97 protein-coding genes and 3 pseudogenes (1 of these 100 cut by a window edge) are annotated in these 114415 nt (G+C 68.1%); 41 read left to right on the top strand and 59 right to left on the bottom strand.

Annotation, left to right across the window (positions count from 1 at the left end; all coding sequences use genetic code 11):
* Window positions 1-21: the final stretch of a hypothetical protein gene (locus D2E24_RS04525; RefSeq protein ID WP_125968127.1), read on the top strand. Its footprint begins 363 nt before the window's first position; the window shows 21 of its 384 coding nt (coding positions 364-384); its start codon lies beyond the left edge, outside the window; its stop codon occupies window positions 19-21.
* Between the two features lie 61 nt (window positions 22-82).
* On the opposite strand, the gene rplT is transcribed toward D2E24_RS04525, so the two are convergent.
* The 4 genes from rplT to D2E24_RS04505 all read right to left on the bottom strand — a co-directional run bounded on the left by rplT (window position 83) and on the right by D2E24_RS04505 (window position 2459).
* Window positions 83-466, bottom strand: coding sequence for a 50S ribosomal protein L20 (gene rplT, locus D2E24_RS04520; protein WP_125968126.1), 384 nt, complete (start codon window positions 464-466; stop codon window positions 83-85).
* 51 nt (window positions 467-517) lie between these two features.
* Window positions 518-712 (bottom strand): 50S ribosomal protein L35, encoded by a 195-nt coding sequence (gene rpmI, locus D2E24_RS04515; protein ID WP_125968125.1) that lies wholly within the window; start codon window positions 710-712, stop codon window positions 518-520.
* A gap of 18 nt (window positions 713-730) precedes the next feature.
* Complete coding sequence (gene infC / locus D2E24_RS04510; protein ID WP_125968124.1) at window positions 731-1417, bottom strand: translation initiation factor IF-3; 687 nt, start codon at window positions 1415-1417, stop codon at window positions 731-733.
* Window positions 1418-1691: 274 nt separating this feature from the next.
* On the bottom strand, window positions 1692-2459 hold the full coding sequence (locus D2E24_RS04505) for a thiamine diphosphokinase (RefSeq protein WP_125968145.1): 768 nt from the start codon (window positions 2457-2459) through the stop codon (window positions 1692-1694).
* A gap of 290 nt (window positions 2460-2749) precedes the next feature.
* On the opposite strand from D2E24_RS04505, the gene gap reads away from it, so the two are divergent.
* Window positions 2750-3808 (top strand): type I glyceraldehyde-3-phosphate dehydrogenase, encoded by a 1059-nt coding sequence (gene gap / locus D2E24_RS04500; RefSeq protein ID WP_125968123.1) that lies wholly within the window; start codon window positions 2750-2752, stop codon window positions 3806-3808.
* A gap of 232 nt (window positions 3809-4040) precedes the next feature.
* Here gap and D2E24_RS04495 read toward each other — a convergent pair whose 3' ends face one another.
* The 3 genes from D2E24_RS04495 to D2E24_RS10275 form a co-directional block, all read right to left on the bottom strand.
* Complete coding sequence (locus D2E24_RS04495) at window positions 4041-4673, bottom strand: 4'-phosphopantetheinyl transferase family protein (protein ID WP_164521006.1); 633 nt, start codon at window positions 4671-4673, stop codon at window positions 4041-4043.
* Window positions 4670-7765 carry an AMP-binding protein gene (locus D2E24_RS04490; protein WP_164521005.1) on the bottom strand — a complete coding sequence of 1032 codons (3096 nt, stop codon included), beginning with the start codon at window positions 7763-7765 and terminating at the stop codon, window positions 4670-4672. The genes D2E24_RS04495 and D2E24_RS04490 overlap by 4 nt, the downstream gene beginning before the upstream one ends.
* A gap of 373 nt (window positions 7766-8138) precedes the next feature.
* Complete coding sequence (locus tag D2E24_RS10275; protein WP_164521004.1) at window positions 8139-8285, bottom strand: hypothetical protein; 147 nt, start codon at window positions 8283-8285, stop codon at window positions 8139-8141.
* A gap of 254 nt (window positions 8286-8539) precedes the next feature.
* On the opposite strand from D2E24_RS10275, the gene D2E24_RS10270 reads away from it, so the two are divergent.
* From D2E24_RS10270 to ybaK, 6 genes are all read left to right on the top strand, one after another.
* Window positions 8540-8683 carry a hypothetical protein gene (locus D2E24_RS10270; protein WP_164521003.1) on the top strand — a complete coding sequence of 48 codons (144 nt, stop codon included), beginning with the start codon at window positions 8540-8542 and terminating at the stop codon, window positions 8681-8683.
* Window positions 8684-8801: 118 nt separating this feature from the next.
* The gene (locus D2E24_RS04485) at window positions 8802-9068 is read left to right on the top strand and encodes a PqqD family protein (protein ID WP_125968120.1); all 267 of its coding nucleotides are present in this window, start codon (window positions 8802-8804) and stop codon (window positions 9066-9068) included.
* Window positions 9065-9604 (top strand): S24/S26 family peptidase, encoded by a 540-nt coding sequence (locus D2E24_RS04480; protein WP_206430925.1) that lies wholly within the window; start codon window positions 9065-9067, stop codon window positions 9602-9604. Before D2E24_RS04485 ends, D2E24_RS04480 begins: the two co-directional genes overlap by 4 nt.
* Window positions 9601-10383: a hypothetical protein gene (locus D2E24_RS04475; RefSeq protein ID WP_125968119.1), complete on the top strand. Its 783-nt coding sequence runs from the start codon at window positions 9601-9603 to the stop codon at window positions 10381-10383. The genes D2E24_RS04480 and D2E24_RS04475 overlap by 4 nt, the downstream gene beginning before the upstream one ends.
* A complete protein-coding gene (locus D2E24_RS04470; RefSeq protein WP_164521002.1) occupies window positions 10380-12107 on the top strand; it encodes an ABC transporter ATP-binding protein in 1728 nt (575 codons plus the stop codon). The genes D2E24_RS04475 and D2E24_RS04470 overlap by 4 nt, the downstream gene beginning before the upstream one ends.
* Window positions 12108-12115: 8 nt before the next feature.
* The gene (gene ybaK, locus D2E24_RS04465; RefSeq protein ID WP_125968117.1) at window positions 12116-12628 is read left to right on the top strand and encodes a Cys-tRNA(Pro) deacylase; all 513 of its coding nucleotides are present in this window, start codon (window positions 12116-12118) and stop codon (window positions 12626-12628) included.
* A 64-nt stretch (window positions 12629-12692) separates the two neighbouring features.
* Here ybaK and D2E24_RS04460 read toward each other — a convergent pair whose 3' ends face one another.
* The gene (locus D2E24_RS04460) at window positions 12693-13670 is read right to left on the bottom strand and encodes a 4-hydroxy-3-methylbut-2-enyl diphosphate reductase (protein ID WP_125968116.1); all 978 of its coding nucleotides are present in this window, start codon (window positions 13668-13670) and stop codon (window positions 12693-12695) included.
* 177 nt (window positions 13671-13847) lie between these two features.
* Here D2E24_RS04460 and D2E24_RS04455 point away from each other — a divergent pair, with 177 nt between their 5' ends.
* A complete protein-coding gene (locus tag D2E24_RS04455) occupies window positions 13848-14798 on the top strand; it encodes an aldose 1-epimerase family protein (RefSeq protein WP_125968115.1) in 951 nt (316 codons plus the stop codon).
* A gap of 73 nt (window positions 14799-14871) precedes the next feature.
* Window positions 14872-14946, top strand: a complete 75-nt coding sequence (locus D2E24_RS10805) for a 50S ribosomal protein bL37 (RefSeq protein WP_003817083.1) — start codon at window positions 14872-14874, stop codon at window positions 14944-14946.
* 128 nt (window positions 14947-15074) lie between these two features.
* Here the strand turns inward: D2E24_RS10805 and D2E24_RS04450 are convergent, their stop codons facing one another.
* Both D2E24_RS04450 and D2E24_RS04445 read right to left on the bottom strand, forming a co-directional pair.
* Window positions 15075-15335 (bottom strand): hypothetical protein, encoded by a 261-nt coding sequence (locus D2E24_RS04450; RefSeq protein ID WP_125968114.1) that lies wholly within the window; start codon window positions 15333-15335, stop codon window positions 15075-15077.
* Window positions 15332-15982, bottom strand: coding sequence for a sigma-70 family RNA polymerase sigma factor (locus D2E24_RS04445; protein ID WP_125968144.1), 651 nt, complete (start codon window positions 15980-15982; stop codon window positions 15332-15334). The genes D2E24_RS04450 and D2E24_RS04445 overlap by 4 nt, the downstream gene beginning before the upstream one ends.
* 201 nt (window positions 15983-16183) lie before the next feature.
* Here D2E24_RS04445 and D2E24_RS04440 point away from each other — a divergent pair, with 201 nt between their 5' ends.
* Window positions 16184-17803: a UDP-N-acetylmuramoyl-L-alanyl-D-glutamate--2,6-diaminopimelate ligase gene (locus D2E24_RS04440; protein ID WP_125968113.1), complete on the top strand. Its 1620-nt coding sequence runs from the start codon at window positions 16184-16186 to the stop codon at window positions 17801-17803.
* A 14-nt stretch (window positions 17804-17817) separates the two neighbouring features.
* Window positions 17818-18825: a lipid II:glycine glycyltransferase FemX gene (locus tag D2E24_RS04435; RefSeq protein WP_125968143.1), complete on the top strand. Its 1008-nt coding sequence runs from the start codon at window positions 17818-17820 to the stop codon at window positions 18823-18825.
* A 139-nt stretch (window positions 18826-18964) separates the two neighbouring features.
* On the opposite strand, the gene smc is transcribed toward D2E24_RS04435, so the two are convergent.
* Window positions 18965-22648: a chromosome segregation protein SMC gene (gene smc / locus D2E24_RS04430; protein ID WP_125968112.1), complete on the bottom strand. Its 3684-nt coding sequence runs from the start codon at window positions 22646-22648 to the stop codon at window positions 18965-18967.
* A gap of 7 nt (window positions 22649-22655) precedes the next feature.
* A complete protein-coding gene (locus D2E24_RS04425; RefSeq protein ID WP_125968111.1) occupies window positions 22656-24296 on the bottom strand; it encodes a bifunctional folylpolyglutamate synthase/dihydrofolate synthase in 1641 nt (546 codons plus the stop codon).
* Window positions 24297-24511: 215 nt separating this feature from the next.
* Here D2E24_RS04425 and D2E24_RS04420 point away from each other — a divergent pair, with 215 nt between their 5' ends.
* Together D2E24_RS04420 and D2E24_RS04415 are read left to right on the top strand one after the other, a co-directional pair.
* Complete coding sequence (locus D2E24_RS04420; protein ID WP_125968110.1) at window positions 24512-26065, top strand: aminopeptidase P family protein; 1554 nt, start codon at window positions 24512-24514, stop codon at window positions 26063-26065.
* The gene (locus D2E24_RS04415; RefSeq protein WP_125968109.1) at window positions 26065-26586 is read left to right on the top strand and encodes an NUDIX hydrolase; all 522 of its coding nucleotides are present in this window, start codon (window positions 26065-26067) and stop codon (window positions 26584-26586) included. Before D2E24_RS04420 ends, D2E24_RS04415 begins: the two co-directional genes overlap by 1 nt.
* A 78-nt stretch (window positions 26587-26664) precedes the next feature.
* Here the strand turns inward: D2E24_RS04415 and D2E24_RS04410 are convergent, their stop codons facing one another.
* Together D2E24_RS04410 and D2E24_RS10265 are read right to left on the bottom strand one after the other, a co-directional pair.
* A complete protein-coding gene (locus D2E24_RS04410; RefSeq protein ID WP_125968108.1) occupies window positions 26665-28650 on the bottom strand; it encodes a glycoside hydrolase family 20 zincin-like fold domain-containing protein in 1986 nt (661 codons plus the stop codon).
* A 91-nt stretch (window positions 28651-28741) separates the two neighbouring features.
* The gene (locus D2E24_RS10265) at window positions 28742-28900 is read right to left on the bottom strand and encodes a hypothetical protein (RefSeq protein WP_164521001.1); all 159 of its coding nucleotides are present in this window, start codon (window positions 28898-28900) and stop codon (window positions 28742-28744) included.
* On the opposite strand from D2E24_RS10265, the gene D2E24_RS04405 reads away from it, so the two are divergent.
* Window positions 28899-31607: a transglutaminase-like domain-containing protein gene (locus D2E24_RS04405; RefSeq protein WP_125968107.1), complete on the top strand. Its 2709-nt coding sequence runs from the start codon at window positions 28899-28901 to the stop codon at window positions 31605-31607. The genes D2E24_RS10265 and D2E24_RS04405 overlap by 2 nt on opposite strands.
* A 112-nt stretch (window positions 31608-31719) precedes the next feature.
* Here D2E24_RS04405 and D2E24_RS04400 read toward each other — a convergent pair whose 3' ends face one another.
* Window positions 31720-32976 carry an N-acetylglucosamine-6-phosphate deacetylase gene (locus D2E24_RS04400; protein WP_125968106.1) on the bottom strand — a complete coding sequence of 419 codons (1257 nt, stop codon included), beginning with the start codon at window positions 32974-32976 and terminating at the stop codon, window positions 31720-31722.
* A 183-nt stretch (window positions 32977-33159) separates the two neighbouring features.
* Here D2E24_RS04400 and D2E24_RS04395 point away from each other — a divergent pair, with 183 nt between their 5' ends.
* The gene (locus D2E24_RS04395) at window positions 33160-34293 is read left to right on the top strand and encodes an ROK family transcriptional regulator (protein ID WP_125968105.1); all 1134 of its coding nucleotides are present in this window, start codon (window positions 33160-33162) and stop codon (window positions 34291-34293) included.
* Between the two features lie 123 nt (window positions 34294-34416).
* Here the strand turns inward: D2E24_RS04395 and D2E24_RS04390 are convergent, their stop codons facing one another.
* The 3 genes from D2E24_RS04390 to D2E24_RS04380 form a co-directional block, all read right to left on the bottom strand.
* On the bottom strand, window positions 34417-35331 hold the full coding sequence (locus D2E24_RS04390) for an ROK family protein (protein WP_125968104.1): 915 nt from the start codon (window positions 35329-35331) through the stop codon (window positions 34417-34419).
* 31 nt (window positions 35332-35362) lie between these two features.
* Window positions 35363-36175: a glucosamine-6-phosphate deaminase gene (gene nagB / locus D2E24_RS04385; protein WP_125968103.1), complete on the bottom strand. Its 813-nt coding sequence runs from the start codon at window positions 36173-36175 to the stop codon at window positions 35363-35365.
* A 149-nt stretch (window positions 36176-36324) separates the two neighbouring features.
* Window positions 36325-37056, bottom strand: a complete 732-nt coding sequence (locus tag D2E24_RS04380) for a copper homeostasis protein CutC (protein ID WP_125968102.1) — start codon at window positions 37054-37056, stop codon at window positions 36325-36327.
* 209 nt (window positions 37057-37265) lie between these two features.
* Here D2E24_RS04380 and D2E24_RS04375 point away from each other — a divergent pair, with 209 nt between their 5' ends.
* The 4 genes from D2E24_RS04375 (at window position 37266) to D2E24_RS04360 (ending at window position 42157) form a co-directional block, all read left to right on the top strand.
* Window positions 37266-38468 (top strand): ROK family transcriptional regulator, encoded by a 1203-nt coding sequence (locus tag D2E24_RS04375; protein ID WP_125968101.1) that lies wholly within the window; start codon window positions 37266-37268, stop codon window positions 38466-38468.
* 65 nt (window positions 38469-38533) lie between these two features.
* Window positions 38534-39430: a carbohydrate kinase family protein gene (locus D2E24_RS04370; RefSeq protein WP_125968100.1), complete on the top strand. Its 897-nt coding sequence runs from the start codon at window positions 38534-38536 to the stop codon at window positions 39428-39430.
* A 126-nt stretch (window positions 39431-39556) separates the two neighbouring features.
* Window positions 39557-40858, top strand: coding sequence for a glycoside hydrolase family 125 protein (locus tag D2E24_RS04365; RefSeq protein WP_125968099.1), 1302 nt, complete (start codon window positions 39557-39559; stop codon window positions 40856-40858).
* Between the two features lie 66 nt (window positions 40859-40924).
* Window positions 40925-42157: an AGE family epimerase/isomerase gene (locus D2E24_RS04360; RefSeq protein WP_125968098.1), complete on the top strand. Its 1233-nt coding sequence runs from the start codon at window positions 40925-40927 to the stop codon at window positions 42155-42157.
* Between the two features lie 204 nt (window positions 42158-42361).
* On the opposite strand, the gene D2E24_RS04355 is transcribed toward D2E24_RS04360, so the two are convergent.
* The 13 genes and pseudogenes from D2E24_RS04355 to D2E24_RS10710 all read right to left on the bottom strand — a co-directional run bounded on the left by D2E24_RS04355 (window position 42362) and on the right by D2E24_RS10710 (window position 65211).
* A complete protein-coding gene (locus tag D2E24_RS04355; RefSeq protein ID WP_125968097.1) occupies window positions 42362-42598 on the bottom strand; it encodes a hypothetical protein in 237 nt (78 codons plus the stop codon).
* A gap of 31 nt (window positions 42599-42629) precedes the next feature.
* A complete protein-coding gene (locus D2E24_RS04350; RefSeq protein WP_125968096.1) occupies window positions 42630-43595 on the bottom strand; it encodes an LAPAL motif-containing putative phage structural protein in 966 nt (321 codons plus the stop codon).
* A gap of 135 nt (window positions 43596-43730) precedes the next feature.
* Entirely contained in the window at window positions 43731-44846 is a 1116-nt protein-coding gene (locus tag D2E24_RS04345; protein WP_125968095.1) for a LacI family DNA-binding transcriptional regulator, read from the bottom strand.
* Window positions 44847-45101: 255 nt separating this feature from the next.
* Window positions 45102-48674, bottom strand: coding sequence for an endo-beta-N-acetylglucosaminidase (locus tag D2E24_RS04340; RefSeq protein WP_164521000.1), 3573 nt, complete (start codon window positions 48672-48674; stop codon window positions 45102-45104).
* A gap of 208 nt (window positions 48675-48882) precedes the next feature.
* The gene (locus tag D2E24_RS04335; RefSeq protein ID WP_125968094.1) at window positions 48883-50577 is read right to left on the bottom strand and encodes an endo-beta-N-acetylglucosaminidase; all 1695 of its coding nucleotides are present in this window, start codon (window positions 50575-50577) and stop codon (window positions 48883-48885) included.
* A 134-nt stretch (window positions 50578-50711) separates the two neighbouring features.
* Entirely contained in the window at window positions 50712-52997 is a 2286-nt protein-coding gene (locus D2E24_RS04330) for a glycoside hydrolase family 3 protein (RefSeq protein ID WP_125968093.1), read from the bottom strand.
* A 196-nt stretch (window positions 52998-53193) separates the two neighbouring features.
* The gene (locus D2E24_RS04325) at window positions 53194-54471 is read right to left on the bottom strand and encodes a glycoside hydrolase 5 family protein (protein WP_125968092.1); all 1278 of its coding nucleotides are present in this window, start codon (window positions 54469-54471) and stop codon (window positions 53194-53196) included.
* Window positions 54472-54490: 19 nt separating this feature from the next.
* Complete coding sequence (locus tag D2E24_RS04320) at window positions 54491-55348, bottom strand: carbohydrate ABC transporter permease (RefSeq protein ID WP_125968091.1); 858 nt, start codon at window positions 55346-55348, stop codon at window positions 54491-54493.
* Window positions 55348-56313, bottom strand: a complete 966-nt coding sequence (locus tag D2E24_RS04315; RefSeq protein WP_125968090.1) for a carbohydrate ABC transporter permease — start codon at window positions 56311-56313, stop codon at window positions 55348-55350. Before D2E24_RS04315 ends, D2E24_RS04320 begins: the two co-directional genes overlap by 1 nt.
* Window positions 56313-57609 (bottom strand): annotated as a pseudogene (locus D2E24_RS04310) (ABC transporter substrate-binding protein). Before D2E24_RS04310 ends, D2E24_RS04315 begins: the two are co-directional and overlap by 1 nt.
* A 294-nt stretch (window positions 57610-57903) precedes the next feature.
* Window positions 57904-61035: an alpha-mannosidase gene (locus D2E24_RS04305; protein ID WP_125968089.1), complete on the bottom strand. Its 3132-nt coding sequence runs from the start codon at window positions 61033-61035 to the stop codon at window positions 57904-57906.
* A 105-nt stretch (window positions 61036-61140) separates the two neighbouring features.
* Complete coding sequence (locus D2E24_RS04300) at window positions 61141-64272, bottom strand: alpha-mannosidase (protein ID WP_125968088.1); 3132 nt, start codon at window positions 64270-64272, stop codon at window positions 61141-61143.
* A 315-nt stretch (window positions 64273-64587) separates the two neighbouring features.
* Window positions 64588-65211 (bottom strand): sugar O-acetyltransferase, encoded by a 624-nt coding sequence (locus D2E24_RS10710; protein ID WP_277594666.1) that lies wholly within the window; start codon window positions 65209-65211, stop codon window positions 64588-64590.
* Window positions 65212-65357: 146 nt separating this feature from the next.
* Here D2E24_RS10710 and D2E24_RS04290 point away from each other — a divergent pair, with 146 nt between their 5' ends.
* Together D2E24_RS04290 and D2E24_RS04285 are read left to right on the top strand one after the other, a co-directional pair.
* Entirely contained in the window at window positions 65358-66023 is a 666-nt protein-coding gene (locus D2E24_RS04290) for a sugar O-acetyltransferase (RefSeq protein WP_206430923.1), read from the top strand.
* A 128-nt stretch (window positions 66024-66151) separates the two neighbouring features.
* A complete protein-coding gene (locus D2E24_RS04285) occupies window positions 66152-67012 on the top strand; it encodes a LysR family transcriptional regulator (RefSeq protein WP_125968087.1) in 861 nt (286 codons plus the stop codon).
* Between the two features lie 302 nt (window positions 67013-67314).
* Here D2E24_RS04285 and D2E24_RS04280 read toward each other — a convergent pair whose 3' ends face one another.
* A complete protein-coding gene (locus tag D2E24_RS04280) occupies window positions 67315-70194 on the bottom strand; it encodes a glycoside hydrolase family 3 protein (RefSeq protein WP_125968086.1) in 2880 nt (959 codons plus the stop codon).
* A 922-nt stretch (window positions 70195-71116) separates the two neighbouring features.
* On the opposite strand from D2E24_RS04280, the pseudogene D2E24_RS10800 reads away from it, so the two are divergent.
* Window positions 71117-71269 (top strand): annotated as a pseudogene (locus D2E24_RS10800) (DapH/DapD/GlmU-related protein); the annotation flags it as partial.
* Between the two features lie 72 nt (window positions 71270-71341).
* On the opposite strand, the gene D2E24_RS04270 reads toward D2E24_RS10800, so the two are convergent.
* From D2E24_RS04270 to D2E24_RS04260, 3 genes are all read right to left on the bottom strand, one after another.
* Window positions 71342-72406 carry a HAMP domain-containing sensor histidine kinase gene (locus D2E24_RS04270; RefSeq protein ID WP_241222854.1) on the bottom strand — a complete coding sequence of 355 codons (1065 nt, stop codon included), beginning with the start codon at window positions 72404-72406 and terminating at the stop codon, window positions 71342-71344.
* A gap of 92 nt (window positions 72407-72498) precedes the next feature.
* Window positions 72499-73173, bottom strand: coding sequence for a response regulator transcription factor (locus D2E24_RS04265; RefSeq protein ID WP_125968084.1), 675 nt, complete (start codon window positions 73171-73173; stop codon window positions 72499-72501).
* A 61-nt stretch (window positions 73174-73234) separates the two neighbouring features.
* The gene (locus tag D2E24_RS04260) at window positions 73235-73819 is read right to left on the bottom strand and encodes a hypothetical protein (RefSeq protein WP_125968083.1); all 585 of its coding nucleotides are present in this window, start codon (window positions 73817-73819) and stop codon (window positions 73235-73237) included.
* 367 nt (window positions 73820-74186) lie between these two features.
* Between D2E24_RS04260 and D2E24_RS04255 the strand changes: the two genes are divergently transcribed.
* Together D2E24_RS04255 and D2E24_RS04250 are read left to right on the top strand one after the other, a co-directional pair.
* Window positions 74187-74561, top strand: coding sequence for a hypothetical protein (locus tag D2E24_RS04255; protein ID WP_125968082.1), 375 nt, complete (start codon window positions 74187-74189; stop codon window positions 74559-74561).
* 27 nt (window positions 74562-74588) lie between these two features.
* Window positions 74589-74918: a hypothetical protein gene (locus tag D2E24_RS04250; protein ID WP_206430922.1), complete on the top strand. Its 330-nt coding sequence runs from the start codon at window positions 74589-74591 to the stop codon at window positions 74916-74918.
* Between the two features lie 228 nt (window positions 74919-75146).
* On the opposite strand, the gene D2E24_RS04245 is transcribed toward D2E24_RS04250, so the two are convergent.
* The gene (locus D2E24_RS04245) at window positions 75147-76139 is read right to left on the bottom strand and encodes an aldo/keto reductase (protein ID WP_125968081.1); all 993 of its coding nucleotides are present in this window, start codon (window positions 76137-76139) and stop codon (window positions 75147-75149) included.
* 328 nt (window positions 76140-76467) lie between these two features.
* Here D2E24_RS04245 and D2E24_RS04240 point away from each other — a divergent pair, with 328 nt between their 5' ends.
* Window positions 76468-77664, top strand: a complete 1197-nt coding sequence (locus D2E24_RS04240; RefSeq protein ID WP_164520999.1) for an MFS transporter — start codon at window positions 76468-76470, stop codon at window positions 77662-77664.
* Window positions 77665-77797: 133 nt separating this feature from the next.
* Here the strand turns inward: D2E24_RS04240 and D2E24_RS04235 are convergent, their stop codons facing one another.
* Window positions 77798-78196, bottom strand: coding sequence for a cupin domain-containing protein (locus D2E24_RS04235; protein WP_125968079.1), 399 nt, complete (start codon window positions 78194-78196; stop codon window positions 77798-77800).
* Between the two features lie 220 nt (window positions 78197-78416).
* On the opposite strand from D2E24_RS04235, the gene D2E24_RS04230 reads away from it, so the two are divergent.
* The gene (locus tag D2E24_RS04230) at window positions 78417-78716 is read left to right on the top strand and encodes a helix-turn-helix domain-containing protein (RefSeq protein ID WP_241222853.1); all 300 of its coding nucleotides are present in this window, start codon (window positions 78417-78419) and stop codon (window positions 78714-78716) included.
* On the top strand, window positions 78713-79861 hold the full coding sequence (locus D2E24_RS04225; protein ID WP_125968078.1) for a type II toxin-antitoxin system HipA family toxin: 1149 nt from the start codon (window positions 78713-78715) through the stop codon (window positions 79859-79861). The genes D2E24_RS04230 and D2E24_RS04225 overlap by 4 nt, the downstream gene beginning before the upstream one ends.
* A gap of 11 nt (window positions 79862-79872) precedes the next feature.
* On the opposite strand, the gene D2E24_RS04220 is transcribed toward D2E24_RS04225, so the two are convergent.
* Entirely contained in the window at window positions 79873-80403 is a 531-nt protein-coding gene (locus D2E24_RS04220; protein WP_125968077.1) for a flavodoxin, read from the bottom strand.
* A gap of 32 nt (window positions 80404-80435) precedes the next feature.
* On the bottom strand, window positions 80436-80678 hold the full coding sequence (locus tag D2E24_RS10575; RefSeq protein WP_277594681.1) for an SDR family oxidoreductase: 243 nt from the start codon (window positions 80676-80678) through the stop codon (window positions 80436-80438).
* Between D2E24_RS10575 and D2E24_RS10570 the strand changes: the two genes are divergently transcribed.
* A complete protein-coding gene (locus tag D2E24_RS10570; protein ID WP_125968138.1) occupies window positions 80562-80966 on the top strand; it encodes a substrate-binding domain-containing protein in 405 nt (134 codons plus the stop codon). The genes D2E24_RS10575 and D2E24_RS10570 overlap by 117 nt on opposite strands.
* Window positions 80967-81190: 224 nt before the next feature.
* On the opposite strand, the gene D2E24_RS04205 is transcribed toward D2E24_RS10570, so the two are convergent.
* The 3 genes from D2E24_RS04205 to D2E24_RS04195 form a co-directional block, all read right to left on the bottom strand.
* Window positions 81191-82261, bottom strand: a complete 1071-nt coding sequence (locus tag D2E24_RS04205; RefSeq protein ID WP_125968076.1) for a YeiH family protein — start codon at window positions 82259-82261, stop codon at window positions 81191-81193.
* Between the two features lie 182 nt (window positions 82262-82443).
* Window positions 82444-82752, bottom strand: a complete 309-nt coding sequence (locus tag D2E24_RS04200; RefSeq protein ID WP_206430926.1) for a cupin domain-containing protein — start codon at window positions 82750-82752, stop codon at window positions 82444-82446.
* Between the two features lie 168 nt (window positions 82753-82920).
* Window positions 82921-83742: a methyltransferase domain-containing protein gene (locus D2E24_RS04195; RefSeq protein ID WP_241222850.1), complete on the bottom strand. Its 822-nt coding sequence runs from the start codon at window positions 83740-83742 to the stop codon at window positions 82921-82923.
* Between the two features lie 296 nt (window positions 83743-84038).
* Here D2E24_RS04195 and D2E24_RS04190 point away from each other — a divergent pair, with 296 nt between their 5' ends.
* A complete protein-coding gene (locus D2E24_RS04190; RefSeq protein ID WP_125968074.1) occupies window positions 84039-84563 on the top strand; it encodes an NAD(P)H-dependent oxidoreductase in 525 nt (174 codons plus the stop codon).
* 640 nt (window positions 84564-85203) lie between these two features.
* Here the strand turns inward: D2E24_RS04190 and D2E24_RS04185 are convergent.
* A complete protein-coding gene (locus D2E24_RS04185; RefSeq protein WP_125968073.1) occupies window positions 85204-85785 on the bottom strand; it encodes a hypothetical protein in 582 nt (193 codons plus the stop codon).
* Between D2E24_RS04185 and D2E24_RS04180 the strand changes: the two genes are divergently transcribed.
* Window positions 85784-86449, top strand: coding sequence for a hypothetical protein (locus D2E24_RS04180; RefSeq protein WP_125968072.1), 666 nt, complete (start codon window positions 85784-85786; stop codon window positions 86447-86449). The genes D2E24_RS04185 and D2E24_RS04180 overlap by 2 nt on opposite strands.
* A gap of 474 nt (window positions 86450-86923) precedes the next feature.
* Here D2E24_RS04180 and D2E24_RS04175 read toward each other — a convergent pair whose 3' ends face one another.
* Window positions 86924-87283 carry a winged helix-turn-helix transcriptional regulator gene (locus tag D2E24_RS04175; protein ID WP_125968071.1) on the bottom strand — a complete coding sequence of 120 codons (360 nt, stop codon included), beginning with the start codon at window positions 87281-87283 and terminating at the stop codon, window positions 86924-86926.
* 146 nt (window positions 87284-87429) lie between these two features.
* Between D2E24_RS04175 and D2E24_RS04170 the strand changes: the two genes are divergently transcribed.
* The 3 genes from D2E24_RS04170 to D2E24_RS04160 all read left to right on the top strand — a co-directional run bounded on the left by D2E24_RS04170 (window position 87430) and on the right by D2E24_RS04160 (window position 89922).
* Window positions 87430-88071 (top strand): SDR family oxidoreductase, encoded by a 642-nt coding sequence (locus D2E24_RS04170; protein WP_125968070.1) that lies wholly within the window; start codon window positions 87430-87432, stop codon window positions 88069-88071.
* Between the two features lie 98 nt (window positions 88072-88169).
* Window positions 88170-89084 (top strand): protein-ADP-ribose hydrolase, encoded by a 915-nt coding sequence (locus D2E24_RS04165; RefSeq protein WP_206430921.1) that lies wholly within the window; start codon window positions 88170-88172, stop codon window positions 89082-89084.
* A complete protein-coding gene (locus D2E24_RS04160) occupies window positions 89050-89922 on the top strand; it encodes an SIR2 family NAD-dependent protein deacylase (RefSeq protein WP_125968069.1) in 873 nt (290 codons plus the stop codon). The genes D2E24_RS04165 and D2E24_RS04160 overlap by 35 nt, the downstream gene beginning before the upstream one ends.
* A 393-nt stretch (window positions 89923-90315) precedes the next feature.
* On the opposite strand, the gene D2E24_RS04155 is transcribed toward D2E24_RS04160, so the two are convergent.
* Window positions 90316-91404 carry an Mbeg1-like protein gene (locus D2E24_RS04155; RefSeq protein ID WP_125968068.1) on the bottom strand — a complete coding sequence of 363 codons (1089 nt, stop codon included), beginning with the start codon at window positions 91402-91404 and terminating at the stop codon, window positions 90316-90318.
* A 250-nt stretch (window positions 91405-91654) separates the two neighbouring features.
* On the opposite strand from D2E24_RS04155, the pseudogene D2E24_RS04150 reads away from it, so the two are divergent.
* Both D2E24_RS04150 and D2E24_RS04145 read left to right on the top strand, forming a co-directional pair.
* Window positions 91655-92455: pseudogene (locus tag D2E24_RS04150) on the top strand (ABC transporter ATP-binding protein); the annotation flags it as partial.
* A gap of 224 nt (window positions 92456-92679) precedes the next feature.
* Window positions 92680-93468 carry an ABC transporter permease gene (locus D2E24_RS04145; RefSeq protein ID WP_125968066.1) on the top strand — a complete coding sequence of 263 codons (789 nt, stop codon included), beginning with the start codon at window positions 92680-92682 and terminating at the stop codon, window positions 93466-93468.
* Between the two features lie 200 nt (window positions 93469-93668).
* Here the strand turns inward: D2E24_RS04145 and D2E24_RS04140 are convergent, their stop codons facing one another.
* The 9 genes from D2E24_RS04140 to D2E24_RS04100 all read right to left on the bottom strand — a co-directional run bounded on the left by D2E24_RS04140 (window position 93669) and on the right by D2E24_RS04100 (window position 103830).
* Window positions 93669-96614, bottom strand: coding sequence for a glycoside hydrolase family 3 N-terminal domain-containing protein (locus D2E24_RS04140; protein ID WP_125968065.1), 2946 nt, complete (start codon window positions 96612-96614; stop codon window positions 93669-93671).
* Window positions 96615-96807: 193 nt separating this feature from the next.
* Complete coding sequence (locus tag D2E24_RS04135; protein WP_164520998.1) at window positions 96808-98220, bottom strand: ATP-binding protein; 1413 nt, start codon at window positions 98218-98220, stop codon at window positions 96808-96810.
* Window positions 98217-98924, bottom strand: a complete 708-nt coding sequence (locus tag D2E24_RS04130) for a LytR/AlgR family response regulator transcription factor (RefSeq protein WP_164520997.1) — start codon at window positions 98922-98924, stop codon at window positions 98217-98219. The genes D2E24_RS04135 and D2E24_RS04130 overlap by 4 nt, the downstream gene beginning before the upstream one ends.
* 208 nt (window positions 98925-99132) lie before the next feature.
* Entirely contained in the window at window positions 99133-99741 is a 609-nt protein-coding gene (locus D2E24_RS04125) for an endonuclease III domain-containing protein (RefSeq protein ID WP_241222855.1), read from the bottom strand.
* Between the two features lie 220 nt (window positions 99742-99961).
* Window positions 99962-100489 (bottom strand): PadR family transcriptional regulator, encoded by a 528-nt coding sequence (locus tag D2E24_RS04120; protein ID WP_125968061.1) that lies wholly within the window; start codon window positions 100487-100489, stop codon window positions 99962-99964.
* Window positions 100490-100642: 153 nt separating this feature from the next.
* Window positions 100643-101569: an ABC transporter substrate-binding protein gene (locus D2E24_RS04115; protein WP_125968060.1), complete on the bottom strand. Its 927-nt coding sequence runs from the start codon at window positions 101567-101569 to the stop codon at window positions 100643-100645.
* 92 nt (window positions 101570-101661) lie between these two features.
* Window positions 101662-102324, bottom strand: a complete 663-nt coding sequence (locus D2E24_RS04110; protein ID WP_125968059.1) for an ABC transporter permease — start codon at window positions 102322-102324, stop codon at window positions 101662-101664.
* Window positions 102321-102995, bottom strand: a complete 675-nt coding sequence (locus tag D2E24_RS04105) for an ABC transporter permease (RefSeq protein ID WP_125968058.1) — start codon at window positions 102993-102995, stop codon at window positions 102321-102323. Before D2E24_RS04105 ends, D2E24_RS04110 begins: the two co-directional genes overlap by 4 nt.
* A 1-nt stretch (window position 102996) precedes the next feature.
* Window positions 102997-103830, bottom strand: a complete 834-nt coding sequence (locus D2E24_RS04100; RefSeq protein WP_125968057.1) for an ABC transporter ATP-binding protein — start codon at window positions 103828-103830, stop codon at window positions 102997-102999.
* A 175-nt stretch (window positions 103831-104005) separates the two neighbouring features.
* On the opposite strand from D2E24_RS04100, the gene D2E24_RS04095 reads away from it, so the two are divergent.
* Window positions 104006-104980 carry a zinc-binding alcohol dehydrogenase family protein gene (locus D2E24_RS04095; RefSeq protein ID WP_206430920.1) on the top strand — a complete coding sequence of 325 codons (975 nt, stop codon included), beginning with the start codon at window positions 104006-104008 and terminating at the stop codon, window positions 104978-104980.
* A 118-nt stretch (window positions 104981-105098) separates the two neighbouring features.
* On the top strand, window positions 105099-105560 hold the full coding sequence (locus tag D2E24_RS04090; protein WP_125968056.1) for a PPC domain-containing DNA-binding protein: 462 nt from the start codon (window positions 105099-105101) through the stop codon (window positions 105558-105560).
* Window positions 105561-105678: 118 nt separating this feature from the next.
* On the opposite strand, the gene D2E24_RS04085 is transcribed toward D2E24_RS04090, so the two are convergent.
* On the bottom strand, window positions 105679-106032 hold the full coding sequence (locus tag D2E24_RS04085; protein WP_206430919.1) for a type II toxin-antitoxin system HicB family antitoxin: 354 nt from the start codon (window positions 106030-106032) through the stop codon (window positions 105679-105681).
* 149 nt (window positions 106033-106181) lie between these two features.
* On the opposite strand from D2E24_RS04085, the gene D2E24_RS04075 reads away from it, so the two are divergent.
* The 3 genes from D2E24_RS04075 (at window position 106182) to D2E24_RS04065 (ending at window position 109937) form a co-directional block, all read left to right on the top strand.
* Window positions 106182-107456, top strand: a complete 1275-nt coding sequence (locus D2E24_RS04075) for a hypothetical protein (protein WP_164520996.1) — start codon at window positions 106182-106184, stop codon at window positions 107454-107456.
* A gap of 118 nt (window positions 107457-107574) precedes the next feature.
* A complete protein-coding gene (locus D2E24_RS04070; protein WP_241222848.1) occupies window positions 107575-108846 on the top strand; it encodes a MalY/PatB family protein in 1272 nt (423 codons plus the stop codon).
* A gap of 182 nt (window positions 108847-109028) precedes the next feature.
* On the top strand, window positions 109029-109937 hold the full coding sequence (locus tag D2E24_RS04065; RefSeq protein ID WP_241222847.1) for a DUF3737 family protein: 909 nt from the start codon (window positions 109029-109031) through the stop codon (window positions 109935-109937).
* Window positions 109938-110033: 96 nt separating this feature from the next.
* Here D2E24_RS04065 and D2E24_RS04060 read toward each other — a convergent pair whose 3' ends face one another.
* From D2E24_RS04060 to D2E24_RS04045, 4 genes are all read right to left on the bottom strand, one after another.
* Entirely contained in the window at window positions 110034-110504 is a 471-nt protein-coding gene (locus D2E24_RS04060; protein WP_125968053.1) for a MerR family transcriptional regulator, read from the bottom strand.
* 92 nt (window positions 110505-110596) lie between these two features.
* Window positions 110597-111607, bottom strand: coding sequence for an AEC family transporter (locus D2E24_RS04055; protein ID WP_125968052.1), 1011 nt, complete (start codon window positions 111605-111607; stop codon window positions 110597-110599).
* Between the two features lie 209 nt (window positions 111608-111816).
* Window positions 111817-113613, bottom strand: coding sequence for a serine/threonine protein kinase (locus D2E24_RS04050; protein ID WP_125968051.1), 1797 nt, complete (start codon window positions 113611-113613; stop codon window positions 111817-111819).
* Window positions 113614-113641: 28 nt separating this feature from the next.
* The gene (locus D2E24_RS04045; RefSeq protein ID WP_241222846.1) at window positions 113642-114178 is read right to left on the bottom strand and encodes a helix-turn-helix domain-containing protein; all 537 of its coding nucleotides are present in this window, start codon (window positions 114176-114178) and stop codon (window positions 113642-113644) included.
* Window positions 114179-114415: the final 237 nt, after the last annotated feature.

Here is a 114415-nt window from a genome sequence, read left to right as displayed (position 1 = left end):
CAGATACGGCATCATTCATAAAAAGGGACCCCGCCTTGCGGACGGGGTCCCTTCGTGGTGTTCGCTATGACGCGACGCGGGCTCAGGCCTCGACCGGAGCGTTCACGTCCGCCGGCAGGGCGGCCTTGGCGGCCTCGACGATCGCCTTGAAGGTCTCGGCGTCGGAGACGGCCAGCTCGGCCAGGGCGCGGCGGTCCAGCTCGATGCCGGCCAGCTTCAGGCCCTGCATGAAGCGGTTGTAGGTCATGCCCTCGGCGCGGACGGCGGCGTTGATGCGCTGGATCCACAGCTTGCGGAAGTCGCCCTTGCGAGCCTTACGGTCGCGGAAGTTGTAGGTAAAGGAGTGGAGCAGCTGCTCCTTGGCCTTGCGGTACAGGCGGGAGCGCTGGCCGCGGTAGCCCGAAGCCCTCTCGAGAACGACGCGACGCTTCTTGTGGGCGTTCACTGCGCGCTTGACACGTGCCATATCTTATTCCTCAAACTTTCTGTTGACGTCTATCGGTCGGCTTCAGGGCGATCAGAGGCCCAGCAGCTGCTTCATCTTCTTGGTCTGCGGCTGGGCGATCACGCCGTCGGCCTTCAGAGCGCGACGCTGACGGGCGGACTTGTGCTCCAGGTTGTGGCGCATGGCGCTGCCGGCGTGCATGAGCTTGCCCTTGCCGGTGACGCGGACGCGCTTGGACGCGGCGGAATTGGTTTTCATCTTCGGCATTGCTGCCCTCCTTTTGGGTTACTTCGTTTCGGAAGTCTGGTTGACGGTCGCCTTCGCCTCGGCCGCGGCCTGGGCCTGGGCCTCCTGCTTGGCGGCCAGACGGGCGGCCTGGCGGGCCTGGCGCTCGGCGCGGGACTGGTCGCCGCGGCGGCGCTGCTCCGACTGCGTGTGCACCTTCTTGCCCTTGGGCGCCAACGTCATGATGATGTTGCGGCCCTCCTGCTTGGGAGCGGACTCGATGTTGCCGTACTCCTGCACGTCGTCGGCCAGACGCTGGAGCAGCTCCACGCCGCCGATCGGGCGGGACTGCTCGCGGCCGCGCAGCATGATCGTGACCTTGACCTTGTCGCCGCCGTTCAGGAAGCGGGTGACGTGGCCCTTCTTGACCTCGAAGTCGTGGTCGTCGATCTTCAGGCGGAAGCGGATCTCCTTGATCTCCGCCGTGCTCTGGTTGCGACGGGCCTCGCGGGCCTTGATCTTCTCGTTGTACTTGAATTTGCCGTAGTCGATGAGCTTGGCGACCGGAGGCTTCGCGTTGGGCGCCACCTCGACGAGATCGAGGTTCGCTTCCTTGGCCAGGTTCAGTGCGACGGAAGTCGCGATGACTCCCACCTGCTCGCCGTTCGGGCCGATCAGACGCACCTGGGAGACGCGAATCTCGTCGTTAATACGTGGTTCGTCGCTGATGATGACTCCAATCCTCATGTTCCTCTAGGCGGCCCCGCCTGGACGCTATTCATGAAGCCGGATTCATGGCACGACACGACATGCGCGCTCCGGCGCATCGTCATTCCGTTCGCATCCCGTCCCGGCTTCCGAGCCGGCGGACGCACGCTCCTCCGGCAATCGCCGGCGCGTAAGGACTGTGCCTTGAACCCGAGGCCATGAAAGGCTTCCAGGTGGGGTTGCCCCGCTTTCTTGATTTCTCAAGCCTTGGCAAGAATAGCACAGGGGGCGACCCGGCGTGTCGCGGCGCCGCTCAGCGCACGAGCAGCGCCGAGACGGCCGTGTCGAGCGGCCCCAGGTCGCCGTGGAACGCATGCCGGTGCGTCACGCGCGGCCGGGGCGCCTCGGCGGGGAACGTGACGACGAGCGTGCCCTCGCGCACCGACACGGCCGAGGCGACGCCGGGGCGGAACTCGTTGCTCACGCCCTGCACCGCGTCGGCATGCAGCGTGCCGTCGCGCAGCTCGTACTTGAGTCCCGGCTCGTCGACGCCGCGCGACACGTCCGAATGGGAGAACACCGACACCATGCGCCCCGGCTTCGCGTCGAACGCGTCGAACGCGAGCGCCCCGTCGCAGACGGCGGTGACGATCGTGCCGTCGCCGTGCAGGTAGCCGACGCCGCCGCGGCGGGCGAGCCGCGCGGTCAGCGCGATCGCGGAGATCGTATGGTCGATGCGGCCGCCGAGCGCGCCGTAGATGTGGAATTCGCGGCATCCGGCGGCCCAGCCGATCTTGAGCGCGGACAGCAGGTCGGGGTCGTCCTTCTCCGGCGGCAGCATCACGGTGCGCTCCCCCGCCTGCGGGCGCGCGTCGGCGATCGAGTCGAAGTCGCCGACCACGACGTCGGCGGCGACGCCCAGCGCGCGGGCGTGGTCGAGTCCGCCGTCGGCGGCGACGACGAACGCGCCGGCCGGGACGTCGGGCACATCGTCGTAGTATTCGCCGGCCGCGAACACGACGCACGGGCGCGGCGGCGCGGCCTGCGCGGCCTGCGCGGCCGCCGCGATCCCCCGCGTCATGCCGTCCTCCGGACCGCCGGCGTTGTCGCCGGAGTCCGCCGTATGAATCGTGTGCATCGCATGCGTGTCGTCCATCGCTTCGCTCATGGCCTTCACGGTACGCGCGGGCGGTGATAACCGCACGGGCGGCGACGGCGTGTGAGCGCTCACCGCACGCCGTCCGCCCAGCGGGAAACACGCGTGCCGTTCGTTGCCCTAAGTACCCAAGGCGCGCTAGAGTGGGCATGTTGGCAAAACATGGCCCAACCGTGCGCTCGCGCGTGCGGGTCACCCCACCAAGGGAGAATTACATGACAGTTAAGATTGGTATCAACGGTTTCGGCCGCATCGGTCGTCTCGCCTTCCGCCGCATCTTCGACCTGCAGCAGAAGGGCGGCGAGGCCGGCGACATCGAGGTCACCGCCATCAACGATCTGACTTCGCCGTCGGCCCTGGCCTACCTGCTCAAGTACGACAGCACCCACGGCACCTTCAAGCACGCCGACGGCACCCCGGTCGAGGTCACCGCGACCGACTCCGCCATCGTGGTCGACGGCAAGGAGTACCCGGTGTACGCCGAGCCGGATGCGAACAACATCCCGTGGGTCAAGAACGACGGCGTCGAGTTCGTCCTCGAGTGCACCGGCTTCTACACCTCCGCCGAGAAGTCCCAGGCCCACCTGAACGCCGGCGCCAAGAAGGTCCTGATCTCCGCCCCGGCCAAGGACGCCACCACCCCGACCGTCGTGTTCGGCGTGAACCACGACATCCTGAAGGCCGAGGACAACATCGTGTCCGCCGGCTCCTGCACCACCAACTCCATGGCCGCCATGGTCAAGCTGCTCAACGACAACTGGGGCATCAAGGTCGGCTTCATGACCACCGTGCACGCCTACACCGGCACCCAGATGATCCTCGACGGCCCGCGCGGCAAGAAGAACGGCCGCGACCTGCGCGCCGCCGCCGTCAACACCATCCCGCACTCCACCGGCGCCGCCAAGGCGATCGGCAAGGTCGTGCCGGAGGTCAACGGCAAGCTGCAGGGCCACGCCCAGCGCGTCCAGGTCCCGGACGGCTCCATCACCGAGCTGACCACCGTCCTGGAGAAGGAAGTCACCGTCGACGAGATCAACGACGCGTTCAAGGCCGCCTTCGAAGGCTGCGAGTACTACGGCTACAACGCTGACGGCATCGTCTCCGGCGACATCATCGGCGACACCCACGGCGGCGTCTTCGACCCGACCCAGACCGACGTGAACACCGTCGACGGCACCACCATGGTCCGCACCGTCGCCTTCTACGACAACGAGTACGGCTTCACCTCCAACATGGTGCGCACCCTGGCCTACTTCGCCGAGATCTCCGAGTGAGTCCGGCCGCACGAGCCGCCGCGTGAACTCGCGTAGGACCGTGCACGTCAGGTAACGAATCGGCCCCCTTCCGCAATGGAAGGGGGCCGATTCGTATGTCAGGCCGGTCCGGGATCATCGTCTGTTGGCACGCTGGCCGGCGAGCAGCCGCGCGAAGCGGCCGTCGCCGCCGGCAAGCCCGGAGAACGTGCCGTCCTCCACGATCCGATGTCATGCGTGACCACCACGGTCGTCACGCCGTGGACCATGCGCCGCAGATCATGGAAGGTTCGGATACATCCGATACCAATCTCACCGGCATGGAATCCGCCTTCTCCTGCGGATACGCAGCGTACCGGGCAATCGATAGCAGAACCGTTGTCCCGACGCTCTTCGGTCCGTCTGCGACTTCCCGGACATCGGTGGACACCGGGCATTCCCAGGAACATACCTCCACGCTACGGTGGCAGATCTCCTCGGCAAGCTGCGTCAGGTCTTCGTCATGCCGCATCGCATGCAATGCGGCTGTGATGTCGACATGCGGCCCGCTCACGTCCACGCATTCCGGAGGAACCCGCAGCCCGCAGCCGAGCAGTTTCAGGACGGCCTCCTTACGGGTCCACATGGTCAGCGCCACGTGGGCGCGCTCCTGCATGGAATCGACCGCCCGCATCATGCCGCGTTCCCGCTCGGTACAGTAGGGCCATAGGTCCCACGCATTGACGGGCCGCAGCACCTCGATATCCACGCCGATCGGATGACGGCTGACTGCGAGCGCCGTGAACCCGTCTGCGTGCGATACCGAGCAGCCTGCGATGCCGTCGATATGGGGGCGCCCGTAACCGTCGTGTTGTATTCGCGTCATCTCTTGTATGACGCCGTTCACCGTGCGCTCACCTGCATGATGATCAGGTCGTCCCCGCATGAGAACGCGGTGAACCGCATCTGCCGTTTCATGCCCGACAGCGCCCTCCCCAGTTCGCGGACCTTCTCGATCTGCGATTCCAGTTCTTCCGGGGCGATGGCGCCGATGTAGTCAATGTTGACCGGCGCACTCTCGTAGATGTCGCGCAGCCGCTGCCGGGCAGGCGGAAAGTCGGGGAAGTCCCGGTAGATCGCGTATCCGGTGCTGTGCCCGTCATGGTAGTGGAAGCCGGTCAGGTGACGGTACAGCGCGTTCATGAACGTCAGCGAGTCGTCCTGCCCGTCCCGTACGAACGTCAGCGTCTCATGGCAGTCGTTCACCAGGTCGGCGAACCGCCGGCCGCCCACCGTACGGAAGTTGAACAGCATCTGGAACGGGACCATCGTCGTTCCCGCATGACGCAGGTAATGGGCGGTGATCTCGTCCGCGGCGGCCATCATGCACGCCTCGTTGCCCAGGCCGCCCGCGCCGTGCACCACGTGCGGGTCATCGCCGAAGATCCGCCCCGGACGCACGCACCGCGCTTCGTCCGGCAGTGCGGCCAGCATCCGCGTGTGGGGATGCGCCAGCAGGTCCTCCACCGCCGACCCCGGTTCCAGCGCCGCCAGATAGTCGCGCATGCGCGGCAGCGGATCGACCGGTTCGCCGTCGATCAGCCGTTGCGCCAGCTGGCGCAGGATGTCGACGCTCGCGCCGTCGGCGATCGCATGATGGCACACCACGTGCACCACGCTGGTGCACGCGCGCGTGCGGAACGCCAGCACCCGGTACAGCGGATGGTCGAACAAGTCGGCCAGCATGTCCCGACGGGCCTGCGCGATGTCGCCTTCCATCGCGTCCCGCTGCACATCCGGGGGCAGCAGCGTCAGGTCGCGGATATGCGCTTCCACACGCGCTGTCCCATGGACCAGGCTCGCCAGAGTGCCGTCGTCGCGCCAGTGCAGGGTCGTGCGCAACGCCTCGATGCGCGCGATCATCGCGTCGATGACACGTCTGGTCCGGGTGCCGTCGGCGTCATGGTCGATGGTGAACGAGGAGTCCAGAAAACTGTCCATGCGGATCGCGCTGTACACCTTCTGGAAGATCGACGACTCGTACGAGGCGTCAAGGTCCGCCGCCCCGAACGTCACGTCGGCTGTGGACGGCTCGCCCGTGTCGAACAGCGCCTGCCCGTGCACACGAATCGCCTGGACACGGGCCAGTGCGTCGCCGCCGGCCATCGACGCGACCGTGTAGCGCAGGCGCGCCCGCTCGTCGACGTCGTCGCACTCGACATCCAGACACCGCCGGCCCTGTTCGCCGGTGATCGTGGCATGGAATCCATAGCGTGCCAGCATCGCCACGAGCCGCGCCTCCCCGTCCGACTCGCCGCCGTCCCGCCCGTCGGCCTGTTCCATGGCCCATTCGATGGCGCGGACGGTCGGATGCGCGCGCAGGAACCCATTGGGGATGCGCCGCCCGTAATGGCGTTCGATGATGGACTCGGCCTGGGCGGCGCGCAGCGAATCCACGCCCAGCTCGAACAGGTCGTCGCGTGCATCGAACGGCGGCAGGCCAAGCCCGGCACGCAACGCCTCCACGAGCGGATGAGCTGCATCATCCCCGCCATCCGCGGTCACGGTGGCCCGGCGCTCCCGGGCAAGCTCGAGCAGCCGGTCACGGTCGATCTTGCCGTTGACCGTCAGCGGGAACTCCTCCAGCGCAATCCAACGCTGCGGCACCTCGTAATCCGGCAGCAACGCACCCACCCGGGAGACGAGCCGCGCCCGCGTCGGCGGCTCCCCCGCCGCCACGTACCAGCAGGTCAGCACATGATCGACCATCATGACCACGCACGACTGCACGTCACCGCCGCCCAGCACGGCCGTCTCGATCTCGCCCGGCTCGACGCGGATGCCGTTGATCTCCATCTGGAAATCGACGCGCCCGCGATACACCAGCTCGCCCCGCGCGTCCGTCTCGACCGCATCCCCGGTCGCATAGGAACGACCGCCGTCAAGCATGCGGAACGACCGTGCCGTCCGCTCCGGCAGCCCATGGTAGCCGAGCGCCACCTGACCGCCCGACAGCACCAGCTCGGCGTACGGCGATTCCCCGCCGGACTCCAATGCGGCCGTTACGCCGGGAAGAGGACGGCCGATCGGCACGACGCCGCGTTCGACGTCCTCGCCCGTCACACGGTGGACGGTGGCGTACAGGGTGTGTTCCGTCTGCCCGTAGCAGTTGTACACGGACTTGCACGGCAGCAGCGGGGACAGATGTCGGGCCAGTGCGGCCGTGAATTCCGCGCCGGCGATCATCAGATATGTGAGGTCGCCATCGGCAAAGTCGCGAATCTGCCGGTCGGTCCAAGTGCCGACGACGGCCGGCGACGCCGCGACATGCGTCGCATGCGCCTGCATGATCCGGTCGGGAAGCCGACGGATGTCGCGCTGTTCGTCTTGGTTCAGCACGACCAGCGAGCCTCCGCCCTCGATCCAGCCGAACAGTTCCGACACGGCGACGGCGAACTGCAGGTCGCCGCTCAGCAGGTAGCGGTCCCCCTCCCGCACCGGGAAGACGGTCTGGAGGGTGTCCAGGAACGTCTGGAGGTTCGCGAACGAGACCATCACGCCCTTGGGAGTTCCGGTGCTTCCCGACGTGTAGATGCAGTAGGCTACGTCCTGATCGTCACGCGGCAGGAGTACGGGCTGAGGCTCCTCGTCCATGGCAGTGCCGTCACCGGCGGCGTCGGTATCGTCGTGTTGCAGCAGTATGTACCGCACGTCAGCGCCGACCAGCAGATACGGCCGGTCGGTGACCACCGTCCGTGCCTGCATGTCGTCGATGATGTACGCCTGCCGAGCGCGCGGCACCCGCGGAGATACGGGCACGTACGCAGCGCCGATCATGCCGAGCGCGTAGATTGCGGCCACGCTTTCGATCGACGCCGACACGATGCACGGCACACGGTCCCCCGTACCGATGCCCGCCTCGATGAACCGGCGTTCCAGCCGGCCGATCAGCGCACACAACTGACGACCGGTGAGCGCACGGTCTTCGTCAAGAATCACCACGCGATCGACATCCCGTAACTGCAATAAGCTCTCGAATATCACAACAACACCCCTCAGCAGATTCAAGAGACGTCGCTTTCCGCCACGGCCACAATGGAATTCATCGAGTCCTCAAGGATTATTCAAGAATTCCGATCTGATATGCGCGTCTATGCCAGACTCCCAACAGCCCCTCGAATCACATACAACAACGGAACCACCATAGATTCGAATCATCACCGGCAGCTCCGGATGTTCTCCATGTGGACCGGTAAACATGGCAATGCCGCAACATCCCGAACGATTCCATCACTGAATCAGGTAGAACAAGAATCGGCCCCCTTCCACAATGGAAAGGGGCCGATCTGTATATGAGGAGCCACGGAGGCGGTCAGCAGGACTCCGGGGATATCTCGCAGAAGGAGACGTCGTTGTCGCCCGGATCGCCGCCGCTGGTGCAGACGACGTCGCAGGCGGAGAAGCGCACGACCTCCATGCGGGCTGGTTCATATTCCTTGCGGATGGTGGATACGGTCATCGATGTCCTTCCCATACAGGCCGGCACGTTCCGGCGTTGAAACCCGCGCATGTCGCCACGCAGGTCAATGGCACGCCCATCATATCAGGACGCCGCGAATCCCCTACTGCGTCGGATATCCGAATATTGCTCTGCGACACGCCGCACACCCACCCCGGCGGACACCGCCGCCGATACGATGGGGAGCGTACGGGCCGGAAGTGCGTGGCACGCGGCCGAAGGCGGCCGCAAGGCCCAGGAAGAAAGGTGATTCCATGCCCCAGCACGAGTATGAGACCGCCGCGATGACGGTCGTGAAGTTCGATGCGGCCGACGTCGTGTGCACCAGCGGATTCGGCGACGGCGGCGAGGTCGAGGTTCCCCCGGAGTGGGGCGGCGGCGATGAGGATCTGGGCTGAGGCACCGTCCCGGCGCATCCCGTTCCCTCTCGGCGGACACCCTTCCGTGGCGTCCGCCTTTCTGTATCCTGTTGTAGCAGGACACGACACACCGAATTTTCCACGGCAAGGAGCAGTCATGCGAATCAAGCAGGGGTTTGTGATGCGCGAGGTCGCCGGGCAGACCGTCATCGTCGCCACCGGCGAGGCCGCGCAGGGGTTCCGCGGCATGATCAAAGTCAACGAGGCCGGCCGCGTCATCTGGCAGGGCATCACCGACGGACTCGACGAGACGGCCATCGTCGAGCGCATCGTCGACGCGTTCGACGTGACGCGCGACACCGCCGAGCACGATGTCGCCACATTCGTCGCCCAGATGCGCGACAACGGATTCCTGACCGTATGAGCGCGGCCGAACCGCGCGATTTCGCGGATGTGCTCGCGCGCGAGGGCATGCTGGTGACGACCACGATGGGCGTGAGCATGCGCCCGATGCTGCGCGAGGGGCGCGACGTGATCGTCATACGCCCGCTCCCCCATGGCGAGCGCCTGCGCGTGGGCGACGTGCCGCTCTACCGGGTGGGCGACCGGTATGTGCTGCATCGGGTGATCGGCGTGCATGACGGCTGGTATGCGATCCGCGGCGACAACTGCGTGGCGACCGAGCGGGTGAGCGACGCTCAGGTGCTGGGCCGATTGGAGGAATGGTATCGGGGCGAGCGCCACGGATCGCCCGCCGACCCGCTGTATCGCTGCTATTGGCGGCTGTGGGTCGGCTCGTGGCCGATGCGCCGCGTCGCACGCCGGGCGCGTGCGCTGGCGGGCCGCGTGAAGCGACTGCTGATGAGGACTGTCGGGAAGGCCGAAAAGAACGGAACGACCGGGGCGGCCGGAACCGCCGGAGAATCCGGGATGAACGGAACGTCAAGGAGGTTGCGATGACGCCGTTCGTGATGTCGTTGGCCGGGCTGACGGTGCGGGTCGCGCCGTTGCACGACGAGGTGGCGGCGATGTGCGCCCCGTACCGCATCGACATGGACGGCGCCGTGCCGGCGATCGCACCGCATGTGGACGTGCGGGTCACGCAGGCGATGGTCGATGCGGAGCGTGCGATGGGCGATCCGGGCGACTGGTCGGACGCGTATCTGGAGACGCTGGCCGTGTTCCGCGCAATCGGCGAACGCATCCCCGCATTGGACCGGGCGATCCTGCACGGCGCGTGCATCGAGGCGGACGGCGCCGCGTACGTGTTCACCGCGCCCAGCGGCACGGGCAAGAGCACGCACATCCGCCTGTGGCGACGGCATCTGGGCGATCGGGTGCATGTCGTCAACGGCGACAAGCCGATCGTGCACGTGCCGGCCGACGGCGTGCCGGTCGCGCATGCGACGCCGTGGGCGGGCAAGGAGCGTTGGCAGACGCCGCTCGCGCATGCGCCGCTCGCCGGCATCGCCGTCGTGACGCGCGGAACCGTCAATGCGTGCGTGCGCATGGATGCGTCGGAGGCGTTGGAGGTGCTGCTCGCCCAGCTGTACATGCCGTCCGACCCGCTGCAGGCGCTGGCGACGCTCGCGTTGGCGGACCGGCTGCTCGCCACGGTGCCCATGTACCGGCTGACATGCGACATCAGCGAGGATGCCGTGCGCGCCAGCTATACGGCGATGACCGGCCGGCCCTGGCCTTCGCCCGCCTCGGATGCGTCCGCCGGAGCGGTCCGATGACCGCGGCGGATCCGTCCCGTTCCACGATGGCCGTCTACCGGTGGATCGCCGCCGTGCTGGGCCGCAGGATCACGCCGGTCGTGCTGCTGTGCGCGCTCCAGTCGCTGATGGCGGCGAATGCGGTCTGCTACGCGCTGTTCATGAAGCATGCGGTCGACGCGGCCACGGCCCGCGACGCGCGCCGGTTCACGCTGGTCGTCGCCGCTTTCGCGCTGGCCATGCTCGCGCAGATCGCGATGGGCGCGTTGACGCGCGCGTTCAACGAGCGGGCGCGCGCGTCGATCGACAACGCGCTGCGCGGCCGCGTGTTCGACGCGCTGCTGCACGGCGACTATGCGACGGTGTCGTCGAAGCATACCGGCGAGCTGATGAACCGGCTCACGTCGGATGTGACGGTCGTGTCGGACGGCGTGGTCGCCCTGCCGGCGAACGCGTGCTCGATGGCGATCCGCATCGTCGGCGTCGTCATGGTCATGTGGGCGCTGCAGCCGATGCTGACCGTCGTGTTCCTCATCGCCGGCCTCGGCCTGGCGGGCGCGTCGACGGCGATGCGCGGCCTCGTCAAACGGCTCCACCATCGGGTGCAGGAGGCCGAGGGGCGCGTCCGCTCGTACATGCAGGAGGCGCTCGCCTCGCTGATCGTCGTGCAGGTGTTCGGCGCGCAGCGCACGATGGAGCGTGAGGGCGAGCGGCTGATGGACGGGCATCGCCGGGCGCGCATCCGCCGGTCGAACGTGTCGAACGCGGCGTCGACCGGCATGTCGTTCGGCCTGCAGGCGGGCTATCTGATCGGCTTCGCGTGGTGCGGCTGGGGGATCGTGCAGGGCACGCTGTCGGTCGGCACGCTGATGGCGGTGGTGCAGCTCGTGGGTCAGATCCAGCGTCCGTTCTCGTCGATGGGCGGCATGGTGCAGCGGCATGCGTCGATGCTCGCCAGCGCCGAGCGTCTCATCGCGCTCATGCCCGACGGCGGCGATGACTCCCGCGATCATGCCCACGCGGCCGCCGCCGGCTCCCCCGCGGCCGCCGAGGACGCCGTCGCCCCGCTCCCCCGCCTGACGGGCCTGCGTTTCGACGATGTGTGGTTCTCGTACGGGGACCGTCCCGTGCTGCGCGGCTTCGATCTGGACATCCGTCCGGGCGAGTTCATCGCGCTGACCGGCGAGTCGGGCATCGGCAAGAGCACGCTGCTGCGGCTGATGGTCGGCGCATGCCGGCCGGAGCGCGGCACGGTCACGGCGACGGTCGAGTCCGGCGGCGTCGAATCGCGCGTGGACGTGCGCGACCTGCCGCAGGGCATGTTCGCGTACGTGCCGCAGGGCAACATGCTCATGGGCGGCACGATCGCGCAGGCCGTCGCGTTCGCGCACGACGATGCGGACGTGGACATGGAGCGCGTGCGCCGCGCCTGCCGTGCGGCCGACGCGACCGGGTTCGTCGAGGCGCTGCCCGACGGCTATGCGACGATGCTGGGCGAGCGCGGCCGCGGCCTGTCGGAGGGGCAGATGCAGCGCATCGCCGTGGCGCGCGCCCTGTACGCGGACGCGCCGGTCATCCTGTTCGACGAGGCGACCAGCGCGCTCGACGAGCGCACCGAGACGCATATGCTCGACAACATCCGCGCCCTGCGCGACCGCACCGTCGTGATGGTGACGCACCGGCGCGCCACGCTCGACTACTGCGACCGGACGGTCGAACTCGCCGCGGGCGACCCCGACGTATGATGGCCCGCATGGGACATGCATCGAAACAGGGGAAAAGCAATAAGGGCGGCACGCCCGCCATCGTCCAGCTGGAGCGGGCGGGCGTGACGTTCGAACTGTACGAGTACGAGCATTCGAACGACCACATGGACGACGGCTACGGTGTGGAGGCGGCCGCCAAGCTCGGCTTCGACGAGCATCAGGTGTTCAAGACGCTGATGGCCGACACCGGTTCGGCGCGCGTCGTGGGCGTCGTGCCGGTCAGCGGCCACATGGACCTCAAGGCGCTGGCCGCGGCCGTGGGCGCGAAGAAGGCGGCGATGGCCGATCCGAAGGTCGCGATGCGCGAATCCGGCTATGTGGTGGGCGGCATCTCGCCGTTCGGTCAGAAGACGCGCCATCGTACCGTGCTCGACGAGAGCGCGCTCGGCTTCGAACGCATCCTCGTGTCGGGCGGCAAGCGCGGCCTGTCGATCGGCATCGCGCCGGCCGACCTCATCGCCGTACTCGACGCGGTCGCCGCGCCCATCGGCACCTGGTAGAACACCGTCGGCGGGGCCGTCCGGATCGTCCGGACGGCCCCGCCGTCATAGGAACCGGCGTACGTCAGCGGCGCAGTTCGGCCGGCAGGACGAAGTGCATCGTCTCCTTGATCGTCTCGACGGTGCTCACGTCGGTGAAGCCGAGGCCGTCGAGCGCGTCGACCACGCCGGCGACGAGCGCGTCGGGCACGGACGCGCCCGAGGAGACGCCCACCGACTCCACGCCGTCGAACCAGGCGGGGTCGAGTTCGCCGGCGTCGTCGACGCGGTGCGCCTCGCCGCGGCCGGCGAGCGCGTCGCGGGCGACCTCCATCAGCCGCACCGAGTTCGACGAGTTGGCCGAGCCGACGATGACGACGCAGTCGCACTGTTCGGCGACGAGCCGGACGGCGGCCTGCCGGTTCGACGTGGCGTAGCAGATGTCGGAGCTGGGAGGCTCCTTGATCCACGGGAAGCGCGCCTTGAGCGCCGCGATCGTGCCGGCGGTCTCCTCGACGCTGAGCGTGGTCTGGCTGAGCATCACCAGCTTCGTGTCGGGCGCGAAGTCGAGCGTGTCCACGTCGGCGGCGTGCTCGATCAGATGCACGTGGTCGGGGCTCTCCCCCACGACGCCGACGGCCTCGTCGTGGCCGCGGTGGCCGATGTAGACGATCTCGTAGCCTTCCTTCACGAAGCGCAGCACCTCGCGGTGCACCTTGCTGACCAGCGGGCAGGTGGCGTCGACGACGTGCATGCCGCGCGCGTCGGCCTCGGCCTTGACCTCGGGCGACACGCCGTGCGCGGAGAACACGATCGGGATGCCCGCGGCGGCGGCCGCATCGGGGATCTCGGCGAGCTCCTGCACGAACACGGCGCCCTGCGCGGCGAGATCCTCGACGACGTGCCGGTTGTGCACGATCTGGCGGCGCACGTACACGGGCGGCAGTCCGTCGGCGCGCGGCGCGCCGTCGGCCGCCCTGAGGATCGTGCGCACGGTCAGGATCGCCCGGTCCACGCCAGCGCAGAAGCCGCGCGGGTCGGCCAATACGATTCGCTTCGTCATACGTCCGCCTTTCTCGTTACGAATCCTCCCGTGCGGCGCGCACAGCCGCGCACGCCGGCCGGGACACGCCCCAGCCTACCAGCGGCGGCGCGCTACACTGTATGTGAGCGGTAACATCCGTTACCGGCGTACCGTCGCGCACCGCGCGCATCCGTCGAACGCACTATGGAGTGGACCATGACGAAGAACCTTCCTCCCCGCACCGGCCAGCAGTACTCGATCGCCTACGGCGACTATGCGGCCGTCATCACCGAACTGGGCGCCACGCTGCGCAAACTCACCTACCAGGGCCGCAACGTGATCGTGCCGCTGGGCCCCGACGACCAGGTCACCTGCTGCCACGGCCAGCTGCTCGTCCCGTTCCCCAACCGCATCGAGGCGGGCACCTACACGTTCCACGGCACCACCTACACGCTGCCGATCGACGAGCACGACCGCAACACCGCCATCCACGGCTACGGCTACCGCTCCTACTGGCGTCTGGAGGAGCTGACCGAATCGTCCGCCACGCTCTCGTGGCGCGTGCCGAACATGAACGGCTACCCGTTCGACGTCATCGTCACCATCACGTACACGCTCGACGCCGACGGCCTGCACGTCCGCGTCGAGGCCTACAACAACGGCGATAAGACCGCCCCGTGGGCGCTGGCCATCCACCCGTGGCTCGACAACGGCTTCGACGGCTACGGCGACGAGATCGACGGCCACAACGCGCAGTGCCGCCTCACCCTGCCGGCCGCCACGCATGTCACCGTCGACGGCAACCTCATCCCCACCGGCACCGAGCCGGTCGAAGGCACCAAGTACGACCTCAACGCCGGCGTCCTGCTCACCGAGCAGCCGTTCGACGACGCGTGGACCGACCTCGAGCGCGCCGAGGACGGCACCGTCACCGCCGTGTTCGAACGTCCCGACGGCCTGACCGTGCACATCGGCGGCGACGAGACCGTCACCTCCTACCAGGTGTGCACCGGCACCGGATTCCCCGCATGGCAGCATCCGGCCGGCGTCGCCGTCGAACCGCAGACCGCGTACGCCAACGCGTTCAACACCGGCATCGACCTCATCGAGATCGAGCCGGGCGCCACGAGCACGACCGAACTGTTCATCCGGGCCGAGGTGCGCTGAACGCCGGCTTGCGAACGTCGCGACGGTGTGCGATAATCCCGTAGGCTTATTAATCGAGTAAAGGAGTCCAATCATGGGCATGCGCGGACGTAAGCGCAAGGATCGTCGTAAGAAGGCCGCCAACCACGGCAAGCGCCCCAACGCCTGATCTTTGAGCGTGAATAACGCAAGGAGGCCCCCCGCAGCGATCTGCGGGGGGCCTCCGCCTTTACCGGAACCGTATCGGAGTCCCGCCGGGACCGGTCCGGCCGGTTGCGCCCGGCCGGACCGTCCGGATCATTCGCAGCAGCAGCGGTCCAGCGTCTCGCGCAGACGCGCCATCAGACATTCGGGAGCCACGTCGGGGCGCAGATAGGCGCGCATCGCGGCGATCAGCGACCGCTCCATCGCATCGCAGCACGTCTCCGGGTCGAAGCATTCGTCGTCGGACGTCTCCGGGAGCGCGGCGACGACATGCACGTCCGTGCGCGTGACGACGCCGTCGGCGCCCACATGGGTCAGCGACACATGGCCATGCCGTTCGGTCTGTCCGTTCATGAGCGTTCCTCCCCGTTCCCGTTCGTCCCAGAGGTCCTGTTCCCATTATCGTCCGCGCCGGCGCGCTTCGCGGACGGTGAACCCCCGCTCCCGTAGCCGCGTTCGCGCGCGTACGACGCCAGCTCGCGCTTGAGCTGGGTGCGCGCCCGGTTGAGCCGGCTCATCACCGTGCCGATCGCCACGCCCTGCTCGTCGGCCACCTGCCGGTACGTCTTGCCGTCGATGGCCGTGTCGATGAACACCTGACGGCGCTCCGGCGACAGATGTTCCAGCGCGGCGAGGATCTCCTCGGGCGCGAACGCGTCGAAATACTCCTGCTCGGCCGACTTGAGCCCCTCCGACGCATGCTCGGAGGCCGCGTACACGTCCCAGTCGTCGTATTCGCCGGTCGCGTCGTTCGCCCGCTGCGGGCGGCGCTTGGCCTTCGCATACTGGTTGAAGTACGCGTTGCGTTCGATCGTGGTCATCCACGCCTCGAAGTTCGTGCCCTCCGTGAACGTGTCGAACGCCTTGAACGCGCGTTCGAACGTGTCCTGCACCAGATCCTGCGCGTCGTCGGCGTTGTTGGTCAGCTTCATCGCCTGCCGGTAGAGCGCGTCCACGGCGGGCATGGCGAGCCGCTCGAAGCGCCGGCGGCGCTCGCCCATCGTCTCCGCCGGCCGGTCCGGCGCGTTCCGCTCGTCTGTCACGGCACCTTATTGTAGCGGCCCCGCGGTCGGGGCCGCGCCCGCCGCGTCCGGGCCGGCGCGGACGCGGTCCGGACGCGGCGGGAAACGCCGCAGCGGCCACCGAACATGCACATTCCGCACGCTAGAATGGCTAGTCGGTATCACAAAGGGAGAATTCGCATGACTCTGACCCTGCAATCGGCCGCACGCCTGCTCGACGAGCATCATCTGCTGCGCGAGATCATCGCCGACGGCCGCTGGACGCTCGACCCGACCGACGTGGCCGGCCACGACCGTCCGTTCACCGACATCACCTACGACACGCGCACCGTGGCCGACGGGTCGCTCCTGTGCTGCAAGGGCCGTTTCAAGGCCGAGTACCTCGACGGGATCGACGCGCGCGGGCTCGCCGCCTACGTCGCCGAAACGGACCTGTCGGCCGCCACGCACGCCCCCGGCCTCATCGTCGACGACGTGCGCAAGGCGATGAGCCTGCTGGCCGCCGAGTTCTTCGGCCGCCCGCAGGACGATCTGACCGTCATCGGCATCACCGGCACGAAGGGCAAGTCCACCACCGCGTACTTCACGCAGGCGATCCTCAACGCGTACTCGCACGGCCGCTGCGCGCTGTTCTCGTCCGTCGACAACTGCCTCGACGGCCGCACCTACGTCGAATCCGACCTGACCACGCCCGAAAGCCTCGACGCGCTGCGCATGATGCGCACCGCCGTCGACAACGGCATGCGCTACCTCGTCATGGAGGTCTCCTCGCAGGCGTACAAGGTCGAGCGCGTCCACGGGATCACGTTCGACGTGGCCGCGTTCCTCAACTTCTCCCCCGACCACATCAGCCCCATCGAGCACCCCTCGCTCGAGGACTATCTGCACTGCAAGCGCCGCATCGTCGCCAACGCGCGCACGCTCGTCCTCGGCGCCGACTGCGCGGTCGCCCCGCTCGTGCGGCAGGACGCCGCCCGTGCGGGCGTGCCGGTCGCCACGTTCGCGCTGCGCGACCGAGCCGACGCGGCCGCATCCGCCGGCGAGCCGACCGTCATCGCCGTCCCCGCCGACGCGTCGCGCAGCGCGTGGCGCATCCTCGCCGACGGCGCCGACCTGGGCGAATACCGGCTGACGCTCGACGGCGACTTCAACTACTGCAACGCCGCCGCGGCCGTCGCCATCGCGCGCGCCGCCGGCATGCCGCTCGACGACGCCGACGCGCGACGCGCACTGCACGCCATCGAACCGGTGCGCGTCGCCGGCCGTATGGAACGCTTCGACGACACGCTCTCCGACACCGTCGCCGTCGTCGACTACGCGCACAACCGCGCGTCGGTCGGCGCGCTGCTCGACTTCGTCGACGAACGCTTCGGCGAGCGCCGCCCCCGCGTCACGCTCATCACCGGATCGGCCGGCAACAAGGCCGTCGACCGCCGCCGCGACATCGTCGAAGCGGCCCAGCACCGCATCGACCGGCTCATCCTGACCGCCGAGGACACCGACACCGAACCCATCATCGACATCTGCGAGCACATGCGCTCGTACGTGACCGACCCGCGCGTGGACGCCGACATCATCCTCGACCGCACGCAGGCCATCGAACAGGCCGTACGCGAGGCGCGCGCCGACGATGGCCGCCTCGACGTGCTGCTCGTCATCGGCAAAGGCGACGAACGCTGGATCAAGGACCTCAACCGCCACGTCCCCTACGAGGGCGACGACCATGTGGTCGCCCGCCTGTTCTGCCTCGCGACGCCCGGCCTCGAGACTGAGCCCGACACGAACGACCAGCACGCATGACCAGGAAGGACACCATGATCACCATCGAACGCACCTCCCCCGCCGACATGGAGGCGAAGGCCGCGCGCGCAGGCATCGACCTGCCGATCGAGCAGAGCGCCGCATGGGCCGGCTACCAGTCCGGCATCGACGGCCGCACCCCGTGGGGCTGCCTGCTGATCCGCCGCGGCGACGCGCTGCTGGCCGTCGTCTCGCTCATCGACTACGAGACGCACGGCTACCACTACCTGCGCTCCGTGCACGGCCCCGCATGGGCCGCCCGGCCGGACGAGGCCACCGAACGCGAGGCCGTCGACGCGATCCTCGCGTTCGTGCGCAAGGCCGACCATAAGGTCGCGTTCCTGCGCATCGACCTGTGGCACATGGACGCGCCCGGCGCGTTCCCCGTGCTGTCCACCGTGCCGTACAACGAGACCGTCGTCGTCGACCTGACCGGCGGCGACGAGGCGATCCTGGGCCGCATGAAGAAGCGCGGGCGCCGCGACGTGCGCAAGGCCCTGCGTGAAAGCCCCGCCGTGTGCGCCGACGAGACCGGGCAGGCGCTCGCCGACTTCGCCGAATACTACGACGTGATGGTCGAGACCGCGGCGCGCGACGGCTTCTCCCCCGCCCCGATGAGCGACTACACCGACATGGTCGCCGCGCTCGGCCCGGACCACTGCCGTGTGTTCGCCGCGCGCGTCGACGGCCGCGTCGTCGCCTGGGCGATCGTGACGATCAACGGCGAGCGCGCCGTCTACTACTATGCGTGCATGCGCACCGAGGTGATGCGCGCCCTCGTGCCCGACAAGCTGCTGTACTCGTTCTGCTGCGAGCTGGGCGCGCGCGGCTGCACGAGCATCGACCTGATGGGCATCGGCAACGACTTCGCCCCCTCGCTCAAATCGCTCAACACGTTCAAGACGAAGTTCGCCGAGGACACGGTGACGATCGCCGCCGCACGCGACCTGCCCGTCAAGCGCGGCCTGTACGGCGTGCTGCGGCTCGTCAAGCGGCTGCGCGGCGCGATGCGTCGCGGCTGACTGCGGCCGCTGCGGCGGCATGACCGGCACGGCGGCATAGATACGATGATGGCCTCCCCTCGCAGCCCGCGAGGGGAGGCCATCGTTCATGTCGTGCCGGTCATCGCGTCATGACGGCGATGCGCGGCGTCACGCGGTGTCACTCATCGTCGCGGCGGCCGGCGAGACGCTGGCTGACGACCGCGGTCACGCCGTCGTCACGCATCGTCACCCCGTAGAGCGCATCGGCGATCGCCATCGTGCGCTGCTGGTGGGTGATGACGATCAGCTGCGCACGGTCGCGCAGCCGGCCGAACGCGTCCAGCAGGCGCGTCAGGTTCGCGTCGTCGAGCGCCGCCTCGACCTCGTCCATCACGTAGAACGGGCTGGGGCGCGCCGCGAAGATCGCCAGCAGCAGCGCCAACGCGGTCAGCGAGCGTTCGCCGCCCGACAGCAGGCTCAGCTGGCGCACGCGCTTGCCGGCCGGCCGCGCCTCCACGATCACGCCGCTCGTCAACGGGTCGGACGGGTCCTCCAGACGCAGCCGACCGGAGCCGCCCGGGAACAGCGTGGCGAACATCGTCTCGAACGCGGCGGCCGTGTCGTCGAACGCGGAGCGGAACACGTCGGCCATCGTCGCGTCGAGCTCGCGGATCAGACCCATCAGGTCGTCGCGCGAGGCGGCCACGTCGTTGCGCTGGTCGTTGAGGTAGCGGTTGCGCGTCTGCAGCGCCTCGTACTCCTCGATGGCCAGCGGGTTGATGCGGCCCAGCGCGGCCAGGTCGCGCCGCGCCTTGCGCACGCGCTCCTCCTGTTCGGCCCGGTCGAAGGGGACGGTGAGCCAACGGTCCGACGCGGCTCGGTCCGCTTCTTCCCTGGTTCCGGCCTCGGTTCCAACCTCGGTCGCGGAGTCGGAGTCGGACGACTCGGCGGCCGGCACGGGGGCGCCGCCCTCGTCGAGCACCGGCACCGGATTGTCCGGCCCGTAGTCGCGCACCAGCGTTTCCACGTCCATGCCCAGTTCGTCCGAGGTGCGCTGTTCGACGGCCGTGACCTGCGCGGCCACGCGCTCGCGGTCCACGTCGAGCGCATGTTCGCGCACCGTCAGGTCGTTGACCTGCGGTTCGACCGCGTCGCGTTCGGCGCGCAGCCGTCGCAGCTCCTCGTCGTGCGACGCCGCAGCGGTCTGCAGCGTATCGCGCTCCTCATCCACATGCGTCAAAGCCTGCTCGGCGAGGGCGACTGCCGCGCGCGCCTGCCCGCCGATCGCGCGCAGACGTTCGGCCTTGGCCCGTCGCTGCGCGTTGCGTTCGGCGATGCGCGCCAGCCGCTGCGCGGACTCCTCGGCCTGGTCGCGCAGCATGCCCGCCTGACGGGAGAACGATTCGGCCTTGCGGTCGGTCTCCGACCAGGCCAGACGCGTCTCGACCTCGCGTTCGCGCGCGGCGCGCAGCGACGCGTCGAGTTCGCGTTCGCGTTGTTCCAGCGACGCCGGGTCGACGTCGCCGTCGCGCAATGCGGTGAGCGTCTCCAGTTCGCCGGTCAGACGGTCCGCTTCGGCCCGGTGCGCCGCCGCGTCCTTCGCATTGGCGGCGATGCGTTCGTCGACCGCCCCGAGGCGGACGTCGCATGCGCGCAGCGCGGCCTCGGCGTCCTCCATCGCCTTGGCGGCCTGCTGGGCGCGCACCCGGCGTTCGGCGTGCATGGCCGTGGCGCGTTCCACGCCGGCTCGGGCCTCGTCGCGCAGACGGCGGGCGTCGGCCAGCTCGGCCTCGATCCGGTCGAGTGCGACGCGCAGGTCGCGGACCTGATCGAGCGCCTTGTCGCGGCGCGCCGCCAGCGCCAGGTCGCTCTGGGCCGACGACGAGCCGCCGGCGACGGCGACCCGGTTGACGAGCTCGCCGTCGCGGGTGACGGCCTGCATGGCCCGGCCGTCGCGGACCGTGTCCATCGCCTCGTCGAGCGTGGCCGCGGCCGCCACGTCTTCGAGCAGCACCCGTACGGCGCGCACGACGGCCTGCGCCTGCGCCGCGTCGGGCGCCTGCGGGTTGGCGTGCACGAGCGCGGCGGCCGACCCGGCCGAACCGTTGTCGCCGGTCATGCCATCCGAATCCCCGTCGTCGCCGGCAACGTCGGTTGCCGCCGGCAGCGGAGCGAGCGCGGCCATGCGTCCCATACGGCCTTCGCGGGCGCGGGCCAGCGCATGCGCGGCCGCATCCGTGTCCGGCACGACGATCGCTCCGGAGAACGCCGCCAGCGCGTGCGAGACCGCCTCCTCCCAGCCCTCCTCGACGCGGATGAAGTCGGTCAGGCGGCCCAGCATGCCGGCGGCCGGATCGTGGGCGAGCGCGTCGGCGGCGTCGCGGTGGTCGAGCGCGTCGGTCAGCGCGTCGGCCTTCGCGTTCAGCGAGATGATCCGGCCTTCGGTGTCGTGGCGGCGTTCGGTCAGGTCGTTGAGCAGGTTCTGCCGCGCCGACAGCAGATGCCGGGCCTCGTCGAGCGCGGCCGACCCGTCGTCGCCGTCGCCGACCGCCGCGGCGCGCAGCGCCTCGATCCGCCGGGCGCATTCCTCGCGCCGGGCGAGCGTCGTGTCGCGTTCGGCGGCGAAGTCGCGGCTGCGCGCCTCGGTCAGGGCGATCGCGGATTCGGCGCGGGCGATGGACTGGCGCAGCCGCATCGCATGCTCGTCGCGCTCCTGCGCGCTGCGGCGCAGTTCGGCCATCGTGCGCCGCACGTCGGCGAGCGCATGCTCGTCGTCGGCGGCGAGGCGCACGGCCTGGTCGTAGGCCTGTTTGGCGTCGTCGGCGGCGCGGCGGATGTCGGCGGCCTGGCCGGCGAGTTCGTCGGCGCGGGCGCGCAGCACGTCGGGGTTCTCCCCCGGATGCTCCTCGACCGACGCTTCGAGGGCCGCGGTGCGTTCGTCGGCGAGCGCGGCGAGCGCGTGGAGGCGTTCGCGCAGCCGGGTCAGCTCGTGCCAGTGGCCGTTGATGAGCGCCATCGCGGGGGAAGCGTCGAGCGAGGCGGCCTCGACCTGTTCGATGCGCAGGCGGATGCGGGCCAGTTCGCGGCGGCGCTCGTTCAGGTCGTGGCGTACGCCGGTCAGTTCGGCGCGGATCGCGTCTCGCCGTGCGGCGGCGTCGACCGCGTCGGCGGCGATGAGTCGGGCGGTGGCGTCGCGCAGGGCGATCTGGATGCCGTCGGCCTTGCGCGAGACGCGCGCCTGCCGGCCGAGCGGTCCCATCTGGCGTCGGATCTCGCCCAGCAGGTCGTCGAGCCGGGCGAGGTTCGTCTCGGTGTTGGCGAGCTTCCTGAGCGCGCGCTCCTTGCGTCGGCGGTGCTTGAGGATGCCGGCGGCCTCTTCGATGAACGCGCGGTGGCCGGCCGGGTCGGCGCGCAGAATCGCGTCGAGGCGGCCCTGGCCGACGATGACGTGCATCTGCTGGCCCAGTCCGGTGTCGCTGAGCAGCTCCTGGACGTCGAGCAGACGGCAGGGGGTGCCGTTGATCGCGTATTCGGAGCCGCCGTTGCGGAACAGGGTGCGCGAGATCGTCACTTCCGTGTAGTCGATGTCGAGCGTGCCGTCGGCGTTGTCGATGGTGAGCGTCACCTGGGCGCGGCCGAGCGCGGGCCGGGTGGCGGTGCCGGCGAAGATCACGTCCTCCATCGAGGTGCCGCGCAGGTTGCGCGCGCCCTGTTCGCCCATGACCCAGGCGAGCGCGTCGACGATGTTCGACTTGCCGGACCCGTTGGGGCCGACGACGGCGGTGATGCCGGGTTCGAAGCGCAGCGTGGTGGGCGACGCGAAGGATTTGAAGCCTTTGAGGGTGAGTTCCTTGAGATGCACCGGGGCGTTACTCCTCGAAGGCGTCGAGGTCGGAGCCCGTACCGTCCTCGCCGTCGCCGGCCGACCGGGCGGAGGCTTTGGCCAGACGGCGGCGCAGGCCCAGTCCGGTGAAGTCCTCGGCGTCGAAGTCGGGGTTCGCGTCGGTGGCGAAGTCCTCGTCGGCGTCCGGTTCGGCCGCGTCCGCCGCCTCGGCGGCATCGGCGCCCGGCAGCGCGGCGTCGAGCGTCGGGTTGACGCGCTGCGCCTTGGGACGGGCCAGGTCGGGGTTCATGCGCTCCTCGAGCATCGTACGCGCGTCGCCGGCGGTCACGAAACTGCCGCACACGAGCACGCCGCGGCCGTAGCCGACGCCCAGCTCGTCCTCGGCGTCGACCTCGTTGACGGCCTCCTGGATCGCGTCGGGCAGGTCGTCGATGCGGGTGACGCGGTCGGGGCCGAACACGCGCACGGCGACCTTCTCCAGCTCCTCGGCGGGCATGACGCGTTCGCGCCACGAGTTCTCGGTGACGATGATGCGGCTGACGACCGGTTCGATCACGCCCAGATACTCCTCGACCTGCTTGTCGCCCATCATCGCGACGACGGCGACGAGCTGCTCGAAGTGGTAGTTCTCCTCGATGGCGTCGCGCAGCGCCTCGGCGGCGTTGACGTTGTGGCCGCCGTCGATGATGATGGTCGGCGACGTGCGCACCTGTTCGATGCGGCCGGGCACCTTGACGCCGCCGAGCGCCTCGGCGACCAGGTCGCCGTCGAGCGCGCCGGAGACGGGGATGACGGCCTCGGCGGCGGCGAGCGCCGCGAGCGCGTTGTGGGCCTGGTGTTCGCCGAACTTGGCGACCGGGACCTCCGTGTAGGTACCGAGCGGCGTGGCGAGGGTGGCGACCTGGCCGCCGACGGCGGGCATGCGCGAGACGACCTCCATCTCGTGGCCGTCGCGCACGATCCGGGCGCCCTTGGTGCGCGCCTCGGCCTCGAGGATCGGCATGACCTCGTCCTCGTGCGGCTGGCGGCCGACGACGACGGTGCAGCCGGGCTTGATGATGCCGGCCTTCGTCTCGGCGATCTGTTCGACGGTGTCGCCCAGCCATGCCATGTGGTCCATGTCGATGGGGCCGATGACGGCGGCGTCGGCGTCGATCGCGTTGGTGGCGTCCCAGCGGCCGCCCATGCCGACCTCCATGACGGCCACGTCGACGGGGGCGTCGGCGAACTTCCAGATGGCCATGGCGGTGAGGACCTCGAAGAAGCTCATGCGCGGCTTGCCGAGCTGGTCCATGCGCGCGTCGACGAGGTCGACGATGCCCTTGACCTGGTCCCATGCGTCGATGAAGTCGTCGTCGCTCAGCTGCTGGCCGTCGATGGCGATGCGTTCGTTGATGCGCTCCAGATGCGGCGACGTATACAGGCCGGTGCGCATGCCGTAGGCGCGGCAGATGGCCTCGGCCATGCGCGCGGTGGAGCCCTTGCCGTTGGTGCCGGTGACGTGAATGACGCGGAACGACTCCTCGGGGTGGCCGAACAGGTCGAGGATGAGGTTCATCCGGTCGAGGTCCAGGTTGGTCATGTTGTGTTCGGGGGCGCGGCGCATGATGTCGCGTTCCACGTCCCGGATGGTTTCGTTGCTGCGGTTCGGATGCTCGAATGACATACCGTCTGTGTCCTCACTCGTTGGCCGGCCCGCCGCCGGCGGCTCGTACAATCCCAAACCACACATCATAGCCGTACGTGCGCCGTGGGCGTCGGGGTTGCGCCGTGGACGTCCGGCGGGCGCCGACGCTCCGGCGCGCGGAGTGTGCGCGTGCCGCCCACGCACTAGGATGGGACCGGTATTGCAAGCAATCTCATGAGCATGAAGGAGTGTCGATGAGCGAGACCATCGCCGAGCAGGCCGCATCGCATGACGAGCAGCCCAACGCGGATCGCGTGAACAACCGTACCCTGAGCCCCCGCGCCGCCTCGTTCAAGGAGTTCATGGCCTCCGGCTGGGACAACCAGGAGCCCGAGGTGGAGCCGCTGGAGTCCAGCCGCTACATCCAGGCGCGTCTGACGGCGCTGGGCGCCGCGTTCCCGGGCGAACGACTGGTGATCCCGGCCGGCCAGCCGAAGGTGCGCGCCAACGACTGCGACTACGCGTTCCGTCCGGATACGACGTTCGCCTACTACACGGGTCTGGGCCAGGATTACGAGGCGGGCGCGGTGCTCGTGCTCAATCCGGTCGACCCGGCCTCCCCGGAGGCGGCCGACGGCCGCACGCACGAGGCGGAGCTGTTCGTCGCGCCGCGCGCCGACAATGCGACCGAGGAGTACTACACGAACGCCCAGTACGGCGAGTACTGGGTGGGCCCGCGCGCGGGCCTGCGCGAGCTGGCGGCGATGACCGGCATCGAGACGCATGACATCGCGCAGCTGGCCGATGCGATCGGCAAGGACACGGGTGAGGGCGCCGGCGCGGTGCGCGTGCGCGTCGTGCGCGAGACCGACCCGCAGATCACGCAGATGGTCGAACGCGTGCGCGCGGCCGCCGGCGCCGACCCGGACGCGGCGTCCCATGACGACGACAAGCTGCACGAGGTCGCCGCCGAGGCGCGCATGATCAAGGACGAGTACGAGATCGGCGAGATGCGCAAGGCCGTGGCCGCCACGAAGAAGGGCTTCGACCGCATCCTCCAGAAGCTGCCGGCCGTGCTCGACCAGCCGCGCAGCGAGCGCGTGCTCGAGGGCGCGTTCAACTCGGTGTCGCGCGAGGAGGGCAACGAGGTCGGCTACGATTCGATCATCGCCTCGGGCGCGCACGCGCCGATCCTGCATTGGATGCGCAACACCGGCACCGTGCGCTCCGGCGAGCTGCTGCTCATCGACGCGGGCGTCGAGACCGACAGCCTGTACACGGCCGACATCACCCGCACGTTCCCCACGAACGGCGTGTTCACCGACCTGCAGCGCGACATCTACCAGACGGTGCTCGACGCCCAGCAGGCCGGCTTCGAGGCCGCGAAGGTGGGCGCCACCTATTCGGACATCCATCACGCGGTGATGCGCGTGCTGGCGCAGAAGCTGCACGACTGGGGCATCCTGCCGGTCAGCGTCGAGGAGTCCCTCTCCCCCGAGGGCCAGCAGCACCGCCGCTGGCACGCCTGCGGCTGCGCGCATCATCTGGGCCTCGACGTGCACGACTGCGCGCAGGCCCGCTTCGAGGCGTACCAGGGCGCGCCGATCCGCCCGGGCATGATCTTCACGATCGAGCCGGGCCTGTACTTCAAGGAGAACGACCTCATGGTCCCGCCGGAGTTCCGCGGCATCGGCGTGCGCATCGAGGACGACGTGCTCATGACCGAGAACGGCCCCGAATGGATCTCCATCGACATCCCGAAGCAGATCGAGGACGTCGAGGCCTGGATGCGCGAGATGGCACGCTGATGGCGACCCCCGAGTTCATCCTCACGCTGCGCGAGAAGATCGGCCACGACCTGCTGTGGCTGATCGGCGTGACCGGCTGCGTGGTCGACGACCAGGGCCGCATCCTGCTGGGCCGCCGCTCCGACAACGGCCTGTGGGCGCTCGTCTACGGCGTCAACGAGCCGGGCGAGCAGCCCGCCGACACGGTCGTGCGCGAGGTGAAGGAGGAGACGGGCGTCGACGCCGAGGTCACCGACCTCGTCGCGGTCGTCTCCGACACGAAGACCACCACGTACGCCAACGGCGACGTCACGATGTACATGGACCATTCGTTCCTGTGCCGCGTGCGCCCGGGCGGCAACGCCGAGCCGTTCGTGGGCGACGACGAGAGCCTGGCCGTCGGCTGGTTCCCCCTCGATGCGCTGCCCGAGCCGCTGGCGCCCAGCACCGTGGAGCGGCTCGCCCGCTTCCGCCGCTACATCGCGGCCAAGGCGGACGGCGACGCGCACGCCATGTTCATCACCGACGGCGAACTGCGCTGACCCGTCGCAAGACCCCCGTGAGGGCCGGGGCATCCCCATCGGGGGATGCCCCGGCCCTCGCATGTCTCGGGGCAGATCTCAGGCGCGCACGCCCGTCGGCGCGCCGACGCGCAGCAGGTCGGCGAGCCGCCATACGACGGCGCCGACGCGCGCCAGTTCGGCGTCGCGGCCCGTCTCCCGCCACAGGTCGCGGTAGTCCTCGAACCAGCGTTCGAGCGCGCCGGCCACGGCCGCGGCGTCGCGCATGCCCCCGCGGTCGGGCACGACGCCGCGGTCGGCGGCCAGACGCCAGCCGGCCTCGTCGAGCAGGTCCTGGCCGGCGCAGGCGCGCATCAGCGCCCGGCCGTCCGGCGACGACGGGCGCACCGCGGCGGCGGCCATCGCCTCCTGCATGGTCCGCAGCGCGCCGGGCGCGTCGGGCACGCGTTCCAGCCGCGGCGCGAGCGCGCGCAGGAACGCGAGACGCGCCTCGTCCACGTCGTCGCATCCGGCGACGGCGCGCTCGGCATCGTCGGACGACCATGCGAACGTGGCCAGCGTATCCCGGGCGGGCGCGCCGTCGCCCAGATCGAGCTCCAGCAGACGCACCGCGTCGTGCCAGGGGAAGGCGGCGGCGCTCCCCTGTTCGTCCCATGCGCGCATGACCGCGCCGGTGGGGTCGGCGAACATGGCCAGTCCGATGCGCCGCAGCACGTCGTCGTAGCCGGCGGCCCCGCCGTTCCACGCGCATTCGGCGGCCATCATCATGCCGGGGGCGCTCAGCCGCGGATCGTTGACGTGCCCGTAGTCGCCCCAGTCGGTGACGAGGAAACCGGCCGCCCCGTGGCGGATGCCGTGGCCGGCCATCGGCGCGATGTTGTGCCATGCGTGTCCGAGCAGCGGCAACGTGCGGTTCCATCCGTGCACCGCGGGGCACACGTACTGGCGTACGCCGGCCGCGGCCAGCGTGGCGGTCTTCGCGTCGGACGGGTCGGGCTCGTACTGCCAGTTGAGCAGCGTCGCGTGGGCGTCGAGGTCGCCCAGCGTCTCGGGATGGGCGAGCGCCACGTCGGCCCACAGCATCGGTTCGCGGCCCTGTGCGGCGATGTGCGCGCACAGCCGGTTCACGTAGCCCACGTACATGGCGCCCACGCCGGTGCGCGCCGCCTCCTCGTGCGAGCGCCCGCGTCCGAGGTCGAACGTCTCGTCGGCGCACAGGTTGAACCGGCGCGAGGAGAACAGCGGCATGTACTCGTCGATGAGCCGCGTCGACAGTTCGTACGCCTCGTCGAGGGTGATGTTGAGCGTGTGGTGGGCCATGCGTTCCACGAACGAGAACGGCCGGTCGGCGTCGTCGGGCAGTTCGCCCAGATGGCGCAGTCCGCGGGTGCGCAGCGCCGCGTACAGGTGGCCGAACGTGGAGATGGACGGCACCAGTTCGATGCCGTGGTCCCGGCAGTACGCGTCGAACGCCATGATGTCCTCGGGGCGCAGCGGGTCGGCGCCGCGCCATGCCTCGCTCAGCCACGGGAACGCGAACGAGTGCTCGATGTACAGGTGCAGTTGGTTGTACTGGCGCAGTTCCAGGTCGCGCGCCCACTCCCTGAGGCGTTCGAGCGTGGGGACGCGGCCGCGCGTCACGTCGAGGTAGTAGCCGCGCACCGCGTAGGCGGGCTCGTCGGCGATGCGCAGGACGGGCAGGAGGCCGGCGGTGCCGCGGATGAGCTGGCGTGCGGTCTGCACGCCGGCGCGCAGTCCGGCCTCGCCGCCGCCGGCGATCGTCATCGCGCCGTCGGCTGTGTCGATCGTGTACGCGCGTTCGCCGAGCGTGCCGTCCAGGCGCATGCGCACCTCGCCGTCCCAGCCGCGCGCGCCGTGCCAGACGCCGCCGGTGGATGCCTCGAGGTCGGCGCGCAGCTCGTCGATGAGGACGGGCAGGCCGATGCGCTCCTCCTGCACGACCGTGCCGGCGTGGAGGGAGACGTAGGCGTCCGTTTCGACGCGCACGTCGCGCGGCCAGGGCAGCAGCGCGATCGGGGCGCCCTTCACGTGCAGACCGTCGGGGGCCACGGGTTCATAGGTCATCGTCGTTCCTTTCGTCGGGCTGCGGCGCCCGGTCGTCCGTGCCGTCGCGCGCCCGCTGCGATGCGGGATGCGACGGTCTTTCCCGAGGGTATCAGCCGTGCGCGCCGTCCCGTCGCCGTCGCGCCGGCGTGTCGGCGGACGCGGCGCGCGGCGGGTCCCCATATAGTGGCATCGGCACGATTCCATCCCGCGCCGCCGCAGCGACGTCGTGCTCCGGCGGCGCCTCGACGACGAATACGGTGGTTCCCATGACCGATCCCCATTCCGGCGGCTCGCTGCTCGCCGACGACCTGCACGACTATGCGCGGCGCCTGATCGGGGCGCGCGCCGACCTGCTCGCGTGCGCCCCGCATGCCGGCCGCACGCTCGACGCGCTCGACGGCGACCGGCTCACCCTGATGCGGCTGGCGTACGGCGCGCTGCCGGCCGGCGACGTGATCGACTGCGATCCGGCCGTCCTGCTCGCCTACGCGGACCATGCGCTGATGCTGCGTGCGACGATGCCGCGCGTGCGCGACCTGCCGTCGGACGCGTTCGTGCATTTCGTGTTCTGGCCGCGCATCAACAACGAACGTCTCGACGACAGCCGGCTCGTGTGCCATGCGGCGCTGCGCGACCGTACGGCGGGTCTGGACGACGCGCGCGCACTGCTGGAGACGAACTACTGGTGCGCCGAGCACGTCACCTACCAGCCGTCCGACGGGCGCACGCTGGGCGCGTCGGGCGCGCTGAACCGCGGCGTGGGCCGTTGCGGCGAGGAGTCGACGCTGCTGGTGACCGCGCTGCGTGCGATCGGCATCCCGGCACGGCAGGTCTATACGCCGCGCTGGGCGCACTGCGACGACAACCACGCCTGGGTCGAGGCGTATGTGGACGGCCGCTGGCGCTTCCTGGGCGCGTGCGAGCCGGAGGAGCAGCTCGACCGCGGCTGGTTCGACAGGGCATCCACGCGCGCGATGCTCGTGCATGCGCGCGTGTTCTGCGACTACACGCAGGGCAATGTGGACGTGCGGGCGAGCGCCGGCGACGACGGCACGAGCCTGCTGTGCAATCTGACGGCCGACTATGCGCCGGTCGGCGTGCTGCGCGTGCGCGTCCTGCGCGCCGACGGGACGCCGGCGGCGGGCGCGCATGCGGCGGCGGAGCTGCTCAACATGGCCGAATACTATCCGATCGCCGTCGCGGACGCCGACGATGACGGCGTCGCGGCGCTGACGCTGGGCCGCGGCAGCGTGCGCGTGCACGTCTCCGACGGCGTCTCGTTCGCCGATGCGATCGTGGACGTGGCGGACGCGGACGGCCGCGAGATCGCGCTGACGCTGCCCGCCGCCCCGTTCTCCGATGCGGACGCCGAGGCGGATGCCGGCACGGACGGCCGCTGGCGTGACGTGGATCTGAAGGCCCCGTCCACCGGCGTGACGCGCAGCCTGCCGCTGACCGACGACCAGCAGCGGGTCACGGTGGAGCGTCGGGCGCAAGCGGAGGCGAAGCGCGTCGCGCGCGTCGCCGCGTTCGCGGATCTGGTCGATGCGGCGACGCGCGCCGCCCTGGCGCGATGCTACCCGCAGGCGGCCGAATCGGGCGATCTGGACCGCATCCTGACGATGGCGGGCGGCAATCTGACCGCCGTCGCCGCCTTCCTGCTGGGCGGCGACGGCGCCGACGCGCCGCTGCGCATGGCGCTGGCGGCCGGATTGCGCGACAAGGACCTGTGCGACGTGTCCGCGGCGGTGCTCGACGATGCGCTGGCCGGCGCCGTGGCGGTGCGTGACGAGGCGGCCGCGGCCGGCGTCGACGGGCGCACGTTCGCCGACTATGTGCTGGCGCCGCGCGTGCTGGACGAGGAGCTGCGCGCCGACCGTGTGCGGCTGCGTCGTCTGCTCGAGGAGTCCGGCATGGCCGACGCGCTGCGCGCCGATCCGGCGTCCGTCCTGCCGTATGTCGAACGCCGCGTGCGGGTCACGTTGTCGGGTGATTCGTGCGCGACGGTGATCTCCCCGTCGGGGGTGCTGTCCTCGGGCGTGTCCACCGAGACGTCCACGCGAATCGCGTTCGTGTCCGTATGCCGTGCGCTGGGCGTGCCGGCCCGACTGCATCCGGAGACCGGCGAACCCGAGTACTGGGCCGACGGCGGCTTCCGTCGCGCCGTGCAGGCCGGCGCCGCGCCGGTGCCGCCGGGCGGACGGCTGACGCTGACGGCGCCCGAGGGATCGGAGCCGGCCTACTGGAAGGACTGGAGTCTGGGCCGGCTGCACGATCAGCCGCACGGCGTCGACTTCCTGTCGCTCGACCTCGAGGACCGTTCCTGGAGCGACGGACGCATGGAACTCGCACTCGACGAGGGCGCGTACCGGCTGGTCACGACCGTGCGTCTGCCCGATGGCGGCCAGCAGGCGTGCGAGCGCGTGTTCCACCTGCATGAGGGCGACGATCTGACGGTGGAGCTGCGTCTGCGCGAACCGAGCGAGGAGGAGCTGCTCGAGAGCATCCCGGTCGACGACGTCACGTTGACGGACGAGGACGGCGCCCGTCTGCCGCTCTCCTCGCTGCTGGACGGACGCACGGTCCTGGCGGTCCTCGACGCGCACGGTTCGGAGCCGAGCATCCACGTGCTCGACGAGCTGGCCGCACGCATGCGTCAGGACGGCGGCGCCGCGGCCGGCATCGGCGACGCGGCCTCGCCGGCCGTGCCGATCCTGCTGGCGGCCTGCCCGGCCGACGCGCCGCTGTCGGCCACGCTCTCGCGCATGATCGGCCGCGTCGGCGCGCCGACGCGCGTGCCGCGCTGCGATCCGGCGACCTACGAGCGGCTCACGCGCGGCATGTTCGTCGACCCGGACAAGACGCCGCTGATCCTGACGACCCGCCGCGACGGCGACGCGATCGTCGGCACGTACGCGTGCACCGGCTACAACGTCGGTTCGGTCGATCTGGCGCTGCGTCTGGCCTCCATGTGATGTCGCCGCAGCCGACGCGGGCATGGCGAAGGCCCTGCGGATCCCCTCACTGATCCGCAGGGCCTTCGCGTATCCGGATCCCGGCTCCGTTGCCGGGGCGGTGGATCGCCGTCTAGCGCAGCTTGCGGCCGGCGCACCACACCTCGCCCACGGTCCACGTGGCCGGGTCGGTGAGCAGCAGGTCGGCGGCGAAGCCGGGGGCGATCAGGCCGATCGGGTCGCCGGTGACCGGATTGGGACGGTCGTAGCCGAACGCCCTGGCGCCGGTGAGCGTGGCCGCCTCGACCGCGTCGACCGGCGAGATGCCCAGATCGAGCACGGCGCGGCGCACCGCGTGCTCGAGCAGCAGCGTCGAGCCGGCGATGGCGCCGTTGGACACGAGGCGCGCATGCCCGTCGATGACGTTCACGTCGAGCGCGCCGAGCTTGTACGCGCCGTCCGGGCAGTCGGTGGCGGCCATCGCGTCGGTGACGAACGCGGTGCGGTGGGGCGCGAAGCGGAAGCTGAGCGACACCATCGGGTCGTCGACGTGGAATCCGTCGTTGATGAGCTCGACGGTGACGCGCGGGTCCTCCACGGCCGCGGGGATCGGGCCCGGCTTGCGGTGGTGCAGACCGTTCATCGCGTTGAACATGTGGGTCATGATGCCCGCGCCCGCGTCGAAGCCGCGGCGGGCCATGTCGTAGTCGGCGTCGCAGTGGCCGACCGCGGGCACGACGCCGGCGGCGGCGAACTGGCGGATCGAGCTCAGGCCGTGCGGCAGTTCGGGGGCGATGGTGATCTGGCGCAGGCAGCCGTCGGCGGCCTCGAGCAGCTCGTCGACCAGTTCGGGCACCGGGTCCTTGAGGCATTCCGGGTCGTGCGCGCCCTTGCGCGCCATCGCCAGGAACGGGCCCTCCAGGTGGGCGCCGAGCACGTCGGGGCGCTCGTCCATCTTGGCGCGCACGTTGCGCAGGTTGGCGCACATCACGTCGATCGGGTTGGTGATCAGGGAGAGCACCTGACGGGTGGTGCCGTGCCAGGCGTGGCCGGCGCGGGCGATGTCGATGCCGTCGGGGCCGTCGTCGAACGACTTCTCCCACGATCCGTGCGCGTGGATGTCGATGTAGCCGGGGGTCAGCAGGCGGCCGTCCGCCTCGATGATGCACGATTCGTCGGCCGGGTCGAGGCCGACGGAACGGCAGGCGGATTCGAACGCCTCGTCGTCGGTGCCGGTGTAGCGGATCACGCCGTCGGAGGCGACGACCCAGTAGTGGTCCTGCACGCCGCGGGCGTCGACCTTGCGCGCCCCGCGGATGGCGATGCGGCCCGGCTCCCCCTTCAGCGCCGCGGTGATGTCCGATACGATCTGCTCCCGTGATTGGCTCATGTCAGCTCCTTTACTGCGTCGCGGGTTTTTGTTAATATTATATGCATAAATGCTGCATCTCATTCTTCCAGTGTTTTCACTGCTTCGGCTGCATACGCCCCTGTACAATGAGCTTGACTTCCCCCCAGCTCCCAATCCGTCGGACCGCCGTAAGTGCGGCCCAGACCGAACGGAAAGGCAGACATGACCGAACATGCACTCAAGCGTATCGCCGGCAAGGCCAAGGCAAGTCCGGCCGACGTACGCAGGAACAACCGTTCACTGATCTTCAATCTGCTGTTCCCCTCCAGCCAATACTCCCGCGCCGATCTGGGCCGTCTGACAGGACTGTCCCGGGTGGCGGTCTCCGACGTGGTCAACGACATGCTCGACGAGGGCATCATCCGCGAGAACGGGTACGAGACCGGCACCGGCAAGGGCAAGCGCGGCACGCTGCTGAGCATCGACACCACCCGTCTGCACATCATCAGCCTCGACCTGTCGCAGCAGTATCTGCTCCAGGGGGCCATGACCGACCTGCTGGGCACGCCCCGCCAGCGCATGGAGGTCGCCCTCGACCCCGAATCCGAGATCGGCATCGACGTGATCGTGCAGCTGGTGGACCAGCTGCGCACCGACATCGACGCGACCGACGCGACCGTCATCGGCATCGGCGTCTCCTGCCCGGGCGTCGTGGAGAACGGCGTCGTGCGCGTGTCCACCCAGCTGGGATGGCGCGACGTCGATCTGAAATCCGTCATCGAGAGCCGCTTCGGCATCCCCGTGACCGTCTCGAACGACGTGACCAGCTCGATGCTCACCGAACGCTACTTCGGCCAGGCCGGCCCCGACCTGCTGTTCGTCAAGGTCGACCAGGGCGTCGGCGCGGCGCTCCTCATCGACGACGCGCCGGTGCACGGCGTGGGCAACGCGGGCGGCGAGATCGGCCACATCTCGATCGACCCGGACAGCGGCCCGCAGTGCCCGTGCGGCAAGCGCGGCTGCATGGAGATGCTGATCTCCGCGCCCGCGCTGCGCACGCGCATGGCCGACGAGGACCGCGAGGGACGGCGCGACATACTGCGCAAGGCCGGCACGTATCTGGCCTCCGCGCTCGCCATGCCGGTGGGCCTGACCGACATGGCGGACATCTGCGTCTACGGTCCGCCGGACATCGTCAACAACACGCTGCTGGAGGCGGCGCAGGAACGCCTCAACCGGGCCACCGCGTCGCAGTTCCACGCCGTCACGACGATCCGCCGCTGCCAGTGCGGCGCCGACGTGACGCTGCACGGCGCCGCCATCGCGGTGCTGCGCGAGTACTTCAGCCTGCAGTAGCCGGCCCCGGCGGGCCGTCCGGACACGGCCCGCATGACGAAAGGCGGCGGACTCCCCTTGCGGGGGATCCGCCGCCTTTCACGTTCGCGGGTCCGTTCCGGCGGCGCCGCCGGAACGGATGCGTCAGGCCAGCGCCGCGCCGATCGCCGCGGTGGGCAGGTCGAACGGGGCGAGCCGCAGTCGGGACGCCAGGTCGAGGCCCTTGAGGAACGGGCAGGCCGCCTCGCGCGTGCGCAGCTCGTCGACGATGACCTCGACCAGCGGCTCGCCGGTCTTGGCCATGCCGCCGCCGAGGATGATCGTCTTCGGATCGACCGACTGGGCGGCGATCTGCAGCGTGTCCACAATCGCATGGACGACGATGCCGAGCACGCGTCCCGCCGCCTGTTCGCCGGCGCGGGCGCGGGCGATCAGGTCGGGCATCGGCGGCACGCCGTCGTCGGTGGGCCACAGTCGGGCCACCGACGCGCCGGAGCACACGGTCTCGAGGCATCCGGCCTGCCCGCACGGGCAGGGGAAGCGGTTCGGGTCGACCGGCACGTGGCCGATCTCGCCGGCCGCACCGGAGCTGCCGTGCTGGAGCACGCCGTCGATGAGGATGCCGGCCGCCAGGCCGGTGCCGAAGTTGAGGAACACGACGGTGCCGTCGAGGTCCTCGCCCAGGACGACCGCGGCGGCGCCGACGGCGGCCGCGTTCACGTCGTTGTCGACGTGGACGGGCACGCCGAGCCGCTGCGAGACGAGCGCGCCCAGTTCGAGTTCGGTCACGTCGAGGTTGACGACGTTGGCGATGCGGCCGGTGGCCGAGTCGACCTGGCCGGGGGTGCCGATGCCCACGCGGGTGACGTCGGCGAGGCGGTCGCCGGCCACGTCGCGCGCGATCGCGCACACGTCGTCGACGACCAGGTCGGCGCCGCGGCGTGCGGGGATGCGCAGCGTGCCTGCGACCGCGCCGGACTCGTCCAGCAGCACCGCCTCGATCTTGGTGCCGCCCACGTCGATGCCGATCAGCGGCCTGCGGCTGGTGTCGTTGCCCATGACGCTCTCCTGCCCTTCCCTGCGCGGTCCGTCAGATGCCCTGCCAGGCCGGCTTGTGGGCGAACGCGTAGCGGTAGTAGTCCTTGTGGCGCAGCTGGGAGGCGGCGGCCTCGTCGACGATGATCGTGGCGTGCGGGTGCAGCTGCAGCGCGGAGGCCGGGCAGAAGGCGGAGATGCCGCCCTCGACGGTCTGGGCGATGGCCTCGGCCTTGTTCTCGCCGAAGGCGAGCAGCACCAGATGACGGGCCTTGAGGATCGTGCCGACGCCCTGGGTGATGCAGTGGGTGGGGACCTGGTCGATGTCGTCGTCGAAGAAGCGGGCGTTGTCGACGCGGGTCTGCTGGACGAGCGTCTTGACGCGGGTGCCGGAGGCGAGCGAGGAGCCCGGCTCGTTGAAGCCGATGTGGCCGTCGGCGCCGATGCCGAGGATCTGCACGTCGATGCCGCCGGCGGCCTCGATGGCCGCGTCGTACGCCTCGCCGGCGTGGGCGACCTTGTCGCCGTCTTCGATCGGCGCGCCGTCGAGCACGTCGCCGGGCACGTGGACGAGCTCGGGGTTCAGGCCCAGCGGTTCGACGACGGTGCGGTGGATGGTGCTGTGGTAGGACTCCGGGTGCTCCAGCGGCAGGCCCAGGTACTCGTCGAGCGCGAAGCCGCGCACGTGCGACACGTCGATGCCCTCGGCCTCGACCTTGGCGGCGAGCGCCTTGTAGGCGGCGAGCGGGCTGGATCCGGTGGCCAGGCCCAGGACGGCGTCGGGCTTGGTGCGGATGAGGTCGGCCACACAGTCGGCGTACAGCTTGCCGGCTTCGGCCTCGTTGTCGACGATGATGATTTCGGCCATGATGGTCCCCTTTCGTTGGGTGGGATGGCATTGGTATGGGGATGGGCGGGTCGTTCGTTGACCCCACTATTTGTAAAGTATATATGCATAAAAGACAAGCGCGGGGCGGGACACGCCGCGTCCGCCCCCGCGCCGTCGCGCCGCGGTCGTCAGCGCATGGCGGCGACGGCCGCGCGCACGAAGTCGCGGTCGGTGCGTTCGATCGGCGTGTCCCCGCCGCCGCCCGGCCCGCCGGCCGACGCGACGAGCCGCTTGGCGGACAGGTGGACCGCATCGACGCCGGTGGCGCGCACGTCGCCGATGTTGTCGAGGGTGACGCCGCCGCCGGCTTGGATCTGGATGCGGCCCGCGGCGTGGCCGACGAGCTCACGCAGCCGCCAGGCGCCCTCGCCGGCGTTCGGGGCGCCGCCGGAGGTGAGCACGCGGTCGTAGCCGAGGTCGATGAGCGCGTCGAGGGCGGCGAACTGGTCGGGCACCATGTCGAAGGCACGGTGGAAGGTCAGCTGCACGCGCCGGTTGCACCGCTCCCCCTCCTCACGCGCGGCCTCGGCCAGCCGCCGGGCGAAGTCGAGGTCGATGCCGCCGTCGGAGGCTAGGCCGCCGACGACGACGCCGCTGGCGCCGGCGAGGATGGCGAAGCGCACGTCGACGGCCTGCACGTGCTTCTCGCCCTCGTCGAACACGAAGGATCCGGCGCGCGAGCGGATGAGCGCCTGCACGCCCTGCGGCAGCCCCACGTGGGCGCATGACTGGATCAGTCCGAAGCTGGGGGTGAGTCCGCCGGTGGCGCCCAAGGCCATGCACAGCTCGACGCGGTCGGCGCCCTCCTCAAGGGCGATGCGCGCGCCGTCGACGTCCTGCACCGCGATTTCAATCGTCATCGTGTCACCTTCCTCATCATTGAGTCGTACTTCGGAAATCGCCCGGGACCCGGATCCCGGACCGTCGCCCTCGTGCCGGATGCGGCGCGGGCCTCGGACGTGCCCACCGTATCATCGCCCGGTACGACACACCGAATTTGCCTTTTGAATTAACTGAGTTAATATATAAACCGTCTTACACACGAGGACGACACGAGGAGGTGCACCCCATGAACGCGACCACGCAGGCATCGCAGGCCTCCGTCTCGGAAGCCAACCGGGCGCGCATCCTCCAACACCTCTATCATAACGGCATCAGCTCCAGGGCCCAGATCGCCAAGGCGCTCGGCCTGACCCCCGCCGCCATCACCAAGATCACCGCACGCCTCATCGACGCCGGCGCCATCTGCGAGACCGGCGACCTGGACGGCATCAAGAACCGTCGGTCCATCGGCCTCAAGCTCGACACCTCGCTCTTCCACGTCATCGGCGTCAAGTTCGCCCGCAGCCTCATCGAGATCGGCCTGTTCGACCTGGCCGGCCGGCGCGTGTGCCTCGAGGACCTGCCGCCCGTCAGCGAGGATTCGATCCCCGCCACGCTCGACGAGATCCGCGACCGGGTCAACCGCCTCATCGCCGCCGACGACGCGGTCGTCGCCGTGGGCGTCGCCGTGCCCGGCCCGTACCTGCGCGACGAGGGCCGCACCGCCGTCGTCTCCTCGATGGCCGGCTGGCGCACCGTCAACTTCACCGACGAGTTCGCCGGCGCCTTCCCCGTCCCCGTCTTCATCGAGCAGGACGCCCGCGCCGGCGCCCTCGCCCACTACCTGTTCGACCCCGCCGGCACCTGCGAGCACCTCGCCTACTATCTGATCGGCGAAGGCGTGGGGCTGGGCGTCATCGACGACGGCCGCCTCGTCAACGGCGCGCAGGGCGCCGCCACCGAGATCGGCCACGTCAGCATCGACGTCGAGGGCGTCCCGTGCGACTGCGGCAACGTCGGCTGCCTCGAACGCTACTGCTCGGCCGTCGCCATCCACGACGAGCTGCGCCGCACCGGCGTCGTCGGCGACGTCGACGGGCTCACCCACGCCCAGGCGTGCCAGCGGCTGTTCGACGCGGCCGCGGACGGCGACGAGGCCGCATGCGCGCTCGTCCACCGCGTCGGACGCTACGCCGGCTACGGATGCGTGACGATCCTCAACGCGTTCAACCCGCGGCGCATCGTCATCGGCGACATCGTCGCCCGAGCCGGCGCACCGCTGCTCGACGCGATCCGCGAGGTCGTCGCCGAACGCGCGATCGACGACATCGCGCGCGCCACCGACATCACCCTGTCCCCCCTGCCCACCGACGCGGCCGTCACCGGCGCGGCGGCGGTGGCCATCACCCAGTTTTTGGAACACCCCTCGGTGTTCTTCGGCGACGTGTAGGCGCCGCCGGCAACCACGGCACCACCATCATGACGCCACCAACCATCAGAAGAAAGGAACCCATCATGGCCAAGCCCATCGTTCTCTCCCTCGGCGAGCTCCTGTGGGACATGCTCCCCACCGGCAAGCGCGCCGGCGGCGCCCCCGTCAACTTCGCGTACCACGCGATGATGAACGGCACCGAAGGCTGGTCCATCAGCGCGGTCGGCGAGGACGAGCTCGGCGACGAGCTGCTCGTCGAGGCCGAGAAGGCCGGCGTGCACACCATCGTGCAGCGCAACGCGTGGCCGACCAGCACCGTCGAGGTCGCCCTGAAGAACGGCATCCCGGAGTACACCATCGTCAAGGGCGTCGCCTGGGACCATATCCTGCTGACCCGCCAGCTGATCGAGGTGGCCGAGCAGGCCGACGCCGTGTGCTTCGGCACCCTGGGTCTGCGCTCCCCGGAGTCGCATGACACCATCATCGAGCTGCTCAAGTACACCAAGCCGAGCACGATGCGCTTCTTCGACATCAACCTGCGCGGCGACCACTACTCCAAGGAGCTCATCGAGGAGCTGCTGGGCTACGCCACCGTGTTCAAGATCAACGACGCCGAGCTGCTGCTCCTGCGCGACATGTTCGACATCCGCGGCACCTCCGACGACGAGGCCTGCCGCTGGTTCGTCAACGAGTTCGGCCTGGACTACATCATCCTGACCGGCGGCTCGACCTTCTCGACGATCATCTCCAAGACCGGCGAGGCCTCCACGCTGGCCACCCCGCACGTCGAGGTCAACGACACCGTCGGTGCCGGCGACTCCTTCTCCGGCACGTTCACCGGCAAGATCCTCACCGGCGCCACGCTGGCCGAGGCCCACCGCGCCGCCGTGAACACCGCCGCGTTCGTGTGCACCCAGGCCGGCGCGTGGCCGACCTACCCGGACACCATGCCGGACTACCTCGCCGAAGCCGGCGAGTGAGCCTGACGGAAAGGCCCTCCGCGACGACGCGGGGGGCCTTTTCGCATTCGTGCGCGTGTCACGAACTAAACCGCTTTAGAATGGACCTTACGAATTAACCACGTTAACAACGAAGTTAGGATATCCATGGCATACACCGAAGTACCCGCCTCCGTGGCCGCCTTCATGCGCCGCATCACCGACCTGTGCGGCGAGGAGCACGCCGACTGGGCCCGCAACTTCAACGCATGCTTCGCCAACACGCTCACCACCACCGTCGAACGCCACGACGACGGCACCACGTTCCTGCTCACCGGCGACATCCCCGCGATGTGGCTGCGCGACTCCACCGCCCAGCTGCGCCCCTATCTGACCATCGCCGCCGAGGACGACGACCTGGCCGACATGATCGCCGGACTCGTGCGCATGCAGTTCCGCTACATCAACATCGACCCGTACGCCAACGCGTTCAACGAGACCCCCTCCGGCGCCACCTGGGATCCGGACGACCAGTCCGACTTCTCCAGCCCCTGGCTGTGGGAGCGCAAGTACGAGGTGGACTCCCTGTGCTACCCCATCCAGCTCGCCTGGCTGCTGCACGCCAACACCGGCCGCACCGACCACTTCGACGACGAATTCACCGCCGGCGTTCGCCGCATCCTCGACGTGTTCGAGACCGAGCAGGACCACGAGCACCGCTCCTCCTACTTCTTCGTGCGCGACTGCGACATCCCCACCGAGTCGCTCGAACGTGACGGCCGCGGCACCCCCGTCGCCGTCACCGGCATGACCTGGTCCGGCTTCCGCCCCAGCGACGACGCATGCACCTACCACTACCTCGTCCCGTCCAACATGTTCGCCGCAGTCGCCATGGACTACGTCGCACGCATCTTCGACGGCGACATCCTCGACGACGCCGACATCGCCGTCCGAGCCCGCACGCTCGCCGCCGCCATCCGCAAGGGCATCGACGACCACGCCACGACCGTCAACCGCGACGGCGACACCATCTGGGCGTACGAGACCGACGGTCTGGGCCACCACAACATCATGGACGACAGCAACGTCCCCAGCCTCATGGCCGCCCCCTACCTGGGCTACTGCGCGCCCGACGACCCCGTCTACCTGGCCACCCGCCACACCCTCCTGAGCGACGAGAACCCCTACTACTACGAGGGCACCCAGCTCAAGGGCATCGGCTCGCCGCACACCCCGCCGCGCTACGTGTGGCCCATCGCGCTCGCCATCGAGGCGATGACCAGCGACGACCGCGACTACAAGGCGCACATCCTCGACCGCCTCGTCGCCACCGACGCCGGCACCAACCTCATGCACGAGGGCATCGACGTGGACGACCCCACCAAGTACACGCGCGAATGGTTCAGCTGGTCCAACATGATGTTCTGCGAACTCGTCATGGACTACTTCGACATCCGCGTCAAGCGCTGAACCACCCCTCCCCCCTCGACCCGCACTTTCCGCACTGTCCAACACCATCCAAGGAAGGAAACACCAATGACCAATCCCCGCTACCTGCTCGGCACCGAAGCCAACCGCATCTTCATGGCCTCCGAGTCCTACGAACTGCTCAGGTTCGGCACCGGATTCCCGGCCGCGAACGGCGGCTCCGGCTGGCTCAACGACGACGGCACGCTCGACCCGGCCCAGGGCGTGCAGACCTGGATCACCTGCCGCATGGCGCACGTCTACTCCATCGGCGCGATGCTCGGCTACCCGCACGCCGGCGAACTCGCCGACGCCGCCCTCAAGGGCCTCACCGGCATCCTCCACGACGACGCCAACGGCGGCTGGCACCCGCAGGTCAACGAGGACGGCACCCCCGAACCCGGCAAGATCTGCTACACCCACGCCTTCGTCATCCTCGCCGCCTCCTCCGCGCTCCTCGCCGGCCGCCCCGGCGCCAAGGCCCTCCTCGACGAGGCGCTCGCCACGTTCGACCAGCGCTTCTGGGACGAGGAGACCGGACTGGCCGTCGACACGTGGAACACCGAGTTCACCGAGCTCGACCCGTACCGCGGCCTGAACGCCAACATGCACACCGTCGAGGCGTTCCTCGCCGTGGCCGATGCCACCGGCGACAACCGCTACCGCGTGCGCGCCGGCCGCATCATCGACCACGTCATCGGCTGGGCCCGCGGCAACGAGTGGCGCATCCCGGAGCACTTCACCTCCGACTGGGGCATCGACCTCGAATTCAACGCCGACAAGAAGGACGACCAGTTCAAGCCGTACGGCGCCACCCCGGGCCACGGCATCGAATGGGCGCGCCTGATCACCCAGTGGGCGCTCAGCTCCTTCGCCAACCTGGAAGGCGCCGCCCCGTACGTCGAGGCCGCCGAACAGCTGTTCGCGCGCGCCGTCGCCGACGCGTGGAACACCGACGGCACCGTGGGCCTGGCCTACACCACCGACTGGGAGGGCCATCCGGTCGTCACCGACCGCATGCACTGGACGCTCGCCGAAGGCCTCAACACCGCCGCCACGCTGTACGCGGCGACCGGCAAGGACGAGTACATCGACTGGTACGCCACGTTCGCCCAGTACGTCGACGAGCAGATCATCGACCACGAGGGCGGTTCCTGGTTCCACCAGCTCGACAAGGACAACCACGTCATCGGCACCGTCTGGCCGGGCAAGTCCGACCTGTACCACGCGTTCCAGTCCACGCTGATCCCGTTCCTCGACCCGGCCGTGTCCATCGCCACCGCCGTGCACAACGCCCGCTGATTTCGCCGGCTGCGGTTTGTATGCGCCTCAACGAAGCCGACGCATACAAACCGCAGTATCACGCCCTCATAACCGCGGTTTGTATGCGGCACCCTCGTCGGGGCGCGTACAAACCGATGATTGTCGGCAGGTGTGGCAGCCGCCAGTCGGCCCGGATGGCGCGATTTCGGCGCTGATTCCGAGCAACGTTCAGGAAACCGTCAGTCAGTGGGGATTGACCCGCGCTTCGACTTCACCGGGAGTGAGTCCCAGTTCGATGAGCACATCGTTGGGGATGGTGGATGCCTCGGTCGCATCGTCATCGACGATCCCGTATTCCTGCGCCTCGGCGATGAGCATGTCCCCACGGACATCCGATGCCAGATGCCGGGCGGACTGCGCGTTGGAGATGCCATCGGACAGGACGCCGTCTCCATTGGCCGCCCGAGTGACCATCCTCATCGCAGCCGTGGTGGTATGGTGTGGGATTCGCTTATATGTTGAGTTCACCTTGGAATTCCTCGTCATAGGGAATATGCCTCTGCACCTTCGTAATGGCATGCCGGGCCTTGAGCCTTCCGTCCTTGCCCCTTGATGAGACGGTGTGCATCGTCACGACGAACATGTCTCGCTTCCCGATTCGCTTTCCGCTTTCCACCGCGCGGATGAAGGCGGGATCCTCCATGTCGACGGTGTACTTGGTCTCGCCGCCGACCGTCACATGCCATTTCTTCCCGGGTTCGAAATGCGCGTCGAGCGGCTGGACCGTCAGGGTCGCATCCGTCTCGCTGATCACCTCCTCATTGGGAGTCCAGTCGGCCATGCCGCGCGCCGTCCGCTTATCGACGTCGACCGACTCGGTGCGGCTTGAGAGCTCCGCACCATCGACGCCCTCCTCCGCAGCAGGCCCGGCAAGGGCCTTGCCGGCGGCATTCACGAACTTGCGGCTCCCGGCGATCCTCATCGAGGAACGATAGGTTTCGCATACGGTTCCGTCCGAGAACCGTACCGTGACCTTCTCTTCCGAAAAGGTGGTGCCGTCATCCTCCGGCAGGGGCTCCGCCTTGACGACTTCGGGCTCTCCGTGTTCGTGCACATGCTTGGCGAATCTCACGGCCCCGATGAGTATGGTCAGGAATCCCACACCGCCTACGGTGGCGAGCCATTCGAGCCCCTGCCCCTGAGTCGAATTCGCGAAGTCTCCCACACCCTGAAGCAGAAGCTGTATGTCGAAGGAACCGGGCCGCGTCGCCTTGACCCGAAGCTCGACCTGGGATTCAGGAGACATCTCGTCCTTGGCCGCCTCCACCGCATCGGCGAAGTTAAGCAACGCAGGGGCCAGGGCCTTGGCACTGATGGAATGGTCCGCATCCAGCGCCGGCCCGTAATACCGCAGGGAGAGTTCACCCAGATCGCCTCGACCATCGGTCCTGACGAGCGTATTCGATTCCGCCACCATCCTGTCGAGCCCCCATTCCTCACGGATTAGTCGGATAGGCCATACCATCGTGTGCAAGCGAACGGACCGGCCAAGTGGCCATCATTCTAGCCTCGACAAAGGACCTGGGACTAGCCTGCGATAACTCTTGACGCCCTAGTTGACGGTGCGGGCGGTGCTGTCGCGCACGATCAGGGTCGGCGTGAGGATGCGGCGGTTGCCGAAGACCTTGTCGCCGGCGAAGACCTTCAGCAGCAGCTTGGCGATCTGCGACCCGTATTCGCCGGCGTCTCGGTGCACGGCGGTGATCGGCGGATAGGACGTCTCGCAGATGAAGCTGTCCTCGAAGCTGACGATGGCCGGCAGGTTGAACGGGTACCGCGGTCCCGTAAGCTCACCGACGCCCTGCACGGTGCGTTCGTAGTTGTCGAGCACGTACCATTCGGTCACAGCGTGCAGACTGGCGGCGGCCAGGATCTCGCTCTCGTAGATGAACGCCGTGGGCGGCTGCGATGACTGCAGCAGTTCCAGCGTCCGTTCCACCGCGACGTCGACGCTGAAGTTCGTGTAGGTCACGTCGATGGCCTCCAGTCCTCCCTTGCGGGCGAATTCGCGGAACGCCTGCTCTCTGCTGCGTGAATAGTCCAAGGCGTGGTCGCCGGACAGGTAGGCGACGCGCCGATGCCCCTGTTCGGCCAGATGGTCGAGAATCGTGCCCATCGTGCGCGAATCGTCGATGGACAGCGACGGTACGATGTCCGCCGGATCCGGACCGCCGGCGAGCACGGCGCGGATGCCCAGCTCCCTGAGCAGCTTGGGGCGTGGATCGTCGTCACGAAGATCGACGAGGATGATGCCGTCGACCCGTTTGCGTGCCGCCCAGTTCCGGTATACGTCGCACTCCTCGCGCAGCGAACCGCTGGGCCGGTAGAGCAGACCATAGCCCTTGGGGCTCAGCGAGGCGTGCAGGCCGGCCATGAAGTGCAGCATGAACGTCTCGTCCTTGAGTCCGCCGTCCGAACGCGCCGGTGCGAAGCCCACGGTCATGGTCCTGGACGATCCGAGCGCTTGCGCGGCGTACACGGGTTGCCAGCCGAGTCTGGCCGCCGCCTCCTTGACCCGCTTCTTGGTCTCCGCCGAGACGCCGGGACGGTCGTTGATGGCGAACGATACGGCGGTCTGGGAGATGCCCAGTTCGTTGGCGATGTCCTTCAGACTGACCCGCGACGCATCGGAGGCTGCCTGCGGCGAGGTTTCACGAGTGGAATTCATGGCACTCCTTCGTACAACGGTCTTCCCGACATCGTCATGGGCACAGGTCCATGTTCGATCGCGGCATCCGACGGCTGTCGATGCTCATACGCCCCGAAAGCCGCCCGCAACACCATGGTAAGGGTTGCACGCCCATGATATCAGACAACTAAAGCGCTTTAGCTCACCTGTCCGGCATACGACGTCGGGGTGGGTGCCCGTTCCCGGACCCCACCCCGACGTATCACGGATGCGACCGCATCCGGGTCTCCGATCCTACGCCTGCATGCGGCGTCGAATCACCAGCGCAGCTCCGGCGCACAGCAGGACCAGCCCGCCGGCCAGCACCGTCGTCACGGATGCGCCGGTGGAGCTCAGCGGACGCTTGGCGTCCTTATCCGATCCATCGGAGGCGCCGTCGGACCGGTCACCTCCATCAGGCTTGCCGTCGCTCGGTTTCGAGGCGTCCCCATCCTCCGATGCGCGCTTCAGGGATGCCACCGCCGCGACGAGTCCGTCACGGGCGGCGTCCACCTGCTCCTGCGTGGCGTTGCCGTCGGAGAGCGCCGCTTCGGCACTCTCCAGCGCCTCGGTGACCTTCTTCCACGTATCGGCGGTGTAGTCCGACGCGTTCAGGGCCTTGGCCTTATCGACCTCGGCCTGCAGACGGGTCTTGTCGACCGTCGACGGCACGGCCGTGAACGCGACCGTCACACCGGCGCCGATCGGCGCCCCATCCAGCGTGGCCGTGACCGCGTAGTCGCCCGCCGTGGAGGAGACCACGTTCAGGGTCGCGACACCGGTCGAATCGGTCGTAATCGTGGTGGCGCCGTCGACGGCGACGAGACCGTCCGAGAGGGTGAAGGAGACCTCCGCACCGGGCATCGGATTGCCGAACGAGTCCTTGATTGTGGCGGCTATGGAGCGGGTGGCCTTGCCATCCGCGACAGCCTCGCCATCGATGACGGCCAGTTCGGACTTGGCGGCGTCAGGCAGGGTCGAGGTGTCGGCCGTGCAGTCGGCGAGTTCATCGGACGTCGGGATCCTCATCGGCTCGGTCCTGTTGCCGTCGTAGTCCTCGACCTGCACCCACAGCTCATGGCCTGCCGGGATGTTCCTGACGTAGGATCCCGGTGTGGTGCGGCCTCGGATGATGCCGGTGATCGGCGGGGTGTTCTGCGAGTAGGTGTAGGTGGCGCCCAGCTCCTTGGACTGCCGTTCGCCGTTCTCGTCGGTCCACCGCTCGGTCATGTAGAGATAACGCCAATCCTGGGTGTCGGGACGTACGAGTGTGACGTCGTCGCCGTTCCATGTCACCGAACAGGTCGGGTAGGGTTCGATGGTGGCGTCGGCGAACGCGCCCGCCTTGGTGGCGACGGCGCCTCCGGCGTTATCGATGGTCAGCACGTAACGGGAGCCGTCCACCGGAGCGTCCGCAATCGTCACTTCGGTCCGGTCGGCGGCGACCTTCACGGTCGTGGAGAACGGCGTGGAAGCATAGCGCCAGCTGCCGGTGTCGGACTTGACGGTCACGGTCTTCTCTCCGGAAACCTGCGGATTCGTCCAAGATACCTTGATGCTGCCGTCCTTGCCGGGTTCGACCTTCACGTCGGACACGGCCGCGGCCTCGTCGAGCTGCGCTTCGGCGGCCAGCGAGCGCGAACCGTCGGCTCCCACCGCGTACAGTCTGAGCGTGCCGGTCTTGGCGGGCAGGTGCTTGACGTACAGGGTGTCGTCATAACGACCGCCGAGGAACGTGTCGTCGAGGTAGAGCAGGTAGTTCTTCGTGGTGGAGTAGTCCGCGAGATCCCACTTGACGGTCAGCTCGTCGGAATCGGCGTAGGCGCGCTCGACCTTGAAGCCGGTCGGGACGGCCGGCGTGTAGGCGGCGCCATCGCTCACGGTGAGCTTGCCGATGTTGATCTGGTAGTCGTCGATCGGGTCGGCTCCTGCCTTGACGATCAGGCCGAGCGTCGCGATCTTCTTGCCCGCGTATTCGGACAGATCGGCGGTCACGGTCTTCCAACCGTCGGTGGCCGAGCCGTCGGCCACGCTGACCGGGACGACGGCCTTGGTGTCATCGGCGAAGATCAGGGCCAGCTGCAGCTCGGAGTCGTCGGACTTGAGCTTGTTGTAGGTCAGGTCGACCTTGGTGCCGTCCTTGACGTCCAGATCGGTCTTGTACAGGCGCATCGTATTGTCGCTGGACAGCCTGCCGGACAGCACGAGCGAGTCTCCGCCCTCGTAGGCTCCGACCTTGGTGTAGGTGAATCGCGGTGCGGCCACATAGTCCTCGCCGTAGTCGAAGTCGGCGCCGAGCGGGTCGGAGTCGGCTTCGATCCACCATTGCCAGGTCGGCAGGATGTCCTGCAGGTTGATGTTGCCCCACTGCTGGTCGCTGGTCTGCTTGCCGGCGTCGCGCCATTCGAGGCCGTGGCCGGTGTTGAACGACGTGGAGAACACCGGGCCTCCGACGACGGAGCGTTCGGCGATCTGGGAGGCGAAGCCCTTCCAGCCGTCATCGCCCGTGCCATCGTCGATGTAGTCGTCGGCGATATCGCTCGTCCCCTGCTCTCCTGTGGACGAACCGGTCCACAGTCGGCGCTCGCGGTCGAACACTTCGTTCTGGTACTGCGGGTAGATCTTCTTCTGGTCCCCCAGTTCGTGAGAGACGAAGTCGGTGCCGAGCGCGGCGAGGCTCACGTAGGGTTTGCCGTCCGCGTCGAGGTTGACGTTCATGTAGTCGGCGTTCTTGGAGATGCCGTCGAACTTCTGCTGTCCCGCTTCGATGCCGGCGAACACGGAGGTCTTCGCATCGAGGCCGAGGTTTGCGGCGTGCGCGGCTGAATCCTTGAGCATGTCGCCGTTGTACCAGTAGTTGAGGAAGATCGAGTCGGAGACCTTGCCCTTGGCCCCGTCCTGCACCCACGGCGAGTTGACGGCGTTGAACATGTTCTGATAGTCCACGGCGCCGTTCTGGTAGGAGGCCGAGTCGTACCACTGGACGTAGATGCCCTGATCGGCGATCTGCTTCATGAAGTCCTGGTACGCCGCGACGTCATCGGCGGCGACGTCGGATTCCTGGTTGATGAAATAGCCGTCGAAGCCGTAGTATTCGGCGATCTCCACCAGTTTGTCGGCGATCGGATAGGTGCCGTCGTCGCGTTTGCCGCGCAGCAGGTCGCCGTAGGTCTGTTCGCCGCGGTCGTTGTTGGAGTAGAAGATCGTCGCGATGGATTTCGCACCGTTCTTGTGGGCGGCGTTCGTGTAGGCGGCGTTCGGCAGGTTCAGGGTGCCGAATTCGAACCATTTCTGGGTCCAGTCGGACTGCGCCTTGTCATCGTACAGGCCTTTCGGCGTGTTCGAGGTCGGCTGGCCGTGCCAGGTGCCGTAGTAGTCGGTGTACTGCCAGTAGTTGAATAGGTACTGCGAGAAGACGTTGTTGTCGTGGAACGATTCGAAGAACGCGTTGCCGTAGTCTCCGGCGAGATTGAACATCTCGGTGTCGGCCGGCAGATCCGGGTCCTTCTGGGTGGTCGCGTTCGCTGCGATTCGGGCCTGCAGCGGCACGCGCGAGCGCAGGTATTGCGAGTCCTTGTCGGCGGCCGGGTCCCAGTTGAGGATGTCGAGGCCGGTGTAGCCGTGCTGGTAGGGCTGATGGTCGCCCGCCGCCTGTTCCGGATGGCCGGTGTCGGCGTATTGCCCGCCCCATGGCATGGTGTCGGTGGCGTTCGCGGGCGCGACCAGGGCGCCGAGCGTCGCCATCGACAGTACGGCCGCAAGTCCTGCACGCAACCAGCGTCGTGTACCCCGATGTCGGGCCGCACGGGTGTCCGAGGACAGTGTCATGATGTTCTCCTTTGTTTCCGCGGGAACGGCATCGTCGCCGTCCCATGAGGCAGGGCTGCGTTTCCGCCTATCGCCTTGCCTCACATCCTGTAGGCGTATGGGTGTGTTCCGTTCTCGTCATGAGGTCGGACGCCCATCTCGTTTATTCATTGAATTATCGAAGTCGATGGTGCAACAAGGCCCGGCCGGAAACCGGTCGGGCCTGTATTCACCTTCTGCGACGAGCCGCAAGCGCGCCAGCGCCGCTCAGCATCAGCATGGCGGCAACGAGCATGACCGGGATGGTATCGATGCCGGTGTTCGCCAGATCGCCGGGCTTCTTCGTCGGCTTGTTCGGCTTCGCCGTCGGCTTGGTCTCGGCGCCGCCGGACCCGTTCGGTCGATTGCCGTCGGTGGTGTTCTGGTCTCCGTCGCCGGGTTTCTCCGGTTCGGGGGTCACCGGGGTCGAGTCGTCGATTGCCTTGACGAGCCCGGATGCCCAGTCTGCGACGGCGTCGGCGGTGTACAGCTTGCCGGTCAGACCTGCCACTGCGGCATCGCGCGCCGTACGGAGTGCCCCCAGCGTCTCACCTGTCACATCGCCGGAGGCGATGAGCTCCTTGGCCTTGCCGATGGCATCGGTCAGTGCGGTGGAGTCGATGGCGGTCAGGGACAGTTCCAGTGTGGGGTCGTAGGTGTTGCTGTAGCCTTCGTCCCAGTCGCCGCCGAGCACGGCCTTGTTCACCTCGTACAGATTCGTGGCGGCGTCCACGGCCTGACGGGTTTCGGCCGGCACGTCCTTGGTCAGCGACATGCGGTCGAGGAAGTGACCGGCGGCGGCCTTGGCGTTCTCGAGGGACATGCCCTGGCTCTGGGCGATGGCTGTCTTGGTCCAGATCAGGTTCGACGGCTTGATGTGGGTGAGGTCGTCCTCCTCGTAGGTGCGGCCGTCGCGGTCGAGGGCGTAGACGAACATGCCGCCCAGGTTGTTGTCGTACGAGTAGGAGGCCACGTCGTAGAAGTGGCTTTCCTCGTACGGCTCGATGGCGTCGTACCAGCGGTTGTTCATGTCGCCTTCCTCCGGGAAGGTGAGTCCGGGCACGAACTTGGTCGAGTCGATGAACTGCTCGTATGTGGCGGCGGCCTTCGCCGTGCGCGTCGAATCGGAGCCGTACTGCTGATAGGCGATGTAGTCGAAGCAGTCGGCCACGTTCTCGAACGGCGCGGTGTAGCTGCCGTTGGTGTCGTACAGGAACATCGTGCCGTCAGGATCGCCCGACCTAGGGCCGATGCGCTTGGACAGCGAGCGGATCACCTGATCGGAGATGGCCACCTGGGATTCGTCCGGATGGGTCTCCATGTCGATGTCGAGGCCGTCGAGGCCGACGGAGGTCATGTACGTCTCGATGACATGATCGGCGTATGCGTCGTAGTCCGCTTCGGTCGCGGTCTCGACGCTCTTGCCCTGTTCGGCGATCCAGGTCGTGAACCCGTCGACCATCACGCCGTTGTAGTCGATGCCGCGCACGAGTTTGATGCCGCGGCTGTGCAGGTACGGCGCGTAGTCGCTTTTGAGCTTGTCGTAGAACGGCTGGGCCGCCTCCTCCTGTCCCTGCGGCACGTAGCTGAACACGTTGACCACGTCGATGCCGTAGGGGATGTCGTACATGGAGATCCAGTTGTCGTCGGGCAGGTCGGTGTTGACGCCCTTCATGGTGATGTCACGCCATGCGCGGTAGTACACCATGAAGTGCTTCCCGGAGCCGTTCTCCTGCACCATCGCGACGGGGGTGTCCCCCTCCTGCGCGTATGCGGCGGTCCCCATGGCCAGCGAGCCGCCGATCGTCATCGCGGCGGCGACCATCCCGGCCGCGAACCTGCGTCCGAGGGACGACCGGCCTTCTCTGCCGTGTGTGAAACGCATATATAATCTCCTTTGTTGTGTCCTTCCATTGGGCAACAACCCGCAGCCTTGCAGGTTGCGTCGATGGCGGCCGGTAGCTGCGGCCTCCATCCGGGGGTGCGATGCGGTTCCGACGCATCGCACCCCCACATCTTTCATACCCCCCGACGATCCCCCGGCAACGTGGCCGTGGCGGAGTCGGTCATACGGGCGTCCAGCGCGCAGGTCACGCGCACCTCACCGTCGCCGGGATCACGCAGACGGTCGAACGGCACACGGAACATGATGTCGCGGTGTTCACCCGCCGCCAGCGTCACGTACGTCGAATCGACCAGCATGGCCAGTCGCGGGATGCGCCGGCCTCCGCTGACGTGCGCGAACAGGTTGAGCGATCCCGATACTGGCCCCTCCCCCGCGTCCGCCGGAACCGTCACCACCAGCACGCCGGCCATCGCATCCGGCACGATGCGCGGTTCGCCGACCGTGATGCCGGCAAGGGAGCCGGGACCGTGACCGAACGGGCGCAGTATGGGCCGGATCGCATCCTTGTAGACTCCGGCAGCGCTCTGGCGGTCGTTGTACCGCACCGGCACGGCACCGGGGAACGCCGGCAGGGTGACCGGCAGGCGTCCGGGCATCGCAGCACCGTCGACGAGGGCGTCGGCGACGGCTTGGGGACCGAACTGTCCGGCATAGCCCGCCCAGATGACCGCATCGGAACGGTCGAGCACATGCGTGAGCACGTGCGCCCGCCCGCAAACGGCGATGGATACGATCGGAGCGTCGCTCATCGCGGCGATGGCGTCGAGCTGGTCGTCCTGCCCCCAGGGCAGACGGATATCGGCGAGGTCCACGCCTTCGCCGCAGGTGGCGCCGTGTTCGGCGACGGCCCTTGCCGCGCCGTTGTCGTCGAATTCGCTGTCGTAGCTGCGTTCGCTGGTGCCACCGCAGACGAACACGACCAGCGACGCGCGTCTCCAGTCGCCGGCCGGCAGATCGTCCGGCTTCGAGGCGAGCAGCACATGGTCGGAGCCGAGCCGGGAGACGAGCTCACGATACACGCCGGACTGTTCGCCGGAGGGCAGCGGCGCGGTGTAGTCGCCGAGGAAGCACCCGAAGTCGTCGGCGAAGGGACCGGCCACGATGACGGGGCCGGGCTGCGCGTCGACGGATCCTTGCCGCACACGGTCGATGATCGCGCGCATGTCGGCGAGCGACGTATTTCCATCGGCGCCGTCGTCGATGAGGACGATCGACTCGCGGGCCATGATGCGTGCCTGGTCGCGGCCTGCCTTGAGCGCGGCGTCGATCGCGCAGGCGTCCGGCGTGCGGATGGGCGCCGCGTCGCCGTCGCGCCCGGGCAGCAGACCGAAGCGGCTCTTGAGCTCGAATACGCGGCGTAGCGAACGGTCGATCGCGGCGACGACCGTCTCATCGTCGGCGTATTCGGACAGTCGTGTGAACCCTTCGTCCCACAGCGACACGTCGACGCCGCACAGCAGGGCGGCGCGTCCGGCCGCCGGAATCGATCCGGCCATGTCCTCCAGACGGTCCACGGCAAGACCGTCGGCCATGACGATGCCGTCGAATCCGAGCTCGTCGCGCAGATAGTCCTTGAGCAGCCACGGGTTTGCACAGCACGGCACCGAGTCGATGTCGTTGTAGGCGGCCATGAACCCCCAGGCACCGGCGCGCACACCGGCGACGACCGGAGCCAGATGGATGTCGTGCAGGTCATGGGAGCCAAGTACCGCGGACTGGCCGTTGCGGCCGCCGACCGCCTCACCCTGCGCGGCGAGATGCTTGAGGACGACGGCCACGCCGCCGTCGCCCACCTTGCACCGGCGCTCGCCCTGCATGCCGAGCACGATGGCCTCGCACATGCGGGCCGCCATAAGCGGGTCCTCGCCGAAGCATTCCTCGCAGCGGCCCCATCGGGGGTCACGGGCGATGTCAAGTCCGGAGACCAGCGCGATGTGGATGCCGCTGGCGGCGAGTTCGGCGGCGACGGCGGACTCCGCCTCCCGCACCGCAGTGGGATCGAAGGTGGCGCCCAGACCGAGGTTCGTGGGCAGTACGGTGCCGCCGAGCGCCTGATGGCCATGCGGAGCCTCCTCGCTCAGCAGTACGCCGATGCCGTGGGCGCCGCGTTCGAGAACGGTCTGCTGGATGAGCGAGACCGCCTCGCCCCGTTCCTCGGGGCGGATGCCGTTGCCCCAGTGCTGCCCCGACCACGGATCGGCGCGCAGCAGGCCGTACAGCGTGCCCAGACCGCCCCACCGGTCGATTTCGCGCTTGAGATAGTCCGTGGCGACGAGTCTGCCTGCACCGTCGCGTTCCACCGCCTTCCATCCGAGCAGCCGCTGGTTGAGCTGGCCTACCTTTTCGGTGAGGCTCATCGACGCGATGAGCCGTTCGATGGAGGTTCCTTCATCTGTCATAGCCCTACTACCTCTCTGTAGCGTAAGTGTCTGGCATCCCCTATGGCGATTGCATGGCCGGCGATAGACCGTTCCCATGAAACATACACGAAACCGATGCGCCGTGCCGCACCCCGTCCGCATATGCATGCTCCCTCGCATATGCAGGGAAAGCCGGTTGCGGAGTCCGTGGAAGGGTTCCGCAACCGGCTGGTGTCTAGTCGACGGATTCGAACGCGGGGTCGGAGACCGCCGAATAGAATCTCGCCTTGTAGGGTGCCGTGTCCCGATGCAGTTCGGTGATGCCGCGCGCGGTCAGTTCGGCCGGATCGGCGGCGACCGCCGACGTGACGACGCTCGGGCGCAGGCCTGCGACCTCGAGCTTCATCCACAGGTCGCAGATGGAGCCGCCCGGGCCGAGTGCGGCGCGGTCGACCGGGTTGCCGGTCGCGTCCACGTCCACCACGACGGCCACGTTCTTGGCCGCCGCAGGCCGCATGTCGCGATACTGCCGGGCGAGATCGCCGAACTCGCGGCCGATCGGCTTGACCCGCCCGTGCTCGTCGAACAGGCCGAGCGAGTATTCGAGCTGCGGGAAGTCGGCCATCGACGACGGCACATCGTGCGAGCACCACCAGGTGACGCCCCACAGGTTCGGGCAGTCCAATGCCTTTTCGACGGCACTGCGACAGAACTCGGGGGTGTCCTCCGATGCGAGCACGTTCTCGGGCGCGCCCACCTCCTGCAGCCATACCGGACGGTCGGCCGGGCCGAACGCCTTGGCCAGTTCGGCCAGATAGAGCGCGTACGCGTAGCATTCCTCGCTGCGTGCGCCGTATCCCTGGCCGATGCCGTTGAACACCCACGAGTGGATGGTGGTCAGGTCGCCCTTGGTGGCGGACTGCACCGGGGTGAACGGGTGGCCGTCGAGGAACCAGACGCCGTCGTTGACGCTGAACAGCGACAGTGCGTCGCCGCGCTTGGCGGCCGGCAGCAGCTCGTCCAGCCATGCATCGATCTGGTCCGGGGTCGCGCTCATCTTGGTCGGATGAGGCCGGTCGGACAGCTGGTTGACCTCGTTGCCGAGGGTCATGCCCTTGAACGCCGGCTCCTTGGCGAGCTCATCGGCCATCACGGCGATCAGCTCTCGTTCCGAGGCGACGAATTCCGGGTCGGTGAACATGTTGCCCTTGTGCCATGTCACGAGCCAGCTGGGGATGAAGTCGAAGCTCGACAGATGCCCTTGGAACACGTCCACGTAGGCGTCCAGACCGTGTTCGCCGGCGATGTGCACCACGCGGCGCACATCCTCGACGCCCTTGCGGTTGATCCATGTGCGGTTCGGCTGCAGGTAGGGCCAGACCGGGAAGATGCGCACATGGTCCATGCCCAGTTCGCTGATCTGACGCAGATCCTCGTCGATGCTCGCCCAGTCCGGGTCGAGCCACGAATGGAACCACCCGTGCGAGGGCGTGTAATCCACACCGAATTTCATGAGTTGTCCTTTCGTGGGGTCATCCCTTGAGGCCTCCCTGCTCCAGACCACGGAAGAAGTAGCGCTGGAAGCAGCAGAAGAAGACGATGATCGGGATGAGGGAGACGAGCGCGCCGGCGGCGATCAGTCGCGGATCCTGGATGAACATGCCCTTGAGTCGGTTCATGCCGAGCGTCAGCGTGTACTTGTCCTCATCGGAGATCGCGATCAACGGCCACAGGAAGTCGTTCCACGCTCCGACGAAGGCGAAGATGCCGACCACGGTCATGGTGCCCTTGACCTGCGGGACGCAGATGTGGAAGAAGCGCTGCCACAGGCTGGCGCCGTCCACCATCGCCGCCTCCTCGAGTTCCATCGGAATGGACTTGAAGGCATTGGTCATGAGCAGGATGTTCATCGCGCCGCACAGACCCGGCAGGGCCACCGCGAGCAGCGTGTTCTGCAGGTTGATCGAACGGATGATCAGGAACTGCGAGATCATGACGCCTTCCAGCGGGATGACCATGGATCCCATGAACATCGCGAACACCGCGCCGCGGCCGCGCCACTTGAGACGGCCCAGTGCGTATCCCGCCATCGTGGAGAAGACGATGTTGCCCACGATGGAGATCACGCACACCACCAGGGTGTTGAGCATGTAGTGGAACACCGGCACCTGGCGGAACACGGACAGGTAGTTGTCGAACGTCGGGGTCTTCGGGATGATGTACGGCGGAACCGCGTACACGTTGTCACCCTTGCCCTTGAACGAGAGGGACAGCTCCCAGATGAACGGGCCGACCAACAGCAGGAACATCAGGATCAGCACCGCATACTGGACGACCTTGCCGACGGTGACCTTCCGGTGACGGTTCGGACGGACGATATCTGCGGACATCAGTCCTCACCTCGCTTCTGTACGATCTGCTGGATGATGAGCAGCGCGCCGACGATGACGAGCACGACCAGCGAGATGGCGCTCGCGTAGCCGGTGCGGGCCTGGATGCCGGTGCCTTCGCGCTTGATGAGCATCGACATCGTCATGTCCATGCCGCCGGGGCCCGCCGAGCCGTTGGTCAGCACGTAGACCTCGTTGAAGACGCGGAACGCGGCGATGGTGGACAGCATCATGATGAGCATCATCGTGGAGCGGACTCCGGGAATCGTCACGGAGATGAACTGCCGCACGGGACCGGCGCCGTCGAGCGATGCCGCCTCGTAGAGGGATTCGTCGATGTTCGCCAGAGCGGTCAGGTAGATGACCATGTAGTAGCCCAGACCGAGCCAGATCGTCACGAACATCGAGCTGAACAGGACGCCCCAGCGGTCGGTGAGGAACGGGATCGGCTTGGTGATGATCTTGAGCGCCTTGAACACGGAGTTGACCAGACCGGCCGAGTCGAGCAGGTTGGTCCAGATCATGCCCACCACGACGGCGGACATGACCACCGGCATGTAGAAGGCGGTGCGGAAGAAGCCCATGATCTTCGAGTTGCCGCGCACCAAGTACGCCAGGATCAGCGGCAGAATCACCATGCACGGGACCACGCAGACCACGTACAGTGATGAATTGAACAGTGCGGTCAGGAAGTATTCGTCGTGGAAGAGCGTGATGAAGTTCTTGAATCCGACGAACTTGCCCGGGATGAGCAGACGGGAATCGGTGAAGGCGAGCCTGAATGTGTTGAGTGCCGCAAGGACGACGAATACGAACACGATTACGAACGCCGGAAGGACGAACAGATACGGCGCGGCCGTGGTGGCGATGTCGCGCGTTCCCTTGTGTTTGGTATTCATCGGTTCAGGCCGGTCGGAGGCCTTGCGGGCCTCCGACCTGTCAGCGGCGGATACCGCCTTGCTCATTACTGGAGCTTCTCGTTCGCGAACTGGACGGCCTTGTCGAGGGCCTCCTGGGCGGTCTGCTTGCCCTGCATGGCGAGGGCGATCTGCTGCTGGAGGTTCTTGTAGCCATTGGCGTCGGTGAATTCGGCCGGACGGGACGAGGTGCCGTTCTTGACCTGATCGAGCGTGACCTTCAGGGCCTTGCCCTCAAGGGTGGAGTCGTCGATGTCCTGGTAGTACTCGTCATCCAGGCCGCCCTGCGCGGACGGGAAGACGGAGGCCTGCTTGGCGAATTCGACCTGGTTCTCCTTGTTGGTCACGAAGCGGGCGAAGTCGATGGCGACGTCCGGGTACTTGGACTGGGAGCTGATGCCGAGCGAATCGTAGGAGACGGAGGCGGACTTGCCGTCGTTGGAGATGCGCGGTCCGACGGTGAGCTTGTCGTACAGATCCGGGGAGTTCTGCTTGAATCCGGCGGCGGAGTAGGCGGAGCCGTTCATGGACACGAGGTTGCCGCGCTGGAACAGGTCGGACTGCTGGCTCCAGGAGGAGTCGAGCGCCTCCGGCGGGATGGCGCCTTCGGTGTACAGGTCGATGAAGCCCTGCAGCTGCTTGACGGCGGCGGCGTCGTTGAAGGAGTACTCGCTGTGGTCGTCGTTCATGATCGTCACGCCGGCGGTCACGAAGTCCTCGGTGTTGGAGCCCATCGTGGTGCCCAGATAGACGTCGTCGCACTTCTCGGCGATGGTCTTGCCGGCGGCGAAGTACTCGTCCCACGTGGTCGGCACGTTCTCGGGATCGAGGCCGCACTGCTGCATGAGTTCGGTGTTCCAGTACACCGGGCCGTCGTTGACGTACCAAGGCAGGCTGTAGGCGCCTTCCTCGATGCCGTTGCCGGTGAGGATGGAGTTCTTCCATGCACCCTCGTAGTAGTCGGCTTCGGCGTCCGGAGCCTCCGTGGAGAGGTTGAGCAGCGCGCCGGCCTTGGCCAGACCATAGAGGATGGAGCTGCCGCCGTCGACGACGTCGGGAAGCTCGTTGGAGGCGGCCTGCGTGGACAGCTTGTCCTCGTAGCCGTCCGAGGGGGGCGTCGAGCCAGTTGATCTTGACGTCCGGATGGGCCTTCTCGTACTCGGAGATGAGCGCCTCGAAGTACGGCGTGTACTTGTCGTTCTTCAGGTTCCAAGTCTGGAAGGAGATCTCCTTGGTACCGCCGTTGTCGCCGTCCGCACCGGCGTTGTCGTTGCCGCATGCGGCCACGGAGACGAGCATGGCGCCTGCGCCGACGATGGCGATGGCCTTCTTGGCAGAAAACATGGTGTTTTCCTTTCTTCTGTTTCCTTGTACATGCCTCCGTCCTACTTTGGACGGAGAAGTCCATATGAATGGATCCGCCCCGATGCTGCAGCACTCCTTCGACGTGCACCATCAGGGCTAAAGCGCTTTAGTAGACAGGTGTTGTGAAGATGTCTTCTAAAGCGGTTTAGTTAGAGAATAGCATAGATTGAGTCGACTGCGTCACGGCGTGTCGCAGCATTATCCACGACACAACGGCCGTACGGGCCGACGGAATCCACGATATGGACCGCCGGACCGTACGGCCGCAGACCGTCATCGGCGGATACGCAGAATCGCCAGCTGGAACGGATCCAGCTGCACGCGGGCGCCCTCGACGGGTCGGGGACCGTCCTGCGCGAACGCGCGGGACAGTTCGGCGTCCAGCATCGGCTCTTCGAGCACGTCGACCTCCTCCACGCTCGCACCGGCGAGCGCGGCGTCGACGTGCAGCGTCGCGCTGGCGGCGCCGCCGGCGGCCTCGTACAGGCGCACGATCACGTCACCCGAACCGTCGTCGGCCGGCTTGATCCAGTCGAGCACGACCGAGCCGGTCACGTCGGTCAGCGACACCAGCGGGTCGAGGGCCGGCAGGCGGTCGATGACGGGCGCGTTCAGGCGTGACGCCTCGGCCAGCACGGCGTCTATGTGCGCGTCGGCGACGACGGACCATGCGAACGAGTGCTCGCCCTGGTCGGTGCGCGGATCGGGGTAGAGCGGCGCGCTCAGCAGCGACAGGCGCACCATCGTGCCGCGGCCGGCGCCGTGGGCGGCGTCGCCGTGGATCGGATGCACGTCGGAGCCGTATGTGGAGGCGTTGACCACGGCGGCCGCGTAGGAGGCGTCGGCGACGCGCACGAAGCGGTGCGTGCAGCTTTCGAACTTGGCCTCATCGCCTCTGGTGTTCTTGGCGATCGGCCGTTCGACCATGCCGTACTGGCATTCGTACTGGGCGTTGACGGCCTGCACGCCCAGCGGCAGGTCGACCTTGAGGAACTTCTCGACCGCATGCCAGTCCACGTCGGCGGTGAAGTCGAGCGTGTCGGAGCCGGGGCGCAGCGTGATCGCGGTGGCGATGCGCACGCCGTCGGCGCGCGTCACCGCGTGCACGGTCACGGAGCCGTCATCGGCGCGCTCCACGCGCTCCACTTCGGCGTCGGTCAGGGCCGACGCGGTCAGGAACGCATCGCGATGGATGTCCCAGGCGTCCCACTGGTACGGTTCGTCGGTCAGCAGCTCGTAGCGTCCCATGCGCGCACCCGCCGGCACGATCTCGCGGCCGGTCTTCAGGTCGGTCAGCGAGGAGACGGTGCCGTCGGCCTCGACGACCGCGCGCAGACGTCCGTTGTCGAGCGTCGTCACGCCATCATCCTCGCGCACCGACACCGCGTCGGCGGCGGGCGCGGCCGCGGACGGGCGTACGGTCCACGCCGCGCACGTCTCGCGGGCGTACGGCACGACGACCGCGTCGTCGACCATCGCGGCGGACGGGTCGGCGGCGCCGATTGCGGCGACGGCGTCGGCGATGAGCCCGCGCAGTCGGGCGATGTCGCGCGCATACTCCTCGCGGGCCTGACGGTGCACCCAGGCGAGCGCCGAGCCGGGCAGGATGTCGTGGAACTGGTTGAGCAGCAGCGTCTTCCAGATGCGGTCCATCTCCTCGCGCGGGTACACGTAGTCCGGGTTGCGCACGCCGGCGAGCGTGAACAGGTATTCGGCCACGCGCAGCATGGACTCCTCCTGGCGGCAGCCGCGCTTCATGCCCTGCTGGGCGGTGAGCGTGGCGCGGTGCAGTTCGAGGTACAGCTCGCCCTTGAACACCGGGGTCTCGCCCTCGCCGTGGTCGACGATGTCCTCGCGCACGCGGTCGAACAGTTCGTCGGGGGTGCCGAAGCCGACCTTGGGAGCGCCGGCGAGGTCATGGTCGCGGCGGATGCGCGCGGTCATCTCGCGGGTGGGACCGCCGCCGCCATCACCGAAGCCGTACAGCAGAATCGCGTTGCGCGACAGGTCCTTGTCGAGGAAGTTGCGCTGCGAGTAGGCCAGCTCCTTCATGCTCATGGACGAGCAGTACGTGTCGGACGGCGGGAAGTGGGTGAGGATGCGCGACCCGTCGATGCCCTCCCACAGGAACGAGTGGTGCGGGAACTTGGTGGTGTCGTTCCACGAGATCTTCTGGGTGAGGAACCACTCGAAGCCGGCGCGGCGGGCGATCTGCGGCCATGATCCGGTGTAGCCGAAGCTGTCGGGCAGCCAGATGCCGCGCGGGGTGACGCCCAGATGCTCCTTGAAGTAGCGTGTGCCGAACGTGATCTGGCGGATGAGGGATTCGCCGGAGGGGATCATGTTGTCGGATTCGACCCACATGCCGCCCACCGGGATGAAGCGCCCCTCCTCGATGCGCCGCTTCATGCGCGCGAACAGGTCGGGGTGTTCGGCTTCGAGCCACTCGTACTGCTGGGCGGAGCTCATCGCGTACGTGAAGTCCGGGTCCTCGTCCATGAGGGCGAGCACGTTGGAGACGGTGCGGGCGACCTTGCGGCGAGTCTCGCGCACCGGCCACAGCCAGGCGGAGTCGATGTGCGCATGACCGACGGCCACATGGTCGATGGCGCTGGACGAGGCGTGTTCGGCCAGCACGCCGGCGAGCGCCTCGCGGGCGGCGGGCAGCGTGTCGAGGTGGCGTTCGTCGTAGCGGTTCATCGAACGTTGGAGCGCCTTGGCGAGCTGCCAGTAGCGCGGGTCGTCGTCCTTGAGTTCGCGCATGAGCGAGGAGACGGTCTCCAGGTCCATCGCGTAGGCGAACATCTCCTCGTCGAAGACGGTGACGTCCATGCGCGAGAGTGTGTACGGGAAGTCGCATTCACCGGTGGGCCCCTCGCCCAGTTCGGTGGGCGAGTACGGGGTCGGGCCTTCGACGAACGGGTTGGCGGCCGCTTCGATGTAGACGGTGAAGCCGCCGTGCTCGTCGATGTCGACGGTGGAGGTGCCGTCGGCGTAGACGAGCGGGATCCAGTGGTTCTTCGGGTTGGCGGATTTGATGGCGGTGCCGTCGGCGCGGTAGACGAGGCCTTCGGACTGGAAGCCGGGGCCGCGGTGGCCCAGCCAGCCCAGGTCGACCATGAGCTCGACCTTGCGGCCCTTGACTGCCTCACGGTCGATGGTGCCCTTGACTTCGAACCAGGTGGTGCCCCAGGTGGTGCCCCATACGCCCGGCACGGCGAAGTCGTGGAATTCGATTTCGCCGGCGCGCACCTTGGCGAGGAACTCGCCCGAGGGGACGGGTTCGCCCGGGTTGTCGTGCGCACGCAGGGTGCATGAGGAGAGCGTGGTGTGGATGCGCGGTTCGACGCGCTGCCACAGGATGCGGTCGCAGCGGCTCAGCTGCTGCTCGGGGATGAGGAACATGGGTGTGTCGGCTCCTTTGCAGGTCGGTTGGGTTGGTTTCGCGGGTGAGCGGCGACGGGCGGCGGCGCGTGCGGTGCCGCCGCCCCGGATATCGATGCCGTCGTGTCAGCGGCGGCTCAGGCGCAGCGTGGCCAGCTGGAACGGGCCGAAGCGCAGCTCGGCGCCTTCGGCCGCCACCGGGGCGTCGGCCTCGGAACGCAGCGCGCGCGGCAGGTCGTCGGCCAGCGTGTTCGTCTCCAGCACGCCGGTCTCGCGCACGCTCGCATCGGCGAGCGCGTCGGCGACGTGCAGCCGGGCCGCGGCGTGGCCGCCGACGGCCTCGTGCACGCGCACGATGAGGTCGCCGGAGGCGTCATCGGCGGTCTTGATCCAGTCGACGACGACCATGCCGGACGTCGTCTCGACCGTGGCCGGCGGCGCGATCGCGGGCACGTCGTGCAGGAGCGGCGCGTTGATCGCGCACGCGGCGTCGACCGCACGCTCCGGCGTCGCGTCGGCGACGACCGCCCAGCGGAAGTCGTGCGCGCCCAGGTCGGTGCGCGGATCGGGGTAGACGGGCGCGGACAGCAGCGACAGACGGAACATCGTGCCCGCGCCGGCGCCGGAGGCCGGGTCGGCGGCGATCGGCGCGGCGTCCGATCCGTAGATCGAGCCGTTGACGACCGCGACCGCGTAGGAGGCGTCGGCGATGCGCACGTAGCGGTTGACGCTGTTCTCGTACTTGGCCTCGTCGGAGGCGCTGTTCTTGACGACCGGGCGTTCGACGACGCCGTACTGGCAGTCGTACTGGGCGCGGTCGGCGACGACGTTCACCGGCACGTCGACCTTGAGGAAACGCTCCCGGGCATGCCATTCGACGTGGGCGGCCACGTCGAGGCGGCGCGCGCCGGGCCGCAGCGAGAACGTCGTGTCGATGACGCTGTCGCCCTCCCGCGTGCGCACGTCGACGCAGGCGACGCCGTCGGCGACGCGCACGGCGACGATCTCGCCGGCCAGCGGCGTCGCCATGAGCAGCGCCTCGCGGTCGATCTCCCACGCGTCGTAGACGATCGGCTCGTCCTTCATCAGCTCGTAACGGCCCAGACGCGCGCCGGCGGGCACGATGTCGCGGCCGCGCGCCTCGTCGACGAGCGACGAGACGGTGCCGTCGGCCTCGACGACCGCGGTGAGCAGGCCGTTGGACAGGCGCACGCGGCCGTCGGACAGCTTGTCCGCGGTCGCCGGCGCGGCGTCGGCGGGCGCGGCGTCGGCGGCGGCGAGCCAGGACGTGCCGTCGGCGCGGTACTGGCTGATGCGCGCGTCGGCCAGCAGGTCGGCGTCGGGGTTCGCGCGGCGCAGCACGGCGCACATGTCGGCCGCGATCCCGCGCAGGCGGGCCAGGTCGCGCTCGTAGTCCTCGCGCGCCTCGCGGTGCACCCACGAGATCGACGAGCCGGGCAGGATGTCGTGGAACTGGTTGAGCAGCAGCGTCGTCCAGATGCGGTCCATCTCCTCGCGCGGGTAGACGTACTCCGGGTCGGCGAGCACGGCGGCGGCGCCCAGGTATTCGACCGTGCGCAGCAGCGACTCCTCGGCGCGGCAGCCGCGCTTCATCGCCTGCTGGGCGGTGAGGGTGCCGCGGTGCAGCTCCAGGTACAGTTCGCCCTTGTACGTCGGCATCTCGACGCCGGCCTCGGCCTCCAGGTCGGCGCGCGCGTCGGCGAAGAAGTCGTCGGGGGTCTCGATGGCGACGCGGGAGACGCCCTCGACGTTCCCGAAGCGGTGCAGGTGGTCCATCATGTTGCGCGTGGGGCCGCCGCCGCCGTCGCCGAAGCCGAACAGCATGAGCGAACGGTCGGTCAGGTCCTTGTCGCGGAAGTTGCGTTCCGCGTAGTCGAGCTCCTTGGCCGTGGCCCACGCCGCGTACGTGTCGGACGGCGGGAAGTGGGTGAAGATCGGCGTGCCGTCGATGCCCTGCCACATGAACGAATGGTGCGGGAACTTCGTGGTGTCGCTCCACGAGATCTTCTGCGTGAGGAACCACTCGTAGCCGGCGCGGCGGGCGATCTGCGGCCAGGCGCCGGTGTAGCCGAAGCTGTCGGGCAGCCAGATGCCCTTGGGCTCCACGCCCAGCTTCTCCTTGAAGTAGCGGCGGCCGTAGGAGACCTGGCGGATCAGGGACTCGCCGCACGGCAGCATGCCGTCCGCCTCGACCCACATGCCGCCCACCGGGATGAAGCGGCCCTCGTCGATGCGCGCCTTCATGCGCGCGAAGATGTCGGGATGGTCCTGTTCGAGCCACGCGTACTGCTGGGCGGAGCTCATCGCGTACTTGAAGTCCGGGTCGGCGTCCATCAGTGCCAGCGCGTTCGAGACGGTGCGGGCGACCTTGCGGCGCGTCTCGCGCACCGGCCACAGCCACGCCGAGTCGATGTGCGCGTGGCCGATCGCGCCCACGCGCATCGACGACGCGCCGGCCGGGCTGGACAGCACGCCGGCGAGCGCCTCGCGGGCGGCGACGACCGTGTCGGGGGCCTGCTCGTCGAAGACGTTCATCGAGCGCTGGAGCGCCTTGGCGAGACGCCAGTAGCGCGGCGTCTCCTTGTCGGCCAGCTCCATCAGGGATGCGGCGACGTCGAGATCGACGCGGTACAGGTCGTAGCGGCGGTCGTAGACGGTCAGGTCGGCGGCGCGGAACACGTACGGCTCGTCCGGCCTGCCGGTGGCGCGGTCGCCCAGTTCGGTCTCGATGAACGGGGGCACGCCGAGCAGCAGCGGGTTGCTGGCGGCTTCGAGGTAGAGGGTGAAGGAGCCGTCGTCGCCGATCGGGAAGAGCGCGGCGCCGTCGGCGTCCATGAACGGGACCCAGTGGTTGAGCGGGTGGACGGCCTTGACGGCGGTGCCGTCGGGACGGTAGACGAGGCCTTCGATGTGGCCGCCGCACGAGTGCTCGTACCAGCCGAGGTCGAGCATGAGCTCGAGGGGCATGCCCTCGGGGCGGTCGGCGGGGATGCGGCCGGTGATGCGGAACCAGACGGTGCCCCAGGTGGTGCCCCATGCCGAGCCCATCGTGAAGGGCTCGAAGGGGATGTCGCCGGCGTGTTCGCGGGCGAAGAACTCGGTGTGGGGCATCGGCTCGCCGGGGATGTCGAACGCCTCCACGCCCAGATGCGTCAGCACCGGGTGGATGTGGGGCTCCACGCGCTGGCGGATCACCCGCCGGCAGCGTTCGAGTTGCTGTTCTGGCTTGAGGAACATGGTGGCCTCTTCACTTCCCTGTATCGTGTGGTGTGCGCCGCGGCGGCGCGTCGAACGGCTACGTTGTCGTGGTCCGGCCCGGTGGGACGGCCGGCACGCCTTTCGCGGCCCGGTTCCACGGGGCCACTAAAGCGCTTTAGTACATTGTTGCCGTTCGTCCCGGGACTGTCAAGCGAACCGCGTGGGCGTGTTCCCCGGACACGCTCCGCGTCGCCGCCACGCCCGCACGCCATGCCGATACGACGAGGCCCCCGCATCCCAGGCGCGCCGGCGACGTGCGACGGATGCGGGAGCCCCTCCCGATGCGGCCCCCGATCAGGCGATCTCGCGGATCGGACGGCACGGGTTGCCCACGGCGACCACGTTCGCCGGGATGTCCTTCGTGACGACCGAACCGGCGCCGATCACCGTGTTGTCGCCGATCGTGACGCCCGGGCAGACGACCACGCCGCCGCCCAGCCACACGTTGTTCCCGATCGTGATCGGCTCGCCGGCCTCCAGCTTGTCGCGACGCATCGTCGGGTCGATCGGGTGAACCGGGGTGAGCAGCTGCACGTTCGGGCCGATCTGGCAGTCCTCGCCGATCGTGATCGGCAGCACGTCCAGCGCCGTCAGGTTCATGTTGATGAACGTGCGCGCGCCGATGCGGATGTTCTCGCCGTAGTCGACGAACAGCGGGGGCTTGACGTACGCGCCCTCCCCCAGCTCGCCCACCAGCTCAGTCAGATAACGCATCGCATCCGGGTCGCCGGCCAGCGTGGCGCGGTAGTATTCGTCGCACAGCGCGTAGCCCTTCCGGCTGATGCGGTTGCTCTCGGGGTCGTCGCCGCCCACGTACCAGTCGCCGGCGAGCATGCGCTCGCGGTTGGTGCGCGGATCGTTCTGGAAATAGTGCTCCTCGGCGTATTGCGCCGGCGTCATCGCGGTGTCGTCACTCATGCGACACGACGATACCCGTCGTTGCGTACATTCGTACGCAACGACGGGTATCGTGGCGCGCAGGGCACGCGCCGACGGCGACGGCGGGACCCCGCCGGCCGCGACCGCAGCCGGCCGCAGCCATGCCGCAACGAAGGGAGCATCACATGACCGACGGCATCATCGACGACGGGAACCTCGGCGACGACCGCATGACCGACGCGGCGGCGCACGCCACCGACGGCCGCACGATGAAGCAGCTCATGCTGGCCGGCGAGTACTACCGCAGCACCGACCCGGAGCTCGACGCCGAACGCGAGCACGCCAAGGACGTCGTCTACGACTTCAACATGACCCGGCCCACGCTGCGCGCCGAACGCGAGGCGATGATCCGCGGCTTCTTCGGCCACGTCGGCGCCAACTGCTGGATCGAATCGCCGTTCAACTGCGACTACGGGTACAACATCAGCGTCGGCGACAACTTCTACGCCAACGCCGGCGCATGCATCCTCGACTGCGCGCCCGTCACCATCGGCGACAACGTGTGGTTCGGCCCCAATGTGGGCATCTACACGCCCGAGCACGCGTTCGACCCGGCCGAGCGCACCGACGGCTGGGAGCACTCGCTGCCCGTCGTCATCGGCGACGACGTGTGGGTGTGCGGCGGCGCGACGATCGTCGCCGGCGTGACCATCGGCTCCGGCTCGGTCATCGCCGCCGGCGCCGTCGTCACGCGCGACGTGCCGGAGCGCACGCTCGTCGGCGGCGTGCCGGCGCGCGTCATCCGCGAGATCACCGACGCCGACCGGCTCGGCCTTCCCCTGCGCGGCTGACGGCGGCGCGGCAGCCTTCCGTCCCATCAACCCGCGGCGACCGACGGAATCCCACGATTCCGGGCATAATGGGAGACGACGGCACGAACCGCCGGCGGGAGACGACGGGACCAAGACGGGAGGCGGACATGGAACTGCGCGTGCTGCGGTATTTTCTGGCGGTCGCCGAGGAGGGCAACATCACGTGGGCGGCGCAGCTGCTGCGCATCTCCCAGCCCACCCTGTCACGGCAGCTGCGGCAGCTGGAGGAGGAGCTGGGCGTCACGCTGTTCGAGCGCGGCGCCCACGCCATCGCCCTCACCGACGAGGGACGGCTGCTGTACGAGCGGGCGAGCACCATCGTCGCCCTGGCCGACAAGACGCGCGCCGACCTGACCGCGAGCGCCGGCGAGCTGACCGGCGACGTCGCGGTCGGCTGCGGCGAGGTGTGGGCCATGTCGTTCCTGACCGACCGGATGGCCGCGTTCCGTGCGATCCATCCGCGGGTGCGGTTCGCCGTGTCGAGCACGACGGCCGACGTGATCCAGGAACGTCTCGACCAGGGGCTGCTGGACTTCGGCCTGCTCACCGAGCCGGTGGACGTGTCCGCATACGAGTTCCTGCATGTCGATGTCACGGAACGCTGGTGCGCGCTGGTGCCGGACGGGCATGCGCTCGCCGGCTGTGACGCCCTGTCGCCGGCGGATCTGACGGATTGCGACCTGCTGCTGCCGTCGCGCGAGTCGGTGCGGCGCGTGGTGACGAACTGGTTCGGCCGGTCCGAGGACGATCTGCGGATCGCCGGATGGTGCAATCTGCCGGCGAACGGCGCGACCATGACGGCGCACGGGTTGGGCGTGTACCTGTGCCTCGACCTGGGGATCGAGTATCCGGGCGTGCGGCGCATACCGTTGAGCCCCGCTCTGGGCAGCGGGTCGGCGGTCGTGTGGAAGCGGCATGGCGCCGCCTCCCCCGCCGCGGCCGAGTTCGCGCGGTTCCTGCGCGGGTGAGACAAGCGCTTCCTTCCCATCGCGGCCTCGCGCACCCGTCATGCTTACGGCAGCGTACACGGCTCGCCGCAACCACCGCACGTCCGCATCTTCAGGCGGCCGTTTCGTGGATTGGTATGCGGGTCTTTCGTTGAGGCGCGTGCTTTTCCATGGAATCGACGTTCATGCCCATGAACGACTACGGATATGACGGGGCGCCCGACCGGAGGAGACCAGTCGGGCGCCGTGCGCCGTCGGATGGCGTCGCTCCCGGGGCAGCGGGGCGATGCCGTGTTCGGTTATCCCGGATGGACCGGGGGGGCTTACTTGGCGGAGGCCTTGCGGCGGGAGACGAAGCGCTTCACTGCGAGCGCCTCGAGGGCGAGGAGGACCACGGCGAGCGCCACGTCGGCCGCGATCATCGCGATCTTCCAGGCGGGCGTCGGGTCGGACGGCTCGCCGTCCGCGTAGCGCCAGCTGTTGACCGCCGTGTACAGGATGTTGTGCACGGCGCGGCGCATCGCGATCACGGAGGTGGCCGAATGGTCGGTCACGTGGTTCGTGGTCTCGGTGGAGGCGAGCATGATGTCGGTGTAGCCGCGGATCGCCTGGTCGGCGGTCTGGTAGCCGTAGTTCGTGCCGGAGAAGTAGTCCGTCTCCAGCATGCCCTTGAATCCCCATTCGTCGCGCAGCACGGTCTGGTTGAGACCGGTGTGGGCGCTGGCGTACGTGTTGCCGATGTAGTTGAACGCGCCCATCATGGCCTGCGCGTCGCCGTCGGCCTTGACGACCTCCTCGAACGGGCGCAGGTAGATCTCGCGGATCGCCTGCTCGTTCGACCAGGTGCACAGCTGGCCGTTGCGTTCGGTCTCCTGCTCGTTGAGCGCGAAGTGCTTGGTGAACGCGTACACGCCGCGGTCGGCGGCGCCGAGCACCTGCTCGACGGCGAGGCCGGCGGTCAGGACCGGGTCTTCGGAGAAGTATTCGAAGTTGCGGCCGCCGAACGCGCTGCGGTGGTTGTTGATGGACGGGGCGTACCAGCCGGACACCTGCATCTCGTGGGCCATGTCGCCGATGGTCTCGCCGTACTGGCGGGCGAGGTCCTTGTTCCACGAGCAGGCGAGCGCGATGTTCGCCGGCAGGCCGATGGAGCCGACGCCGGTGAAGTTGTCCTTGAGGGCGGCGGGGCCGTCCACGTCGGACAGGCGGATCTTGCCGATGGATTCGATGGCGGCGTTCTGGTAGCCGCCGTTGGCGATGATGTCGTCCATCTCGTCGAAAGTGAGCTGGTCGAGCAGCTGGTCCCACTTGGCGTCGTCGTAGTCGGCGCCGCGCAGGTCGATGAGGCGCAGGCCGTTCTTCGCGCCGGTGGTCGGCATCTCGTCGTCGGCGTCGTCGAACTTGGTCGGATCGTAGTTGCCGTTGTTGTAGAACGTCGCCTTGACGTCGTCGCTCATCGCGTAGTCGGTGGGCGCAGCGGTGGCCTCGTCGTAGTTGGCGAAGTGGCCGGCGCGGCTCAGGTAGGTGACGTCGCCTTCGGCGTCGTCGAAGACGTTGGTCGCGACGATGGCGTCGCCGTTGTGCGTGTTGTCGTCGGTGTCGTAGGTGATGGTCTCGGGCACGTCGATGACGGCCGAGGCGATCTCCTCGTGCGAGTTCTCGTTGATGGAGACCGTGTAGTCGCCTTCTTCGAGCACATACGCCTTGGCGTTCTGATAGTCGTAGGAAGCCATGTCGTCGTCGTCGAATTCGATGGTGACGGTCTGGGATGCGCCCGGTTCGAGCAGGTCGGTCTTCTCGTAGGCGACGAGGTTGGCGGTGGCCTTCTCGATGCCGCCGTCGGTGTACGGCGGGTTGACGTACGCCTCGACGACGTCCTTGCCGGCCACGTCGCCGGTGTTGGTGACGGTCACGTCGAACGTGATCTTGCCGTCGGCGTAGGTGACGTCGCCCATCTCCTGATCGAACGTGGTGTAGCTCAGGCCGTAGCCGAACGGGTACTGGACGAGCGTGTCGTAGTCGACGAGGCCCTCGTCGGCGGCGGTCTCCCAGAAGCGGTAGCCGACGTAGATGCCCTCGACGTAGTTGACGAACTTCGGGGAGCGGGTGCCGCGGGCGGATTCGACCTCGAATTCGGCGACGTTGTTGTACTGGAAGGCGCCGAAGTTGTTCCAGTTCGGCGCGGCGGTCAGGTCGGTGAGGAACGTGTCGGCGGTGCGGCCGGACGGGTTGACCTCGCCGGTCATGACCTCGCCGAGCGCCTCGAAGCCGGCCTGGCCCGGGTGCGGCGCCCACAGGACGCTCTTGATCTGCGGATAGTCGTTGAGGAAGCCGAATTCGAACGCGTTGGCGCCGTTGTAGACGAGGGTGACGTTGTCGAAGTTGGCGGTGACCAGGTCGATCATGTCCTTTTCGGACTGGCTGAGCTCGAGGTAGTGGGTGCCTTCGGGGAAGTCCTGGTAGTCGGCGGAGTTGTCGTTGTAGATGACGCCGTCCTTGTTCATGTCGGTCGGCAGGTCGAGGCCTTCGCCGCCGACGCGGCCGATGACGACCATCGCGTCGGAGGAGAAGTCCTTGGCGTCGGCGATGAGCTGGTCCGAGTAGGTGGAGGCGGCCGGCTCGGGCAGCGTCCAGTCGGCGGCGGTGACGGAGATCACGCCGCGTTCGGTGCTGTAGTCGGTGTAGAACTCGGTGAGCGCGTCGTTGGTCTCGTAGCCGGCGTCGTGCAGGCCGTCGAGCAGGGACGTGGTGTCGTAGCCTTCGGACAGGGCGCCGGAGCCGGTGCCGCCGTAGATCGGGTTGGTGGACGCCCAGCCGAACACGTTGAGCTTGCCGGCCTTGAGCGGCAGGTTCGCGTCGTCGTTCTTGAGCAGGGTGATGCCCTCGCGTTCGATGTCGACGGCCAGGTCGTTGGTCTTGGCGATGGTGTCGGCGGTCAGCTCGTGCTTTTCGGCGGTGGCCATCGTGATCATGCTGTTGAGCGGGCCGGTGAGCATCATCGTGACGGAGGCGATGGCCGCGACGCCGACGACGACCCACGACGTGGAGTGCGTCAGCTTGCGCACGGCCTGGTCCTTGACGGTCTTCGCGTTCACGCCGATGGTGACCGCGAGCGCCAGCACGATGAATGCGGCGATGGCGATGAGTTCGCCTTGGATGGACTGGACGACCGCAATGACGTCATCCATATTTATCTCGAGCATGGCTCTCCTTTCCTCCCCCGCTTCCGTGCGGGATGCGTTGGCTTCATTGTGGGCGGCTTCGCCCGTTCGGGATAATGCCCGTCATGTATGCGATGCCATGCACGGCGGGCATACGACGCCCGTCGATGTGCCGGAATCGTAGTGTTCGCAACGGTTTTGCGGCCGGCGTGGCCGTCGCCGCCGCGATGGGCGGCGCGCATGGGCGGCGATAACCTGTCGTTTTGCGCGCATAATCTGTCACCGCTCCGGAGCATGGTTCACGACCGGCGGTCAACGGCCCGTCCTCAGCGACGATGCTTTATGTCGGTGGATGCAATAGGACCGTCATTCATGCCGATACTCACATATGATGCGTATCGATCATCCAGCTCCATGCCCGCACGGCATGGACGAGCATCGGCGGCGGCTATTGGACGGCGGGACACGACGGTGATGCAATGGGGGCATGACCAGCGCAACCATCAGCGAACCCATCACCGAAAGCGATACCGACGCCATCATCGGCGGCGCGAAGGCCGACCTCGAAGCCGCCGCCATCCTCGCGCGCGACCGCGGCGGCGAACCCGTGTCGCAGCACGATCCGGACTATGCGGCCATCGACGCGATCATCACGCGCACGAAGCGGCTGTGCGCCGAACTCAACGCCGGCTATCACGAGCCGGAGGAGGTGCATGCGCTGTTCGAGGGGATCGTGGGGCATCCGGTCGACCCGTCGTTCCGGCTCAATCCGCCGTTTTACACGGATTTCGGGCGCAACATCACCGTCGGGCGAGGCTCGTTCGTCAACTGGGGATGCACGCTCATGGACCGCGGCGGCATCACCATCGGCGACGGCACGTTCATCGGACCGAACGTGCAGCTCATCACCATCAACCATCTGCGCGACCCGCAGCAGCGGGCCACAACCGTCTCGAAGCCCATCGTCATCGGCGACCGCGTGTGGATCGGCGCGGGAGCGACCGTCCTGCAGGGCGTGACGATCGGCGACGGCGCGATCGTCGGCGCTGCCGCGGTCGTCACGCACGACGTCGCGCCCGGCGCGATCGTCGCCGGCAACCCGGCGCGCGTCATCGGGCACGTGTGAAGCGCACGACCAACCACCACATCACCACCGCATCGTCTTCCCCGTCTTCCCGCCGCACCGTCGTCACGACCTCGCAGCGGGGAGACGGACTGTGACGGTGGTGCCCTGGCCTTTGGCGCTGCGCACGTCGATGAAGCCGCGACTCAGGTCCACGGCGCGTCTGACCATCGCCATGCCGAGCCCGCTGCCCTGCGCGGCGTGCGACGTGTCGCCCTGGTAGAACTTGTCGAACATGCGGGCCACCTCCCCCTCGGTCATGCCGCAGCCGTCGTCGGCGATCTCGACCAGCACCATGCCGCCGTCCGACCACTGGCGGACGCGCACGTGCCCTCCCGATTCGGTGTATTTGAGCGCGTTGCCGAGGATGTTGCTCCAGATGAGCGCGGTGATGTCCGGATCGGCGTGGATCAGGGCACGGTCCTCCAGATCGCACTCCAGATCGATGTCCTTCTGGGTGAACAGGTCGTCGAGCGTGATGATCTCCTCGGCCAGCTGACGCGCCACATCCATATCGACGGCCTGGGAGACGATGGTCTGGCTTTCGAGCCTGCTGAGTTTGAGGATGTTCGTGACCAGCGCGTTGAGCCGGTCGGAGGCGGCGATGATGGTCCGGACGCATTCCGTACGCCGGCTCTCGTCCATGTCGGGGTTGCGCAGCAAGGCGGCGTAGTTCCGGATGACGGCCAGCGGATTCCTGATCTCATGGCTCACGTTGGACACGAAGTCGTTCTTCATCGTCTCGATGCCGCCCAGCTCCTCGACCATCGTGTTGAAGTCGGCGAACATCTGATCGGTCGAGTTCCAGTCGCGGCCGCCCTCGAGATGGTCGGGGGCGAGGTAGACGGAGAAGTCGCCCTGCGCGACCCTGCCGGCGGCCTCGCCGATCCGCATCATCGGCCGTTCCACCCGCTCGTGGATCTGCCGGCCCGTCCACCAGGCGAAGGCCACCGCCAGCGCCAGCCAGTACACGATGACGACGAACGCGAGCAGATAGCCGACCTCGTCGAATACGGGCAGCAGTCGCGGCAGCCAGATGATCAGGCTCATCTGCCCGGCCGCCGCCGCGATGAACGCGACGAACGACCACAGCACGATCCATCCGGACAGCGGACCGGACGTCATCATCATGCCGTTACGGAGGCCCTCCCGCGCCGGCCCCACCGGACGCTCCTCATCATGCATATCGCGCTCCCCGTCCTCTTCGTCACCGGCACCGCCGCCTACCGGGCCGGCACCGCCTTGTATCCCAGGCCGCGCACGGTCAGGATGCTGAAATACGGGCAGTCGGCGAACTTCTGGCGCAGGTGCGTGATGTACACGTCGGCGACGCGCAGGTTGTTGTCCGCGTCCTGCCCCCAGAACTCGTCCATGAGCTGCCCGCGGGAGAACACCCGTCCCGGGTAGCTCAGCATCTTGTACAGGATGTTGAACTCGCGCACGGTCAGCTCCACCGGATTGCCGTCCCATTGGGCCGACATGGCCCCCGCGTCGAGTTCCAGTCCGCCGACCTTGAGCACCTGACTCTCCTCGATGCCCGCGCGCCGCAGCAGCGCTTCGACGCGCAGCTCCAGTTCGTCCAGTTCGATCGGCTTGACCATGTAGTCGTCCACGCCGGTGCGGAATCCGTGCCGTTTCGACGCCATGTCGTCGCGAGCGGTCACGAAGATGATCGGCAGATGCCCGTCCAGCTGGCGCAGTCGTGCGGCGAACTCGAATCCGTCCGTCCCCGGCATCATGATGTCCGAAATCACCAGATCGACGATTCTGCCGCGCATGGCCGTGTACGCCTCGTTCACGTTCAGGCAGCCGAATACCGTATGCCCGGCGTCGCGCAGGTACATGCACATGATGTCGTTGAGTTCCTTCTCGTCCTCAACGACCACGATGGTCGCCATGACCGCTCCTCCCGTCCGTTCGGCCGTTCTCCCCGATGGCATCCGGGGTTGCGATTTCAGGTTACTCCGATGTCCCGTTTCCGGCGTCACGGCCGGACGTTCCGCCCGCGGCGACGCTGATGCCGCCGTCGCGCAGCAGCAGCGAGTTCGCACGCCGGCATACGTCGTAGTTCACGTCGTACAGATGGTCGATCGCCGGTTCGCTGCGTTCCGCCACGATCCGCCGCACCCACTTGGCGATCGGATGTGCGCCGAACCAGCATAGGAATCCGGGGACCGCCAGTATGACCATCAGCATCATCAGCCCGCCCAGGTAGGCGAACGTGGCGCCGCCGAGGAACACGCATCCCGCCAGACCGACGCTCCACCCGACGATCGACGACTTGCGCGCGGGAGCCCGGTTCAGCGTTTCCAGTTCGCGCAGATGCGCGTCGAACTGCCGCTGCAGACGGGTCAGTTCGGCGCGGTTGAGCAGGTTGCGGTCGCGCCTGAACTCCAGCACGCCGCGCCTCGACCCGTCGGTCGGCGTCCAGCCGAAGTTGTGGTAGGCGTCGGCCACCATCGACCGGAGCGCGTCGCCCACCTTCACGGACGTGTATTCGTATCCGACGAAATCCGGCGTCGGCCCCGCTGTCTGCCGTTCCATGTCAGTCTCCCTGATGGCTGTGGTCCTTCCGCGCCGACCGGCCCAGGTGGAGGGCTCCGCGGTCGCGCGTTCGATGTCGTCCATGACATTAGGGGCAATCGTCAATATGACATTGGGGGAATGTTAACGAATCATTAAACGATCGGGTTCCCGGCGTCGCGGGCGGACGGCGCCGAGGCCGTCCGCCCGACCCCGGCAATCGGTCTGGCGGCCATCCGCGACGGGACGGGATGCGATCCGGCCGACGTTTAATGAACCGTCAACATTGCATTAGCAATCGCATGGAACACGACCCATAGCCTGTGGATCATCGACGGCGGGAACCTCCCGACCGCCATCACCACACGGCAAAGGAAAGGTCGTCACCATGACGAAGAAGAACTTCATCACCATGATCCTGGGCACCATCGGCGGCATGCTGTTCGGCATCGGCATGTGCATGTGCATGCTCCCCGAATGGGGAGCATTCAACCAAGGCGTCGGCGTCGGCGTGGTCGGCGCGCTCGTGCTGCTCGTCGCACTGCTGGTCCGCCGACGCATGGAAGGCAAGCCCATGTTCGTGCCGCTGAGCCTGAAGACGGTAGGCGTCACGCTGCTGGCCATCCTCGGCGCGCTGCTGCTGGGCATCGGCATGTGCCTGACGATGCTGTGGCACAGCCTCGTGATCGGCATCGTCATCGGACTGCTCGGCATCGTGGCGCTGCTCATGCTCATCCCCCTGTGCAAGGGCCTCAAGGACTGACCGGACCCCATCCGGAAGGAGCATCCCATGGCGACTTCACCGATCGTCAGCATCAACAAGCGCATCGCAGAGAAGGTCGTCGGCGCCCATCACGCCATCGAACGCACCGTCGTCGGCGGATACCAGGCCATCGAACACGGCATGGTCGACGGCTTCACCGCCATCTCGGACGGGTTCGTCGAACGATTCCTCACCGAGGACGGCGAGACCGTCGAGGACGCCAAGCGGCGGCTGGCCGAGGAGCAGGGGGCGCGACGGGACGCCGAGCAACAACGACGGGACGAACGCGACAACGCCGAGCAAGCCCGCCGCCAGAACCATCAGGACCATCATCACCATCGCAACGGCCGTCGCTGACCGGCACGGAACACCACCGGACGTCACCGAACATCAGCAACACCAACCCATCCCGACCGAAAGGAATCCATCATGAGCAGGGGCATCATCGCCGCAGTCGTCGTCGCCATCGTCGCCATCATCGGCGTCGCCGTCAACAAGTTCCGCCAGTAGACCCACCATCGCAATGAAGCCCCCGACTATCGTCGGGGGCTTCATCATGTCCGAGGTCGGCAACCATCGCATCCGTCAGTGGTTGAACGCCATGACGCCGACGAGGGCGTGCGGCACGTACGGCTCCTCCAGGTAGGCGATCTCTTCGTCGCTAAGCGTCAGCCCGAGCGCCTCGACCGCGCCGTCCACATGATGCGGCTTGGTCATGCCGACGACGGGCGCGGTGACCTTGGTGAGCAGCCAGGCGAGCGCCACAGCGGTCATCGACGCCCCGTGGCGTTCGGCGACTTCGGCGACGCGGGCGATGACGGCGTTGTCCGCGTCGGCGGTCGCGTCGTACTTGGAGTGCGCGACCCGGTCCTCGACGAGTCGCTTGGTGGCTTCGGAGCCGGGCAGGCGGGTGAGCCGTCCGGCGGCGAGCGCGCTGTACGGGGTCATGGCGATGCCGTCCTCGCGGCACATCTGCGTCAGTTCGCGCTCGTCCTCACGGGCGATGAGGTTGTAGTGACTTTGGATGGACACGATCTTCGCCCAGCCGTTCGCTTCGGCCAGCGCGTTGAGCTTGGCGAGCTGGTACGGGTGGCAGTTGGAGATGCCGATGGCGCGCGCCTTGCCGGAGGCGACGGCCTCGTTCATGCCTTCCATGACCTCGGCCATGTCGGTGTGGTAGTCCCACATGTGGCAGATGTACAGGTCCACGTAGTCCATGCCGAGGTGGGCAAGGCTCGCATCGAGGTTGTTGAGGACGTGGCGGCGGCCGTCGACGCCGGCGTCGCGTTCGGCGTCGGTGCGCGGCAGGAACTTGGTGGCGATCTGGTAGTCGTCGCGCCTGCCGGCGATGTCGCGCAGGGCGCGGCCGACGTACGCTTCGCTGGTGCCGTCCGCGTAGCCGATGGCGGTGTCGTAGAACGTGATGCCCTGCTCGTAGCCGTAGCGGATGATGTCGCGGGTGCGCTCCTCGTCGAGGATCCACGAATGATGGCCGAGCCGCGCGTCGCCGAATCCCATGCATCCCATGCAGATGCGCGAGACGGTCACGTCGCTGTTGCCGAGCCTGGTGTATTCCATGATCGCCGCCTTTCATTGCCTTCGTCAGTCGGTTACACGATAGGTTCGCCGCCCGCCCGCGTCCAATAGCCCACCCCGATACCCCGCCATGCCCGCCGCGCATGGCCACGCCGCCGGCAGGACCGGCCGCCGGACGAACCTTCATCCGCGTCTGCGTCATGCCGGCGACTACAATGCGATTCGGCATCACCCGCCGCGCATCCGACCGGACACGACGGATGACGTCGGGAAGGGGATCGAATCCATCATGCCGTTGATCACGAGGGAACGGAAGCAGGGAAAGAAGCATCGGCCGGAGAACATGCGGGCGCACGGGGACGACGGGCTCATGACCTCGTCCATCCTGCTCATCATGGGAGCCGGGTTCTTCTACATGTCCGGAACGATGATGGGCACCACGCTGATCGTCGGCTACGCGCACACGTTGGGCGCGGGCGGCGAGCTCGCCGGCATTCTCGCCGGCATGATGAACATCGTCTCCCTGTTCTGCCGCCCCTGGGCGGGACGGTTCAGCGACCGCGCCCCGCTGCGGCGCTTCTCGGCCGGCGCGCTTCTGCTGCTGGCGGCCGCGAACGCCGGCTATATGGTCGCGTCGAACCCGGTGACGCTGCTCGTCGCGCGCATCGCCAACGGCGTCGGCTTCTCCTGCCTGTCCGTATGTCTCGCCGCATGGCTGACGTCCCTGATTCCTTTGGCGCATATCGGCAAGGGCATGGGATACTACGGCATGGTCAACGCGTTGGCCATGGCGCTCGGCCCGGCCGCCGGCATCCGTCTGCGCGCCGCGTTCGGCTATCGGGCGGTGTTCGCGGTCGCCGTCGCGGAGATGGTCGCCGCGCTGGCGCTGACGGCATGCGTTCGCAGCGACGGCACCCGGCGTGCGACCTCCTCGAAGGCGAGGGCGGCGTCCGTGCCGTCGGATCCGTCAGAACGGGCGGGTGCGGGCGTGCGCGGATTCCTAGAGCGTGTCATTTCGGTGCGTGTGCTGCCCGTCGCGCTCGTGTTCATGCTGTTCGCGATCCCCTATTGCGCCACGCAGTCGTATATCGTCACCATCGTTGAGGCGCGGCGACTGCCGGTGGATGTCGGCCTGTTCTTCCCGTTGTATGCGGCAGCGCTGCTGGTGCTGCGCATCGTGATGCGCAACCTGTTCGACGCCCGCCCGTTCGGCTGGTTCCTGTGGTTGTGCGCGGCGTGCATGATCCTGTCGCTTGGCGCGTTGTCCGTCATGCGCGGCGACGGCCTGATGGCCGTGGCCGCCGTGTTCATGGCTGCCTCCTATGGTGTGATGAGTTCGGTCAGCCAGTCCTCCGCCGTGCGTCTGGCCGGGGCCGGTCATGGCGGACGCGGCAACGGCACGTACTATATCGGTCTCGACCTGGGCATGGCGTTGGGGCCGATCATCGGCGGATTGCTGCATGCGCGCCTCGACGCGGCGTGGTTCTTTCCGGCGCTGATGGTCACGATGCCGATGGCCGTCATCGTGTACGAGATGATGCGCACGTTCCACCATCGGCACGGCTGATACGGACTGATAGAGGCTGATATGCGGCGAGGACGGTGCGGACCTTCGATGAAGGTCCGCACCGTCCTTATGTTCGATGGCGCCCCTACGTCGTTGCCGACGTGCGACCACCGTCTGTCCGATGTGTCGCGTCCTACTTGAGCGCGCGGTATGCGTCGTCGTCGACGGGTTCGAGCCATTCGTTGCTGGCGCCTTCGACGACGGGCATGACGGCGACGTGCGCGAACGCCTCAGTGGGGGCGGCGCCGTGCCAGTGCTTGGTCTCCGGCGGGATGTAGGCCACGTCGCCGGGCTTGAGCTCGACCGGCTCCTGGCCTTCGATCTGGTAGTAGCCTCGGCCGCCGACGCCCAGCAGGATCTGGCAGACGCCGTGGTGGATGTGCCAGTGGTTGATGCAGCCGGGCTCGAAGGTCACGTTGGCGACGTTGACCTGCCCGTCGCCGGCGAGCGGCGCGAGATGGCTCTGGCCCGTGAAGTACTGCGCGTACGCGTCGTTCGGCGCGCCCATGGGGAACATGCTCGGATTGTCCATGTCATCCGTCCTTTCGATGCTGGTTTTCACCGTTTCGTTGCCTTCACTACGGCCAGCCGCGTCGACGCCGACACGTCGCCGGCCGCATCCCCATCGACGCTACGCACTTCAAGCACTCGAAGTCAACATTGCGATTCATGGAACATGAAAACACACTCCATCATGTACTAATATATTAGTAATTAATACCCATTTGGATAGAAATTGCTAATATATTAGTATGTTTGATTTGCTTGACGCCCCCATGCCCGGCGATGTGACCGCCGCCATAGCGCAGCGTATGACCGCCCGGCGCAAGGAGCGCGGACTGAGCCAGCCGGCCCTGGCGGAACGCTCCGGCGTAAGCCTCGGTTCGATTCGCCGCTTCGAACAGATCCACGAGATCTCCCTCAGCGCACTGGTACGCATCGCGTTCGCCTTGGATTGCGAACAGGACTTCGACGCATTGTTCGCACAACCCCATTACGGCAGCATCGACGACGTCATCGCAGCCGCGAAACATGACAGGAGCCGTTCATGACCACCCCGCTTCCGGGCACCGACCGTGTCCGCGTCATCATCGACGGCGAAACCGTCGGCTGGCTCACCATGTCGCCGAACCGCACGCTGGCGTTCGCATACGAACCATCCTGGCTGAGCGACGGCTTCTCCATCAGTCCCCTGAGCCTGCCGTTAAGGGAAGGCGTCTTCATCGCGAAGCGGGAGCCGCTCAACGGCATGTTCGGCGTGTTCGACGACAGCATGCCCGACGGGTGGGGCCGGCTGCTCACCGACCGGATGCTGCGCCGTCACGGCATCGACCCGTATACGGTCGGCCTGCTGCCACGTCTGTCGATTGTGGGCGCAAGCGGCATGGGGGCGTTGGAATACGAGCCGGCCACCACGGTCGACGATGAACCAGATGACCCGTCCGATTTCGACTCGCTCGCACAGGAATGCCTGCGACTGCTGAACACCGATTTCTCCGAAGATCTCGACCGCCTGTTCGCGCTCGGCGGCTCGTCCGGCGGCGCACGCCCGAAGATCCTCACCACCATCGACGGGGAGGATTGGATCATCAAATTCCCATCCTCCATGGACTCCCCCGCCATAGGCCGAGAGGAATACGACATCTCCGCACTCGCACGGGAATGCGGCATCGAGATGCCCGAGACGCGACTGTTCCCCTCACACCGTTGCGAAGGCTATTTCGGCGTCAGACGGTTCGATCGCACGATTCGCCCGGACGGCGGAGTCGCAAGAATCCACATGGTCTCGGCAAGCGGGCTTTTGGAGACGTCGCATCGCATCGCCAATCTGGATTACGGGCTGCTCATGCGCCTGACCATGCGCATCACCGACAGCGCCGAGGAATGCGAGCGTCTGTACCGACTGATGTGCTTCAACGTGTTCATCGGCAACCGTGACGACCATGGCAAGAACTTCTCCTACCTGTACGATCGGGCGCGCGGCGGATGGCGTCTCTCCCCCGCCTACGATCTGACCGAGAACCCCGGCATCAACGGCGAGCACACCACGTCGGTCGGCGGCAAGGGACGTGGCATCACCATCGACGACATGGCCGGCATCGGCATGCGGGCGGGGATTCCCCGCGCCCGCTGCCGGTCCATCGCCGCCGACATCCGCGCTCGCGTCGCGGCCGCCGGATTCACGCCGCGCGACTGAGCGGTTCTATGTCAGCCGTTCAGCCACGCCGTGACGACCTGGGCGACGGCGGCCGCGTCGTGCTGGGCGGTGGCGCCGCGCAGTTCCAGTCCGTCGGCGACGGTCGCACCGACGGCGATGTCGCGGATGGAGGCGGCGGTATCGGCCAGGCCGCTGCCTTCGTGGGTGCAGAACGGGCGGATGGTCACGCCGCGCCAGTCGCGGCTTTCGAGGAACGTGTAGACGGGCATCGGCATGTCGGCCCACCAGATCGGGTAGCCGAGGAACACGGTCGTCGCCGTGTCGAGCGCGGCCGCGTCGCCGTCGAGCGTGAACGCGGGCCGTGCGGCCGCGTTGCGTTCGCGCGTGGCCTGCGCGATGGCGGCGTCGTAGACGTCCGGATACGCGCGGTCCGGCACGATTTCGATGGCCGACGCACCGACCTGTTCCGCGATGGCGTGGGCGACCTTCGCCGTGTTGCCTTCCGTGATCTCGCCGACCGCATAGTTCTCGCCGATGCGCGAGAAGTACACGACGACTGCCTGCTGTGATTCGTTCGTCATGGTTGTGCCCTTCCTGGCTGCGGATGATGCGGTCAGTCCTGCGGACGCAACGGGCCGTAGAAGTAGCTGGCGGTGGCGCCGCCGTCGACGAGGATATCGGCGCCGGTGATGAACGCGCCGCGCTCGCTCATGAGCAGTTCGGCCACGTTGGCGACCTCATCGGCGGTGCCGGGGCGTCCGGCGGGGCATTTGGCGAACATGTTCTTGTAGAAGTCGCCGCGCTCGCGGCCGTCACCGCCGCCGACCTCGCCGGCGTGCCGGTCATCGTGCCGCAGGGCGTGCTGACGCGCGGCGACCTGTCCGGATGGTTCGGACGCCACGGCGGTTCGCTGGCCGTCGTCGGCACGATGAACCTCATGTACAACGCCGCCTGCTTCGTGCAGGAGGGCTACGGCTGCGCGATTGGCCCCGCAGGCCTCGTGGACACCTCATGGGAGTCGCAGCTCACGTTCCGCCCGCTCGACCCGCCGATGCGCACGAGTCTGGCGATCGCATGGAAACGCAACCAGCCGATGACGCCGGCCGCCGCCGCGTTCCTCGAGGAACTGCGCAAGCTCGTCTGACGGAGACGCAGGCTGCGATCCGCTTCGCAACGGACGCGCAATCAGCGTGCTTGCGTGTCCATAGTGAAGTTTCGGGCCATGAAAACTTCGCAACGGGCACGCAGACGCTCCGATCGCGCGTCCATCGTGAAGGCAGACGGTCGGCGGCACGGGGCGACGGGTACGAAAAAGGCGGCCATGCGGCGCACGCCGCACGACCGCCGACCGTCATCGACGGAGATCCGTCAGAAGAGCAGCAGCGCGACGCCGGCGGCGAAGCACATGAGCAGCACGGACGTCAGGAAGCTGGCGAGCAGGGCCATGCGGCCCTTGGACGCGATGGCCCTGAAGTTCACGTTGATGCCCAGCGCGGCCATCGCCATGCCGAGCACGATGTACGCGAAGTCGACCAGCGTCGGCGTGATCGCGGCGAGCGCCGGCACGAACGTGCCGATCACGGACGCACCGATGAAGCCGAGCATGAACCAGGGGAACACGGATGCGCGTTTGCCGGCGGCGCGGTCCGCGTCGTCGACGTGGCGGCGTCCCCACCAGTAGGCGATGGCGACGGCGGCGAACACGAGCATGAGCACACGCGACAGCTTCATGATCGTGGCGATGTCGACCGCGCCGAACGCGTCGCCGGCGGCGACCGCGTGCGCGATCTCGTGCAGGGATGCGCCGGCGGTGATGCCCAGCTGGGTGGTGGTCATGCCGGTGAACGGGCCGAGCGCGATCTCGATGAGCGCGAACACGGTGCCCATGATCGCGACGATCGCGACGGCCATGGTCACGTCGTCGTTCTTCTCGTCCTGCCGGTCGTCGGGCACCTGGATGGAGCCGGCGAGGCCCATGACGGCGGCCGCGCCGCAGATGCCGGTGCCGCCGGCGGTGAGGATCGCGAGCATCGGGTCGACGCCGAGCCTGCGCGCGATCGCATAGCAGACGACGATCACGAGGGTGACGACCACGGCGGCGATGGGCAGGCATTTGACGCCCTGCGTGAACAGGACCTCGAGGTTGAGCTTGAAGCCGAGCAGGATGATGCCCAGGCGCAGCAGCTTGTTGGAGATGAGTCCGGCCGCGTCCTTGACGCCCGCCTTGCGCTCAGCATTCCCGCCCACGTAGGCGCCGCGGATCGGGAACTGGACCGCCATGCCGATGAGCAGGGCGATGATGAGCGCGCCGAACAGGCTGAATCCGGGGAACTGTTTGAGCCAGGACGCGACGAGCGACGCGAGCAGCGTCACGACGGCGATGAACGCCATATCGACGGTGGCGATGCGACGCCACCACTTCATGCAGAAATCTTTCACATGCGACCATTCAACTCGCACGCCCTCCCAAACCGGCGGAACGGGCCGCCATCCGGGACGTGGATACGCGTGGCCCCCGGAACCGCGGGGTTCCGGGGACCACGTGGGCACGGCCCGCCGTCGGGACCGTCGGATGACGGCATATGGCGACGGAGCCGGTGCATGCCGGCGATGCCGCGTCGTCAGCGGGGCATCATGATGAGCATCATCTTGGACGGCTCCTCCGCGTAGATCGCGTGGGGCAGGCGGGTCGGGAAGTGCAGCATGCCGCCGGGCACGAGGTCCACGGTCCTGTCGCCGCCGGTCACCTTGAGGCGGCCTTCGAGGCACTGGACCAGCACCGGCATCGCCGCGGTGTGCTCGCTCAGCTCCTCGCCCTTGTCGAAGGAGAACAGCACGACGTTGGCGCCCTCCACCTGCATGACGGTGCGCGACACCGTCGCCTCCGGCTGCACGGTCACCATCGGCGCGAGCGCGTCGATGAACTCCATCACGGTCGACGGGTCGGCCTGCGTCTCGGTCGTCACATCATCGGTCATGGCAACTCCTTAGTTCGTGTTCGTATGAGGTGACCCTCGCCACCAGCTTATCCCCGCACGCGCGTGGAACCGCGCAGACCCGCCCGGGTCCGCACGCCCCGCACGATGCGGCGTCGTCTCCTAGTCCCGGCAGCGCGCCACGAAGGCGACGCCGTCGAGCATGTCCCCGTATTTCGCGAATACGCGGCGCATGGCCAGCACGCGCCCGCGCAGGTCGGGATGGGTCAGCAGGTTGCGCACGATGCGCAGCACGCCGGCCACGCCCTCATCCGCGAGATTGCGGCGCACCCCGAGCAGCGCCATCGGCTCGACGCCGCTCCACACCACGTCGAACCCCTCCGATTCGAGCAGAGCACGCCATTCGCCGTCGGTCAGCGGACGGGCGTTGACCCGGATGGCCGTCGCCAGATTCCGGCGCACCGCGTCCTTGAGCGAATCCGGCAGGTCGTCCGGCGTCAGTCCCATCTCATGGATCGCGTACAGGCCGCCCGGCTTGAGGATGCGGCGCGCCTCGGCGATGACCGCCCGCTTGCCGCGCTCCGACTGCATGGTGAGCATCGCCTCGCCGACCACCACGTCCGCCTCGCCGTCCGGCAATCCGGTGGCGGCGGCGTCGGCCTGGAAACAGGTGCCGCCGATCGGCGCGACCATCGGCCCGATGATGGCCGCCACCCGGCCGTCGCGGTCGACGCCGGTGTAGCCGGACGGGCCGGCCTGCATGATCAGCCGCGTGGTGCGGCCCAATCCGGGCGCGAATTCGACCACCTTCCGTCCGGCGAGCGGCGCATGCGCCAGCATCCGCCTGGTGAGCCGCTCGCCGCCGGGGCGCAGCACCCGTTTGCCGAGCCGGGCCAGCACCCAATGTCCCTGCATATGCTCCACGGCGCGGTCGGCCTGCGGCAGCCCGTCGTCGTGCTTCACAGTCGTGGCATGTTCGTTCATGCGCGACAGCATAGGCGCAGCGGGTCGCGAACAACAGTCTTGTTTTTCGCCGCCGACCGTGGTATGGACGCGGCCGTGCAGCGCCGGACGTTCGGCCATGACGGTCGGCGCGGTCCGACGGACGGTTTCGCCACGGACGGACGGTTTCGCCACGGACGAAACGCAAGCCCCCTCCCGCAAGCCGACGGATCCCCACGTAGCATGGCAGGTGGGCGACGACCGTCAACGGCGCCCCGCCATCCGACGACGATGGCGACACCATGACGCAGGCATCACGCACCACGTAAGGAGACCCGATGAAGACCCTCGTCCTCGTGTTCCACCCCGATCTGAAGAACCGTTCCAACGCCAACGCGGCGCTCGCCAAGGCCGCCTCGGCGATGCCGGGCGACGCCGTCACCGTGCGCGACGAGTACGCGCTGTATCCGGACGGCCGCATCGACGTGGCCGCCGAGCAGCGGCTCGTCGAGGAGCACGATCGCATCGTGCTGCAGTTCCCGCTCTACTGGTATTCCGCGCCCGCCCTGCTCAAGGAGTGGGAGGATCAGGTGCTCGCGTACGGCTGGGCGTACGGCGACGGCGGCGAGGCGCTCAATGGCAAGGAGCTGACCGTCGCACTCACCGCCGGCGGCCCCGCCTCCGAATACCAGCATGATGACGGCGGTGCGACCATCGACGAGGTGCTCGCGCCGTACCGCATGACCGCCCGCTACACGCACGCCGTGTGGGGCGAGCCGTTCACCGTCTTCCGCTCCATGGAACTCGCCGACGACGAGCTCGCCGCCGCAGGCGAGGCGTACCGCGCGTTCCTCGGCCGGTAGGCGTGACAGACCTGCCGGTTTGGAGAACCTCCGGCCGTTCTTTTCTTCGCAATGGACACGCAACCGCCACGTCCGCGTGTCCGTTGTGAATTTTCGGGGACTCAAATCTTCGCAATGGACACGCAGACGCTCCGATTGCGAGTCCATTGCGAGGATTCCATCTTCGCGTCATCACGCCACCGACGAGGCCCCTTTAACGCATTCGGTAAAGGCTCTCACTCCACGTCCTCGCAATCGGCACGCAATCGATGATCGTGCGTGCCCGTTGTGAGGTTTCAGCACCATAAAACATCACAACGGACACGCAAGGTCTTCGATTGCGCGTTCTCTGCGAAGGGCCGACTTCCCAAGAACGGCCGATCACCCATCAGGGGCGGCACAACCATCACGGACCGGTCAGGCAAGGCCGCGGACAAGCCGGTCCCCCGATGCAGGGGCCGCAGGCGTCGGAAGATATCACACAACCGTTCAAGAGGCATCGCGCAGCCGAGTTATCCACATCAGACCGCCGCGACACGCCGACGAATCGAGCTTTCGACCACATACCCCGATTCGCGTTGCGCACCGGACGCGCGCGCCCGCATCATGACGTCATGAGAAGCCATCCCGACATCGACCGGCTCCGTGCCGAAGCCGAACGTTACCGGCGCTGTTTCGTACCTGAAACCAGCGCCCAGCGACATGCCGTCGTCACCCGGGTGAAGGCGGGGATTCTGGTCCGCCCGCATCGGGGCATGTATGCCGACGCCGGATACTGGGAGTCTCTTGACCCCGCCGAGCGGACGCGCCATATCATCCGCACCCTCGCCCGGCAACGGCCCGGTCGCGTCTTCGCCGGGTTGAGCGCCGCCGCGATGATGCAGCTCGAATACGGATGGCGTCTGCACGATGACGGAGCCATCTTCCTCGCCTCGTCTTTCGGCAAGCGGATGTCCGCCGCGGGCGAGGGCTGTGCCGGCTCCGGAATATGCCGCATCGTCATGCGGCAGGCTCCGACCGTCATGATCGTCAGGACACGGGATGGACGGGGCTCCAGCACCGTGATTCTGCCCGTATCGTCGGATGCATCGAATCCGACGACCGGCGGTACGATGACCGGCGCGCCACCGTCCGCTTCGACGGCAATCAGACCCATCGTCGGAACTCCCGACGGACCGTCGGCCGTAACGGCGAATGTCATGCACCGTCCGGATTCATGGATCGACGGCATGTCGTCGGACATGGCGAATACCTCTCCGACGGTCCCACCGTCCGGCGTCGCATCGGACGTCGTGGACACGGTGCTCGTCACGTCGCCGGCGCGCACGCTGGTCGACTGCGGACTGCGGTACCCGTTCGTGGAGATGCTACCGATGTTCGACTCCGCTTTTCGACGCCATCTGGTCACCCGCGAGCAGATCCTGGAGGTGTGCGACGGCGTGCACGCCGACTGCGGCCACGTGTTCCGTCTGCTGCGTCATGCGAATCCGCTCAACGAGAACGGCGGCGAATCGCGCTGCTACGCGACGATCATCGACGAGGGATTCGCCGTGCCGCAATCGCAGGTCGTGTTCGTCGATCCGAACGCCCCATGGAACCGGTATCGCGCCGATTTCGTATGGCATACGCCGGACGGCCGCGTCATCGTATTGGAGTACGACGGCACGGCGAAATACGTCGATCCGACGATGACGAAGCGACGCGACGTCCGCGACGTCGTGCGCGCCGAACGCGAGCGTGAGGCCGCGTTGCGCCGCGCCGGCGTGACGACGATCATCCGCGTCAACCACGACGAGGTGGTACGGAGGGTTCCGCTGGTGCACAAGCTGCTGGAGGCCGGCGTGCCGATGGCGGTGGCTCACCCGCTGTACGAGCGTCCGGCCGGAACCGCCGCGGACGCGTGCTGATATCGGCATCCGGCCATCGGCCACGCAGCACTTCCCCGATCCGCCCAAGTCATTGGACGCGCGGCGACACCATACCCAACACCGAGGTGCATCCCGCCGCCGCCCTTGATTGCAACTTTTCGACGCCTCACGATGGTTTGATTATGCTGACGCTCTTCTCATCTTCGCAACGGACACGCAATCAGCACGACTGCATGTCCGTTGCGAGGTTTCAGCACCCCGAAACGTCACAGCGGACACGCAAGCCCTTTAGTTGCGAGTCCGTTGTGAAGTCTCGACGCCGTGAACTTTCACAACGGACACGCACTCACTCCGATTGCGATCCAGTTGCGAAGGCTCAACGCGTTCGCCATAGGACAATCACAGAGGTCATGACACCGGAGAGTGAATACATGCGATGGATTCCCCGTACCCGTCACGTCTTATGCCGCGATGTGGAAAGAACGGTTCCGGAGACCGGCCCATAGCCGAGAGTCAGGCGGCGCGGTCGGCCTTGTACGCCTCGCCCCACGACCACATCGCGTCGATGACGGGCTTGAGACTGCGGCCGGTGTCCGTCAGCGAGTATTCGACGCGCGGCGGCACCTCCGCGAACACCTCGCGGCGCACCAGCCCGTCCGACTCCATCTGCCTCAGGTTCGCGGTGAGCACCTTCTGCGAGATGTGCCCGATCGAACGGCGCAGCTCGCTGAACCGGCGGGTGCCGGGCAACAGGTCCCGGATGATGAGGATCTTCCACTTGTCGGAGATCAGCGTGAGCGTCGTCTCAACAGGACACGCCGGGAGAGAGTCGAGAGTCGTCATGATTGCACCCCTCATAATCGTTGGAATCATCCAATGGTTTCTTTCGGGATACTATAGCACTTTATTGTGCCTTCTTCCCTTTTGACTCGTACCTTCCTATCGTGATTCATGTCAACCGAACACGCGCGTCGCACGCCCTACGAATCGTCCGACGCGCACCAGGGAAAGGAAGAACCATGACCATCCGCATCGCAGTCGTCGCAGCCAACGGCAAGGCCGGCCGCCTCATCGTCGAGGAGGCCGTCGCGCGCGGCCTCGACGTGACCGCCGTCGTGCGCGGCGAGAACCGCACCGCCGCCCCGAACGCCATCGTCAAGGACCTGTTCGACCTGACCGCCGCCGACCTCGCCGGATTCGACGTCGTCGTCGACGCGTTCGGCGCCTGGACCGCGGAGACGCTGCCGCAGCACTCCACCACGCTCGCGCATCTGGCCGACATCCTCTCCGGCACCGACACGCGACTGCTCGTCGTCGGCGGCGCCGGCAGCCTGTACATGGACAGGGAGCACACCGTGCAGCTCAGCCAGACCGAAGGATTCCCGGAGGCGTTCGTCCCGCTCGCCACCGCCATGGGCGAGGCGCTCGCCGAGCTGCGCGGCCGCACGGACGTCAAGTGGACGTACGTCTCCCCGGCCGCCGACTTCCAGGCGGACGGCGAACGCACCGGCGCCTACGTGCTCGCCGGCGAGGAGTTCACCGCGGACGCGCAGGGCGCGAGCGCCATCAGCTACGCCGACTACGCCGTCGCCATGATCGACGAAGCCGTCGCCGCACCGTCCGACGCGCACGTCGGCAAGCGCATCTCCGTGCGCTGGTAGTCGGCATCGTCATCTGACGGCCGGTCGGCGTGCGACGATGGCGGCCGCCGACCGGCCCTCATGCAGGAACGCAGGTAGGAAACGGACAAGGAGCGTGGATGATGTCGGACATCATCGGCCAGGTAAGTGGGGCGGCGCCGTCGTCACGGCCGGCGGCGCGACAGTCGGAACATCCCGTCGCGCCTGCCGCGCCGCGCACGCAGTCGGCGCGGCTCGAACGGCTCATCGGGATGCTGCTCGCCGAACTGCAGGACGGCGACCACATCGCCATCCCCGGCGACGAGGCGGGGCGCCGGGAGCTGCTGCGCGCGCTGGTGAACATCCGTCCGCCGATGCCGGCGCCGGACGGGTTCCTCGACGTGCAGGACGCGTACCTGCGCGGCGAACGCGAGCGCCCGCACGCCGCCGGCGGCGTCGTGGACGTGCGCGCCCTGCCGCCGTACCGCGCCGACGACCCCGGCATCGTCCTGTGGCAGGGCGACATCACGCGGCTGCGCGCCGACGCGATCGTCAACGCGGCGAACGATGCGATGCTCGGCTGCTTCCGACCCAACCATCATTGCATCGACAATGCGATTCACACGTTCGCCGGCATCCAGCTGCGCGCCGAATGCGCGGCCGTCATGGACCGGCTGGGCCGGACCGCGCGCACCGGCGAGCCGATCGTCACCGGCGGCTGGAACCTGCCGGCCGACCATGTGATCCACGTGACCGGGCCGATCGTCGACGGGCCGCTGACCGACGCGCACCGGAAGGCGCTCGCCGACTGCTACCGCAACTGCCTCGCCGCGGCGGACGCGCGCGGCCTGCGCTCCGTCGCGTTCTGCTCGATCTCGACCGGCGTGTTCGGCTTCCCCATCGACCAGGCCGCGCCCATCGCCGTCGCGACCGTACGCGCGTTCCTGCGCGAGCGACGGCCCGACCATCCGCATATGACCGTCGTCTTCGACGTGTTCTCCGACCATGACAGGAGCATCTATGAACAAGCACTGCACCGACCTGTTCGGGCATGACCTGACGCCGCAGATCGACCGGCTGCGTGCCGCGATCGACGACGCCGACGCGATCCTCATCGGCGCGGGAGCCGGACTGTCCACCGCCGCCGGATTCCGATACGACGGCCCCGACTTCGAACGCGACTTCGCCGACTTCCATGAGCGGTTCGGCATCGAGGACATGTATTCGGGCGGCTTCTACCCGTTCCCCGATCTGGAGACGTACTGGGCGTGGTGGAGCCGCATGATCCTGATCAACCGCTACGACGCTCCCGCCGGACAGCCGTACCTCGACCTGCTGGACCTGGTGCGCGGACGCGACTACTTCGTGCTCACCACCAACGTCGACCATCAGTTCCAGAAGGCCGGATTCGACCGCGGACGCCTGTTCTACACGCAGGGCGACTACGGGCTGTTCCAGTGCTCCGGCCCGTGCCATGCGCGCACGTACGACAACGAGACGGCGGTCCGCGAGATGGCCGCGTCGCAGCGGGACCTGCGCGTGCCCGAGGAACTGGTGCCGCACTGTCCGGTGTGCGGGCGGCCGATGATGCCGAACCTGCGCGCGGACGCCTCGTTCGTGGAGGACGAGGGGTGGCATCGGGCGTGCGAACGCTATCAGGGGTTCGTCGCGCGGCATGGGCGTTCGCGCGTGCTGCTGATCGAGCTGGGCGTGGGCGGCAATACGCCGGGCATCATCAAATACCCGTTCTGGCATATGACGGCGGACAATCCGCAGGCGACGTACGCGTGCCTGAATCTGGGCGAGGCGGGCGCGCCGGCCGAGATCGCCGGCCGGTCCATCGTCGTCAACGCCGACGTCGCCGACGTGCTGGGCGCGCTGGTGCGGCGGTAGTGGGTCCCGTCGCGCATCGCATTCTTCGCAATGGACTCGTAATCGGAACCGCTGCGTGTCCGTTGTGAAGATTCAGAACCACGATTCTTCGCAACGGACACGCAGACCCTGCGATTGCGCGTTCGTTGCGAGGGTTCGCTCCATATCGACGCTGGGATGATTGAGGAATGTTCGATGGCCCGAGTCCGGCAGCAATCACAGTCCGCACATCCTCGCAGTGGGCGCGCAAGCGACAGACTTGCGTGTCCGTTGCGAGGTTTCAGGAGTCCGAATCTTCGCAACTGGCACGCAGGCGTGTCAGTTGCGCGTCCATTGCGAAGCGCAAACGCCGCGCGACCGGAATCCTCACCACCGCATCGTCGAAAACCGCCATGTCATCAGTCACGTCACCCGTCACGTGGTCGGGCGGCGGACGGCGGAGGAGGCGAACGCGCCGAGGACGGTGCGCACCACGCGGCGGTCGTCCTCGTCGAATTCGCCGAACGCGCGCGCCATGGCGGGCAGCGACTGCTTCCAGTCGGCCTCCAGCTGCGCGAAGGTCGTGTGGCCGGTCGATTCGAGCATGCCGAACAGCCGTTCCACGAAGATGCGGCGGTGCTCGGGGTCGGTCTTCGCCATCCAGTCGTTGATGACGCCGGCCGCGTACGTGGCCGTGCTCGACAGGCCCGGCGCGTCGGTGAAGCGCCCGCGTTCCGTACGCCAGTTGAGTGCGAAGTGCTGCATGACGGCGACGCCGTCGCTGCGCACGACATCGTAGCCGCCGGCGGTCGCGTCGCCGTCGAACAGCAGTCCGACGATCGACGATTCGGGCACGGTCTTATGGATGCGGCCGCGGATGCGCGCGAAGCCGTCCGACCGGCGGAACTCCTCGTCGAAGCCGGGACCGTCGTACGAGTGGACGCCGACGATGCGCTCCTGGATGGCGGCCGGAGCCTCCGCCGCGGCGTACACGGCCAGGTTGCCGCCTTTGGAGTGGCCGCCGACCATGATCGCGCCGTGCCATCGTTCGCCGAGCGCGCGCAGGTAGTCGGCGGCGGCGCTCTGGGAGGGGACGGGGCGTTGGAACGCCATCATGAAGTCCTCCTTCCAGCCGACGAACGAACTGTCGGTGCCGCGGAACGCGACGTACATCGTGCCGTCGCCCAGGTCGAACGTGCAGGCGGCGAACTGGAGCATGGAGTCGGGGTCGGTCTCGTCGATGCAGCCGCCGACACGCACGCCGCGCCATCGCGGGCTTTCGCATACGGCGCGCACCAGCTCAACGTTGCGCTCCGGCGCGTACACGCCGCGGAACATGTCGTCGTATGATTCGGCGCGCAGCAGCGCGGTCAACGGCGCGAACCCGTCGTCGCCGTGGCGGGGCACGCCGTCGGGCATGCGCGCGTACGCGAGCTGTGACAGGACGAGGCCGTCGGTCGGGCCGAACGGCCGTTCGGCGAACGTGTCGAACATCGTGCGCGTCTCTTCGATGATGCCACCCATGCGCCCATCATAGGCCGGCGGCGGCACCGGACGGTCCGCAACGCGGATGGCCGGATCGAACGGCCCCGCCGAAAACCTCCGTCACCGCACCGGTTCGGAACGAGGCCGCCGATTACGGATGACGGCATGTCCATAATCGGCCGGGAGACTGGGAAACGCGCGTATTGTCACGGTGTCAAGGCGGCGATATCATGCCGGCATGTCCAGTGATTCCCCTGTTGATTCCGCCGGTCCCGCCGACGTCGCCTGCATCACCGGTACCGACGGGGCCGCCGCCGGCCCGGTCGTCTTCGCCGCTGATGGGGTGCGGTGCGCCGTGCCCGCGGGCGACGGCGTGCGCACGGTCTTCGACGGCCTGTCCTTCCGCATCGGCGCGGGCGAGATCGTCGACCTGACCGGCCCGTCCGGCTGCGGCAAGAGCACGCTGCTGACCGCGTTCGCCCGGCTCAATCCGCATGCCGACGGCCGGTTCGCGCTGCGCGGCCGCGACGCCGACGCATTCACGCCGCAGCAGTGGCGCCGCCGCGTCGCCTACCTGCCGCAGAAGCCGGTCCTGCCCGGCGCGACCGTCGCCGACGCGATCCGTCTGCCGTTCACGTTCGCCGCGCGGCGCGGCGCCGACGCCGACATCGCCGCCGATGCCGCCGACCGTCGCGCCCCGCTCCCCCGCCCGTCGTGGACGGCCCGCCTGCGCGCGGCCGTCACCGGGCGCGGAGGCGCCGACGATCCGGCGCGGCTGCTGCCCGACGCGCGCATCCGCGCCATGCTCGATCGGATGGGATGCGCCGACATCGACCTGACACGCGCCCCGCACGACCTGTCCGGCGGGCAGGCGGCGCGCGTGGCGCTGGCCCGCACGCTGCTGACCGATCCGGACGTGCTGCTCGCCGACGAGGTCGACGCGGGCCTCGACGACGCCAACGCCGAGCTGGTCGCCGCGATTCTCGCGGATGCGGCGGCTCACGGCATGGCGATCGTGCGCATCCGTCATCGTCCGCCGGACGGGCGGGCGACGCGCACCGTCGTGCTCGACGGCGGCGTCCTGCGCGACGCGGCGACGCACCATCAAGACAATCGAGGCAATCAAGACAACCAAGACAATCAAGACAACCAAGACAACCAAGACAACCAAGACAACCAAGACAACCAAGACAACCAAGACAACCAAGACAACCAAGACAACCAAGACAACCAAGACAACCAAGACAACCAAGACAACCAAGACAACCAAGACAACCAAAGCGACCACGGCAACCACGGCAAGGAGGCGATCGCATGACCGGCGCAAGCTACGACATCGACGTCTGGGGTCTGCTCATCGCGCTGGCGATGGTCGCCGCGGCGGCGGCCGTCAGCGGCCTGCTGCGCATGGGGATCGGCCGCACGATGCTGTGGTCGGCGTGCCGTGCGCTGCTGCAATTGTGCGCGATGGGCGTGATCATGGGGTTCGTGATCCGTTCCAGCCCGCGGCTGGTGTTCGCGCTCATGGCGGCGATGCTCGTCGCGGCGGTGCAGATCACGCTGTCGAAGGCGAAGGGCGTGCCGAAGGGGCTGGCCGGGCCGGTGCTGCTGAGCCTGGTCGTCACGATGCTGCTCATGCTCGCGCTCGTCACCGAACTGGTCGTGCGCCCGCACCCGTGGTATGCGCCGCAGCTCGTGGTGCCGCTGACCGGCATGCTGCTGGGCAACACCGTGTCCGCGCTGGCGGTGGGGTTGAGCCGGTTCTACGAGAGCATGGACGAGCGGCGCGACGAGATCGACACGATGCTCGCGTTGGGCGCCTCGCCGTGGGAGGCGGCCCGCCCGTCGATCGTCTCGTCGATCCGGCTGGGGCTGATGCCGACCACGTCGTCGCTCGCGTCGGCCGGCATCGTGACAGTGCCGGGCATGATGGCCGGGCAGATCATCGCCGGCGGCGACCCGCTGGGTGCGGCGAAGTACCAGTTCGTGATCCTGTCGGCGATCGCCGCGCTGACGCTCGTGGCCGATTCGCTGATCATGGGCATGGTCTACCGCACGTGCTTCACGCGGCTGGACCAGTTCCGGCCGAAGGCGCTGCGCTGAAGTCGGTGGCGCGTGTCGGGCGGCGGCTCCCGCAGACCGGAATCCACCACCCGACACGCCCGGAGCGGTCATGCAGAACGGCGGATATCGTCCGATATCCGCCGTTTTCGCTTCCTATCGCCCGTTCCGTATGACCATCCCGGGCGTGTCGCCCCATCGGCGATCGCCGGGCAGGAGGCCTGCCGGACCGGCGGCGACCGTCACTGCGCCGCGACCCGCACCTTGCGTCGTTCCATAAACCGCCGCACGGCGACGATCTCGCAGCCGACCAACAGCACCGCCAGCACGCCGGCCGCGGCGAAGTACACGTACTTCCAGACCGGGGTCTCGACCTTGGGCTGTCCGTCCTCATACAGCCAGCTGTTGACGGCCGTGTAGAGGATGTTGTGCGAGGCGTTGCGCATGGCCTGCACCGACGTGGCGGAGCGGTCCTCGATCACGTTGATGCTTTCGATGGTGGCGAGCATCGCGTCGGTGCCGGAGCGGATGAGCTGGTCGCCGATCTGGTAGCCGAAGCGGCCGAAGTAGTCGGTTTCGACCATGCCGTCGAAACCCCATTCACCGCGCAGCACGTCGGTGACGAGGTGCCGGTTCGCCGCGGAGTAGCCGTTGCCCAGATAGTTGAACGAGGTCATGACCGCGGTCGCGCCGCCGTCCTTGACGGCCATTTCGAACGGCTTGAAGTAGATCTCGCGCATGGTCTGCTCGTCGGCCCACGTGCACAGCATCGAGACGCGGTTCGCCTCCTGGTCGTTGAGCGCGAAGTGCTTGATGAACGGGTACACGCCGCGCGAGCGTGCGCCGGCGACCTGCTGGGCGGCCATGATGCCCGACAGCGTGCCGTCTTCGGAGAAGTATTCGAAGTTGCGGCCCGCGTACGGGGTGCGGTGGATGTTCATGGCCGGCGCATACCATCCGGTCACGTTCATCTCGCGCGCCATGTCGCCGATGGTCTCGCCGAAGCGGCGGGCCAGGTCCTTGCTGAACGTGTTCGCGACGGACACGCCGGACGGCAGGCCGATGGAGCCGACGCCGGTGAAGTTGTTGTTGAGCGTGGACGGACCGTCCACGTCGGACTGGCGCGGCTTGTCGATGGAGGGGACGGCCGCGTTGCCGTAGCCGGCGAACGCGATGAGCTGGTTCATCTCGTCCTCGGTCATCTCGTCGAGCAGGTCGTCCCACAGCGGGTCGTCGTAGTCCTTGCCGTACAGCTCGTACAGCTTCACGCCGTTCTTCGCGCCGGTGGTCGGCATCTCGTCCGCGTCGTCGTCCTCGTTCTCGTAGTTGGACGCGTTGACGAACGTGGCCTTGTACTCCTCGCTCATCGACATGCTCGCCGGCGCGGCGGTGGCGGTCGCGTAGTTGGCGAAATGATCGGCGCGCGACAGCGTCTCGAATTCGGGGGCGATGTCGTCGAAGCGGTTGGTGACCTCGCCGGCGTCGGATGCGCGGTGGTCATCGCCGCTGTACACGATGGTCTCGGGCACGGTCACGTCGGCCGTGTCGATCGCACGGTGCGAGTCGCGGTTGATGGAGATCTCGTAGTCGCCCTTCTCCAGCACGTACGCCTTGGCGTCCCGATGATCGTAGGAGGCCATGTCCTCGTCGTCGAACGTGACGGTGACGGTCTGCGATTCGCCGGGTTCGAGTTCGTCGGTCTTGGCGATGTCGATGAGGTTGGCGCTCGCCTTCTCGATGCCGCCGTTGGTGTATGGCGGGTTGTAGTAGACCTCGACGACGTCCTTGCCGGCCTTGTCGCCGGTGTTGGTGACGGTCACGTCGAAGGTGATCGAGCCGTCGTCGGCGTAGTCGACGTCGCCCATCGTCTGGTCGAAGGTGGTGTAGCTCAGGCCGTAGCCGAACGGGTACTGGACGATCTGGTCGTAGTCGATCGCGCCTTCGTCGGCCGCGGTCTCGTAGTACTTGTAGCCGACGTAGATGCCTTCGACGTAGTCGACGAAGCCGGGGGTCATGTGCAGCGTCTGCTCGTGGTGCGTGGAGTCGACGGCGAATTCGTCCATGTTGTCGTACTGGAACGTGCCGAAGTTGTTGGCCCACGGTGCGGCGCTTTCGTCGCGCAGCATCGTGTCGGCGGTGCGGCCGGACGGGTTGACCGTGCCGGCGAGGATCTCGCCCAGCGCGCCGAATCCGGTCTGGCCGGCGGGCGGCGCCCACAGGACGGCGCCGATCTGCGGATAGTCGTCGACGAAGCTCATGTCGAACGTGTTGGCGCCGTTGTAGACGAGGGTCACGTGGTCGAAGTTGGCCGTGACCAGGTCGAGCATGTCGCGTTCGCTGCGGGAGAGTTCGAGGTAGCCCTGTCCGTCTTCGAAGTCGGCGGAGTCGGCGGAGTTGTTGGTGTAGACGGTCGAGGCGTCGCTCTCCTCGCCCGGGTCCAGGACCGCGCCTTCCGTGGCGCCGGACTGGCGGATCGCGCCGATGTTCCCCATGTCGGAGGGCAGGTCGAAGCCTTCGCCGCCGGATCGGGCGATGACGACGACGGCCGTGTCGGAGAACTTCCTCGCGTTGTCGATGAGGTCGTCGCCATAGGTCGCGGCGGGCGGTTCGGGCAGGGTCAGGTCCTGTGCGGTGGAGTTGGAGACCGGACGGTCGGCGCGGTAGGCGGTGTAGAAGTCGGCCAGCTCCTCGTTGGTCTCGATGCCGGCGTCCTCCAGGCCCTGCAGCAGCGAGGTCGTCTCATACTGGTCGTTCATCGAACCTGAGCCGGTGCCGCCGTACACGGGGTTGGTGGACGCCCAGCCGAACACGTTGGCCTTGGTGCCCTTCAGCGGCAGCGTGTCGTCGTCGTTCTCCAGCAGCACGATGCCTTCGCGTTCGATGTCCGAGGCGAGCTCCTTCGTGCGGGCGATGGTGTCCTCGGTCAGCGCGCCGCTGCCGGACATGAGCGAGAGCATCGTGTTGAGCGGGCCGAACAGCATGACGCTGACGGTCACGGCCACGGCGATCGCGGCCACGATCCACGTCTGCGCGTGGGCGAACGCGCGCACGGCCGCGTCGCGGATGACGCGCCGGCCGGTCGCGGCGCGTACGACGGCCGCGAGCACGATGATGACGCCCAACGCGATGAGCTGCGGTCGTATGGATTCGAGTGTGGTGATGACGTCGGCGAAGTTGATCTCCAACATGGGCGGGCTCCTTTCCCGTTCCCCGGGCCGGCGCTCGTCGGCGAAGCCCCGTCCCGGACCGTTTCCTCACGGAAGGTCAGGCCTCGTCACCCTGCCTTCCGATTGGTTTCAGGGTATGGGCCGGCCGTCGGGAGCGGGAAGGGAGCGTACGCGAACTGCACGCGGGCGTACGGGAACGGTCGCGGACCGCCGTTCAGCCGGTCGCCGGCGCGGTCGCGTCGGACGGCGAGTCGGGCAGCAGGATGCTGACGGTGAACGTGCCGCCGTCCGTGTCGACGCTCATCGTGCCGCCGTATTCCCCGGCGATGCGGCGCATGCTTTTCAGTCCGTATCCGTGGCCGCGCGGGTCGGGCCGGCTGCTGACGATGTCGCCGGCGGCGTCCCGTTCGACATGGTCGAAGTAGTTGGCGACGATGATGGAGACGAATCCGGCGCGGCGCGCGACGGTCATCTTGACGATGCGGCGCTCGGGGTCCGCCAGCCGAGTCACCGCCTCGATGGCGTTGTCCAATGCGTTGCCGAACAGCGCGTACACGTCGCGTTCGCGCATCGGCTCCAGACAGGAGGCGTCGGCCATGTAGGTGAACCGGATGCCGCGCGCCGCACAGACGCGGCTCTTCTGCGTGAGCACCACGTCGAGCGGCGCGCAGCCGGTGCGGGCGACGCCGTCGTACAGGTCCGCGGTGCGGGCCAGGTCGTCGAGCTCCTCGCGGAACGCCCCGTCCGCGGCGCCGCCGGAGGCGCGCATCGCGGCGATCTGGTGCTTCATGTCGTGGCAGCGCACGTTCGTCTCCTCGATGACGTCCCTGAGCTGCGCGTAATGGTCGGCTCGCATCGCGTCCATGCGTTTCATGAACGCGATCTCGTCGGTCAGCCGGTGGTTGCGGGACAGTTCGCCGAACAGCAGGAGGATGATCAGGCAGGTCAGGACGGATACGGCGCGCAGCACCAGTCCCGTGTGCAGACCCAGCGACGGGGCCGACGCATAGGAGCTCAGCGCGACGGTCACCGCCAGCACGGCTCCGGTCAGCAGGGCGAGGGTCGTGCGCGATCCGGTCCACACGGCCGTCATGTCGAGCCGGCGGATGAACCGGTGCAGGAAGGCGAGGTAGATCGAGGCGAACACCGCCCCGCGCAACACGATGCCCACGATCCACGATCCCAGCATCGGCGTCGACCACGCGATGGCCGCCTGCGCGCGCAGCAGGTCCACGATCTTCATCACGGCGGCGGCGATGTGCTGCATCGCGTAGCCGCACACGCAGCACACCACCGCGACTCGCCCGGCGCCGCCGATGACGTACCGGACGGCCAGACACGAGCAGGCGAACAGCACGCCGTACCGTACGCCCATGCGCAGCGTCGGCGATGCGACGGCCGCGTCGATCTGCACCAGCAGCGCGCAGACGGCCAGCATCACGGCGACGGCCTGCGCCGCGCGGACGCGGGCGCGTCCGGGGTGCGGCGCCCGCAGCGCGAACAGGAGCTGTGCGGCCAGCAGCTCCACGGTCACCATCAGGTTGTTGAACACGGTGAGCGCCGACGCGTTGCCGAGCATCACGTCCGGGAACGTCATCGGCCAACCGGCCGCGATCGTGCCGGTCACAGTCCGGCCCCCATCGCACGGGCCACGGCCTGCAGGATCTCCTGGCGTTTGGCGCGGCTCACTTCGAGCCGGTGCTCCCCCACCGTCACGATGCTGCCGTCGATGCCGGTGATGTTGTCGACGTTGACGAGATACCAGCGGTTGCATCGCATGAAGTTGCCGGCGGCGAGCGCCTGTTCGGCCTGGCCGAGGGTGCCTTTGACGGTCATGTCGCCGTCGGTGGTGTGGTAGGTGATGTAGTGGTCCTGCACATCCACGTAGTCGATGCGGCTGATGGGTACGAGCCGCAGTCCGGTGCGGGTGACGAGGCGGATCGTGCTGGCGCGGCGGCGGTCGATGCGCTGCATGGCGCGGCGCATGACCATGGCGAAGCTGTAGTAGTCGACGGGTTTGACGACGAAGTCGAGCGCGTCGACCTCGTAGCCTTTGATGGCGAGCTGGGCGAGGTTGGTGACGAACACGATGACGGTGGACGGGTCGGTTTCGCGGATGGTGCGGGCGGCGCGGATGCCGTCGACCTGCCGCATTTCGATGTCGAGGAAGATGATGTCGTGGTCGGGCCGGTAGTGGTGGAGCAGTTCGGCGGCGTCCGCGTACCCGGTGACCTGCGCGTCGATGCCCTGTTCGGCGGCGTATCGGGTGATGTAGCCGCCCAGTGTCTCCCGTGCTTCGGCGTCGTCGTCGACCACCGCGACCGCAACCATGCCGGCTCCCTTCCTCTTCGTCGGTTCTCCTCTTCGATGGTACCGTCGGCGGGGGTCTGCGGGCGACACGGGTGCCGGGCGGCGCGGGTCGACACGCCCGGAGTGGTCATGCAGAACGGCGGATACCGTCCGGTATCCGCCGTTTCTGATGTCCATCCCGCGTTCCGTATGACCATCCCGGGCATGTCGCCCCGGGCCGGCCCGCCGATTAGGCCGGCCGTCCGAGGAACGACGCGGCCTTGGCGTCGTCGTCGCGGTGGATCTTGCCGTATTCGTCGATGAGGCCGTGGAATTCCTTGAGGTCGGCGACGGTCAGTCCGCTGGCCAGGACGGCGCCGATGACGGCGTCGTGGAATTTCGGGTAGCCGTCGGGCAGCCGGTAGCCGAGGAAGGTGAGCAGTCGGCGCGCGTAGGTGTCGGCGACGAACGCGCGTCGGCCGAACACGTACAGGGAGATCACGTCGGCGGTTTCGCCGCCGATGCCGAACAGGCCGAGCAGTTCGCGGCGCAACGCCGCGTCGTCCACGCCCGAGGCCCGGTCGGGGTCGCAGTCGAAGCGCCGCCGGTACCAGTCCGCCAGCGATTGCAGCGTGCGTGACTTGTTGCGTTGGAAGCCGGACGGGCGAATGAGCTCCTGCAGCGTCTGCGCGTCCATCGCGGCGATCGCGTCCGGGTCGAGCGCGCCGGCGTCGCGCAGGCGGTCCAGCGAGCGTTCGACGTTGCCGAGTGCGGTGTTCTGGATGAGGACCGCGCCGACCATGATCTCGTACGTGGTGTCGGCCGGCCACCATCCGGTGGGGCCCATCGCGTCGAGCATGCGGCGGTACAGGGTCTCCAGGTCGCGTGACGACGGCAGTCGCAGGTCCGACGCCCCGGCACCACGCTTCGACACGCCCGGAGTGGTCGTACGCAACGACGCATGTCGGGCGATATCGCCCGTTTCGGGACCGCATCCCGCGTTCCGCATGACCGATCCGGGCGCGTCGCCCCGAGCCGGCCCGTCGCTCCGCGGACGGACCGCCGACCGGCGGCCCTTATCACCCGTCAATGCCGAGCTCCTTGGTGAGCCAGGCGCGTTCGGCGGCGATCTCGGCGTCGTGGATGCCGATGATGCCCAGCCGGTACCTGTCGGTGAGCTGGTCGTTGTCGATGGGGCCCTCGCCGTCGCTGTAGAGGCGTTTGACGTCCGTGTTGAGCAGGTCGAACCGGCGCTGCAGGACGGCGCGCCGGTCCTCCTCGTCGGGGATGACGGAGAGGAACGACATGACGATCGACCATTTGGTGATGTCGCTCAGCATGTAGCCGCGCGTGTTCTTGAGTTCGTCGATCAGCTTCTCGCGTCCGGCGTCCTCGAGGTGGAAGACGCGCAGGCGGCGTCCGTTGACCACGTCGGAGCTTTCGCTCAGGTAGCCGGCCTCGACGAAACGGCCGGTGACGGAGTGGAGCGTGCCGTCGGAGAAGGCGCGCGCGTAGCCTTGCAGCTGCTCCATCTTCTTGCGCAGGCGGTAGCCGCACAGCGGGCCTTCGGACAGGAATCCCAGCGTCATGATCTCGACAACGTTCATGGGCCTACTATAGCTCATAGTGACATATCTCCATTCTGAATTTTCCGTGGGCGCAGACGGGCCCGCGGGGTGGGGATACGGGAGATAACGCCGAGGACGGCGACCGCGGGTGCGGCCGTCGTCCGGCGTGAATACAGGTGGCGGCGCGAACCGCTAGAACAGGTCGGCCTCGTCGAGCCAGCCCTCGGCGATGTCCTGGGCGCTCTTCTTGTCGTTGACGCTCTGCGCGTTCATCGACATGAGGTCCTCGGTGGTCAGCTTGGCCTGGACCTTGTCGATCACGGCCTTGGCCTTGTCGTCGAGCTTGCCGGCCTTGGCCACCGGCACGACGTTCTGGGCGAGGATCATCTGCTGGTCGTCCTCGAGGCGGACCAGGTCGTTGGCGGCGATGAGCGGCGAGGTGGAGTCGAGGCGGGCGAAGTCGACCTGGCCGTCGAGCAGCGCCTGCACGGTGGACTGGCCGCCGCCGTCGTTGACCGGCACGAGGCTGACGGTCAGACCGTACTTGGAGCGCAGGCCCTCGATGCCGTAGACGCGCTTGCTGAACTCCGGCGGGGCCGCGACCTTGAGGTCGTCGCCCAGCTTCTTCAGGTCGCCGATGGTCGTGATGCCCTGCGCGTCGGCCACGGAGCGCTGGATGTAGAACGCGTCGGCGTCCTGCGCGTCGGCCATGTCGAGCACCTCGAAGTCCTTCGGGAGGGCGTCGGCGAGGCCGGCGTACACGTCCTCGGCGGCGGAGGCGGTGTTGGACTCGTCGTAGAACTGCAGCAGGTTGCCGGTGTATTCGGGGATCATGTCGATCGAGCCGTCCTCGAGGGCGTCGAGGTAGACCTCGCGCGAGCCGATGTTGGCCTTGACGCTCGCGTCGATGCCGTTGTCCTTGAGGGCTTCGGTGTAGATGCGGGCGATGATCTCGCTTTCGGAGAAGTTGGCGGAGCCGACGACGATCGTGTCGGTGCCCTTGGCGGTGTTCTCCTTGGCGTCGGATCCGGCGAACGGATCGGTCGAGCCGCATCCGGCGAGGGCCAGCATGGCGGCGACGGCGGCCGAGACGACGGCGAGGGACCTGGTGTGCTTCATGGTGTGCTTCTTTCCTGATTGGTGGTTGGTGGTGATGAATATGGTCAGTACATCCGGTGATGTGGCGGCGGTGCCGCCGGGGCGGCGTCCGCTCAGCGGCGCACCGCGGCGGCCGACGCCTTCTCCAGCGCGCCGAAGAGCGCGTTGGCGGCCAGCTCGAGCACGATGACGATCGCCGAGCCGGCGAGCATCTGCGTGTAGTCGTGCATGGCGAGTCCGTCGATCAGGTACCTGCCGAGGCCTTCGATCGGCAGGTAGGCGGCGACGGTCCAGGTGGCGAGGATCTGCACGGCGGCCGAGCGCAGTCCGGAGACGACGATCGGCATCGCCAGGGGGATCTCGACGCGGGTGAGGATCTGCCATTCGGTGAATCCGATGGCGCGGGAGGCGTCGACGAGTTCATGGTCGACCGATTCGACGCCCGCGTAGGTGCCGGCGAGGATCGGCGCGACGGCCAGCGTGGTGAGCGCGACGAGCGGCGCGCCCAGTCCCAGGCCCATCGTCAGCGACAGCGCGGAGAGGAATCCGAGCGTCGGGAGGGACCGCAGGGCCCCGGTCAGCGGCACCATGACCGCGCGCAGGCGGCCGGTGTGCCCGACCCACAGGCCGAGCGGGATGCCGATCAGCGAGGCGATGGCCAGCGTGAGCAGGCAGTGGCCCAGATAGATGCCGGTGCGGGCGATGATGCCCGTCGGCCCCGCCCAGTTGGCCGGGTCGGCCAGCCAGGTGAGCACCTGTGCGTAGGAGTCGTTCATCGCGCTCCCCCTTCCTTGTCCGCGCCGGCGGCGGGCCGGGCGATGCGGGTCCATGGCATGAGCAGGCGTCCGGCGGCGACGAGCGCCAGGTCGAACAGTCCGGCGATGAGCATCGTGCCGATGATGCCGACGACGATCTCGAGCGTGAACGCGCGCTGGTAGCCTTCGACGAACAGCAGTCCCAGCGAGTCGACGCCGATGAGCGAGCCGACGGTCACGAGGCTGATGGTGCTGACGGAGACGACGCGCATGCCGGCGAGGATGACCGGACCGGCCTGCGGCAGCTCCACGTCGAGGAAGCGGCGCACCCGGTCGTATCCGACGGCGTCGGCCGCCTCGACCAGCGTCGGGTCGACGGCCTTGAAGGCGTCGGCGCAGTACTGGATCATCAGGGCGACCGCGTACAGGCTGAGCGCGGTCTCGAGATTGATCGGGTCGAGGATGCGCGTGCCCAGGATCGAGGGCAGCATCATGAGCAGCGGCAGCGACGGGATCGCGTAGAGCGCGCCGACGAGCGCGAGCACGGGTCCGCGCACCCGGCCGGCGTGGTTGACGAGCCAGCCGACCGGCAGCGAGACCGCCAGTCCGATGACGAGCGGCGGGATCGCGTAGCCGGCGTGGACCGCCGCGTACGCGCCGATCGCGCCGATGCTGGATTGCAGCCAGTCCATGTCACGCCCCTTCCCCGATGAGCTGCAGGTGCGATTCGGTCGCGGTGGCGGCGGCCGCGGGTGCCGCCGCACCGTCGACGCCGGGGTCGACGCCGGGGTCGACGCTGGGGCGTCCGGCCTCGACGAATGCGCGCACCGCGTCGTTCGCCGGCTCGTTGAGGATCTGCGCGGGGGTGCCGACCTGTTCGATCACGCCGCCCTTGCCGAGCAGGGCGATGCGGTCGGCGAGGAACAGCGCCTCGTTGATGTCGTGGGTGACGAACACGACGGTCGCGCCGGTCTCGCGCTGCACGCGGCGCACCTCGTGCTGCAGGTCGCGGCGCACGACCGGGTCGACGGCGGAGAACGGCTCGTCCATCAGCAGGATGGACGCGTCGGCCGCCAGGGCGCGGGCCACGCCGACGCGCTGGCGCTGGCCGCCGGACAGCTGCGAGGGATAGCGCCCGGCGAGGGAGGCGTCGAGGCCGACCTTGTCGAGCAGTTCCATCGCGCGGCGGCGGGCGCGGCTGCGGCGCACGCCGTTGAGCATCGGCACCGTGGCGATGTTGTCGACGACGGTGCGGTGCGGCAGCAGGCCGCCGCCCTGGATCACGTAGCCGATGGACCGGCGCAGCGCGATCGGGTCGCGTCCGCGCACGTCCTCGCCGTCGATGAGCACGCGCCCGCCGGTCGGCTCGACCATGCGGTTGATCATGCGCATCAGCGTCGTCTTGCCCGATCCGGACGGTCCGACGAGCACCATCAGTTCGCCGGAGCGTACGGTCAGCGTCACGTCGCCCACGCCGACGGTGCCGTCGGGATAGGTTTTGGCGACGTGCTCGAATGCGATCGTCATCTCGTCTGCTCCTTACGTCTGTCCCTCGCCCCGCCGGCCGCCCGTGTTCCCCGCGGGCCGGTCCGTCGTTGCGTTGTTGATGAACACGATATATCCCATCTCAAAATATTTCAAGTTGAAATATCCAAGAATGGGATATATCATCGTGGATATCCACCGAGGAAAGGAATCGAAAATGGCGGAAAATCAACTGATGAAGGCCGCGGTCATGGATCGTCCGTGCACCGCTCAAGAGCTCTCCGTTCGGCGTGTCGCGGTGCCGGAGCCGCAGGAGGGATGGGCGCGCATCCATGTGAAGGCGTTCGGCATCAACCGTTCCGAGCTCTATACGCGTCAGGGCATGTCGGGCGACGCGGTCACGCTGCCGCGCATCCTGGGCATCGAGGCGACCGGCGTCATCGACCTCGATCCGACCGGCACCTTCGCCCCCGGCCAGCAGGTCGTCACGATGATGGGCGGCATGGGCCGCACCTTCGACGGCGGCTACGCGCAGTACACGTGCGTGCCGGTCGGCCAGATCATCCCGTTCCGCTCCGACCTGCCGTGGGAGCGACTCGGCGCGGTCCCGGAGATGCTGCAGACCGCGTACGGCAGCCTGACCGTCGGCGCCGGCGTGCAGCCCGGCGAGACGCTGCTCGTGCGCGGCGGCACGTCGTCGGTCGGCATGGCCGCCGCCGTGCTCGCCAAGCGCATGGGACTGACCGTCGTCTCCACCACGCGCAACCCGGCCAAGCGGGAGATCCTGGAGCGGATCGGCGTCGACCGCGTCGTCGTCGACGACGGCCATATCGCCGACCGGCTGACGGGCGTCGACCGCGCGATCGAGCTCGTCGGCGCGACCACGCTGCGCGACACGGTCCGCTGCATGCGCCGCGGCGGCGTCGTCTGCTTCTCCGGCATGCTGTCGAACGAATGGGTCATCCCCGACTTCTACCCGATCGACTTCCTGCCCACCGGCGTGCGCCTCACCGCCTATTCGGGCGAGGCGAGCGACCTGCCGGCCGACGTATTGCAGTCCTTCCTCGACGACGTGGCCGCCGGCGACGCCGTCCTGCCCGCCTCGCGCGTCTTCGGCATCGACGAGATCGGCCAGGCGCACGCGCTCATGGAATCCGGCCACGCCAACGGCAAGATCGTCGTCCTGCCGTAGCCGGCGGACACGGCGGGCCGCAGCCGCGCGCCCGCACCAGCGGCCGGCGGCGTCCGGCCGTCACATCATCGCATCATCGACCCCGAACACCATCCATCGCATCATCGAAAGGACCATCATGGAATACAGCACCATCGACGGAACCCACTACCTGCGCGTCGCCAAGGGCGAAAGCGTGCCGCAGGCCATCATCGAACTGTGCCGGCGCGAGCACGTCGGCGCGGCGCAGATCACCGGCATCGGCGCATGCAGCGAGGCGACGATCTCCACCTGGATCGCCGAACGCGCCGACTTCACCGACCACACGGTGAACGGCACGCTCGAGATGGTCGCCCTCACCGGCAACATCACCCGCAACGCCGAAGGCGAGCCGCACCTGCACGCGCACGCCGTCTTCTCCTACCTGGACGCCGCCGGACGGCCCGCCCTCATCGCCGGGCACGTCAAGGACATCACGATCGGCTACACCGGCGAGATCGTGATCCGCCCCGCCGGCGAGACCATCGGCCGCAAGTGGGACGACGCGGCCGGCATCGACGTGTGGGATCTGCCGCATTCGACGACCGTCGACCTGCGATAGCGGACCCGGGGCCGGACCTCGCCCGACAGGGCGGCCGACCCCAACGACATGTGGGCGCCGTCCGATCCACGGACGGCGCCCACACGCATATCACCCATTCATATAAGAATCATCCGATTCAGCGCTCGGACGCCAGACGCGTCTGCACCAGCCGGTTCAGCGACACCCCCTGCTCGGCCGCCTCGATGGCGAGACGCCGATGCAGCTCCGGAGGGACGCGCACCACGAAGCGCCCCGAATACTCGCGCTCGCCATACGGCTGCGGCACGTCCGCGCCCTCCGCCTCCAGCTCGCTGACGCGCTCATGCACCAGCACATGCAGCCCGCTCAGCGCCGCCACCGACGAAGGCGCCGCATAGCGCAGGTCGGGGAACTCGGCCACCGTGCCGACATACCCGCCATCGTCATCGGACCAGTAGATACGGTATGTGTACCGCCCGCCGTCGTCCGCCATATCCACCTCCAGAAACATCTCGCTACGCCCACCATATCGCACCCGCAGACCCTCGCACAGGTGTTCGACACACCCGACACCCCCAAGTCGAACATTTGTACGAATGTCGTGGTATCACTATTAATATCATCCATTGCAAAAGCGCAACAGGACGAGGGGGAACGATCATGGCGGTCAATGTATTCCACGCTCCACGCATCGACGCGGCCGTCCGACTCCACAGCCTCGTCTCCCCCGACCTCATACCGCCGTTCGACATGCGCGCGCAGGCGATCGTCGCCCTGCTGCGCGGCATCGCCCCCGACGAAGACGGCCGGCGCTCGCTGTGGATCACCGCACCGCGCGGCACGGTCGGCGAGTTCGCCGCCGCGATGCACGACGAGGCCGCCGATTCCCTTCCGTTTCCCGATGACGAGCAGGACGACGAAGCGACGGTCGAAGCGACGTTCCGCACGCTGTACCCCGACGAGGAACGCTGGTACCGCATCGACGCGACGCTGGAACACGACGAGATGCACATCCGCATCGACGACGGGTTCTCGATACTGCTGTCGCCGGACCGCGGCGACCGCACCGCATGCGACGACGATGCGGACATGCTGATGGACTGGCTGCTGGCCGGCATCGAGGACGGCGTGCGCGCATGCGCGCAGGGCACGTACGATGCGCACGTCCGCGAGCGCCTGCCGTACGACATGCGCTTCGGCACGATCGCCCGGCGTGAGTATCTGCGGTTCGACCCGCAGGCGGATGCGTATGTGCGCAGGATGGTCTCGCCCGCCGAGGCGCGTCGGTTCTCGGACCTGGCACGCACCGGCGGGTTCCGGTCGGGGACGGCCGCGATACCGTTCGATGCGATGACGTTGCGCCGGTATGCCGACATCTGCCGGATCGGATATGAGGCGCTCGGCCTGCCGGCACCCGATGCCGGGTACGACGATGCGAACGACCTGGCGTGGCTGGACCGGTACGGCGACCCGCGCGGGCGGGTGACGTACCTGTTCGACGTGGATTCCCCCGAGGCGTTCGCGGCGTTGGCCGACGACCGGCGGGGCGATGCGCGGTCGTGGAACGTGCGCCCCGGCCCGGGGTTCGAATGGATGGCGTTGGTACCGGTCAGGGAGGACGACGGCTGGTCGCTGCTGGTGGATCCGGCGGCCTGGCCGTGCTGTGCGGAGGCGGTGCCGTTCGCGTTGGCGCTCGCCGATGCGGGCGTGCCGGTCGAGGTCGATGATGCGCCGCGGGTGGCGGCCGCCGTGCTGGGGACGGATCTGGTCGGCGTGGTGCCGCGGTATGTGACGCCGTCGCGGCGTGCGGAGGCGGAGTTTCCGGGACCTCAGGTGGGGAGCGTCATGCAGCTGCCGGCCGAAGGGCGGGAGCGGTTCGTCGGACTGGTCGACTGGATGGATCCGGAGCCGGTGCGGCTGTTGCCGCTTCCATGATCCGCCGGTGAGGTCGGGCGCGTTCGCCGCCGGCGTCGGCGTTTGACTTGAAGCGCATGAGGCGGCTATGACTGGATGCAGTCCCACCCGTATCGGATATTCCAGCGAAGGAGCCTCTATGACGACTGCCGACATGTCCGCCGCGCCCACCGCCGCGGCGACGCCCGATTTCGATTTCGATACGCCGGTCGACCGCACCGGCACCGGGTCGCTCAAATGGGAGGAGGCCGGCGACGCCCTGCCCATGTGGGTGGCCGACATGGATTTCCCGACCGCGCCAGCGGTCCGCGACGCGCTGCGCCGGCGGCTCGACCATGGGGTGTTCGGCTATGCGGTCGTGCCGGACGAGTGGGCGCAGGCCTACGTGTCGTGGTGGCGGGACCGGCATGGTCTGGCGATCGACCCTGAGTCGCTGGTGTTCACGACCGGCGTGGTGCCGGCGATCTCCAGCATGGTGCGCAAGCTGACCACGCCGGCCGAGAACGTGGTCATCATGACGCCGGTGTACAACATCTTCTTCAATTCGATCCTCAACAACGGGCGTCGCGTGCTCGAATCGCCGCTGGTGCGCGACGGCGACGGCCGGTACGCGATTGACTGGGACGATCTGGAGGCGAAGCTCGCCGACCCGCAGACGTCGCTGATGATCCTGTGCAATCCGCACAATCCGACCGGCAACCTGTGGGATCGGGACACGCTGGCGCGCATCGGCGATCTGGCCGCCGACCATCATGTGACCGTCGTCAGCGACGAGATCCACTGCGATCTGACCGACCCCGGGTGCGAGTACGTGCCGTTCGCGTCGGCCGGCGAACGCTGCGCGATGAACTCGGTGACCTGCATGGCGCCGACGAAGGCGTTCAACATCGCCGGATTGCAGACCGCGGCCGTCATGATCCCCGATCCGACGCTGCGGCACAGGGTGTGGCGCGGGCTCAACACCGACGAGGTGGCCGAGCCGAACGCGTTCGCGATGGCCGCGACCATCGCCGCGTTCACCGAGGGCGGCGCATGGCTGGATGCGCTGCGCGGCTATCTGGCCGATAACAAGCGCGAGGCCGCGCATCTGGTCGACGCATACAATGCGGCCGCGCCCGCCGACCGTCGGATCACGCTCACCTGCGGTCCGGCCACGTACCTGCTGTGGCTCGACTGTTCGGCGTTCACCGGACGCGGCGGCAACGGCGGCGCGGCGGCGTTCGCCGATACGGACGCGCTGTGCGACTGGCTGCAGGCCGAGCATAAGGTGTGCTTCTCCCCCGGCGCGCAGTTCGGCGGCGACGGCCGCGACTTCATCCGCATCAACGTCGCCTGCCCGCGCGACCGCATGCGCGAGGGCTTCGCACGACTGTTCGCCGGACTGACCGCCCTCGCGGACGACCGGGGCTGACGCGGTCCCGCCGTCCGGGCCGGCGTCGCGGCGTTCGCCCCCATCCGCATTGCGGCCGTGGGCGAACGCCGCGGTTGACTTCGAGTACTTGAGGTTCCTAACGTAGCCGTCAGCACGTCATCGGACGTCGGCTGCGCGGCCGACGTCCGGCAATCATCGTAGACAGTAGGAAAGGTCCGTTCATGACCGACATGACATCCGAGCATCGTCCCGCAACCATCGCCGCAGCCGGCACCGACGCGCCGGCCGGCACCGCCGACGTCGTCGAACGCGCGCGGCTGACCGGCGAGCGCGCCGAGTTCCACGCGCACGGCCGCCGCTACGTCGATTCGATCTTCGCGGACGGCGAGTCGCCGCTCAAGCATGCGTCCGACATCACGCTGGACGGCTGTTCGTTCCAGTGGAAGTATCCGCTGTGGTATGCGAGCGACGTGACCGCGCGCGACTGCGTCTGGTTCGACATGGCCCGCGCCGGCGTCTGGTATGCGGACCGGGTCACGGTCGAGGACTCCACCGTCGAGGCGCCGAAGAACTTCCGCCGCGTGCACGGGCTGACCTTGCGCAACGTGGATCTGACGCACGCCGAGGAGACGCTGTGGCACTGCTCCGACGTCACGCTCGACAACGTCGTGGCGCGCGGCGACTATCTGGCCATGGGCGTGGAGCGCGTGGAGGCGAGCAACCTGCGGCTCGTGGGCAACTATCCGTTCGACGGGGCGCGCGACGTGACGATCCGCGATTCCAAGCTCATCGCCAAGGACGCGTTCTGGAACGCCGAGAACGTGACGGTCGAACGCTCCTACATCTCCGGCGAGTATCTGGGCTGGAACTCGCGCAACCTCACCTTCGTGGACTGCACGATCGAAAGCCTGCAGGGCCTGTGCTACATCGACAATCTCGTGATGCGCAACTGCCGTCTCGTCAACACGACGCTCGCGTTCGAGTATTCGACCGTCGACGCCGACCTGACCGGCACGGTCGACAGCGTCCTCAACCCGGCCGGCGGCGTCATCCGCGCCGACGCGATCGGCGAGCTGACGGTCGATCCGTTGCGCGTCGACCCGTCGCGCACGACGATCGTCACGCGCTGACGCGGCCGACGCATGCGGGCCGTCCGCCCGCCGCAGGACGATTCCACGCGGCGGGCGGACGGCCCGTGACGTTTTCCGGAGCGGCCCGCGACGTCGTCAGCGGTCGACCTTGCCGCCGTTCTGCAGCGCCTTGACGCGGTCGATGATGTCGCGGTTCTCAGACACCAGCTGGTCGGCGTCGCCGTCGCGCCCTTCGGCGCGCGCACGCCAGTACAGCGTCTTGAACGACACGTACGCCTGCTGCATGCGGATCGACTCGGCCTTGGCGGCCAGGCGCAGCGCCTGCGCGTCGAGCAGCTCCATCTGCCGGCGCGCGCCTTCGGGACCGTCGTCGATGTTGTGCAGGTATTCGCGCATCGAATCGAGCGGCATGCCCGTGGCCGACAGGCAGGCGATGGTGGTCAGGCGTTCCAGGTCCTCGTCCGAGTAGGCGCGGTGGCCGGAGCTCGGGTCGCGGGCGATCGGGTCGATGATGCCGATCTGCTCGTAGTAGCGCAGCGTGGATTCGGGCAGGCCGCTGATCAGCGACGCCTCGCGGATGGTGTGCCAGGTGGTTGTGGTGCTCATGGGACGCACTGTAGGAACTTCGAGTGCTTGAAGTCAACCGGTGCGCCGTCCGCGCGCCCGTCGCCGGCGGCGGGCGGCGAAGCGCCGGCTGGTCAGAAGATCGCGGCGGACACGACGGTCAGCGAGCACAGGGAGAACAGGGTGCTCACGAGCACGAATCCGGTCGCATAGTCGGGCATGTTGTCGCGGCGGGCGGCGAACATCGCGATCGCGGTCATCGTGGGCAGGCCGGCGACCAGCGAGATCACGGCGATCATGTCCGCGGTGACCGGCAGCGCGGGCACGGCGGCGGCGAGCGCCGTGAGCAGCGCGTGCAGGGCGACGGGGAAGCACAGCATCTTGACGCCCATGCCCACGTACAGTTCTGGCCGGCGCAGCACGCCCCACCAGCGGGTGAGGGCGAACAGGCCGCCCAGGTAGATGAGCGACAGCGGCGTGGCCATCGCGCCGATCGCGTGCAGCGGGGTCAGCAGCATCGGCGGCACGCCGACGCCGAGCATGATCAGCGTCAGCGACAGGACGATCGCGCACAGGGCGGGGTTGACGAAGCGTCGCAGCACCGCGCCGACGGTCCTCCCGGCGGGTTTGCCGGCGACGGCAGTCCGCCCGCCGACATCCCGACCACCGGCGTCCCGATCCGCGTCGACCGGTTCGCACAACCATACGCCGTACGTCCATTGCAGGCTCTGGTCGACGATCGACATGAGCGCCACCCAGATCGCGCCGTTCTCGGGGAACAGGGCCATGATGAGCGGAATGCCGAGGAATCCGGCGTTGCCGAAGATCATCGTCGCCTGGAACACGCGGCCGTGCGATCCGCGCAGGCGCAGCATCCATGCGACGATCCGGAACAGGATGATGAGCAGCAGGTACATGACCGCCGACAGCAGCATCACGCCCCAGTTGGCGGCCAGCTGGGCGCGCGTGGCCCCGTCGACCGCGTTGGCGAACACGAGCACGGGGATGAGCACGTTGAGCAGCAGCGCGCACATGCCGTCGAGCGCGGCCTTCCCGTAGAAGCGCATGCGCACGCACCCGTAGCCGATCATCAGCATGATGAAGAAGCCGACCAGCTGGCCGACGACGACCGTGAACTGTCCCATATGGTCCTCTCTCTCGTCCTCCTCTATCATCCGACGGCCCCGGACCGGCGTCGATCGCGGCGGACACGCCCGGGTTGGTCGTACAGAACCGCGGTTACCTGACGACACGCTGTCGTTCCGGGCCCCATCCCCGTTCCGTATGACCAATCCGGGTGTGTCGGGGGTGGGGTGGCCGCAGGCGGACGCCCCACACCCGACGCACCGCCCCGTCACCAGTCGTACGCGTACATCTCGTACGAGTCGTAGTCGATCCCGTCGGGGTACACCGTGAGCGTGACCGACCGGGCCTTCCCCATCGCCGGCCTGTCGAAGTACGTGGAGTCCCCGTAGACGATGTTGCCTGCTCGGTCGCGCAGCACGAGGACGGCCTTGCCTCCCGACGTGCCGAGCAGGTCGTCGCCGGAGCTGCGCAGCGTCGCCTCGCCGGTGAAGGTGACGCCGCCGAAACCGTCCGTGTGGGAGATCGTGCCGCTCACCTCGTACGATTCCACCGCGTCCGAGGCGATGACCGAGGATACTGATGACGCGCCGATTTCGAAGTCGACCGTCGCCGGGTCGGAGGATCCGTCGCCGAACGTCATCGCCTCATACCGCGTCTGCCCCGCGTACAGGCCGCCGATCGTATGGTCGTCGCTGAACAGGACCGACCCGTCGGCCTTGCGCGCGACCGCATGGATCGTGAGGTACTTGACCGCGTGCCCGGCGTCGTTGTTGCGCAGGCACACCACGTAGGTCACATACCCCCGTTCCGACCGCCATCCCGATTCGACGAGCTCCACCGATTCGTCGACGAACGTGGTCGCGTCCGTCGCGCCGGCGGCGGACGTCCCAGCCGAGGACCCGCCGTCCGACGACGAACCGGACGGCTTGCCCGACGACGATCCGTTGCCGCGTGACGCGCCGGCGGCGGATCCCGCCGTCCCGGACACGCTTCCGTCGGTCGTCCATGACGGGCCGCCCGGCAGCAGATAGCCGACCGCGACGGCCGCGACCAGCAGCGCGGCGACCAGCCAGCCGGGCACACGGATGCGCGACAGCGTCGGCACGATGCCGGAGGCCCGGCCCGCCGCCGCGGCGACGGACTCACGCACCCGGTTCACCGCTCCGTCCGCACCGGAAACCCCCGCATCGGCGGAGCCGGGACCATCGGATACGCCGGCACCCGGCCCACCTGGCACGCCGTCTCCGGCCCCGGTGCCGACCCCGGTGGAGGCGGCATCATCCATCCCGGCGCCGCCGACACTCCCGTCGCCGTCCAGCGCGCGCAGGAACGCGGCCGCGTCGGCGTAGCGCGCGCTGGGTTCGAACGCGCACGCCACACCGATGACCCGGCGGGTGCGCAGGCTCATCGGCGTGGCGGCGAGCCGCTCGTCGTAGGAGCGCTGGTCGTCGGGGCGCACGCCGGTGAGCAGGTAGCCGAGCACGCGGCCGATCGCATACAGGTCGGAGCGGGCGTCGCTGGGCGCGAAGCCGAACTGTTCGGGCGCGGCGAACCCGTAGGTGCCCAGCGGGACCGTGTCGCGCGCGACGGGTTTCGCGCCGCCGCGCTCGCGGGCGATGCCGAAGTCGATGAGGTGGACGCCGTCGGCGGCCATGACGATGTTCGCGGGCGTGATGTCGCGGTGGACGATGCCGTGCGCGTGCAGCTCCCCCGCCGCCTCGCACAGCTGGCGGACCGTCCGCACGGCCCCGGCTTCGTCCATCGGCCCATGCGCGGCGACGAGCGCGTCGAGCGTGTCGCCGGCGACGTAGTCGTAGACGACCACGAACGCGTCGGGCAGCTCGTAGGTCGATTCGACGCGCGGCAGGCGTGGACTGCGGCATTCGGCAAGCGTCGACCACAGGCGTCGGCGGGTGAGCTCCAGCGGCATCTTCTTGCGCACGAACGGCCCGGCGCCGTCGAAGTCGACCAGTTCGGTCACGCCCTGCGGCCCGCTCGCCAGCGTGCGGATCACATGGTAGGCGTCGTCGAGCGCCATCGCGTGCATGACCTGCGTATCGTCCATGGGGTTCCCTTCGCGCGTCGCGGCGGCGTCAGCGGCGCGATGCGGCCGCGGCGGCGGTGCCGTCGGCGGCGTCCGCATCGTCCGAGTGGGCTTCGATCGCCGACGTTGCGTCGGGCGTCGCGCCGGGCAACGTCGCTTCGCCGAGCCGCCGCAGCTCGCCGTCCACGGCGGCGCGGTCGAGGCCGTTGTCGATGCACCAGATGATGATCGCGTCGCGCCGGTGACGGCACCACAGTTCGGTGGCGCCGGCGAGGCGCAGCAGCCGCTGCGTCTGACGCAGGTCGCAGTTGAGTCCGATGGCGAGCGCGATCGCCCGGTCGCGGCCGGGTCGGCTCTTGCCGGCGAAGATGTCGTAGACGACGGTCGCGTTGAGGCCGGACGCCCGGACGACGTCGGCGCGGCGCATGCCGTTGCCGTCCATCATCATGCGCAGGTAGTCGGTCAGGGTGCAGTCGGAGACGGGCTCGCGGCCGAGATACGCTTCGACGCTCGTGCTGGCCAGCAGCCGGTCGAGCAGCTCCTCGGTCAGCGGTATGCCGGCGCATGGGCCTGCGTGCTCGCTCATCGTCCTTCCTTTCGGGTCGTGTCCGGTGACGACGTCGTCGTTGCGGCACCTGCGGAAGCCGCTCCCGGATGCCGTATCCAGCTTAGCGCGCGATCCGGCGGCCCGGGCCGTCGACGTGCCTCACGTTTTTTGAGCGCGTAGGGTGTGGTGGTGCCTCATCGGGAATGAGCGCGAACGGTATCGGTCCTGTTTGGCTTGTCTTATGGAAGACAGGATCAGCATGGCGACGAAGCGGCA

The sequence above is a fragment of the Bifidobacterium samirii genome, assembly GCF_003952945.1.
In the GTDB taxonomy this organism is placed as follows: domain Bacteria; phylum Actinomycetota; class Actinomycetes; order Actinomycetales; family Bifidobacteriaceae; genus Bifidobacterium; species Bifidobacterium samirii.
The sequence above is the reverse complement of the archived record's forward strand: the minus strand, read 5'-3'. Positions and strand labels throughout refer to the sequence as shown.

What these genes read in the sequence shown, in the direction of transcription:
- rplT (WP_125968126.1), bottom strand. Translation starts at nt 466, where the DNA reads ATGGCACGTGTCAAGCGCGCAGTGAACGCCCACAAGAAGCGTCGCGTC.
- rpmI (WP_125968125.1), bottom strand. Translation starts at nt 712, where the DNA reads ATGCCGAAGATGAAAACCAATTCCGCCGCGTCCAAGCGCGTCCGCGTC.
- infC (WP_125968124.1), bottom strand. Translation starts at nt 1,417, where the DNA reads ATGAGGATTGGAGTCATCATCAGCGACGAACCACGTATTAACGACGAG.
- D2E24_RS04505 (WP_125968145.1), bottom strand. Translation starts at nt 2,459, where the DNA reads ATGACGCGGGGGATCGCGGCGGCCGCGCAGGCCGCGCAGGCCGCGCCG.
- gap (WP_125968123.1), top strand. Translation starts at nt 2,750, where the DNA reads ATGACAGTTAAGATTGGTATCAACGGTTTCGGCCGCATCGGTCGTCTC.
- D2E24_RS10275 (WP_164521004.1), bottom strand. Translation starts at nt 8,285, where the DNA reads ATGACCGTATCCACCATCCGCAAGGAATATGAACCAGCCCGCATGGAG.
- D2E24_RS10270 (WP_164521003.1), top strand. Translation starts at nt 8,540, where the DNA reads ATGCCCCAGCACGAGTATGAGACCGCCGCGATGACGGTCGTGAAGTTC.
- D2E24_RS04485 (WP_125968120.1), top strand. Translation starts at nt 8,802, where the DNA reads ATGCGAATCAAGCAGGGGTTTGTGATGCGCGAGGTCGCCGGGCAGACC.
- D2E24_RS04480 (WP_206430925.1), top strand. Translation starts at nt 9,065, where the DNA reads ATGAGCGCGGCCGAACCGCGCGATTTCGCGGATGTGCTCGCGCGCGAG.
- D2E24_RS04475 (WP_125968119.1), top strand. Translation starts at nt 9,601, where the DNA reads ATGACGCCGTTCGTGATGTCGTTGGCCGGGCTGACGGTGCGGGTCGCG.
- D2E24_RS04470 (WP_164521002.1), top strand. Translation starts at nt 10,380, where the DNA reads ATGACCGCGGCGGATCCGTCCCGTTCCACGATGGCCGTCTACCGGTGG.
- ybaK (WP_125968117.1), top strand. Translation starts at nt 12,116, where the DNA reads ATGGGACATGCATCGAAACAGGGGAAAAGCAATAAGGGCGGCACGCCC.
- D2E24_RS04460 (WP_125968116.1), bottom strand. Translation starts at nt 13,670, where the DNA reads ATGACGAAGCGAATCGTATTGGCCGACCCGCGCGGCTTCTGCGCTGGC.
- D2E24_RS04455 (WP_125968115.1), top strand. Translation starts at nt 13,848, where the DNA reads ATGACGAAGAACCTTCCTCCCCGCACCGGCCAGCAGTACTCGATCGCC.
- D2E24_RS04450 (WP_125968114.1), bottom strand. Translation starts at nt 15,335, where the DNA reads ATGAACGGACAGACCGAACGGCATGGCCATGTGTCGCTGACCCATGTG.
- D2E24_RS04445 (WP_125968144.1), bottom strand. Translation starts at nt 15,982, where the DNA reads ATGGGCGAGCGCCGCCGGCGCTTCGAGCGGCTCGCCATGCCCGCCGTG.
- D2E24_RS04440 (WP_125968113.1), top strand. Translation starts at nt 16,184, where the DNA reads ATGACTCTGACCCTGCAATCGGCCGCACGCCTGCTCGACGAGCATCAT.
- D2E24_RS04435 (WP_125968143.1), top strand. Translation starts at nt 17,818, where the DNA reads ATGATCACCATCGAACGCACCTCCCCCGCCGACATGGAGGCGAAGGCC.
- D2E24_RS04425 (WP_125968111.1), bottom strand. Translation starts at nt 24,296, where the DNA reads ATGTCATTCGAGCATCCGAACCGCAGCAACGAAACCATCCGGGACGTG.
- D2E24_RS04420 (WP_125968110.1), top strand. Translation starts at nt 24,512, where the DNA reads ATGAGCGAGACCATCGCCGAGCAGGCCGCATCGCATGACGAGCAGCCC.
- D2E24_RS04415 (WP_125968109.1), top strand. Translation starts at nt 26,065, where the DNA reads ATGGCGACCCCCGAGTTCATCCTCACGCTGCGCGAGAAGATCGGCCAC.
- D2E24_RS04410 (WP_125968108.1), bottom strand. Translation starts at nt 28,650, where the DNA reads ATGACCTATGAACCCGTGGCCCCCGACGGTCTGCACGTGAAGGGCGCC.
- D2E24_RS04405 (WP_125968107.1), top strand. Translation starts at nt 28,899, where the DNA reads ATGACCGATCCCCATTCCGGCGGCTCGCTGCTCGCCGACGACCTGCAC.
- D2E24_RS10265 (WP_164521001.1), bottom strand. Translation starts at nt 28,900, where the DNA reads ATGGGAACCACCGTATTCGTCGTCGAGGCGCCGCCGGAGCACGACGTC.
- D2E24_RS04400 (WP_125968106.1), bottom strand. Translation starts at nt 32,976, where the DNA reads ATGAGCCAATCACGGGAGCAGATCGTATCGGACATCACCGCGGCGCTG.
- D2E24_RS04395 (WP_125968105.1), top strand. Translation starts at nt 33,160, where the DNA reads ATGACCGAACATGCACTCAAGCGTATCGCCGGCAAGGCCAAGGCAAGT.
- D2E24_RS04390 (WP_125968104.1), bottom strand. Translation starts at nt 35,331, where the DNA reads ATGGGCAACGACACCAGCCGCAGGCCGCTGATCGGCATCGACGTGGGC.
- nagB (WP_125968103.1), bottom strand. Translation starts at nt 36,175, where the DNA reads ATGGCCGAAATCATCATCGTCGACAACGAGGCCGAAGCCGGCAAGCTG.
- D2E24_RS04380 (WP_125968102.1), bottom strand. Translation starts at nt 37,056, where the DNA reads ATGACGATTGAAATCGCGGTGCAGGACGTCGACGGCGCGCGCATCGCC.
- D2E24_RS04375 (WP_125968101.1), top strand. Translation starts at nt 37,266, where the DNA reads ATGAACGCGACCACGCAGGCATCGCAGGCCTCCGTCTCGGAAGCCAAC.
- D2E24_RS04370 (WP_125968100.1), top strand. Translation starts at nt 38,534, where the DNA reads ATGGCCAAGCCCATCGTTCTCTCCCTCGGCGAGCTCCTGTGGGACATG.
- D2E24_RS04365 (WP_125968099.1), top strand. Translation starts at nt 39,557, where the DNA reads ATGGCATACACCGAAGTACCCGCCTCCGTGGCCGCCTTCATGCGCCGC.
- D2E24_RS04360 (WP_125968098.1), top strand. Translation starts at nt 40,925, where the DNA reads ATGACCAATCCCCGCTACCTGCTCGGCACCGAAGCCAACCGCATCTTC.
- D2E24_RS04355 (WP_125968097.1), bottom strand. Translation starts at nt 42,598, where the DNA reads ATGAGGATGGTCACTCGGGCGGCCAATGGAGACGGCGTCCTGTCCGAT.
- D2E24_RS04350 (WP_125968096.1), bottom strand. Translation starts at nt 43,595, where the DNA reads ATGGTGGCGGAATCGAATACGCTCGTCAGGACCGATGGTCGAGGCGAT.
- D2E24_RS04345 (WP_125968095.1), bottom strand. Translation starts at nt 44,846, where the DNA reads ATGAATTCCACTCGTGAAACCTCGCCGCAGGCAGCCTCCGATGCGTCG.
- D2E24_RS04340 (WP_164521000.1), bottom strand. Translation starts at nt 48,674, where the DNA reads ATGACACTGTCCTCGGACACCCGTGCGGCCCGACATCGGGGTACACGA.
- D2E24_RS04335 (WP_125968094.1), bottom strand. Translation starts at nt 50,577, where the DNA reads ATGCGTTTCACACACGGCAGAGAAGGCCGGTCGTCCCTCGGACGCAGG.
- D2E24_RS04330 (WP_125968093.1), bottom strand. Translation starts at nt 52,997, where the DNA reads ATGACAGATGAAGGAACCTCCATCGAACGGCTCATCGCGTCGATGAGC.
- D2E24_RS04325 (WP_125968092.1), bottom strand. Translation starts at nt 54,471, where the DNA reads ATGAAATTCGGTGTGGATTACACGCCCTCGCACGGGTGGTTCCATTCG.
- D2E24_RS04320 (WP_125968091.1), bottom strand. Translation starts at nt 55,348, where the DNA reads ATGTCCGCAGATATCGTCCGTCCGAACCGTCACCGGAAGGTCACCGTC.
- D2E24_RS04315 (WP_125968090.1), bottom strand. Translation starts at nt 56,313, where the DNA reads ATGAGCAAGGCGGTATCCGCCGCTGACAGGTCGGAGGCCCGCAAGGCC.
- D2E24_RS04305 (WP_125968089.1), bottom strand. Translation starts at nt 61,035, where the DNA reads ATGTTCCTCATCCCCGAGCAGCAGCTGAGCCGCTGCGACCGCATCCTG.
- D2E24_RS04300 (WP_125968088.1), bottom strand. Translation starts at nt 64,272, where the DNA reads ATGTTCCTCAAGCCAGAACAGCAACTCGAACGCTGCCGGCGGGTGATC.
- D2E24_RS10710 (WP_277594666.1), bottom strand. Translation starts at nt 65,211, where the DNA reads ATGAGTGACGACACCGCGATGACGCCGGCGCAATACGCCGAGGAGCAC.
- D2E24_RS04290 (WP_206430923.1), top strand. Translation starts at nt 65,358, where the DNA reads ATGACCGACGGCATCATCGACGACGGGAACCTCGGCGACGACCGCATG.
- D2E24_RS04285 (WP_125968087.1), top strand. Translation starts at nt 66,152, where the DNA reads ATGGAACTGCGCGTGCTGCGGTATTTTCTGGCGGTCGCCGAGGAGGGC.
- D2E24_RS04280 (WP_125968086.1), bottom strand. Translation starts at nt 70,194, where the DNA reads ATGCTCGAGATAAATATGGATGACGTCATTGCGGTCGTCCAGTCCATC.
- D2E24_RS04270 (WP_241222854.1), bottom strand. Translation starts at nt 72,406, where the DNA reads ATGATGATGACGTCCGGTCCGCTGTCCGGATGGATCGTGCTGTGGTCG.
- D2E24_RS04265 (WP_125968084.1), bottom strand. Translation starts at nt 73,173, where the DNA reads ATGGCGACCATCGTGGTCGTTGAGGACGAGAAGGAACTCAACGACATC.
- D2E24_RS04260 (WP_125968083.1), bottom strand. Translation starts at nt 73,819, where the DNA reads ATGGAACGGCAGACAGCGGGGCCGACGCCGGATTTCGTCGGATACGAA.
- D2E24_RS04255 (WP_125968082.1), top strand. Translation starts at nt 74,187, where the DNA reads ATGACGAAGAAGAACTTCATCACCATGATCCTGGGCACCATCGGCGGC.
- D2E24_RS04250 (WP_206430922.1), top strand. Translation starts at nt 74,589, where the DNA reads ATGGCGACTTCACCGATCGTCAGCATCAACAAGCGCATCGCAGAGAAG.
- D2E24_RS04245 (WP_125968081.1), bottom strand. Translation starts at nt 76,139, where the DNA reads ATGGAATACACCAGGCTCGGCAACAGCGACGTGACCGTCTCGCGCATC.
- D2E24_RS04240 (WP_164520999.1), top strand. Translation starts at nt 76,468, where the DNA reads ATGACCTCGTCCATCCTGCTCATCATGGGAGCCGGGTTCTTCTACATG.
- D2E24_RS04235 (WP_125968079.1), bottom strand. Translation starts at nt 78,196, where the DNA reads ATGGACAATCCGAGCATGTTCCCCATGGGCGCGCCGAACGACGCGTAC.
- D2E24_RS04230 (WP_241222853.1), top strand. Translation starts at nt 78,417, where the DNA reads ATGTTTGATTTGCTTGACGCCCCCATGCCCGGCGATGTGACCGCCGCC.
- D2E24_RS04225 (WP_125968078.1), top strand. Translation starts at nt 78,713, where the DNA reads ATGACCACCCCGCTTCCGGGCACCGACCGTGTCCGCGTCATCATCGAC.
- D2E24_RS04220 (WP_125968077.1), bottom strand. Translation starts at nt 80,403, where the DNA reads ATGACGAACGAATCACAGCAGGCAGTCGTCGTGTACTTCTCGCGCATC.
- D2E24_RS04200 (WP_206430926.1), bottom strand. Translation starts at nt 82,752, where the DNA reads ATGGAGTTCATCGACGCGCTCGCGCCGATGGTGACCGTGCAGCCGGAG.
- D2E24_RS04195 (WP_241222850.1), bottom strand. Translation starts at nt 83,742, where the DNA reads ATGAACGAACATGCCACGACTGTGAAGCACGACGACGGGCTGCCGCAG.
- D2E24_RS04190 (WP_125968074.1), top strand. Translation starts at nt 84,039, where the DNA reads ATGAAGACCCTCGTCCTCGTGTTCCACCCCGATCTGAAGAACCGTTCC.
- D2E24_RS04180 (WP_125968072.1), top strand. Translation starts at nt 85,784, where the DNA reads ATGGCGAATACCTCTCCGACGGTCCCACCGTCCGGCGTCGCATCGGAC.
- D2E24_RS04185 (WP_125968073.1), bottom strand. Translation starts at nt 85,785, where the DNA reads ATGTCCGACGACATGCCGTCGATCCATGAATCCGGACGGTGCATGACA.
- D2E24_RS04175 (WP_125968071.1), bottom strand. Translation starts at nt 87,283, where the DNA reads ATGATTCCAACGATTATGAGGGGTGCAATCATGACGACTCTCGACTCT.
- D2E24_RS04170 (WP_125968070.1), top strand. Translation starts at nt 87,430, where the DNA reads ATGACCATCCGCATCGCAGTCGTCGCAGCCAACGGCAAGGCCGGCCGC.
- D2E24_RS04165 (WP_206430921.1), top strand. Translation starts at nt 88,170, where the DNA reads ATGATGTCGGACATCATCGGCCAGGTAAGTGGGGCGGCGCCGTCGTCA.
- D2E24_RS04160 (WP_125968069.1), top strand. Translation starts at nt 89,050, where the DNA reads ATGAACAAGCACTGCACCGACCTGTTCGGGCATGACCTGACGCCGCAG.
- D2E24_RS04155 (WP_125968068.1), bottom strand. Translation starts at nt 91,404, where the DNA reads ATGGGTGGCATCATCGAAGAGACGCGCACGATGTTCGACACGTTCGCC.
- D2E24_RS04145 (WP_125968066.1), top strand. Translation starts at nt 92,680, where the DNA reads ATGACCGGCGCAAGCTACGACATCGACGTCTGGGGTCTGCTCATCGCG.
- D2E24_RS04140 (WP_125968065.1), bottom strand. Translation starts at nt 96,614, where the DNA reads ATGTTGGAGATCAACTTCGCCGACGTCATCACCACACTCGAATCCATA.
- D2E24_RS04130 (WP_164520997.1), bottom strand. Translation starts at nt 98,924, where the DNA reads ATGGTTGCGGTCGCGGTGGTCGACGACGACGCCGAAGCACGGGAGACA.
- D2E24_RS04125 (WP_241222855.1), bottom strand. Translation starts at nt 99,741, where the DNA reads ATGCTCGACGCGATGGGCCCCACCGGATGGTGGCCGGCCGACACCACG.
- D2E24_RS04120 (WP_125968061.1), bottom strand. Translation starts at nt 100,489, where the DNA reads ATGAACGTTGTCGAGATCATGACGCTGGGATTCCTGTCCGAAGGCCCG.
- D2E24_RS04115 (WP_125968060.1), bottom strand. Translation starts at nt 101,569, where the DNA reads ATGAAGCACACCAGGTCCCTCGCCGTCGTCTCGGCCGCCGTCGCCGCC.
- D2E24_RS04110 (WP_125968059.1), bottom strand. Translation starts at nt 102,324, where the DNA reads ATGAACGACTCCTACGCACAGGTGCTCACCTGGCTGGCCGACCCGGCC.
- D2E24_RS04105 (WP_125968058.1), bottom strand. Translation starts at nt 102,995, where the DNA reads ATGGACTGGCTGCAATCCAGCATCGGCGCGATCGGCGCGTACGCGGCG.
- D2E24_RS04100 (WP_125968057.1), bottom strand. Translation starts at nt 103,830, where the DNA reads ATGACGATCGCATTCGAGCACGTCGCCAAAACCTATCCCGACGGCACC.
- D2E24_RS04095 (WP_206430920.1), top strand. Translation starts at nt 104,006, where the DNA reads ATGGCGGAAAATCAACTGATGAAGGCCGCGGTCATGGATCGTCCGTGC.
- D2E24_RS04090 (WP_125968056.1), top strand. Translation starts at nt 105,099, where the DNA reads ATGGAATACAGCACCATCGACGGAACCCACTACCTGCGCGTCGCCAAG.
- D2E24_RS04085 (WP_206430919.1), bottom strand. Translation starts at nt 106,032, where the DNA reads ATGTTTCTGGAGGTGGATATGGCGGACGACGGCGGGCGGTACACATAC.
- D2E24_RS04075 (WP_164520996.1), top strand. Translation starts at nt 106,182, where the DNA reads ATGGCGGTCAATGTATTCCACGCTCCACGCATCGACGCGGCCGTCCGA.
- D2E24_RS04070 (WP_241222848.1), top strand. Translation starts at nt 107,575, where the DNA reads ATGACGACTGCCGACATGTCCGCCGCGCCCACCGCCGCGGCGACGCCC.
- D2E24_RS04065 (WP_241222847.1), top strand. Translation starts at nt 109,029, where the DNA reads ATGACCGACATGACATCCGAGCATCGTCCCGCAACCATCGCCGCAGCC.
- D2E24_RS04060 (WP_125968053.1), bottom strand. Translation starts at nt 110,504, where the DNA reads ATGAGCACCACAACCACCTGGCACACCATCCGCGAGGCGTCGCTGATC.
- D2E24_RS04055 (WP_125968052.1), bottom strand. Translation starts at nt 111,607, where the DNA reads ATGGGACAGTTCACGGTCGTCGTCGGCCAGCTGGTCGGCTTCTTCATC.
- D2E24_RS04050 (WP_125968051.1), bottom strand. Translation starts at nt 113,613, where the DNA reads ATGGACGATACGCAGGTCATGCACGCGATGGCGCTCGACGACGCCTAC.
- D2E24_RS04045 (WP_241222846.1), bottom strand. Translation starts at nt 114,178, where the DNA reads ATGAGCGAGCACGCAGGCCCATGCGCCGGCATACCGCTGACCGAGGAG.